We start from the raw sequence: 111,880 nt of genomic DNA, 5'->3' as shown, positions 1-111,880 counted from the left end.
CCCCCCGAAGATGACCTTCTTCACGATCGGCGGGATCTCGTCGGGCATACCGAGTCCCCGCGCGCCGTTCTTTGATGTGACTGTCGCGATAATGCTCTGCAACCGCTCGTCATGCAGTCTCTTGTAATCAAACGGACGGCGGGGAGGAATATCATTGATAGGAATCAACTTATCGTGACGGATTCGCCGTACCGGGCTATGTTTAAGGTCACTCTGCCGGATCAGGGTTTTTAGCTCCTCACATGTCGGCGTCGTCAGGAGGACGTTGTCTGGCTCTTTCAGGAGACGACGGACGACAGCCGTCCTGGAGATATCGACAGATGAGATGAGAAGGAACGGCACGATCGGTTGCCCGTAGAGGTATCCGAAGAGCTGCTTCTTGTAGTGGATCTCATCCTCAAGTTCTTTTAAGTCGGCAGGTGAGGTTACTATCTCTCCAAATGTCAACGATCCGGTATGGTCTACGAGCACGAGATCAACCTCGGCGAGATCCTGGCCGTTCCCGCGGACCTTTATGTCCCCGATGTTCGAGTAGAACAGGCCGTTCTGGCCGATTTGTGCGCGCCTGACTTTTGCGGGTCCATCAGCTCCCCTGGCCACAACGGCATGGATGAGGTCTGTCTGCAGCGAGAGATCCAGGATCATCTCGTAAACTATCGCCTCAAACCAGCGGCCTTCGGCAGTCCGCATCTGGGGGATGTCGGTGGAGAATAGGTTCTTTCGATCTGCAGGGCGCAGGTGACGCAGCGCTCTCATGATGGTTGCGCGCTTCGGTTGAAGTGACCTGAAATTTTCGTCAAGCCACGAAATCATCTGTAGCATTTGTTCCACACAGCCTTAGTATTGTTATCGTATTGAAGACCGGATAATGGTCGGAGCACATTCCATTCTGTGAACCCCGGTTACCATGGATGTGCTCATAAGAGTTTCCGGTCTTCTGGACTATGAAATTACGCATGCCCCCCCGGTCGCAGAAGGCATACCAGGAAGAGACCGCCCTGGATAAAACCTTTGATGGCAGAGGGTGATACCTCTACGGATAACCGTTCCCCCGCCGGGGATCCGAGGAGAGCATGGGACAGAATAAGGTCTATATCATCGGTCACAAGCAACCTGACACCGATAGCATCTGTAGCGTCATTGGTTACGCAGAGTTACGCAACCACGCTGAACCGGGGAAGTACATCCCGGGTCGCTGTGGGAAGGTTGGCCCGGAAGCGCGGTTTGCTCTTGAGACTTTTAACGTAGAGCCGCCTGTATACATAGAAAGCGTCGAGCCCACCGTATCGGATATACCTCTCGACACCCGCTGTGCCCGCCAGGATCTCCCGGCGATCGATGTGGTCGAGATGATGGATACCTACGATATGCGCAACATGCCGATCACTGACGACAGGGGAAGACTGGTCGGTCTGGTCAGCGAGTACGGTCTCGCCCGGGCCTACGTCCGGAAGAACCCCAGGGAGCAACTCTCTCTCGTCCCGATGCCGCTTGAGACCCTCGCCCGCATCCTGGATGCGCGGGTGGTAGTCCAGGCGCACGAGATGCTCGGGGATGGACGGGTCTACACGGTCATCGACGCCCTGCACGTCACCCTCTCCAGGATGACTCCAGACGACATTGCGATCGTTGGCGATAACGAACCCGCCCAGCTTGCGCTGATATCTGCAGGGGTCGCCGCGCTCATAATCGCTGAGGGGGCGCCAGTGGGTGAACGAGTGATCGAGGCCGCCAGGGCACGTGGGGCCTCGATCCTCGCAACAACGCTTGACGCTTTCAGCGTCGGCAAGATGATCAGCCTTTCCCTGCCAGCGCGCATGATCATGGAGACTGACGTTCCCACGGTCCGCCTGGAGGACTCGCTTAACTATGCAAAAGATGTTGTCTCGAACTCAAAGTTCAGGACAGCCTGCGTCGTCGGCGAAGATGGGGAGCATATAGGGCTTGTGTCGCGTACGACGTTGATGCAGGAGGTCCAGAAACCGGTGATCCTCCTCGACCACAACGAGTACTCACAGGCCGTCGACGGGATCGAGAAGGCAGACATCCTGGAGATCATCGATCACCACCGTCTCGGCGCGATATCCACCTTAAAGCCTGTGAAGTTCCTCAATGACCCGGTGGGTTCGACCTCAACGATCATCGCAAACAAGTTCATCGAGGCCGGGGTAGAGCCCTCACCCTCAATCGCCGGGATCCTGCTTGCCGGAATCCTCTCCGACACCATGGTGATGAAACTCTCAACCACCACACCCGCGGACATACGGGCAGTGGACTACCTTGCGGCGATCGCGGGGGTCGATCCGACCACTTTTGGTGCTGAACTGATCCGGAAGGGCATGGATCTCGACTCCCTCCCGAAAGACGAACTCCTCACCAGGGACATGAAGCGCTACAACCTCTTCGGGAAGAGCATCATGGTCTCGCAGGTGATGACCTCTTCGTTTGACTTCGCACAGAACCAGGCAGAGGAGATCCGCGCCGAACTTGAGCGCCTGAGGGCAGCGTTTGGAGTCGACTGCTTCTTTGCCCTCTTTACAAACATCTTTGAGAACGCAAGCGATCTCTTTGCCGCCGGGGATGAGGGTTGTGTCTCCAAACTTGGACTGCGGGACCAGCCCGTCAGGCTTGAGGGTGTGATGTCCCGGAAAAAAGATTTTATCCCGAAATTCGGGCAGATGCTCCGGCAGGTCTAGACCCGCCGGGACTCCCTCACCCCGGGATATGTGGATATGCCGGGCGCGGGGGAGGAACCGTTCGAAGATTCCTCAAACTCACCCCTTCTTCTGCTGTAGTATCTCCTCAGCGTATCGGGCAAGCCAGTAGATCCCGTCAGTCGAGGGATGTACCTCGATGATATCGGCAAAATCGGCCACTGCGATGCCCTGCTTCATCAGGTAACTCAGATACGAGAAGATAGGCGAGACCCCCGGAGCGGCGGCAGCCGCCCCGACGAGCCTCCCGCTCCCGGGATCGACCCTGATCCGGGCAAGTCCAGTCCAGCCACCCGCCACATCCCAGAACGAGCCCGACCCGGCGGGGGCCGGAGATGAAAGGGTGAGCGCTTCATCCTCCCCTCCCGTCGAGACAAAGGAGTGGTCGTAGCGGAGAGATATCGTCTGCGGGATGCAGGTGTAGTCCATGACGGTATCGTGACCGAGGATGTTCTCGGCCGCAACCACGCCCTCCCGCCGGGCGGCGGGGGTGAGATATGGCGGACCTATGAGATCGCCTGCGGCATAGACGTTCTCAACGCTCGTTCTCATCCGCTGATCTACGATGACCGCGCCGTTCGGCCGCTTCAAAGGACCCTGGAGTGACTCCGAGCGGGGGACGAGGCCTGTTGCCAGCAGGACTGCCCCGGCCTCGATCTCTTCACCGTCAGCGAGGATGACCGAGCGGACGCGTCCGCCCCCTTCGATGCTCGCGACGCCGGTCTGCTCCCGAATCCCGACCCCGGCAAGGTCGCGCAGCGCTGCGGACCGCATCTTCGGATCGAGATCCTTCAGCAGTTCATGCCGGGCGATCACCTCAACCTCAACTCCGAAGGCGTTGAATATAAAGGCAAACTCAGCCGCAACCACCCCGCCACCGATCACCACCATTCGACGGGGGGTGTCCTGCATCTCAGGGAGCGTCTGGTAGGTGTAGACCCCGGGCAGATCGGTGCCCGGGAGATCGGGGATCGCCGCCCGCGACCCCGTCGCAGCCAGGACGGCCTCTGCCCTGACCTCTTCATCATCGATGAAGACCCGGGCCCCCTCAAGTCGGCCTACAGCACCATATACGATCTCGACCCCGGCCTCCCGGGTCTCAGCATCGAGGACGAGGGAGAGTCTCTCCTGAACCTCGCGCATCCGTCTCCAGATCGCCGGGTAAGAGACTCTCGGAACATCGTCCAGAATGCCGAGATCCTTCTGCGTCCTTGCCTGCTCTACCAGACGTGCCACGTCGTTTAAAGCGCAGATCGTCATGCACCGATCGTGCAGACACTGGCCACCTATCTTGCGCTGCTCGACAAGCCGAACCTCCCTGCCAGCCTGTGCAAGGTGCATAGCCCCGAGCCTGCCTGCAGGCCCTCCACCGATGACGACGATCATGGCTTTACCTACAGAAGTTCAACTCCCTCGTCCATCGGCGTCGAAAGGATCTCGCCGCTGAACGCATTGACCTCAACGATCTTACTACCGCCCCGGATCTGCCATACCGGCACGTATATAGTCTCAAGTTCGATCCTGATACTGTTACGGTCGGGCTTGAGGGTCTTCTCCTCATAAAAGATAGTATCTCCCTTCTCGTATCGGAACCGGATCCGCTGGGTGAGCATCTCTGTGACCTCCCGCAGGATCTCCTCCTCCACATCCTCACGCATAAGCCTTGGGGGCACGATCTCGGAGTCAGGGGGGGTAGAGTCACGCTCGATATCGTCAAGGTTGATCTCCATCTTCAGGCCATTTATGGCGTTGATTGCGCCGCTCCCCTCAGAATCGAAGGAGACCAGTCGGCCCTTGACCTCGCGCTCGCCGCTGCTCACGTAGGTGTAACGCCAGTAAGGGATTAACCGGCATTTCACCGTCCCCTTCACTCCTGCGATCTCGCAGGCGCGCTTCTCGGTGACCCTGACTGGTAGATGGGGAAGTTCAGGCCCCCTTTCAAGCCCCTCCTCCATCGGGGGCGCGGCCTCGACCCGCCTCTCGGGGAGATCCAGCTCCGGTCGTTGAATGTCCAGGAGCAGACGCTGCCCGAGAACCTCCGCCAGAGCGGCTCTGCCAGCCTGCTGGACAAACTCATCCGGGCCCCACCGGATGCAGTCCTCCGTCAGCACCTCTGGGTTCATCGTAAAGAGTAGTTTTCTACAGACCCAGTCCTCTTCACCTATGCGCAGGCGGTATGTCATAAAATCGAAACTCTCGATCGTCTCAGGGTCGTCCGAGCAGAGCACAACCAGGGCATCCTCGCTCCCGACCGCCGATAGGTCCAGCGGATCGCCTACCTCTTCGACGTCGTAAGAAGCCGCGGCAAGGATCCGCTTCAACACGTTCCGGGCTTTTTCCCGGGTCGCACTATCCATTCATCTAATTGATATTACAGAGAGGTAGAACAACTTTTCCTTTTGTAGGCCCGGGCTCGGTGTGGGCGGGCATGCCGCGAGAGGGTGAATGATGCTGATTGACCAATCTCAAAAAACCTGCAGACGAGTGGGACCATACTTTCTATCAACAATACCGGCGGACTCACACATACAGCCTGTCGTGACATGATTGGCTGGACCGAAGGCATAAAAAAAACCTGCAACTCAAATGAGGTTCACCCGATCCTGAAGGCAACCCTTTTTCCCCTGCCACGGCAAGAAACCTGGTAATGCATGCTCCCCTGAAGTTTACCAATCACCGCATCGAGGAATACGCGCTCAGGGTAACCTACCGCCCGGAGGAGAATGCTGGAACTGTGATCTACAACATCTCGGTCATCGAGAGCCGCGACCTCGAGTTCGCGATCTCCATCATGAAGGAGGCGCACCGGCAGGGCCTCACCCTCAGCGACAGGCTACTCATCGCCGGGCCTGGAGAACAGGTCGATGGCTACACCGTGGCGGAAGATCGAAACGCAATATGCACAATCTGCAGCATCACCCTCGATGCCCTCCTCATCCGGCGGGGGATTCCGCTAAACCCCATAGGGGGCGGGATAGTCGAGATCGAAGGGAGGGCACCCCGACGGTTTACAGCCATGATCCTCTACCGCGATACAACACTCGACCCGCTGGAGGTCCTGATCTCCCAGGAGTTAACGTCGATCCTGGATGTAATGCGGCATGGAACTGGAAACATCCTCGCAAACATCCGGGAATGCCATATGGAAGCCGAGCAAGTCCTGGAGACAACACTCGACGAACTCTCTGGGTTCGGTTTCTCCGGGATCCTGGAGCTCGGTGCTCCAAATCTCCCGCTGCTCGGTGTCCCTGTAAGTCCACAGTACCTGGGCGTTGCATTTGTCGGCGGCACTAACACAATGGCGGCACTCAGGGAGGCTGGAAGGCCTGTGGTAACCCGGGCGCTCAAGGGGTTGATCGATATACAGAAGATGGGTTACCTGGCTGATTATTGACCACGGTCATCGCCCATTCCTTGACTGTGGTGATATGCCGCTGCACAAACAGGAGAAGCCCCCCAGACTCCGAGTAGAGCGCAGATGGCTGGCCGTCAACCTCTCCAACCCAGACCAGCGCTCGGGCATCGTCCACCAGGAAGACGCCTGACCTCTCGTAGGGTAGCAGTCTCCCCATAGAACCTGTCAGAGAAAGGAGATGGAGCCTGAACCGAGACGGCAATTCACCCTCATCCCGGCAGGCGGTGATGATCTCCACCTCCACCGACTCTGGAAGGGGTTCGAGCAGGGGGAGGACTGTCTCGTAGAGGAGATCCCGGGTCGCAAGCACCTCCACGCTATGTTCGGCGCTGCGCAGGATACCTGCAAGCCGGGTCTTGATATTCTCCTCGCCATAGATTGTCCAGATGAGCTCCCGGGCACCCCGGTCTATCAGCTCTTTCTCCCGGTAGAAGACCTCAAGGGCCTCCCGTGCGCTCTCTGCATCACTCCTGATCCTGCGCATAAGGTTCTCGATACCCTGTTCAGGGGGGACAGCATCGAACCTTTTAGGCACCGTGTGAGAGACGTTGACCAGTTCTTTCTGGACGAGGTGGTCGAGAACCGGGTATACAGATGCGCGCGGCACACCGGAGATCTCGTGAACCTCCGTCGCCGTCGCGTCCGCAACCCTGAGGAGACCAATATAAACCAGGGCTTCGTACTTCGTAAGCCCCAGAGATTTCAGCGATTCCAGCAGGGGGGCAGGAACGTCCCGGGAAGTCGTCATTCCATCATGTATATATACAGTATGGCAATAAATGTTGTTGTTAACATAACAACAGGGTGAAGAGATGCGTTTGCACTACATACCTCTCCTGGTGCTCGTGATGGCACTCGTGGTCGCTGCGCCCGGGTCGGCGCAGGGCGTCAAGTACCTCTACGGGAGCCCCGAACTCTCTGCAACGATCGCCGGCACAAACGAGTTTACACCCGGGGATGAGACCCCGGTCACGGTCACCATATCAAACACTGGCCTGAACACCGTCAAGATCGCCGTCCCGTCGATGCCTCCAGATGATCAGCCGAACACAGCAAAACTGGCCACAGTGGCACTGAAGAGTGGAGATGCGCCTTTCACTGTCAAGACAGACCCACAGTTTGTAGGCGACATCAGGGGTGGGGCATACGCGACCGCCACATTCAATGTGAAGGTAGCGGACTCGGCAAAACCCGGGACATACACGTTGCCGCTCCAGGTGACCTACACCTACATGGAGACGATGGATGACTACACAGACGTACTCCGCTACAACTACATCCGGAAGACCGAGACCCTGCCACTCGAGGTGCGTGTCACCCCTGATCTCCGGATCGAGGTTCTTGACGTGCGCACAGAATCGGTGAACGTTGGCACTGAAGGCTACATCTACCTGAGCGTAAAGAACGTCGGGCACGATACGGGGGAGAATGCTATCGTAAAGATCGCGAGAAGTGGCTCAAGCCCCCTCATCCCCACCGACGGCAACGCCTACATAGGGACGTTTGGGCCTGGAGATACGGTGGAAGTGAAGTTCAAGGTCTCGGTTGCCGACACCGCAGAAGAGCAGTCCTATCCGCTGGATGTCGCGGTAACCTACGAGAACTACGAAGGAAAGACGGTGACATCAAAGGCGGTGACGATCGGACCTCAGGTTGGCGGCAAGATCGACTTTGAGATTGTCTCACCACCCACAACCCTCTACCTGGGACAGAAGAGTATCCTTGAGGTAACGTATAAGAACGTCGGAGCGGCGCCTGTCTACAGCGCTCAGGCCCGTATCAGCGCTGTCGGCCCATTCACGAGCAGCGATGACACCGCTTACCTCGGCGACCTCGCCCCCGGTGAGACCGCGACAGCACGGTTTGAGGTGAACGTTGATACCGACGCCACCGAGAAGAAGTACGGGATAGACTCTGAGATCCGTTACCGTGACGCACTCGACAACAGCAAGATATCCAGCACCATGAAGGTGCAGGTTGCGCTCGAGCGCAGACAGGGCGCTTTATTCACAAATACCATCTTTATCATCGTCATTCTGGCCGTTATCATCGGGGCAGGGTATTATATATTCGTGTACCGTAAGAAACAGTGATGAACGGCTACTGGGACGGACCAATACCGGAGCCGCAGGTAAGGACGATCGAGGATATGCGGGATGTGCTTGCAGATCCCGGCTGTACCTCTGATCAACCCCTCTATTTTATGTATCGTGATCTCGCCAGGAGCAAGAGCGATTGGGACTGGTTACGGCAGCACCATCTCCGCTACGACATCACCGTCATCCCGGCTCGCGTTCTCTGCGGGGAGTACGTCAAGACAAAGGGCCACTACCACCCCAGGAACCCTGCAGGCGAGTATTATCCTGAGATCTACGAGGTGCTCAAAGGCAGGGGACACTACCTCCTCCAGACAAACACTGCCGATGACGTTGTGATGATCGAGGCCCACGTCGGCGAGAAAGTCCTGATACCGCCAGGGTACGGCCACGTGACCATAAACCCTGGAGACGAGGACCTCGTTATGGCAAACCTGGTATCTTCGGAGTTCTCCAGCGATTACGGCCCCTACGTGGAAAGGCATGGTGCAGCCTACTACGAGATGGAAGGGGGTGCGCTGGTTAAGAACCCACATTATCCCCCGGTGCCACCTGTGCGCCACTGCGATCCGGTTGAGATTCAGGAACTCGGGATCGAGAGAGGGGTAGGGCTGTACGATCTCGTCGGCCGATCTCGATCTGTTGCTTTCCTGAACCGTCCCGAAGATTACAGGGAGATCACGGCCGGTGCTCTCCGGAAAATCCAGTAACAGGGGCGTCGCTGAAGGCGATCTCGCCATGGTGGCCACCGTCTGTGGCCATCACAGAAACACGATATGAGATACAAGGCGTGGTGGCCCTGCCGCATCGCTGGAAAATCACAGAATAGCCCGGATACTGGCTATGGACCAGAAAAATAAGGGATTCGTTTATTCGGACGCTGCTTCTGGACGGTTGAAGTATTCTTCCAGGGGCTTTGCACCGCGCTGTGCCACAACGGCGTTGATCTGGACGATATCAGCGCTGATCTCGTTGCCACGCACCGATTTCCTCCGGCGTTCCCCTTCTCTGATCGGGTGGAACCCGACACCCCTGGCGAGCAGGAGCCTTCTGCGTGCCGGACCCGGGAGGTCACGGCGCGCGGGAATGCCCGTTCGATCAGAGGCGCCGGTGATCCGGATTTTGTAGCCCGCAAAACCGAGAACGCCGCCATCGATCTCATCACCGATATGCCTGCCTACGAGTGCTCCTGCGGCGGGACCGGTCGCATCGACCTTATATGAACGACCGGTCTCCGGGTCTGATAGGACTATTTTGAACTCTGCCATCTTGACGACTCCATCAAAACTACCTATACACTTTGGGGATATGGTATTAAAAGACTACCTCTGAGTGGCTGGAGCCCCGGAAGTGGGCTCACTTCCCCCAGAAAGGGTCGTCCCGGCGTTTGATAGATGTGAACTCCTCCAGCGTCTCGCGCATGTCCGGGCGCAGGTTCTCTATCATCTCGCGCTCGATCACCTTTACATGCCGTTCAGGTATATCGACATAAAGTTCATCATTGACATTGATCTGGCGGCCGACTGTTGCCCCTTCGATCGAGATCGCCACCTCTTTGCCCGCCTCTGCCTCCTGAATGGTCTCGTTCCTCTCCTGGATCTGTTTGATCCGGCCCACTTTCTTCCCGCCTGGAAGGATAAGGTCAACCCCGCTCTGGAGTTTCCCGCCGAGGACTCGGACGCCGACCACCGCGGGGTTGCTCTGCCGGAAGATGCAATCCGGAAGGATCCGGATCCTGGCGGGCATGATAACCCTCTCAAACCTCTGCCGCTCGAGTTCCTGCCTCTTTTCCTCCCGCCACTCAATGTAATCATCGATTAGCTGGTAAATGACCCCTCCCTCGAATATGCTGACGTGGGACATCGAGGCGTCTGCCAGAGCGTCGACCGCGTCCGGCAGCACGGGGGTATTAAAGGCGAGGATCGCACTGTATAGTGGGTCCCTGATGGTCCCGGCCTCGATGACGTCGTGGCGGGTGACCGGGCCAACGGCTGCCCGCATAACCTGGATCTGGTGGCTCTCGAGTTCTTTTGAGAGAGCCTCGAGGGCGCCGATGGTGTCCGCCCGTATAATAACACCGGTATCGGAGAGTTTCACCTGGATGTCCTGGACCTCGTGACGGACCTGTTCGATAACCTCGTCGCGGTTCCCACCCCGGACGACGCGCAAGGGAGAACCCGCTATGACGCCATCCAGTTTGGGGGCGGCGACCTTGATGCCCGCCGCTGCGGTGACCGATCTGACACGCTCGAACCGCTCTTCAACCAGGATCTCGCTCATCGGCCTGGGTTTTAAGAGGGAGCGCACTTTTGTCACGATGATCTGGTCGTTTCCTGCGACAACGATCTCGTCTCCGACCCTGAGCGTCCCATCGTAAAGGATCAGATCGAGTGTCAGTCCGAGCCCGCGCTCCTCCTTCACCTCAAGCACCGTGCCGGCGCCGGGACCCTCCGCGGTGACCCTGAGACTCTCGGTCATGTATCGCTGGGCGAGCCCTATCAGCACCATCAGGATGTCCGGAACGCCCTCGCCGGTGATGGCGCTCGTGGGCACGATGCATATGTTCCGTGCGAAGTCCGAGACCCGGTCGAACCGCTCGGAGTTGAACCCGAGGTCGGAGAGTTTGCCGACGAGTTCATATAGCCGGGTCTCGAGCACGCCCTGGACGCGCTCGTTCTGCTGTGCAAACGTCTTTAAGAAAGGCTGCCCCTCGTGGACGCGCCAGCCGTGGATTCGGTCGACCTTGTTCGCCGCGATCACAAAAGGAGTCTTGTAGTTACGAAGGATCTGGAGGGCCTCTATCGTCTGAGGGCGGAACCCTTCGTTGATGTCCACAACCACGATCGCCATGTCGGCGAGCGCTCCGCCGCGCGCACGTAGCGTGGTGAAGGCATGGTGGCCGGGGGTATCTATGAAGAGGAGACCAGGTACGTTGATGTTGACCTTGCTCAGTGCACCGCTCATCCTTACGATTGCATCGATTGGAACCAGCGTGGCACCGATATGCTGTGTAATCGCACCCTCTTCGGTGGATACCACGGATGAACCCCGGATCCGGTCAAGGAGCGACGTCTTGCCGTGATCTACATGCCCCATCACACAGACGATGGGAGTTCTGATCGCTGATTGCTTTGCCATGGTGATCACCTGCAGCATCTATCTATGGGTGAATAAACTCGAAAACCCTGTAATATTGACCTCAGGTTCTCCCGAACCACGACCTGATCTGGATCGGTTCTGCCACCCCTGGAGGGCGTCAACAGGCCCCTGAATACTGGTATGTTATAGAGCACGGTCTCTATTAATAACTCGCCCTCCCGGACAACAGTCAGTTGCACGGCCTGAGGTGACAGCAGGAGACCTGATAATCCGGTAGGACGTGGTGCCCCATGCGCCCATCGGAGATCGGAGGCGCTGAAGAACTGCGCGGGGAGAGATACCTTAATCAAACCCGACTGCCAACTATTATGAGCACTTTGCCAGGGTGGGGTAGTTGGTTATCCTAAGGGACTGTGGATCCCTCGACCCGGGTTCGAATCTCGGCCCTGGCCTCTTTTCGTGCTACTTCTGGACGCTGCCTCCAGATCAGGTTCTTGAAGTGCCGGGGTAACATCAGGTCATCAAAACGGTTTATCACCCGCCGCTCCCAATATCTACGTAAAGAGGCTATGCCATGGAGATCACGTTCACCAAACTGCAGGGAAATGGCAACGACTTTATACTGATCGATGAATTTGATCAGGAAGTCATCCCGGACGAGATGAAAGGAACTTTTGCAGCGCTCTACTGTGACCGGAGGTTTGGCATCGGTGCTGACGGTGTTCTTTACCTCCAGCCATCTGATAAAGCAGAGATCCGGATGAGACTTTTCCAGCCCGACGAGAGCGAGGCCGCAATGTGCGGGAACGGCATCCGTTGTCTTGCAAAATACGCCTACGACGCGGGCTATGTGAAAGAGTCCTGCAAGATCGAGACAGGGGCGGGGATCGTACCCGTCTCGATGGGCTACTCGGACGACGAGTTTGCCGCGACGATCACCATGCCAGAACCGGCGTTTGAGCGTAGCGTAATCCCCGCCACCGGGAGAGGGGATTACCAGGAGGAGATCTGCGGGTTCACCGTCTATGCTGCAAACATCGGTGTCCCGCACGCTGTCATCTTTGTCGATGATATCGACTCCGTCGAGATCGAGACCATCGCCCCGGTAATCCGGCACCACCCCACATTCCCGGAGGGCGCAAACGTCAACTTCGTAGAGAGACTCGGGACGGATAAGATCCGGATCCGGACTTTTGAGCGCGGTGTTGAGAGCGAGACCGCGAGCTGCGGCACAGGCGCCACAGCATCGGCGGCGGTCGCCCGCCGTCTTGGTCGTGTGGGGGATACTGTGCTGGTGGAGACGATAGGCGGCCCGCTCGTGATCAGGTTCGAGAAGATCGTCACGATGGAAGGCCCGGCGGAGACCGTCTTTTCGGGCGTTATAACGTTCTGATGCCTTCGCCGGTGATCACAAAATCGAACGAGAGTCCTTCCGGTCGGGATCGGTGTTTCAGGAGGACTGCCCTCCGGGCACTATCTCTCTTTTCAAGCCGCACTATAGCCTTCGAGAGGTGTTCAAGCGCCGTCCCCCCGAGGCCCGCCACACGTTCGCGTTCCAGGTCCATGTAGATCTGGTTTGTGATCAGGACCGGGATCTCGTACTTCCTTGCCAGTCCAAGGAGTTTTATCATGTGATGCGAGAGTTTGCGCAACGCCTCCCGTCCAAGGTCAAGTTCCATTCGGTAGAGGGCAGTCGCCGAGTCCATCACCAGCAGCCCCACAGGCGCCAGCCCGGTCTTCTTAAGCAGCGCCTCGGTATCGGCGATCATGGTTCCCTGCTGTGTGAAATCAAGCGGTTCAAATAGGTATAGACGCTCTGCGAGTTCTCCTGGATCCCCACCAGCGATCTGCGCAAACCGTTCAACCGAGAACCCCTCCGTGTCGATGTAGACGACCGAGTATCCAGCCCGGAGGACGGCCACCGTCGCCATCAGACAGAATACGCTTTTCCCGCTTGCTGGTTCGCCGTAGATCTGGGTGATGGCGCCTCGCTCCAGTCCGCCGCCAAGGAGGTCGTCAAGGGCCGGGCTACCGGTGCTGACCCGATCAGGTTTCATGGACCCAGCATACCCCGCTCGATGAAGAGGCGGCGGGCAGTTGCCTCCACCCCTGCGGCAACCTCACGGAACGAAAGCCCCGTCTCCTGTGCGCACCGCGCCACCTGCTCGTACTCCGCCTTGATGGACGTTATCCTGCCTTCCGACCACCCGCACTTTACATCGATCCACCACTCTTCTCCTCCAAATCTCACTTTAACGCTCTCTATAGTCCGTTCAGAGACTGCACGGTGAACCATCGGGAGGCAGCGTATCCCGAGCGTCCCGAGTTCCCGTGCCATCACCTCCGTGAGATGGCCTGTGGTCTCCGGTGAGGAGATCACCCGGACGATATGGCCGCTACGGCCTTTCTTCATCAACACGGGTATGGCGGTTGCATCCCGTGCCCCCTCCTCCATCAGGCGACCCAGGGTGTAGGCGAGCATCTCCCCTGTCACGTCGTCCACGTTTGTCTCCAGGATATCGATCCGGTCAGACCCCCTGTTATAGCCCCCCGTTTCAAGGAAAATCGACCGTAGAACGTTTGGTCTCTCAGGCGTGTTCCTGCTACCCGCGCCGTAACCGACCGCCAGGATTCTTCCCGGGCCAATCTCGTCCGGCCTGATCGTCGAAAACTCGGCGAGGAGCGCGGCTCCCGTCGGGGTGCAGAGTTCCCGCTCTTCGCCCCCGGGAACCGTCTGCAGATCCGATCCAGCAAGGATAGCCACCGTAGCCGGGGCGGGGATGGGAAATATGCCGTGGGCGCCGGTCGAAAAACCGCGGCCAAGTGCCACCGGTAGGACGGCGACGCCATCCGGAGCAAGGCTGTGTAGAGCGGTGCACGCCCCAACCACATCGGCTATAGCATCGTCTGCACCCACCTCGTGGAAATGCGCTCCAGTCCCGTGGATACTTTCCTCCGCCCTGTGTATCCTGAGAAAGACACGGTGTGCCATCTCCAGCGCCTCTTTGGGGGCGTCGCTCTCTGCCAGGCGGTCGAGCACCTCCTGCAGGGTGCGGTGCTGCGTGGGGGCATGTGTTACCACCTGCAACGCCTGGAGACCGCAGCGGTCTACCCGTTCGATTGTTGGCTCGCCAACGACGGAACGCATGGCAGCCCGGACAGCATCCTCGTCGGCCCCGAGGTCAAGAAGGGATCCGATGATCATATCGCCTGCGGCTCCGTTGAACGGATCGAAGAGAACTACGTTCATGCGACTCCAGTACCTATAAATTCCCGAAATATAAGAATTAGAGGTAATGCCAGAGATATACTTGAAGGTAGATAGCGCTTACCCGGAGGATCAGGGGGCCGGCAAGGCACGGCTTGACCCCGATACCATGCTGCAGCTCCGTCTCAACCCGGGAGACCTTGTCGTTATCGAAGGTAAAAGGCGTACCGTAGCCAAGGTCTGGCGCGCCATGGTGAACGACTGGCATCAGGGCAAGGTCAGGATCGATAACTTCACCCGGCTAAACGCCGGTGCAAGCATAGGCGATCGTGTCAGGGTACGAACGCTCGATGAGGAGATCGAGGCTAAGCGGGTGGTGCTTGCACCTCCAGAAGACCTCCCAAAACAGCTTCCGATCAACTACGGCAGTGTTGTAAACAGGCTGATCGACTTCCCGGTCGTCAAGAACGATTCCGTGCCTATCCAGGTGGGTCTGCCATTCATGCAGCCTCAACTCGTTGCATTCAAAGCGGTGGTGGTCGAACCGGAGAACGCCGTGATAATCACAAGAAACACAAAGATCGAGTTCTCGGAGAAGCCTGCAGCCGGTTTTGAGGGGGTCAGGAGGATCAGTTACGAGGATATCGGCGGTCTGAAAGAGGAGTTGCAGCGGGTTCGCGAGACGATTGAACTCCCGATGCGCCACCCCGAGATCTTTCGTAAGCTTGGTATCGAGCCTCCAAAAGGCGTCCTCCTCTATGGGCCGCCCGGGACGGGAAAGACCCTCATCGCAAAAGCAGTTGCAAGCGAGAGCGGGGCGCACTTCATCTCGATTGCAGGTCCGGAGGTGATCTCGAAGTACTACGGTGAGAGCGAGCAGAGACTCCGCGAAGTCTTTGAGGACGCACGGCAGCATGCTCCCGCGATCATCTTCATCGACGAACTTGACTCTATCGCCCCCAGGCGCGAGGAGGTGACCGGGGAGGTTGAGCGGCGCGTTGTTGCCCAGCTCCTGACGATGATGGACGGGCTTGAAGAGCGGGGACAGGTTGTAGTGATAGGTGCCACAAACCGGATCGATGCCATCGACCCTGCCCTCCGCCGTCCGGGGCGATTTGACCGTGAGATCGAGATCGGGGTGCCGTCTGAGGACGATCGAGTACAGGTACTCCAGATCCACACCCGCGGGATGCCTCTTGCAGATGACGTTCTGATCGAAGAGATCGCCAGGGAGACTCATGGGTTTGTCGGAGCTGACCTTGCTGCCCTGGCGCGTGAGGCCGCGATCAAGGCGTTGCGCCGCTACCTCCCGGAGATCGACCTTGAGACTCATGAGATACCCCAGGAGATCCTGGAGATGATGGAAGTTCAGGCCAGGGACTTCCGCGAGGCTCTTCGCGATGTGGGGCCGAGCGCCATGCGAGAGATTCTTCTTGAGGTCCCGCACGTATCCTGGGAAGATGTCGGCGGGCTCGAAGAGGCGAAACAGGAAGTTCGCGAGGCGGTGGAGTATCCCCTCACCCGGCGGGAACAGTTTGAGAATCTTGGCATCGAGCCTCCAAGGGGTGTCCTGCTTTACGGCCCCCCGGGAACGGGAAAGACCCTCATCGCCAAGGCAGTTGCAAGCGAGAGCGGCGTGAACTTCGTGCCGATAAAGGGCCCACAGTTGCTCTCCAAATGGGTTGGCGAGAGTGAAAGGGCGGTTCGCGAGGTCTTTAAGAAGGCCCGGCAGGTAGCGCCGTCCATCATCTTCTTTGATGAACTTGATGCCCTCACCCCCGCTCGTAGCGGTGGCACTGACTCGCACGTCACCGAGAGCGTCTTAAACCAGATCCTGACCGAGATCGACGGGCTCGAGGAGTTGCGGGGTGTTGTGGTTATGGGCGCGACCAATCGTCCCGATATGGTCGACCCGGCTCTGCTGAGACCCGGACGCTTCGACCGACTCGTCTACGTCGGCGAACCCGGGCGGGAAGACAGGGAAAAGATCCTCAGCATCCATACCCGTTACATCCCGATCGAAGGTTCGACCATGGATGAACTTGTTGAGATGACCGAAGGTCTCTCTGAGAACGATCTCGAAGACCTGGTTCTTGCCATCGGAGCAAACCGGCCTGTGAGTCTCAATGAGGTAAAGGAACACCTTGCCACGATCAAACCAGGCGACGAAGAAGGTCTCAGGACGTATCTTCGCCGAAAGAAGATCATCGATCTCTTCGCCCGCGAAAAGATAACCCTTGATGACCCGGTGCGAAAGCAACTCGTCAGGAGGATTGCGGCCGATACCGAGGGTTTTGTCGGCTCAGACCTCGAGGCGCTCGCACGGGAAGCAGCAATGCTCGCCATGCGAGAAGGCGCTACAATCGTGAGCCAGAAGCACTTTGATCGGGCGCGTGAGAAGGTGCATGCGACGATGAACGAACGGGTGCGGGAGTATTACCAGAAGATCCAGCAGTATTTCAAGGGCGGGCTGCCGAAAGAGACACAGCCGCTCGAATACCAATAAGCGGGTCCCGGTACCCGAAAAATTCCTTTTTATAGCGTGATCGGCCCATTTTCCAGCTGGAACTGAAAAATGGGGAGGACAGCCCCAGGTCATCGCCGGCCGTACTGAACCGCGAGGAACGCAAGCGCTGCGAGCGGGATCACCAAACCCGCCGCTGCTTTCTGCGTGGGAACAGGAGAGTGCTCCGCGCTTTCGGTCATCGCCTCTGCTTTGAGCCAGTCAACCGCGTAGGCGAGCTGGACATCCTCCCCGGCCATAGCCCTTGCCAGAGTATCCCTGTCGAGCGGCACCCGCACCGTCGGCGCCACCCCGCCGACCAACGATGCGTTGCTGTCGACTTGGATCTTCCCGTCCTCGTCGAGCGACGCGCCCTGTGGGAAGGCCGTCACGATCCCGAGAGGGAGCGTTGGGCCGATCGACTCGATACCGAATGCCCCGTTCGTCCCGTACCACGAGACTATCGCACCCGTTCCGGATTCGGCAAAGACTTTAGGAAGTCCCTCACCGGAACTGATAGTATAGGGGCTTACGAGGATGGCGACAGGGCCTTCGTAACGGTTGGGCCGGGGTTTTGTCCAGGACTCCCAGAGGACAGTTGTTTCACCGGTCCCTGGGTCGTAGAAAGTGCCGTACTCATAGAAGATCGGCCGGTCCACGAACCATCCGGCGAAGGCAGAGGCCAGGTTGTCGTCTCCTCCCCTGTTGAACCGGAGGTCGATGACGATTCCTGGCGTCCCATCCTCGATCGCATCCTTCACCGCCGTTGTGAATGGCTGGTAGGCGTCGTAGACCTCCTCGTAGACTGCGATATACACAACCCCTCCGGGCAGGGTTCTTGAGGTCACAGTCTCGTCTGTAATGATTGTTTCAAGTTCAGCCGATGATCCGGCTCTCCCGTCGTTTGCCTCGCGACCGAGGAAGACGCTTGTCCGGGTGAGGGTGTCGTAACCGTCGTCCACTGCGGTCAGGTTAACCATGTGGAGGAGGGAATCCTTCTGAGAAACGAACCCGATGGTCGCCACCGTCCCAACAGGCGCCCGGGTCAGGTACCGTTGCTGGTGTAGGAGGGTCCCTTCTGCGGTTGAGGGCTTGATCGGGGTCCAGACGATCGGCGTTGCGTTGATCGCATCCACGATCGGTCGGCCGTCCCAGGAGACTACCTCGTCGCCAAACAGGATCCCTGCCTCATCCGCATCGCTCCCGTTCGCAACGTAGGTCACGATGACCTCTCCCGTATCGAGTCGCGCGATGGTCAGACCGTAGCCACCTCCGATATCGGCGTACTTCGCCCCGAAGTCCTCAGTAGAGCGGACCAGAACGTGCCCGTCCGGGATGGCATACACGAACTCACGAAGCGTGCGGTAGTATGCGGCCTTATCGCCGTTCTTCTCGGCTTCAGCGATCTTTGGGGCGTATGTCGAGTAAAGCGAGTTCCAGTCAACACCGCGCCACTCTGTAAAGGCGTAGCGCTCCTCCATGTAGGTGCAGGTCTCGCGGAAGGCGTCACTCCAGGATATGTTGCTAAAATCGGGAGGGGGTTCTGTCAGGTTGGCCGCGATGGGCGCGAAAGATGCAGCCAGTTCTTCGTTGTAGGCTATCTCGTTGTTTCGTTCGAACGGAACGCAGGTGTCAGTCCAAACCATTCCACAGGAATCGGTGTAGATCCCGGCGCACGCCGGGTATGCAATGGTGAGGGTAAGAGCCAGAGTGACGATCCCGGGCAATCTCCAGGTTGAGTGTCTGAGAAGCATAATGATCCATTTCGTGAACCCTTTCCCCATGACGTGATTTGAAGTTTGCGCTTTATTATTGGAACCCATTGCACCAGGTGGTTACCGGGCTTTCCGTTGCGAGTGATACAGGATGTCTCCTTGGTGACCTGCACAAAACCAGCCTTCTCTCACTCCTTTCCCTCTCTGCCAGCCAGACGCAATCGCCTTGTATCAGTCTACGCATTCATGCGTGGTTCAGCGTGAGCGAGAAAGACCGCGTCGAGTCTCTGTTCAGGAACTCACGATGAACCTGTAGCGACCGTGTCCTCCCGTGCAGGTTGGAGAGGACATGCAGAGATACAGGTCATGACGGAGACGCCTCAAATTCGAGAAGTGAGGGCGAACCCTGGGGTCGGGGAGCGGCTCTTCACCCGAACTCCCGTCAGTGCACGGTTGCCGCCCTAGTTCCCGGCAGATACTTCAGCCTACCTTCTCTTAATCTTCTTCTGGGTTTGTCCAGGTATCAAGGCCAACCTGGATCATTTGCCCCCCGCAAGCCGCTTCCCTTTCTCCGTCAGGCCGTAAGACACGCCCCCCGGTATCCAGGCAACGCCGCAGCCTGAGCACCTGGTAGAATGGAGGCAGAAAGATTTCTCGGTAACGGAGGGTTCGTAGCAAGGTCCGCTTCGCTCGATGAACCCGAGTCGTTCCATCATGAAGAGTCGTTCGAGCAGAAGATCCGGTTCCACACCCAGATCGGCCGCAAGCGATCCGATTGTGGCCCCTCCTCCGGCAATCCGTTCTGCTATCTTTCGCATCATGATGCGCCAGCCCCCCTGAAGAACTCTCTACCCCATGCCAGGAGACCGATGACGCCTACCGCCGCCAGATAAAGGAGCGGGTTGATCACGTTCACGGCCGAACACACGGTCTCTCCTCCCTCAGCAAAGAACGTGGCCTCAAGTACCCCGGCCCCGATTGAGCAGAGCGCAACCACCCCGAAGACAGTCGAAAGGAAGAGACCGACGCATATGAAGGGTATACCCTCCATGGCGCCGGCAGAGACCTTCCAGGCACCGGTCATAAGAACCGCCCCGATCACGAGCAGCACGAACCCGTTGAAGAGATCCCCGGATATGTGGAACCCCTCCAGACCACCCACAGGACCGAAGAAGGCGCATGCAAACTGGAGTATGCCGGTGCCCGTGTAGAGCGCCCCAAGCACCGCTCCGAATATAGCTTTGTTCTTGTCATTCATGCTCATGCACCCCAGGCAAATGCGGCAAAGCGCCCAACAACTAAAGCCAGAACCCAGGCGACGATCAGACCGTAGGTGACCGAGAAACACGTCCACTTCCACGACCCAGTCTCCTTCCTGATGACGCCGAGCGCCGCAACGCAAGGGGTGTAGAGGAGCACAAAGACCATCAGGGCGAGGGCCGTCGCTGCCGAAATGCTTGGATCGGCGAGTAACGCTGCAGGAAGCGTCTCCTCCCCAGTTCCGTAGAGTGTGCCAAGCGACCCGATGACGATCTCTTTTGCGATGAACCCAAAGATCAAAGCAACAGCGATCTTCCAGTCAAAGCCGAGCGGCGCCACAAGCGGTTCAAGCAGGTGACCGATGATACCGGCAAGACTCCAGGCGCTCCCGTAGTCAACGCCCGGCGGGAACGACGCAAGAAGCCAGACGATAACGACGCCCCCAAATATGACTGTACCGGCTTTCCGGAGATACATCGAACCTCGACTCCACGTCTGGAGGAGCGCCATCTTCGCCGTCGGGAGACGGTAGGGTGGCATCTCCATTACGAACGGTGAGACCTCACCTGGAAGTATGGTACTCCTGAAAAGTTTCGCAGACACGATCGCAACAGCGATGCCGAGAACGTAGAGGAAGAAAACAACGCTTCCTGCCTGTTCGGGGAAGAACGTTCCTGCCAGGAGTACATACACAGGCAGTCTGGCGCTGCATGACATGAAGGGGTTTGCAAGGATCGTGAGCAGCCGGTCGTTCTCGTTCTCGATCGATCTCGTAGCCATGATCGCCGGAACATTGCACCCGAACCCGATAAGCATCGGGATGAACGCTTTTCCAGGCAGACCCAGGGTATAGAGAGGCCTGTCCATGACGAATGCGGCTCTCGCGAGATACCCTGAGTCCTCGAGTATCGCCAGGATCAGAAAGAGGATGAATATGTTCGGGAGGAATACGAGAACCGCCCCGAGACCACCGATGACCCCGTCGCCGAGGAGCGAGGCAAGCCAGGCAGACTCAAACGAACCGGCCACCAGTTCCGCGAGATGGCCGGCAGCAACCTCGATCGCGGTGGCAAATGGGGCACCGACTGTAAAAGTCAGTTCAAACGCCCCCCCACATCAACGCAAGGAAGATCGGGATTCCAAGATAACGGTCGGTGACGACGCGGTCGACCAGGTCGGACGGGTTTATGCGCCGGTCAGTGCTTCTTTTCCTGACACCCGGCAGGATGGCGGCGATTGTCTCATACCGTCTGTCCGCCATCATGGCCTCGTAATTGTCCGTGTCGATGGTAGAGAGGATCTCCTCAACGCGGGCGCTCGCCGGCCCCCCGCAAACCTTTGCCAGGGCGTTTTCGTCTCCCTCAAGGATTTTGACCGCGAGCCAGCGCAGCGGGTATCGAGCAGCAATATCCGTGTCGGCGGCGAGGACGTCTGCAACCCTTGCGATCATATTTTCCACCTCGCTGCCATAGTCAACGGTCTGCTTATGGTTCGGCGGGGTCTCCGCCTCCCCGATCGCGGCATCAAGGAGTCTGTCCAGACCTTTTCCACTGGTTCCGACTGTCGGCACGATCGTGACTCCCAGAAAAGCCGAGAGTCGTTCGTGGTCGATCCCGTCGCCCCGTCCCCCGGCAAGATCGACCATGTTCAGGGCGATGACCATCGGCACCCCGAGTTCGACAACCTGGAGTGTCAGGTAGAGGTTTCGCTCCAGGTTCGTCGCGTCAACCACCTGGATGACGACATCCGGCTTCCCGTCGAGGATGAAATCCCGCGTGATTACCTCGTCCATGGAGTAGGCCGTCAGACTGTAGGTTCCGGGGAGATCCACTACCTCGATCTCATCTCCGTCATGGCTGACCATGCCGGTCTTCTTCTCCACGGTCACCCCGGGCCAGTTCCCGACATGTTGCCTTGAACCGGTGAGCACGTTAAAGATCGTCGTTTTGCCGACGTTCGGATTCCCGATGAGCGCAATCCTGATGCGTGGCGTCATGCAGACTCACCGATACCCCATACCAGGATCTTCATCGCCACTCCCTTTGAGAGGGCGTAACGGGCATCTCCGAGCGAGACAACGATCGAACCCCTGTCCGCGGTGACGACCGTCACACTGGCGTCAGGGCAGAATCCCATCCCGAAGAGACGTGTCTGTAGCCCTTTGCCAGCTCTGAGCCCGGCAATCCTCGCCACCGAGCCGGGAAGGAGGAACGCCAGCGGGCAGGTCGCCCCCATCAACGCACCTCCACGAGAACCTCGATCAGTCTTGCTTCTGCACGCCGCAGAGAGAGACAGTAACCCTTCACCCTGTATTCTACCGGGTCACCGAGAGGCGCGGCCCAGATCACCTCTACCTCAGCACCCGGAACCATGCCCATGGCAAGCATGCGCTTTCTGAGAGGACCAAAAGCACGGATACCGATGATCCTGGAACGGCATCCGGGGTCAAGAGATTCAAGTGTGGTTGTTCTCGTATGATCCGCTGAATTAAATTCCATGATGTATTCTCTCTTGTTTGGTCGATATAACCCGTATCCGAAATATTTTCTGGTTTCAGAACCTGAATCGAAGAGTTTTCGGATCGCAACCGGGGTCCGAAAGGATCGTCAAATAAACGAGACGAAAGGCAAAACTATTCAGGCTATCCCATCAGTATGCGCGGAGACCGACTCAGAGATCTTCAATGCACTCAAATTGCCATCACGGAGCGTCGTTCGCCGACCATCCCACTCCCTTCCCTCATTGGCGGGCGGTCTGCGCCGATACAGGCGCCGGGCGAATCTCTCGCCAGGGGTGGATTTTATCAACCCCTGTCTTGCATGAACAATTATATACATCAGAGTGCATACGTGTCATTAGGAGTTGCCTCATGCCTAACTGCACCACATTTCTCGATGCCAACGCCTCCAGCCCTTCGAAGGTTGCTCTCATCGTCCCCTCCACCGGAGAGAGTTACACCTGCGCTGAACTCCTCGATCTCGTCTCCAGGATAGGACGCGGGCTCCAGAACCTCGGTATCGCCAGGGGGGACCGGGTCTGTATCTACCTTGAGAGTTCAACCGAGTACCTGCTGAGTTACCTGGCGCTCTGGCGTATCGGTGCAGTTGCGGTCCCCACAAACCGGGTCTACCGGGAGAACGAGGTACTCTACGCTCTCCGTGACGCCGGTGCCGTTGCGGCCATAACCGACGTCGACGGCGCAGCGGTCGTCAACCGAATCAGGAAAGAGGTGCCAGGACTCCGGCATATCATCGCGGTCGGCGGGGAGGAGGTCGAGGCCGCAACACCCTGGTCAGATCTCCTCAGGTCACCAGCCGGACTTCGGGCCGTCAACTGCCGGTTCGATGACCTCTGCCAGATCCAGTACACCTCCGGGACTACCGGGAGACCTAAAGGCGCCATGCTCACCCACGGCAACTGGATCGCCGCAATGGACGCCGAGCGGGACGTCCTCGGGATCACAGACCGGGATGTCTACCTGGGGATCTACCCGATGGGGCACGTCGGGATCAGCTGGGGTATCTCTACCCTCCGGGCTGGAGCAACCTATGTCGTTATGGAGCGGTTTGATCTCGGCCGCTACCTGGAACTTACCAGGAAATATCGTGCAACGATCGTCGCCGGTATGCCCCCTGTTATCCACTCTCTCCTCCAGACACCTCCGGGAACCGAGAAGGCGCTTGCTACCGTCAGGGCGATGATCAGCGGCGGCGGACCCCTGACGCCGGGCATATGGAAACCCTTCCACGAACGGTTCGGGATCCCGATCGTCAATGCTTATGGCCTCTCTGAGACGATCGTCGTAGGTACAGGAACAGCCATCCGTCCCGAGCACTATGCAACCGCCGACGAGTTCCGGAGCGTTGGCACACCGGTCGGGTTCTCGGAGGTAAAGATAGTCGATTCAAACGATCCTGCGCGCGAACTACCCCCTGGCCATGACGGCGAGATCGCTCTCCGGGGACCGGCTGTGGCGCTCGGTTACTGGCAGATGCCTGCTGAGACCGCAGAGGTCTTTCTCCCTGACGGGTGGTTCCTGACGGGCGATATAGGCCACCTGGACGAGAACGGGATGCTCTACCTCACCGACCGCAAGAAGGATATGATCGTCATGTCCGGCTGGAAGGTCTACCCGACCGAGGTTGAGGACGTCCTTGTCCAGCACCCGGCCGTCCGTGACGCTGCTGTCTTCGGGTGTGTCGACGAGCACCGGGGCGAGGTCCCCGTAGCCGTGGTGATCCCTGCTGGAAACGGCCTCTCCCCGGAGGATATTCTTGCCTTTGCCAGGGAACGCCTCGCCGGGTACAAGGTCCCCCGCCGTGTCATCTTTGTCAAGGAGATTCCCCGCGTAAATGGCTGGAAATTGCTTCGCAAACGCCTCCAGGAAGACTACTGTGATACCTGCAGCCGGGGTGAACGCTCGTATACAAGAGGGTAGTATTAAGGAAAAATAATTGCAAAGATCCTCCCGAGGATATAGCCTGGAGCATAGATGTGGCAGGTAGCATAAAACGTTCTACAGGTATTGCAGGTCTGGACCTTGCGCTCGACGGTGGATTCCCTGCTGGCGCCTGTATAGTCATCTCCGGGTCGCCAGTTAGCGGCCTTGAACTCCTTGCACGGCAGTTCTGGCAGGAGGGAGGGCGCACGGGCACGTATCTGATGCTTGACGCCATACCGGAAGAGGGGATGGTCGATGCACGGGGTATGAGCGTCGAGGAGATGGTTGCTGCGATGAAGGGGGATAGGATCATTGTGGACTCACTCTCCACCCTGATCGCCACGCTGGGGATCGAGGCTGCCCAAAAGCTCGTCGTCGAAGAGACCAGAGCGCTGATCGAGGAGGGGGCGAACATCATCTACCTCCTCTACACAAACCTCCACACCCCTTTTGAAGAGTCACGGATCGCGCGAGCCGCTGACATCTTCATCATGCTGTGGCAGGAGGTCCACGGCAACGAGGTCGAGCGGAAGCTTGCCATCGAAAAGTTCAGGGACGAGGACTTACCAAACCGCGTGATCCCCTACCACATCATGGCGGAGGGTATCGAGTTATCAACGACAAGCAGGGTATTTTAGGATCAAGTCAGGGCTAATCCCTGCCACTTCAATAGCGGGATACAGCCCGTCCACCTGAAACATAAATGCATATGATCAAGTATAATATCATGAAAGTGGGGCTGCAATCTCAGTGATAATACCCAGGATGCCCCTGATTTCAATCAGGGGAGAGCAGTCACGCGGGGTGATCCGCCCGGGCAAGCCCTGCCGCAGCAACCATATTCTTCAGTTTTCCGGATGCCACCTCACGTGACTGCATCCGCAGACCGCAGTCAGGATCGATGAGTATGGCGCCGGGTGAGAATACCTCGATACCCCTTTCAATCCTCTTGCGGATAGTCTCGACGCTCTCAACACCGGGATCAGCCGAATCCACACAGCCGTAACCGATCATCCGGCCGTGCAGGTCCTTTTTAGAGATTATCTCGAGGTTCTGGGGGTTATTTGAAAACTCAAAATCGAAGAGATCGACATTCATCCGGAGGACGTCGTCGATAACATCCCCCAGGTTCCCGCAGACGTGAAGACATACGGGCACGCGGAGCCTCCCGGCGATCGCGTTTACAGCCTCGCGACCGACGGTGAGGTTTGCCGCTCCTGTGGAGAAGATGGGCTCGTCGATCTGCACGAGCGTAACACCGGCGTTCTGGAGGTACTCCGCCTCGGCCGCAAGCGCCTGTGCAAGGTCCAGGATCAGTTCCTCCCTGTTGCGGTAGAATGGGGTCTCGATCGAGAGGCCGTATGCAATGGTGCTCGGCCCGGTGAGGATCCCTTTCACCTTCGGGTGGCGGGAAAGGGCATACTTCGTGTCAGCGAGCGTGATAGGCTGTCTTGCCGGCTGTACCTTACCCACGACCGCCGCCCCCCTGATGCCCGGAAGGTGAGATGTAAACGCGTTGATCATGTCCCCCCGAACCTGGCCGTCTGAAATTATATCGATCCCGGCGGCGATCTGGTCTTCTACCGCCACCTCCACCGCGTGTTTCAGCGGGTCAACAAGGGCCATAAGCCCCGAGCCTTTCACAACGGGGTAACTCCCGACCACCGTGGTCGGGAGGCGCATTGCAGTCAGGGTCATCGTCTCAGCCTGTAAAACCTAACAGTTCAATTCATCGGTTCCAGCCGATATAAACCTCATGGTGTCAGCCTGTGCCGGTCGCGCGGGAAGAGCACCGCCTCCCGGATGTTTGGCAGATCGAGCATCGTCATCACCAGACGCTCGATGCCAAGCCCCCACCCCGCATGCGGCGGCATACCGTAGCGGAACGTCTTCAGGTAGAACTCGAAACTCTCAGGTGAGAGCCCTTTTGCGCGGATCCGCTCCACCAGAAGGTCATGAACGTGGATACGCTGGGCGCCGGAGGCAAGTTCCATGCGGGGGTGCATCAGGTCGAACGCCTTGCAGAACTCCGGCCGGTCCGGGTAGGGCATCGCATAGTAAGGCCGGATATCGGTTGGCCAGTCTACGACGAAGTAATGACCTCCGATGGTGTCGCCGATCGCCCTTTCTGCTGCAGGGGTGAGGTCGTCACCAAAGGAGATCTTCTCCTCGATGCTGCGGTTTGCAATCTCTATCGCCTCCACGTAGGGTATTCTGGGGAACGGTTTTTGAGGGATTGCGAGATCGACCCCGATCTCTGCCAGGTCATCTGCGCAGTTCTTTGCAACGGATCCATATATATGAACAATCAGATCCTCGAGAAGTTCCATGACGTCGTTGTGGTCGGCAAAAGATACCTCGATATCGAGCGACGTGGCTTCATTGAGGTGTCTGACGGTGTTATGTTCCTCGGCGCGGAAGATTGGACCGATCTCAAATACTGCCTCGAAGCCTGCAGCCATCATCATCTGTTTGTAAAGTTGCGGGCTCTGGTTTAAGAAAGCCTCTTTCTCAAAGTAGGCGATCGGGAATAGTTCGGTGCCGCCCTCCGTAGCTGCTGCGACGATCTTCGGTGTGGTGATGTTGATGCAGCCCCTGGATGCGAGGAACTCTGTCGCGGCGCAGGTCACAGCAGACCTTATGAAAAATATGGCACGGACACGTGGTTTCCTCGCGTCAAGAAACCTGGAGTCGAGTCGCGTGTCCAGTTCAGCAGGGACCTTCTCGACGACGTCGAGCGGGAGGGGGCTATCCGCCAGGTTGATGATCTCTAGTTCATCAGGGATTATCTCACGCCCGCCCGGCGCTTTATCGATCGCCTTAACACTGCCTCTGACCCTGATCACAGACTCTCTTGATACATTCCTGGCGACCTCAAGGATCTCTGCCGGGACCTTCTTCTTCGGGATGGTCACCTGGATTATGCCGGTCCTATCACGGACCAGGAAGAAAGAAAGACCTCCAAGGTCGCGGATCTCGTGCACCCAGCCGATGATCTCTGCAGACCCTGTTTCCGGGGTTACGGCACGTATTGGTAGTCGCATATTAAAAACCTGTACACTGTGGGCCCCGGGAGGTATTTTGTCTTGCGCTTATTGAGAGGATGAAGAGTGTTTCCGGGCAGTCTGCCCTGAAAAATAATGGTTCAGAGGAAGACCGCTGCAGCAACCACGGTCGTCCAGCGGCCATCCATGACCCCTTCCGCTGCCTGGCAGATGTGTGTTGTGCTTATGATCCGGCCACTTGCCTTGTAGATCTGTTCTCTCTCCTGCCACGCTTTGTCGGGGTCGAACTCTATCCCGAGAGTTGTGGCGAGCATCGTCGCTGCCAGGTCTTCTGCATATTCACCAGAGACCTCTTCGGTCTCCCCGAAGGCGTGGTGCTCGGAGAGGTAGCCGTAGGCATCGCTCTCCCGTGGCATCGCGTGGCCGATGGCGGCGGAGACCAGCCGGCTCGGTTCGTTGGTTTCGTTCCGGGCCATGACGACATAGACGATGCTGCCTGGAGAGATCTCTTTCAAGCCCTCCTCTTTCGAGATCAGTCGACAGTTTGGCGGAAAAATACTCGATACATAGACCAGGTTGTACTTCTCGATCCCCGCCTGCCTGAGTGCCAGTTCAAACGATGCCAGTTTGTCTTTGTGGATTCCCACGCCCTTTGTAAAGAAACACTTGCTCGGAACGAACATTAGAGATCTTCTTATCGCTTGAATTTTTTAATATTTTCGGTTATAAACGCCATAAATCAAAAAATACAGGAGATATCAGTCTTTTTTGCGATTAAGGCCGAAATTTACTCACTTATTAAGGAAATAAGCACGCAAATCCACGAATCACTCTCACGAGTGAGGATGGCCGGATCCAGAGCAGCCGATTCGTAAGCCCTGAATGCTCGAGCCCGGGCCGCTGGCGGGATCATTCATCCCGGTCGGTGGTCGGGATGTGATATTTTGAGGTTTTCAGCACCGTATATTCCCGGCAACCGCGCGCTATCTGTAGCGTGACCGGTCGCCGCTGCAGGAAGAGGAAGAGGGGGTGAAGAGGGTGGCTATCACCCATATATCAGGTTAAGGATGTTCTTTGAAAGGTCGAGGCTCTTGCCACGATTGACCATGAGCGTATCCATCCTCAACGCCCCCTCAATCTCGACCGGGTCACGGACGTCCTGGATGAAGATATCCAGGAAGTCTTCGTAGAGACCGTATGTTCCGGCCGAAGAGGGTTCCCTCCCGAAGGCGCGCATCAGCGCCGCTGCCGGCCCGCTCACGGGGGCATCCCCGATGAACGGACTGACGGCGATGACATGCTGACGGCGTAACGCCTCCCGCACCCCGCTGCACTCAAGGATCGGTGATATGCTCGTAACCGGGTTACTTGGACCGATCACCACAGCATCGCTCGCCTCGATCGTATCTATAACCTCCCGTGTGGCGAGAGGTGGTTCGTCGTATCTCCGGTAAACGCCCTCTATCTCCACCTCGCCACGGTGCTTCACCCAGTACTCCTGAAAATGCATCTCGCCGAGAGGCGTGCTGACATAGGTCGTCACGACGGAATCGGTCATCGGGAGAACGGTCGCCCGCACACCCAGACTCTGACAGAGGAAACGCGTGACCTCCGTCAACCGCATGCCACCTCGAAGCATCTCACCACGAGCGGCATGGACAGCTCTATCCTGGTCGCCGACGGCGATGTACTCGTCGATACCGAACTTCGCCCTAAGGAGGTCGTGGGTTATGTATGAGTCGTTTCGGATCCCCCACCACCGGGCCGTATCCAGGATACCTGCAAAGAGGTAGATGACCGTATCGATGTCCGGCGAGAGATGGTTCCCCGTGATCCAGAGATCCTCGGCCGTGTTGACGACGACCGCGATCTCACGTTCTTCCAGCAGGTCCCGCATCCCGCGGATGAGTTTTGGGGTTCCGGTCCCGCCCGAGAGAAAGGTTATCATTGACCAATTAGCGTATCAGGCCGATCTGTATATGAATTTTCCCAAACCCACCGGATGCAGGAAGACCATCAAAACGGCATCTTTCAGCAATGTAGTGGTCTGATAAACCTTCCTGAGAGCGTATACCTCCCGGTTTTGTGAGAGACACCTTCTCCGTGAGTGGCAGGGAAGAGGGTTCCTCGTTGATTCCTGCTTGGGCCGCCAGAGGCCTCATCTGCACCCCTGACCGGCAGTTGCCCGCCCGGAAGTAGTTTGATCGACCACATTCAATATCCTGGCCACACGAAGATAGAGAGGGTATTGGGGGCGTGCCGCCCCCCTCAAAACCAGGAGGTGAACCGGTTTGATGACCTCCGCACAGACAACCGCAAAAAACTACATGATGCCCGTCAGGGCTACAGGCATACCGGATGAAAATCGGGGGTCATTTTCATACGAAAAGGGGCTGGTTTTCCTTCCGGATCTTTGACCTGATGAGTCAAAAGAGGACTGTAATCTCAAGAAACCGCCTGGCGTATGACCGCCATGACGTCCCAGGCAAGTGATTCCGCCTGCCGGGTGTGCAGGAGGCGCGTCTCAAGACGGAGCGAGCCTTTGACTTCGTCGGGGTCGTGGACATCCTGGACGAAGAGGTCTACGAGATCCCCGTAAAGTCGGCAGACCGCCGGGGCGGTCGGCACTTCGCCGGCAGCGGAGATGAGCGCGACATCCTTTGGGTCAGGACAGGCATCTCCGCTAAATGGTGAGACCGCAACAACGAACGTATCGCGCAGGAGGTCGCGCATACCATCGCAGTCCAGGATTGGGAGGATGCACCTTACAGGGCTGGCAGGCCCGATCACAACGGCTTCACTCGCCTCGATCACCGCCCGCACCGCCTCCGTTAACACCGCGGGTTCCGGGGCGGCCCGGAGAACCTCGCGGACCTCTGTTGCGGGGTCGGCGGTCACCCGGTACTCAAAGAGCGGCAGGAGTTCGGTGCCGGTGTCGATGAAGATGGTGGCATCTCCATCCGTCGCCGGAAGGATGGTCGCTCCGATACTGAGAGAGCGGCACTGCACCTCCACCGCCTCCGTCAGGCTCAGTCCCCGGGATAGGAGCCCTGCCCGTGCGATCTGGACAGCTCTGGCACGGTCACCGATAGGGAATGGTTCACCACCCCCAACCTTCTGGAGGTATGTGTGGGTGGTGTAGGTGTCCCCCTTTATCCCCCACCAGCGGTTGGTATCCAGGATTCCCGCAAAGAGGAAGATGGCAGTATCAAGGTCAGGCGCACAATGGCCCCCCGAGACCTGAAGATCCTCGGCGGTGTTTGCGACCACGGCAATCTCGCGATCGTACATTATCTGCCGGAAGCCCTGGATTAGCGCGGCCGTTTCTGTTCCGCCGGAGAGGAATGTGATCATGCTAGGATACCTTTACATATGGGCGTCTCCCCGATTAACACTTCCACCCTGTAACCGGTCAAGGACTACTCTGGATGGATGCAGCGTTGACTCGAGATAGCAAGAAGCATGCTCACACGTCCGCGTGTCCTGCTACTGGATGAACCAACGGTGGGCGTGGACGTCCAGACGAGGAGGTTCATGTGGGACCATGTCAGGGAGTTGAACCACAACGAGGGGTCTCAACCTTTCCGCTCGCCCTCGATCTCGTCGTTATCTTTGCCCTGGCGGCAGTGCTTGCAGGGGTTGGCACGCACTTCTTCTCCACCATGGAGGCTGATTGAGGGGGTTGTCCGGAGAAAAGGTCTATCGGGACCGGAATATGCGGCGAGAGATCTGCGGTCAATCCCGCCTGCCAGATCCGGTTAACGATCCCTGCAGTATAGGTTAAGATAGGAATCCCACAAAGACGGGGGCCAAACCGCCGTTGTATCCCGGGTTAGATCCATTGACCGCCCCCGATTCCAGCGGGCGGCATAAAGGGTTCTTAGCCCAGAGATTGCAATCCTGAACTTATTATTGATCGTTGCATCCTGGCAGCGATCCACCACCAACTTAGAATGTAAGCAGGAATCGATCCGATCAGATAACGTCTTTGCGACGATCATACCATATCTGGAACACTGCTGAGATATGTTTCCAGGGTTTTTCCAGGATCCCCCTAAGCCAGCCATGTTTTTTTTTGTGAGTCTTCTCTGTGCTGTCACGAGTGCTTTATAACGCTCTCCAAAACTATCTGGAAAGGTTTTGTGAGTATTCGATCTCTGATCGAAGATCTCTTTGAATTGGCCAGAGAATAGTTCTCTTTACGGAAAGTGCACCGAAATTCAAGGTGGTCAGTCCAAAAGATCGTTGCTGTGAGCGCACTTCTGGTAGAAACGACCGTTTAAGCCGGCGTTAAAAAAAAAGACAGAACTTCAGAGGGTGGCTGAACGGTGAAACATGGGGACCATTCAACCCTTGATCCTGAACCAAAAATTCATTTTGAGGCGTATCGACTCATCTCTATGAATAGCACGCATGAGTTCCTTGCTGGTGGAGAGTGGCGGGCGAGCAGCGAGACCCAGGACGTCCGGTTCCCCTGGAACGGGGAGACCATCGGCAGAGTCTATCTTGCCGGCAGCAGAGATCTGGATGACGCTCTCAGTTCTGCAGAAGACGGGTTTTCCATCACCCGGCAACTCCCCGCCCACCGGCGTTCGAAGATCCTATATGATCTTGCCGACCTCATGCGGAAACGCTCTGCCGACCTTGCGAAGACCATCACCCTCGAGGCGGGGAAGACCCGTCGTCTCGCTGGAAACGAGGTCGAGCGTGCCATAGAGACCATCGAGGTCTCCGCCGAGGAGGCACGCCGGATAGAGGGGAAAATTCTCCCCCTTGACTGGAACGAGGCCGGGGAAGGCCGGATAGGCTGTCTCCGCCGGTTTCCCCTCGGCCCCGTTCTTGCCATCACGCCATTTAACTTCCCGCTCAATCTCGCCTGCCACAAACTCGGACCGGCTATAGCCGCGGGGAACTCCATCATCCTGAAGCCCGCCTCGGCCACACCACTCTCGTCGCTGATGCTCGGGGAGATGACGCTTGAGGCCGGATTCCCGCCTGAAGCGATCAGTGTCCTCCCCTGCCACACCGGTCTTGCAGAGCGGATGGTGCGTGACGATAGAGTCGCCTGCGTCAGTTTCACCGGGAGCCCGGCCGTAGGCTGGCACCTCCGGGAGATCGCCGGCCGGAAACGTCTCGGTCTCGAACTTGGTGGGAACGCTGCCGTTATAGTCCACGAGGACGCCGATCTCCATTTCGCGCTGGCCCGGATCGTCACAGGTGCCTTCTCAAACGCCGGGCAGGCCTGCATCTCGGTGCAGCGGGTCTACGTCCACCGCCCGATCTACGAGAAGGCGCTTGCACAGATCGCCGAGGAGACCGGTGCCCTCAAAGTCGGCGACCCGCGCAACCCCGAGACCGACGTGGGGCCAATGATCTCGGAAGAAGCTGCCGTTGCAGCTTTTTCAAAGGTGCAGGACGCCGTTGCGGCCGGTGCACGGGTGCTGGTTGGCGGGACCAGGAGCGGCCCGATCATCACCCCGACCGTGCTCCTCGATACAACACCGGATATGAAAGTGAACCGGACGGAGATCTTTGCCCCGGTGATGACACTCACACCCTACGACACCTTCGAGGAGGGGCTGGCGCTCGCAAACGATACAGAATACGGGCTGCAGGCAGGCATCTTCACGCACGATGCCCGGAGGATCGCAGAGTCTTTCGAGACCCTCAGGGTTGGCGGGCTGGTCGTCAACGATATCCCGACCTTCCGACTGGACCATGCCCCCTACGGCGGGGTGAAAGGATCGGGCATGGGGCGGGAGGGCCCGAGGTATGCGATCGAAGAGATGACCGAAGAGCGTATGATGATCTTCGCGCCATAGGTTGCCTGTCAGGATACCATGCAACCCCCGGCATTCCATGAGCCGCATCCGAGACCTAATTATCCATGCGGGCTCAATAGTGATACAATGAAACAGATTGCCCTCTACGGAAAAGGGGGAATCGGGAAATCCACCACTGCAGCAAACCTCTCGGCAGCACTTGCGGAGGATGGGCTCGATATCCTGCAGATCGGCTGCGACCCAAAACACGACAGCACCCGGATGCTGGTCCACGGGACCTGGATCCCGACAGTCCTAGACCTCATCCGGGAGCGCGGGGACACTAACATCACAGTCGAGGACGTGGTCTACAGGGGCTTCGGGGGAGTGCGGTGTGTGGAGGCGGGGGGACCCGAACCTGGTATAGGTTGCGCCGGGCGCGGTATCATCGCGACGTTTCAGCTCCTTGAGCGCCTCGATGCCCTCAAGGGCGACGTTATAGTCTATGACGTCCTGGGCGATGTCGTCTGCGGGGGGTTCGCGATGCCGATGCGAGAGGGTTATGCCCGTGAGATCTACCTGGTCACCTCCGGTGAACTCATGTCCATCTACGCCGCAAACAACATCGCCAGAGCCATCGCCCGTCTATCCCGGCGGGCGCGGAGCAGGTGTTCCCTGGGCGGCGTCATCTGTAACGCAAAGAACATCGAGGGCGAACGGGAACTGGTAGAGGAGTTTGCCCGCCGGATCAACTCCCGCATGATCGCCTATATCCCACGGTCGCGGATCGTGCAGGTTGCAGAACTGCAGAAGCAGACTGTCATCGAGTACGCCCCTGAATCCGAGCAGGCCGGGGTTTACCGGGATCTCGCACGGCTGGTATACGGTAACGACATGACAAGCATCCCCACACCCATGGAGATGGATGAGATCGAATCCTTCGCCCTCGAGTTCGTCCAGGTTTGAGGGCTGCACCCTGACCGGGGCTCTCTCTGTGGCTACAGAGGTGCGGGACGCCGTCTGCGTCATCCACGGCCCGGCGGGCTGCACCCACCACAACTTCTCCCTCCTGCACGCCACCAATCTCTCGAACGACCGGGGCGACCTCCCCCGACTGCTCTCAAGCCACCTGCTGGAGAACGATATCATATTCGGGGGCGAAGACGCCCTCGAGACCGCCCTGGAACAGGCGCTCGCTCTCTCACCAGCGTCCATCTTCGTCCTCTCTACCTGCATCGTCGAGACGATAGGAGATGACGTTGCGGCAGTCTGCACAAAGGACCGGGGCGTCCCGGTGATCCCGATCCCGACCGCCGGGTTCCTTGGCGGCGTCTTTGAGACCGGGGTAAGAAACGCCCTCTCTGCCGTCGCATCGCTTGCCAGGCCATCGAGCGAGAAGAGCATCTCGGCAAACCTGATCGGGGAGAAGAACCTGGAGTACGGCGTCGACGAGAACGCCGCCGAGGTCAACCGGCTCTTAAAAAGGCTCGGGCTCCCGGTCAACCTGCGGTTTGTGCGGGGGATCATGACCCGGGATGTCAGCCGTCTCGGTGCCGCCGCAGTGAACATCCTCCGGGAACCTGCGCTCAGGGTTGTCGGTGAGGAACTCAAGCGACGTTATGGCACACCTTACATCAAGTCGTTCCCGATTGGACTTGGGGGGACATGCCGGTTCCTTGAAGAGGTCGGCCGGGTCTGTGGCATCGATTCCCTGACAGCCGTCGAGGAGGAACGGGCATACCAGACGGCGATGCTTGAGAGATTCGATGATCTGGCCGGGAAGCGGGTCTGCTTCCAGTCCCCGCATCCGATGCTCAGGGGCGACCCGGAGGTGGAGGCCATCTGCGCCGAGTGTGCCGACGCCCTCGGCCTCATCATAGACCCTGACGGGGTCGCCATCCCTTCGCCCTACCCCCCGCCAGTCGGGACCGCGGGGGTCGGGCGGATGCTGAACCGCTGGAGGGTGCTCATCCGTGAGAGAGGGCGGTGATGAAGGGGTATTGGCGCTACCCGCAGAGCACACAGAATCCATTTTATACCCCGGCAGAAAAGAGTTACAGTGAAGAGAGTGCCAGAGTATGTTTGAACGCATCCTGTTTCCAACGGACTTCTCAGAGCCTTCCATGAAGGTTCTGGACTACATCCCCGCACTTCACGAGGCTGGAACCCGTGAGGTCATCCTCGTCCACGTAATCGACTCAAAAGATGTAGCGCTGATAGCCTCGGGTGGCCACGGGTTCCTCGGAACGGTATCTAACCAGGAGACCGAGACGCAGAAGCAACTGCAGGCAGAGATCCAGCACCGGATAATCGATATACGGCGGGCGCTTGAGAAACAGGGCTTTAAGGTGACCGTCCTGACGCCCGTCGGCAACCCTGGAAAAGAGATCGTGGCCTCCGCCGATGCCGAGAGAGCATCGCTTATAGTCCTTGGCTCTCATGGCAGGTCAAACATCCGTGAGCGTCTCCTCGGGACAGTCTCTGAGTACGTGATCAAGAACGCAAATCAACCCGTGCTGGTAATCAAGCGGGGGAAGGATACCAGGGGATAGGCACCACATTCCTGCTACCCCGAAGAATCCCTTATCTCTTCTCTTCGGCCTCAAGCAGGTTCCGGATAGCCCGCAGTTCCGCAACCACCGCACCGAGGTCTGCAACTCTTTCGGGTTCACCTTCGGTCGCGATGGAACCCATCTTCCGGACGAGACCCATGATCGTCTCCTGAAGGTTTTTTGGGTCGGCGATCCCGGTCAGGACAATCTCCGCCCTGGCCTGCGCCGAGTAGCCGGCGGTCTGCACCCGAACGGCCGAGAACGAGAAGAACCGCATCAGCGGTCCCTGGAAGATATCAACGTTTGTGATCCGGTTGTATGGAACGATCCCGGTCTGCCTGAACCAGACACCCCGCTCCCAGGTGATCTCGGTTGGAGTGAGGCGGTAGGTTATGCTCTCGCAGTAGAGAGGGATCCACCAGGCGACAAAGATTATGATGGCAAGCAGCGGTATGGTGAGTCCGAGGCCGACCGCGAGAGGGGCGAAGATTATGGTCGGGATAAGCCAGGGCAGGATCAGGACGACGACAAAGATCAGGAGCGATGTGTAGAGGTATGTCCGGTACGCCGGCACCGGTTTGAACTCTTCGCCGATACGGTATGTGGCCGGGGACATGTTATGGAGATGTGTCTTCAATCCAGCGGGGTTAAGCCTTTCCGATCGGCAAGACCTTTTCGAAGGATGTAGCGGTCGCCACCATCGCCGAAGTAGTCAGGGCAGAAACCGACCTCCATAAACCCGTGCTCCTGATAGAGTCGCCGGGCGCCATGGTTCGCCGGCGAGACCGTGAGATAGACCTCTTCCGCCCCGATCTCACCGAGCCTTCCGGTAACGGCTGCAAGAAGCCCCCTGCCCAACCCCCGGCGCCGGTAGCCCTCCGCCACCACCAATCGGATGACCCACCCCACTCTCGGCCGGTTCTGCACAAGCGCCCCGATGGTGTAACCGGTAACCCTGCCGTCGCATTCCGCAACAAGGAACGACCCGGCAAAGAGGACACCGGCCTGGCGGATGAAGACCTCCGACCGGCAACCCTCCGGGCTGTTCTCCATATCAATCTCACAGACCGCCTGGAAATCACCGTCGAGGTATTCCCTGATCCTCACGTTCATAGTCGTACAACCCTGTTTCTTTGTAAAAAACTACATGATGCCCGTCAGGGCTACAGACATACCGGATGAAAATCTGGGGTCATTTTCATACGAAAAGCCAGCGATTCATCATGACAGGCCTCCACTGAGACGTTCATCCTGCCCGACCACGTGATATGGGAGAGAGCCCTGACGGTTCCCCGCGGGGAAAACCATTCAGGGACTGTGTAGATGACCCAGGTATGGCGTTGACCCGAAGTGAAGACGCTCCTGTTCCGATAGATAACGATTGTTACCCCCAACGAGGGGGAGCAAGCCTCATCCCGGAGGCGCAGCAAACCGCTCTCCGTGTTCGGCCCAGTTCTCGACGGGCGGTTCGGAGAGGACGATACAGAGATCTTCAGGGCGGATCCCGGGGCTACGACCGAGGTACCCGACGATCGCCCGAAAGAGAGCCTCCTTCTTCTCGGCGGTTCGCCCGGGCATGAGGCTGACTTCGATCAAGAGAGCGTCGCCCGATCGACCTGGAGGTAGCGGGAAGTTCTCCTCTTTGCGCTCGCAGACCCGGATCCAGAGGGCAGCCTCCGGGGTCTGCAGCGCGTCTACGAACGCCCTGCGGACGCTCTCGATTATCGACCTCCGATACTCTACCGGTTTCCCGATACGGATCTCGATCTTTACAAGCGGCATTCAGACCACATCCGGCAGGCCGGGAGGAGACGAACACAACCCCCCCTTACCTGTATGAGCGTTCCGACAGGCGGGTCTTAACGCTTTCCAGGCATCAATCCCGGGGCCAGGAACTCCTGCGCCGGTGTCGGTCGATACAGGCGTTGAGCACCTCCTCCATCAACCGGAGCGCGCCCTCAACCCCGATAACCGCAGGGGAGGAGAGTTTGACCCTGTTCCTGAGCGGAAATGTCAGCCCGACGAACGCGGCGTCAGGTGCGAGCGCCTGCTCGTAGGACGAGCCAAGGATCAGATCGGGTTCGGCGTCCAGGATCATCTCCCGGATGACCGCAAGGTCGGTCGTATGGGTGATACCGGTCTTTCCGGGACCAGGGTCGTTCCTTGCGGCGATAAAGGCTATATCCGCACCGAGATATCGTTCGAGAAGATTGGCGGCATACCCCGCGTAGGCGGCGCCGCCAGCGATAGCCACCACCGGAGGGTCAAACCGACGCAGGTACCTGTCGCAGCCCTTCCTGATCCTGGCGTCAGCCCACGCCACCTCTTTTGCAACCGGGCGGGCGTCGACCCCCTCGATCACGGTTGCAAGCCGCTCGAAGGTCTCGCTGACGGCGTCAAGACCGAGGAGCGACCCACAGGTTCTGCCGATGCCGCCTGAAAGATCCGGGTTCGTCTCAACGGTTAACGGCGCCGCCCGCCGGGTTGCAGCGTAGCGGTCAAGGCAGAACGTGGTCTGCACAGAGACACCGGCGAGACTGAGCAACCGTCGTGCTTCGATGGTGTTTCCCCGGCAGAAGGGATCGGTGAGAGAGATCCCGTCGATGTTGACGCCCGGCGCAGCGGGGTCGACCTCCGGTGAGATCCGTTCAAGCGCCCTCCGGTAACCGACCTCGAGATCGCCGAGGAACCCGGGACTGTCGATGAATAGCACCCGGTCGTCACGGCCGAGATCGCTCAGATCCTCGCCGATGACCGCCGGCACACAGGTGTTGACCACGGCTATCCTGGTGTAGCGGTCGTCTACACCCGCTATAACCTCCCGCAGCCTTGACTCCGTACCGAATATAACCTCGTTCTCGAGAAGAAACGTCCCGTATATGGGAGCGCCGGTGAGCGAGGCAGGGTAAAAGTAGCAGCCGCTTGACCCGTGGACAACGACTGCAACGTCTTCAAACCCGGCAAGGCAGGCCACCGCACCGGTCATCGCGCAGGGCCAGAGCGGGTTCTCACATGGAGTATGCTGCTCTTCTGGCATCATCATGGCAAACGAGAGGGAGGGGGGTGTAAAACCCCTCAAACTGTCCGGATAAGCGTGGCAAGGTATTGCCCGACCTCGCTCGTCTTCTTCGCCCCGCCCATATCCCGGGTGACGAAACCATCCAGGATACTCCGTTCGATTGCCCGGAGAACCGCCGCCGCGGCCTCGTGTTCGCCGAGGTGATCGAGAAGCATCGAACCCGCCCAGACGGTGGCAAGCGGGTTTGCAACGTCCTGGCCGCGGTACTTCGGTGCCGAACCGTGGATCGGTTCAAACATCGAAGTGCCCGAGGGGTTTATGTTCCCGCCGGGGGCAAGACCGAGTCCGCCCTGTATCATGGCGCCGAGATCGGTGATGATATCGCCAAACATGTTCGGGGTGACAACAACGTCGAACCACTCGGGGTTCTTCAGGAACCACATCGTGACAGCGTCGACGAAGTTGAACTCCGTCGAGACAGCCGGATAACCCCTGGAGACCTCCGAGAAGACGTCTCGCCAGAGACCGTAGACGTCGGAGAGTACGTTTGCCTTGTCGACCGATGTGACCTTCTTCCTCCGTTGCATGGCAAGATCAAAGGCGTAGCGGATGACCCGCCCGGCCCCTTCGCGAGTGATGACACCGATCTGGTAGGCGAGTTCGTCGGCATCGGTCTCGACGTCCAGACCGAACCTGACGCTGTATATCTCCCGCAGAACCTCCAGCGTCTTCTTCTCACGTCTTCCGGTAAACCTGGATCCGATCCCGACATAGAAGTCTTCGGTGTTCTCCCTGACCACCACAAAGTCGATATCCTCCGGACGCTTCTTCGCAAGCGGCGTCTCGACACCCTCGAGGAGTCTTATAGGCCGGAGGTTGATGTACTGGTCGAAGTGGAACCGGATCGCAAGCAGTATGCCCTTCTCCAGTATCCCGGGTCTCACCCGCTCATCACCGATCGCCCCGAAGTAGATCGCCGGGAACTTCGAGAGTTCCTGGATATCATCCTCGGTCAGGAGTTCGCCTGTTGCAAGGTAACGTTCGGCGCCAAGATCGAACTCTGTCCAGTCGATATCAAACCCATATCGCTCTCCCGCGGCGTCCAGGACCTCTCTGCCCGCTGCTATGATCTCGGGACCTATACCATCCCCGCCTATTGCGGCTACCCGGTATTGCATATCTCCACCCCGTCGAGGTTCCTCGCATAGGCCACAAGACCACCGGCCTCGACGATCCTCTTCATGAAATCAGGCACGGGTTCGATCGGAAGCCTTCTCCCGTTCACCTCGATGTAACCCCCTTCGATATCCACCGAGATGACCTCGCCATCCTGTATGGCATCGGTCTCCGGACAGACGAGGGGCAGGAGCCCGGTGTTGATCGCGTTCCGGTAAAAGATCCGGGCAAACGACTTCGCTACCACGATCTTCACCCCGGCACCGAGCAGCGCAAGCGGCGCATGCTCACGCGAGGACCCGCACCCGAAGTTGCGGCCGGCAACCACAATGTCACCCTCCCGCACCTCTACTGCAAACTCATCCCGCGTCCCCTCAAACACATGTTTTGCAAGTTCCGCCGGATCGTAGATCGTCAGGAACCTGCCGGGGATGATAGCATCCGTATCGACATCATCCCCAAACTTCCATACCCGCATGATTCTCACACCTCCCTCGGGTCGGTGATCTCGCCGTAGAGTGCACTTGCCGCTGCCGTCGCCGGCGACGAGAGGTAGACCGATGCCAGGGTGCTCCCCTGCCGGCCCCGGAAGTTCCGGTTTGATGTCGATAGCGAGACCTCGCCCGGTGCGAGCAGCCCGAACGCCCCGCCCATACAGGGGCCGCAGCATGGCGCCTCAACAAGCGCCCCCGCCTCAACAAACCGTTCGATGAGCCCGGCCCGGAGAGCCTTCAGATACTCCGTTCGGGAAGCGGGGATGACTATCACCCGAACGCTATCCGCAAACCGGTCGGCGGCCCCGATCACCTCCGCCGCCTCCGCCAGATCTTCGTAACGACCGTTGGTACAGGAGCCTATGAAGACCTGATCGATCTTCGTTCCGGCAACCTCCGTTACGTCCACGACGTTATCGACATTGTGCGGGACAGCAACCTGTGGGGCGAGTTCGGTGATATCGTAGTGCCGCCGCTCCCTGTAGGAGGCGTCAGGGTCGCTTGCAAGATCATACGACCCGACTTCACGCCGTTCGGTGATATAGTCCCGGGTGGTCGCGTCGGGCGGGATTATCCCCGCCTTCGCCCCCATCTCGATCGCCATGTTAGCACACGTCATTCGGCCAGCCATATCCATATCACGTATCGCCCGACCTGTGAACTCGAGTGCCATGTAGGTCGCGCCATCGGCACCGATATCGCCCGCGAGATAGAGGATCAGGTCTTTTGCACCGACCCTCTGGCCGAACTTTCCATCGATCTCAAGCAGGATGCTCTCGGGCACCCGGAAATAGAGAGCCCCGAACTTCAGGACGAAACCCATATCAGTCGAACCGATCCCGGTTGCAAACGCCCCCGCGGCGCCGTAGGTACAGGTGTGGGAGTCGGTCCCGACGACGATCTCGCCCGGGGCCGCCCGTCCCTTCTCCATCACGACCTGGTGACAGACGCCTTCACGCATGTCGTAGTTGTGGATCCCCTGCTCTTCTGCAAACCGCCGCATGAAGACGTGGTTCTCGGCGGCGGGTATCGAGTCGGCGGGTACCTGGTGGTCAAAGAGCATGATGATCCGTTCCGGATCGAAGACGCGCTCCCCACCCATCTCATAAAAGACCCTGATCGCAAGCGGGCCAGTGATGTCGTGGATCATCGCCGCATCCACCGGCGCCATCACAACCTCTCCCGCCCGAACGGGCCTGCCACAGTGTTGCGAAAATATCTTCTCTACGATAGTCGCCGACATAGAGTATCCCGTCTTCTGTAGGTGCTCGGGACGTATGTAGTTTGCCGGAACCGGGAGGGATGGTGCAGTTAAATCCAGGCCCATTTTGGCCGATTTTACACGGCAGTAATCTTATGTTGCTCCGCGCGGTACCTTTAAATTGGAGCAATGACCGACGGACCGACCCCGGCAATGCGGCAGTACTACGCGGTGAAGGCACGTTACCCTGATGCCATCATCTTTTTCCGGATGGGAGATTTCTATGAGACCTTCGGGGACGATGCCAGCGTGGTATCCCGTGAACTCGACATCACCCTTACAGCCCGCGGCAGGGACCGGAACGGCGACCGGATGCCGCTTGCGGGCGTCCCCAACCACGCCGCCGACGGCTACATCGCACGTCTGGTGAGCAAGGGCTACAAGGTGGTCATATGCGACCAGGTGGAGGACCCAAAGACCGCTAAAGGGATCGTGAAACGGGAGGTCACCCGTGTGATCACGCCGGGGACGCTGATCGACTCCTCGATGCTTGGTTCGGCCGGCGCCCACTACCTGATGGCGGTCGCCCCCGATCGGGCTGACTCATTCGGTCTCGCTTTCCTGGATGTCTCTACAGGTGAGTTCTTTGTATCATCTGGCAGCGGGGAACGTGATTACGCCGATATCATCTCGGAGGTCGTGCGTTACCGCCCGACGGAGGCTATCGTCCCCGAGAGGCTTGGAGGCCCCCTCCCCACCAGACTGGAGGCCCTCGGGGTGACAGTGAGCCGTTACCGCGACGATGCCTTCGACCCCACAGTCGCATACGAACATCTCTGCAACCAGTTCGGGACGACGACCCTCGACGGCTACGGGTGTGCGCAGATGACGGGAGCCATCGCTGCGGCAGGGGCGGCGCTCCGCTACGCCCAGGAGACCCAGCAGTCACCACTCCCTCACATCTCCGGGTTATCGACCCGGGTGCCCTCTGAGAAGATGCTGCTCGATGCGATCACCCTCCGGAACCTCGAGATCACAACTCCTATCCGTGGAGGGAAAGATGCAAACACCCTCCTCTCCACACTCGATCTCACCGAGACGCCGATGGGAAGCCGGACGATGAGGTCATTTCTGATCGCACCGCTGCTACGGAAGGACGCCATCGAGGCACGACTCGATGCGGTGGAATGGTTCTTTGACCACACCATTGAGCGGCAGGCACTTCGTGCAGCTCTCAACGATGTTGCCGATATAGAGCGGATCGCCGGGAGGATCGCCTATGGAAATGTCGGTCCCAGGGATCTCGCAACGCTCAGGGAGTCGCTCGAAACGATCCCGGACATAAAGGCACTCTTTGACGCCGACGCGCCGCCCCTTATTCGCGATGCTCTGGGGATGATGGGCGACCACGCATCTCTTGTAGACCTGATTGGCCGGGCGATAGTCGACGACCCCCCGGCACTCGCCAGATCGGGCAGCATGATCCGCGAGGGTTTTAACGCGAAACTCGACGACCTCCGGCACCTGGCAACGACCGGGAAGGACTGGATCGCTGAGTTCCAGCAGCAGGAACGGGAGAGGACAGGTATCAGGTCGCTCAAAGTCGGCTACAACCGCGTCTTCGGCTACTACATCGAGGTGACAAAACCCAACCTGCACCTGGTTCCACCGGAGTATGAACGCCGGCAGACAACGGCGAACGGCGAGCGCTACACCACCCCCGAACTCCGGGAGAAGGAGGCGATGATCGCGACCGCGGAGGACCGACTCTCGGCACTTGAAGCGGAGGTCTACGCCGAACTCATCAGAACACTTGCAGCAGAGGTTCCAGGGCTGCAGGCGACCGCCCGGGCTTTAGGGTTGCTCGACGTTTATTCGGCGCTCGCCGAGGTTGCCGCACGCTACAACTACACCAGGCCCAGGATCGAGGAGAGCGGACGGATCATCATCCGCGACGGCCGGCATCCTGTGGTAGAGCGGAACCTCCAGGCTCCGTTTGTCCCTAACGACACCGAACTTGACAGCGCCGGTACCCAGATCATGATCATCACAGGAGCAAACATGTCAGGCAAGTCCACCTACATGCGGGCGGTGGCGCTCTGCTGCATCATGGCCCAGATGGGGAGTTTCGTCCCGGCGCGGCATGCAACCATCGGGGTTGTCGACCGGGTTTTCACAAGGGTGGGGGCGTTTGACGACCTGGCATCCGGGCAGTCCACGTTCATGGTCGAGATGCTGGAACTCGCAAACATCCTCAACAACATAACGCCGCAGAGCCTCGTCATTCTGGACGAGATCGGGCGGGGAACAAGCACGCTGGACGGTTCTGCCATCGCAAGGGCGGTGGTGGAATTCCTGCACGGGAGAGCAGTTGTGGGCCCGCGAACGCTCTTTGCAACTCATTTCCACGATCTGATCGACCTTGAGGGGTCGCTTGCGCGGGTGAAGAACTTCCATTTCGCGGTGAAGGATACCGGGACAGATGTTGTCTTCCTCCGTAAGATCATCCCGGGAGCGACAGACAGGAGTTATGGTGTCCACGTCGCCCAGCTCGCAGGTGTCCCGAAGAAGGTTACCGACCGGGCAAGACAACTCATGAAAGAGGCATCGACACGGCAACTAACCGACGGTCCGCGGGCCCCCCTCTACACCCAGATGCTCCTGATCGATCCAGGCGAAGGTGTTGTGGAGGAGAATCCAGCGGTCAAAGAACTCAGAGATTTGAACCTGAACGAGATGACGCCGATAGAGGCGTTGAACACCCTATGTCGTCTCCAGAAGCTTGCAAACGGCGAGGATGAAGACCGATGACAGAGATCCATCTCCTCGACCCCGAGACCGTGAACCAGATCGCCGCCGGCGAGGTCGTGGAGCGGCCGGCATCGGTAGCAAAGGAACTCCTGGAGAACGCGATCGACGCCGGCGCGACGGCTATCCTCCTTGAGATAACCTCGGATACGACCGGGATAACAAAGATCCAGGTGACTGACAACGGGGAGGGTATGACACCGGAAGAGGCCGTCCTTGCGTTCCAGCCTCACGCAACGAGCAAGATCCGGGATATCACCGATCTCTCCAGGATCCAGACACTGGGGTTCCGTGGCGAGGCGCTCGCGAGTATCGCCGCGGTCGCAGAGGTGACCATGATCACCCGGCCTCGGAGAGGCGGGGCGCTCAGTGGCACCCGTGTGTTGGTCAGGGGCGGCGAGGTCGTGGAGGTGGGCGAGGTCGGGGCGCCGGAGGGGACGACGGTCAGCGTCGAACGCCTCTTCTACAACACACCTGCCCGCCGGAAGTTCCTCAAGAGCAGGAACACGGAGCTTGCTCACGTCTACGGCGTTGTGGAGAGTCTGGCGCTGGCGCATGACGAGATCGCCTTCCGGGTGGTGCACAACGGAAAAGAGCGGATGGCAACCCAGCGATCCGCCGGACTGCTTGCAACCATCGCAGGGCTCTATGGTGCCGATCTGGCCAGGTCGCTCCTGCCCGTTGAAGGGAGACTCCCGTTTCTTACCATCCGCGGTTACATATCCCGCCCCTCTGAGAACCGCGGGAACCCATCTCAGATCTCTGTCACCATCAACGGACGATGCATCGTCTCCCGCAAGATCGCCGCCGCCGTCAGGGAGGGCTACGGAAACCTCCTGCCAAAGGACAGATACCCGGTAGCGTTCATGGATCTTGCGATCGATACAGGGCTTGTGGACGTCAACGTCCACCCGACCAAAAGAGAGGTCCGTCTCTCCAGGGAACACGAGATCCTGGAAGCGGTAACCGCAGCGGTGAGGGGGGCGCTCGCAGGGCACGATCTCTCCCGTGATTCGCCAGAAGAGTCGGCACAGCAGCAGATCGTGGTGGATAACAAGCAACCGATGCAGGTGGCGCGGGAGGCCGACGCGATCTACTCTGCCGGGCACCGGAGACCGGGCCTGGCCGATAAACGCCTCCGCCGAACGGAGAGGGAGGGTGAGAAGAACCTCCTCCCTGAAATGGAGCCGATCGGACAGGTGGCTGCAACCTACATCGTGGCAGAGGGGGTCGACGGTAGCCTCTACCTCATCGATCAGCACGCCGCCCACGAACGGATCCTCTACGACCAGGTCGTTGAGCAGCGTGATGCCGAATCCGCCGCGCAGGAACTGCTCGTCCCGGTCATCCTAACCCTACCCCCGAAAGAGTCCGCCGCGCTACGGGAGGCGATCCCCCTCCTGAGGGGGGAGGGGTTTGTGGTGGATGAGTTTGGCCGGGACACCTTCGCCATCCGGGCTGTTCCCACCGCCCTCGGTGCGGTCGAGGACGCCGCCGGGACTGTCAGGGAAACGATCGCCGACCTCCTAAGCGGGGATGTACGCCCCCACACCGACCGCCGGGAGGCGGTCACCTGCATCATCGCCTGCAAGGGCGCGATCAGGGCCGGCACCCCCCTCACGCCCGAGCAGCAGCGACTGCTGATTTCGCAACTCGCCCGGACGAAGACCCCCTGGACGTGTCCTCACGGAAGACCGACGGTTGTGGCGCTCGATAGAAAGAGACTCGAGAAGATGTTCGGGCGGACATGAGTCCGCCAGTTCAGACCGGGCTGACAACCGGTCTTGAAGCCTCACCTGCCACACCGGGTGCACGGAGGTAGGTTAGCAGGTCATCGAGAGTATCCACATACCTCACCTGGATCCCCAGGTTCTCCTGGAGGTAGGTCTTTGCATCCATGACAACCGGCAGCTGGCGCACGATCCTCAGGTTGCCAAGTAACCGGACCTCCTCCCGGTAACCTATCACCTGATTGTTCTCCGCCGGCAGGAGGAAGAGTGTCTTTCCGCTGCGGTAAGCGGCCTCTGCCTTCTCCAGAACACCGCCGATCGGGCCGATCCTCCCGTTCTCATCAATGGTTCCTGTCACCGTAACGCTCTCGTTGAGGGGGAAACCCTCCAGCACCGAGGTGAGAAGTGCGGCCATGGCCGCTCCTGCACTCGGGCCATCGATCTCAGAGACCTCTTCCGGGCTCCTGATGCTGAAGATGACATCCGTCCCTGATAGATCCACGCCAGAGTGATTGGCAGCAGCAGCGACCGCATGGTTTGCAGCGTCCTGAAAGACCGTCCCCATCAACGGTGTGGTCTGGACAAGGACGCGCCCCTTTCCGGGCGCCACTTCAACCGAGATGTTAACCATCCCGCCTTCGGTTGTAAACACCTCGTAAGGGAACGGGCCACCCTGTTTGACCTCAACGCGCTGGATTACCACCGGCACCTGCATGGTTGCGGCCCCGGCCGTCGTTGAGGCTGGTGCGAGAGTTGTGGCAGACGGGGTAACGACCTCCAGCGGCCCTTCGAGAGGGAGGTCACCACCAGGGGCGAGGATGACACCCAGGAGTAATATATTTACAGCAACCGATAATACGAGCAAAACCGCCAGGGTCTTTTCCAGCAGGCGCGTATTGTTACCCATTGATCTACTCTATTACTTTGGAGAAGATGTAACTTGCGCGGTCGGAGACGATATAAATTGAACCCATCATGCCTCAAACCCGCAAGAGGTGGGGCAGAATGGAAGGAGAACGGTATAGTCCTCCACCACCCGACCACCCCCGGATCCATATCCGGCGGATTCATCTGACCGGGTATAACCTGAAGGAACCGATTTGAGGGTCTCCAATCGCCCGGAAACTATAACACCCTGACCGCTCAAAGCCACATCCGGCAGAGGTCACGTGTCGCCCGGAAGACGTAGAGCCTCTCGTCATCGAGGGCCTCTTCGTCGACGACGAACGAGACGAACCCCTCGCGTGCGAAGAGTTCCCGGACTTCGTCAGGCCCGGTCAGCGACGAGACGAGGAGCAGAACCCGCCCGAAGGGCGAGAGCACCCGGCCGGCATCCGCGACGAACCGCTCGATCGTCGCCCTCCCTGTCGGGCCGCCGTCGAGGGCGTACTCCAGCCAGTCGTCCATCCGCTCCCCGGGCGTTGTCGGGAGGTATGGTGGGTTGAAAAGGATGAGGTCAACCGGCCCTGAAATCCCGGCGAGGAGGTCTGTCCGTACAACCTCCACCCCGCGGGCGCGGGCGGATACAACCGCGTGCGGGTTGATATCGGTGCCGACCAGAATCGCCGCCCTGCTCATGAGGGTGGCCGCAATATAGCCACTACCCGTCCCCACCTCCAGCACACGGTCGTCCGGCTTGACCTCCCGGAGCGCCGCCCGAAGGAGTAAAAACGAGTCCTCGGCCGGTGGGTAGACCTGGTCGCCCGTGTTCATACTCAGCGCCCCGCAAGTCTGTTTGCGATCAATGCAAACTCCTCCAGCGAGAGGTCCTGTGGCCGCCGTTGAAGGAGTTCATCGGGGAGATCCTGGATCGCACCCTCGATCAAGCCCGGAGGAAACACCGTCCTCCCGCTCTGGAGCCCTTTACGCACAGTCTTTCGCCGGTGAGAGAACAGCACCCGCACAACGTCAGCGTATACTTCCCGATCCGCGATCGGGTACGGTGGTTCGTGCGGTATGATCTGGACAACCAACGAGCGAACCTGCGGTTTCGGGCGGAAAGAAGACGGTGAGAGCTCGAGCAGTGGTTTTACGGAGGCGTAGGTCTGCACCATCACCGATAACCGACCCACGTTAGCGGTTCCAGGCGACGCGATCATACGCTGGACGAACTCTTTCTGATACATCAGGATAGCCGCCTCAAACCCGATCTCAAGCAGTCGGAACGTAATCTTTGCAGAAACAGAGTATGGGAGGTTTGCGACGACGATATCAAACGGCGGGATGTCCACCTTCCTGGCATCACCCTTGATTATCTCCAGACGCCCCTCCCCGATCTCGTCGGCAAACGTGACCTCGAGTTCTTCCACCAGAGCAGGATCAATCTCTACCGCGATAACCTCCGCACCCCGTTCAATGAGTGCTCGAGTCAGGATCCCCTCACCGGGACCTATCTCTAGCACCCGCCGACCGGAGACATCGGCAAAACCGGCAATCTTCTCGACAGCCCTGCGGTCGATGAGAAAGTGCTGATCCCTGGGAGCGCTCATCTCGATGTGAATATGTGATACTTCTCGTCAGGATCCTCGATCTCGTGCAGGATCCGATTGATTATCATCCTCTCCGGGTGAGGAAGTGACCTGATCCGCCTGGAGATCTCATCAAAACTCTCAAACGGTTTCTTCTCCCGCTCTTCAAGGATCTCCCACAGAAGTTTCTTCCCGATGCCGGGGAGCAGGTGCAGCATGTGAAACTTAGGTGTGATCGGAACGGACTTATTGAAGAAGTCAACGAACCGCTGCTCGTTCTCGTGGACAATCTGCTCGACCACAAACGGCAACTCGAGCTTCGCTGTCGCTGTCAGGTCCTCATACCCGATCCGCCGCTTGACACGCTCGATCTTATCACGCTCCTCATCCCCGATGTAGACGCGGTCGTGGATCTGGATGTCCGCACCAGGTTTCGGAACAAGCTCAAGCAGTTTGAACTGGTCCACCCCTACCGCCTGAACGACCGGTTCGCGCCTGTAGCCCGGACGCTGGTCGCCACTAACATGGCCCAAAGGAAGGACATCCAGAACTACTGCGTTCACCTCTTTCTTTTCGGCTCTCATTGGCTTCACCCCGGGAAAGGGGGGTCAGAAGTGGGTCATTACCACTTCGAGAATCTCGTCCAGCTCTTCCGTCGTCAGATTGAACCGTTCTTTGGCGTAGATGGCCCGCAGTTCATCCCTGGTTCGGGGCATCAGGTTCGCAATCCGGTAGGCAATATCCTCTTTCATCTTCTCGAGTTTCATCAGGTCGCCAACAAGGGCACGGGCTTTCTCGGAAGATGTCTTTGAGAAGCGATTGGCATGCTCAATGCTCTTACGGAGCTCGTAGGACATCTCGTCCCCCGACTCAAACCGGGTTGTCTCCACGGCAAGGAGAATATCCCGCACCTCGGGGAGCAGTATCCGCTCTTCGCTTACAACTCGTTTTACCTTCATGCCAATCACTCCACTATCCTGGATGGTTATAGTTTCTGCGCTTTTAGGTGTTGCGGTCTCGCAATAACCTGTTTTATCGTATCGCCGTCCCTAACCTCGAGCACCCATGCACGCCCACGCCGCCCGATAACCGTACCGGTCTTCCCGTGGAACCGACGGTGGGGCATCCCCTTCTGGACGCTCGGTTCGACCACTACATGCACCCTCTGCCCTATCTCAAAGTTCTGAATCACAGAGGTTACAGGAGGGATGCCACGTCTTCTCAGGTCTTTCTTGAACTTATACCGCGTCTTCTTGCGTGGTCCATTGTGATGTGCCATGATTACTCACCAAACTCATTTGCTGTTTCGACCTGCACCACATCGAGGCTGACTACACGTGCGGTGCGCCCCAGGATCTGGGCAAGGCTGGGCCTGGTTCTGCCGCTGTCACCCGATACCAGTTCTTTGATGTAGAGTCCCGCTTCGCCGACGACTTCTACCCAGTATCTGCCATCAACACTACCCGTACACCCGATATCGATGACCCGCCGCTCCCGAACTTTATCCGCCCGCCGGTGTGACACCCTTGTCGGGGTGCGCTGCCGAATCGTTGCACCTTTTAACTGATCGAGGGCTGCCCTGAACTCGTCTGGTGTTACAGAACCGTCGATCTCGACCAGGATCCTGTATTTTTTATGCCCTTTGTCGGATTTAATGCTTTGCACCATCTTCCGATCTGCCCATCCCTCGATCTGGACCGCCACACGACCGGCAGCATCCCTGTTTATCTTCTCCTCAAGCACCGCGAGATCCATCGACCGCTTCCGGGGCGCCTCTATCTCCATCACAAATGGCCGGCCCGACCCAAGCATCCTGGCATCGATATCCTCGCGACCGGCACCGTGCAGGATCGCGTTCTTAGCCTCAAATACCTCGATCGCCGGTCGGCCTATCAGTTCCTCAACGGAGTCAGGATACTGTTTCCCGGTGTAGTTGCACCGTTCGCACCCAGCTCCACGGCAAGCCCGGCAATCCCAGTGGGTCTGCGGGATCCCGCGCTCGTATTTCAGGTACCGCCCGGCGAAAAAGACCGGGTTGACCTGCACCTCAACCGCACCTTCGCCGAGATCGAGAATTGCAACCACGTCGGGGTTCTTAAGGTCAGCGTCCTTCCCTATGAGCGCCGATACAGCCTTTCCAACCTCCCTGTTCATCTCGGCTTTAAGCGGTTCGGGGTCGTGAAGACCAAGATCGCTCCAGACCATCTCTTCGCTCTCCGCAACAAGCGGCGGCACCCTCGTCCCGATAAGGAAGGTCTCAAACTCTATACCCGACAAAGCCCCGACAACCTTCTCTGCCCAATCATCAATCCTTGAGAGTTCACCGCCACAGACCCAGCAGGCGACCGGATCAGGTTCCTGGTGTGGCCTGTTTGCTGAAACCTCGCAGGTGATCCGGAGCGCTCTCCCTCGCTCATCGTTGGTCAACCCAAACGACCTCTTCCCGTAAAACCGTCCGAGACAGTGGTCGCAGATCTCGCCATATTCAAGGATTGATTCTACCTCTTCGATTATACCCAACCTGACTCCCTCCGGTCAATCTCATTTAAAAGGACAGTAATGGCATGATCGGCATGCAGCGAGCGCGGTCCGACAGAGTAGCGGTCGGCCCCGGCAACGGCCTCTTCCTCCTCCAGCGTAAAGTTCTGGTGGTCTGAGAGCAGGTAGTTCTCCGGGAGTTCAGGAACCTTCCTTACATCCTCCCCGGCCTCGTCGAGCACCGCAAACGGGATCTCTGCAAGCAAACGTGCAAGTCCACCGCGGCGGATATAGACCCCCGGGGTCGACTCCCGGAACTCATCTCCGCAGGGGATCGAGAGAGCCTTCTTGATAAGAGCGGCACTGCTCCGTTCGTCTGGAGAGAGTCGGCGTACCTCGCTCCCACGAAAGAGGATGGTCTTCTCCGGACCAGCTCCGCCGCAGAGGATGAGGTAACACTCCACATCCCGCCGCAGGTCATGGGAGAGGAATAACGAGGAACTGACGCAACGGCAGAGGAGATCCATCCTCCCCCCGCTTCCAGGTAGATCGTTCAGGCTGAAGTTACCGCTCGTTTCGGCAACGTGGCCCACGATAGCGAACCGTTTCATCTACCGGGTCCGCCGAACTTCTTCATCATGCGCTGCATGTTGAACTTGCCGCCATCCATGCCACGCATACCCTTTAAAGCGCGTTGCATTATCTTGTAGTATTTTATGAGCTCCCGGACATCCTCTGGTGTCACCCCGGCGCCACGGGCGATCCGCTGGACGCGTGCACTCCCGATTATCGAGGGGTCATCGAGCTCTGAGGGGGTCATCGAGTCCATGATCACCCGATAACGCTGCATCTTGGTGCTGGTGATATCGTAGGCTTCGTCCGGGATCTGCATGCCTCCCAGCGGGAGCATGCTCATGATCTGCCTCAGGGGCCCCATCCTGTTCAACGCCTCGAGCTGCTTGTACATATCCCGGAGCGTGAACTTCCCCTTGAGCATAGCGTTTACATCGATCTCATCGGTCGAGACCGCCTCTTCGGCGCGTTCAACAAGCGCCTTGAGGTCGCCCATCCCGAGCAACCGCGAGATAAAACCATCCGGGTCGAACCTCTCGAGATCCTCGATAGTCTCGCCACTCCCGATAAAGACGATCCCGCTCCGGGTCTCGGCGACCGCCGAGAGGGCACCGCCACCCTTGGCGGTACCGTCCATCTTGGTGACGATGACGCCATCTATCCCGATCGCATCGTGAAACCTGCGGGCCTGCTCGCTTGCCTGCTGCCCTAGCGCCGCATCGATCACGAGCCACCGATGGTCAGGATGCGCGATCTCATTAATCTGGATGATCTCCTGGATCAGGTTCTCCTCCAGGGCGTGCCGGCCCTGGGTATCGATGATGATCACCTCATACTGTTTGCGGAACCTTGGGAGACCTTCACGGACTATCGCAAGAGCGTCCGACTCTGCAGGGTCACCAAAGCAGGGAACGCTGATCCGATCACAGAGAGTCTTTAGCTGATCGTAGGCGCCGGGCCGGAACGTATCGGCGCAGATCACCGCAACCCGCAACCCTTTGCGCTGGAAGTATCTGGCAAGTTTCGCCGTCGTTGTTGTCTTCCCGCTCCCCTGCAGCCCTGCCATCAGGATCGTCTGGGGCTCAAGCGAGACCTCACCCGTTCTGCCCATAAGCCGGACAAGTTCCTGGTAGACGATCCGGAGAACGTGCACGCGGACACCCATTCCTTTCGGGGGTTCTTCCTCAAGCGCACGTTTCTTGATCGACTGGGAAAGTTGCATCACCAGCCTGACGTTGACATCGGCAGAGAGGAGGGCCCGCTGGAGATCGCGTACCAGTTCATCGACAGCCGCCCGGTCGATCACGGTCTTTCCGGAGAGTTTCTTGACGGCGTCCTTCAATGAGTTACCCAGGGTATCCAGCATCAGTCCCCACCACCCAGCAGTTCATCAACCATCGCCCGGGGCTCAAACGGCATGATGTCGTCATAACCCTGCCCCGTCCCGAGGAAGAGGATCGGTTTTCCAACGGTGTGTGCGATCGATATCGCCGCGCCCCCACGCGGGTCCATATCCGCCTTGGTCAGAACGACCGCATCGGTGCCGACGGTCCTGTTGAACTCATCGGCCCGGATTACCGCATCGTTCCCGGCCACCGCCTCATCGACGTAGACGACGAGATCCGGTTTCATCACCCGCCGGATCTTCTCCAGCTGGTTCATCAGGTTTGCCCGGTTGTGGAACCGGCCGGCTGTATCAGCCAGGACAACATCGATGTTATGTGCCTTCGCGTACTGAACGGCGTCAAAGAGAACAGCGGATGGATCGGCACCGGGCTGATGGTGGACAACCCGGATGCCGAGACGGTCAGCATGGGTAACGATCTGCTCGATCGCACCCGCCCGGAAGGTATCCCCGGCACCGATCACAACCGAGAACCCGTTCTTCTGCAGGTAGTGGCCGACCTTCGCGACTGTTGTGGTCTTTCCTGTACCGTTCACACCGGTAAAGAGGATCTTCACCGGGCGTTCGTGCTCCTGAACGTAACGCAGGAGATCGAGACCCTCGCCAAGCACACCACAGAGGGCCGAGCGCAGGGTAGATACAACCAGATCGTCCACAGAGGCGCCGAGCCCCCGGTGCCGGCCAACCAGATCTGCCCGCATCCGGGAGATGATCTCGTCCGTGACCGGGAGGGCAACATCGTTCTCCAGGAGAACCATCTCGAGTTCGGCAAGCGGTTCCTCAATATCCTTCTCCCGGATAAGGATCTCCCGCTCCCTGACGAAGACCTTTACCCTGTTTATGAGAGTAGGTCTCTCCCGTTCTTCTAGCGCTGCAGGCGGTTCTGGCCTGGCAAGAGGGGGTGCAGCCTCCGCCGTCCCGGAGGTTTGCTGGGGCTCAACCTCCACCTCCGCAGCCTCCTCGATATTCGAGGCAAATTTAGTCCGGATATTCTGAAGTTTCTTCTTTAAAGAGTCAAACATTATCAACTTCCGCCACGGCCTGCCTGAGCCTGCCGGGCCGCCCCGTACGCCGCCTCAAGTCGCCGGGATACCTCCGTGGCCCGTGCCTGCAACTGCTCAAGCGAACCTGCGACCTTCTTCTCCAGCGCCTCAAGTTCGGTTATCCGGCCTTCGAGATACTTCACTGCGTCCTCTGTAGACCACTCAACGGATACATCTGCCCCGAGGTTCACGATTGCATGCCCGGTGTCAAGAACTTTCACCCGCAGAAGAGCGCCGCCGCCAATAGGGAGAAGGACTGTGGCCTCTGCATTCTCCCGGACCGCAAGAAGGGTCTCGATGGCGGCAGCAGCCTCAATCCGCTGTTGCTCGATCATCGAGAGTTGCTGCGTAAGGATCTCGATCTGCTGGGCGTACTCGTTTAAGTACACCTGAAGGGTCTGTATCTCGCGAGGGTCTACCTGGTCCACATCACTCACCATCTACTACTTTAACCGATTCGATCGTGATATAATTTCTCTTCAGGCGATGTTTGCTCCCAATATCAGTGAAAACCCTCTCTTTAGCCAGGTTCTCGTTCGCTGCTGTGACCACTTTGCGAAACGGTTTCCACTCTTTATCGATCCTGCACGCACCTACAATCTCAAAATACTGGTTCTCCATGAAATATCACTCCAAAAACCCAAGAACTTCCTCTATTCTACCCAGCTCAAAACCGGTAGTGGCGGATCCAGCGAGATAACCCTTGCTGTTTGCAAGCAACCCTGTGCCAACAAGACCGCTTCCCATGTTTACCGACCCGAGACCGATCGGGAGATCGACCACCCGTTCAAGACTTTCGATCTCCATCTCGTTGGCCCTCGGGTGAACAAGGATACCCCTGTTAGTAGCAAAGCCGGCCATACCAACGGTCTTGATGCTTCCAAGTGAGAGCCGGATCACCGGCACGGAGAGGAACGACCCGATCTCTTCGGCAAGATCGACCGGCATCCCGGGATGAACTGCGGCAACGTAATCATTCGCGAGAATTACGTTGCCCGCCGCATTCATCGAGCCTTCGAGCAGGAAGATATCCCGGTAGTCGCTCAGGACAGCGAGTTCCTCGTCGGCGGCAAGGCCACTGACGACCAGTCCACGACTGTTCCCCGAAACGAGTGAACCGATGATGCTACTCTCCTGGATTGAGGTCTTCACGATCTCAACATCCAGCTCACGCTCGAGCGCCGTTGTGAACGCCGCTGGTGCAACTGGGTGGACGATCGCTATATCCTCAAATACGCGGGCGAAGACGCCTATATTCGGATCCCCGGCGAGATCGATCGTTCCGGTCATCTCACTCCTCGGCGAGCTCGGCCTGGACCTGCCCGTCCTCGAACTTCATCGCGCGGACGCGGATCTTTCGCGGAGGCTTCTCGCTCCCCCTCTCCCAGACCTTCTCGTTAATGCTACGATCGAGTTTGACATCCTCGCTCTTCATGTTCCGCACCAGGAAAGCTCTGATATCCCTGATAGCGGTGTTGCACCGCTTCCGCCGGGGTGCACGCTTAACGTCCCGGAGAGGGATGACATAGATATGCTCCTTCAGTGTCTCTACCATAGTTCCTACACCTTCAGACTGCTCCGTCTCCAGTTCCGCCGCTTCGGGTGCGACGTAACCTTACGGTTGGTTCTGATCATAACCCATGCGGGCACACGGCGGTTCTGCTCGCATGCCTTTGCCAGCCGGATCTTCCGGCCCTTTGTCAACTTACTCATGATTCTCACTCTCGATGATATTCAAGCCTCTCTCGTGCCAACAACCAGAGACTGGAGGTGATGAGGAGGGAAGAAAGGTGCCGGGTCGATACCGCGTGCACGGATTGCGCCCCGGATCTCCTGCTCATAGTCGCCGTTCCCGATGCTGCCCGTCTCTCCGTAGCGGACCAGAAGAAACTTTTCTGCAAGACGTTCCACCTCGAACTTACCGTACCCAAGGAGCGGTCTTACGTAAGAACAACCGGTGGTCATCTCCAGACGCTGGACCTCAGAGCGGTCGAGACCTGGAACACGGTCTTCCCTCCGGATACCGTCAGCGACCACCGCGTAGTCTCCGGCCAGCATCTCTACCGCCGTCCGGTGAACCATATCGATCGCATCATTAGGGTAACCACAGGCCAGTAGAAGGTCTACAGCCTTATCAAGCAGATCGAGTCCGAGCACCCTTTTACGGAAAGGAAGGCCAAGCGCGGCCGCAGCGGCACGCACCTCCGGGACCTCCCGGTCAGCATCGAAGACACAGGTATTCAGTTCTACCTCATAGTCGCGTGAAAGCATGATTGCCGCCAGCGCGCTATCTTTTCCTCCCGAAAAGAGCAACCCCACTTCCATTTTTATTTCCGCATTATCCTGAAATCTTTCTTTGATGGCGTCAGCTGGACCAGTATGGTTTTTAGCTGTTCATCGGTGATCCGTTGCCGGATCCGCCCGCTCTGGGCCAGCATAACCAGCTGCTGTTCAACAGCTTTTGCAAAATCCGGCCGTGTCAACTTGATGGTATTTAGCCTCTCCCTCGCTTCAGGCTCGAGGATCTCCATCAAAACAGTTCGGATCTGTGCAGCCATCTGCTGTTGTCGTGCCAGCTCCTCCTCCACAGCCTGTTGCTCCATCGCCTGCCGCTGCATCTGCTCCAGTCTCCGGCGACGGAGTTCCGCGAGTTCGTCATCAACCATCAACCAAGCCTCCTTCGATCAGTAGTTTGCAAGTTGCGGTGCAACCTCAGCAGCCTCTCTCTTCAGGCTATGAGCGACATTATCGAGGAACGATCTGCCCGCCGGGGTGATCGTACGCCCCTCACTTGACCGGGTGACGTAACCGGCTGCCTCGAGCTGCTGAAAGATCTTTCGCACAATCGAACCGCTTCCCCTCCGGAACTGATATGGGGACGACCCACGGTCACGTTTGCCACCGTAGGCTGAGCGCATCCTCTGTGTCCCGACCGGACCGTCGGTGTAGACGCGACGGAGAACCGACGCCGCCCGTACATACCACCAATCTTCATTCTCTGGCGGCATCTGCTTGTGTACCCCCGTCTTTGCAAATGCGGCCCAATCTGGGGGCTGGATCTGCTGATTTTTCTTGAGTTCTTCTGCCACCTGCCGGATGAACATATCGGCAGGGATATCATATACAGTTGTCATGGATGAACCTCACTCTCGCTAACAGTCTTTACATATTCGTCCGGTAATGTTTTATATATTTCGAGGACTCGACCCTGAAGATCCGTCCCGTCGTTCCTTGAGAACAAGTGTCCGACCTCGAACCTCGACCAGAACCGCACCGGCAACGTCCGCCACCTTTACAGGATCGACCTCGGTATTGCGTAGCCATCGCACCTTGACGACCTTCCGGCTCTTGAGCTGCCTCCGGATCTCATCGATCATGACGCTCGTGACACCCTGTTTCCCGATCCAGACGGTGGGTCTTAGACCCTGAAAAGACTCCATGCTCATAGCCGCAGCCTCCCTGTCGGGTATCGCGAGCGATGCCCACAGTTAAGGCAGGTGACGACCACCCGACCCCGGTGAATCCGGACCCTCGCGTTTGAACCAGGTACCAGGTATGAGTTGCACCTGCGACAGAACCGGCGTTTCAGCAACGGTTCGATCCGCACCCGGTGACGCATACCTATCTTGCGGGCCAGTTCCACGCACCGGTTGCTCCACTCCGGGTTCTCAGGGTAGAACTCGGCGGCCCGCTCAAAGAGAATGTCAATCCTCTCCCGGGCAAGCCTGCGGGAACCCGATTTTCGTGTCGTGTCTACCATGGTGCGATCAGTTCCGGCGGTGGATCTTGAATTAGAGGTGTGAGGCCATATATAAATTGATGCCGGCCTATGGCCGGATCCGGACGCGTCGCCCCTCAACGATCAGGCGATCCTCGCAGAAAAGTTTGACAGCAAGGGGGAGTGCCCTGTGCTCTTCAGCAAGTATCCGTTCGGCCAGTGCTGTCTCGTCATCATCCTCAAGAACAGGGACGCATCGCTGGATGACGATGGGACCGGTATCCGTTCCATCGTCCACCAGGTGAACGGTGCAGCCCGCAACCTTCACCCCGTACTCGATCGCCTGCCTCTGCGCGTGCAGCCCGGGGAACGCCGGCAGCAGGGCGGGGTGGATGTTAATCATCCTGCCAGAGAACTCGCGAACTATATCTGACCCCAGTATTCGCATATATCCAGCAAGTACGAAGAGGTCAGCCTGGAAATCCCGCATCGCAGCAAGAAGAGCCTCTTCGTATGCGGCTTTTGAGGCGAAGTCTGCGTAGTCTATGACCCTAACAGGTATACCGCCGTGTTCCGCTCGCTCGATCGCATAGGCACGGGGGTTATCGGTGATCAGCCCGACACCAATCCCCGGGATCTCGCCGGACGCGATGGCGTCGATCACCGCCTGGAAATTCGATCCCCTGCCGGAGGCAAGGAAGGCAATGCGCTTCTTTCGAAGAGGTATCACTTGCTCCATGTGGTAATCATCCTCCGGGCTCTACACCGCCGCCTTCCCTGATCACTCGAGGTTCGACGATCAATTTCACCTTGACGATCCGACGGCCACGCATCTGCATAACCACCAGGGTGACGTTGCTCTCCTCGATCCTGACCACCTCACCGCGGCGCGGAATGTGCCCCAGCCTTTCGATGACCAGCCCCCCGATACTCTCGTAGGTGTCCATCAACGGGAGATTGAGTTTCAGATCCTCGTTTATGTGCTCCACCCATGTCCGCGCGTCGACCAGGTATACCCCTTCCTCGATCTGCTGGATCTCGGGCTCCTCCTCATCGAACTCGTCCATGATCTCACCGACGAGTTCCTCGAGCATGTCCTCAACCGTCACTATCCCGGCAAACGACCCGTACTCGTCGAGAACAACGGCCATGTGCTGTTTCTTCATCTGGAGATCTTTTAACAGGTCATCGATCTTCTTGCTCTCGGGGACAAAGTAAGGCTCGTACATCAGGTCCCTGATCGTCGCTCCCGTCTGCTGCCGAAATACCGCAGAAAAGACGTCTTTCACATTCAGGAGCCCAACGACGTTGTCGATATGCCCGTGGTAGACAGGGAGCCTGGAGAAACCGGTCTCGTTGAATATGGTAAGAGCATTCTCGAGCGTGGCCGTGTCCTCGATCATGACAACATCCACACGGGGTGTCATAACCTCGCGAACCGTCGTGTCGCCAAACCGAAGAACAGAGTAGAGCATGTCCCGTTCCTCCTCCTCGATCGTCCCCTCCTCTTCCCCAACGTCGATCCACTCCTTGAGTTCCTCCTCCGTGACGACCGGTTCGGCAGTCTCAGCGCTGGAGATAAAATGCCGCCGTATGCGTTCCGAAACCCAGAGGATGGGTGAGATCACCCGCGAGAGGAAGAGGATCGGCCTGGCAACAGCGAGTGCCAGAGACTCGGTGTGCCGGGAAGCATACATCTTCGGTCCGATCTCGCCGAAGATCAGCATCAGGATGACGGTAACACCGGTTGCGATCCCGACACCGAGATCGCCGTAGATCCCTATGGCGATCGCGGTCGCCAGCGATGCAGCGGCCACGTTGACCACATTATTCCCTATCAGGATGGTGATAAGAAGAGAGTCTGTCGAGCGTTTCAGGGTATCGAGCGCTTCCGCTCCCTTTCGACCCTGATTTAAGAGGGCACGGACCTTTGCCCGTGTTATCGATATGAGGGCGACTTCTGAACTCGAGAAGAAGCCCGAAAGAAGCAGACAGATTATAAATAAAGCGATCTCTACAGCCAGAAGGTCTATGACTACCATTTACTCCACGCCGCATAGAACGGCAGCATCCAGCAATCGCATATTGCCGGGATTAATGGATAAGGTCTCATTCAGATGTAATAAAACCAGCGCTTCAGAAGAAGGCCTCCTTCAAAGCCACCAATTCCCGCGAAAGAAGCACGATCTTCTCTTCGGCTGAAAGCGCTGCCGGAAAGATCATATCATCTATCTCAAGGGTGAGCAAACCCGGATACCCCCGGTCGGCAAGGTCTGCAAGCACCCCCAGCGCATCCGGGTCGTCATGGATGGGGTGATGCGGCCGGCCGTTCCCTCCAAGTGCACTGACATGGACGTTTACAATTCGCTCGATGCAGAGATCGAGAAAACGCCCCACCTCCGCCTGGGAATTCATCATGGCATGTCCCATATCAAACGTAAGCCAGAGCCATGGCTCACGTTCGAGCACCTCAGCCACATCCTCTGCCGTTGCGAGCAGGGTGTTTATGCGCGGTTCCATATTCTCGATCGCCACCTTCACCCCTGTCTCCTCCGCTACCTCCTCGAGCCTCGCGACGTAAGTCTCAAACCTCTTGTAGTCTGGGGCGCTTGGCTCTCGTTTCGCCGTTCGTCTCCCTGGATGGACAGTGACAACGGCGGCGCCGATCCTCTCCGCCATCCGTATCGCCTCGATCGTGTATTCGACCGAGATCTCGGCAACCCTGGGGTTTATAGAGCAGGGGTTCAGGTCAAGCGAGGGGGCATGGACTGTGATGGGCGAGAGTTCCGGGTGGCCGGCGATACAACCCGAAATTTCATCTTCAGGGCAACCGCGAACCCAGAAGTGCGGCGTCTCAACCCAGAACTCAAGGGAATCAAGACCTGATTCACTGATGTAGTCAAAGATCTGATCGCATGTGTACTCGTGAAAGAACATGGTTGAGACAGCGAAACAACCCATAATACTACTTGATATAAAACATTGGCATAATAGGTTTTGATGATGCCTGGCAGTCATGCCACCAGTCCGGAACGGTTCGGTAGCCCGATACTCCGGGTTTCGGAGGTTTCCGGGCTTATATGCGACCTCCTTGATGACGCACGCCTGCACCAGATCTGGTTGCGAGGAGAGGTGACCAATTACCGGAACCATAACTCCGGCCACCGCTACTTCTCACTCTCCGAACAGAGTGGCGGGAGGATTGCAGTGATCAACTGCGTCATGTGGCGCACCACCGCATCAGCACTAACCTTCACCCCGAAAGACGGTATGGACGTCCTTGCCTGGGGGTCTGTGGAGGTCTACGAACCGCACGGCAGGTACCAGTTTATCGTCCGGGAGATGATCCCGGCAGGCCCTGGCGAGCGATTTCTCATGGTCGAGCGATGGAAACGTGATCTCGAAGCTGAAGGGTTATTTGAGCCCGGGCGGAAACGCCCCCTTCCGGTCTTTCCCCGACGTATCGGCGTTGTCACATCGAGTAGCGGCGCAGCGTTGAAGGACATTCTCTCTGTAATCTCCAGGCGTTATCCTGTCGAGGTGATCGTCTCGCCGACGGCCGTCCAGGGTGATGGGGCGCACACCGAGATCGCGGAGGCGATCCGGCGGATCGACGGGCTTGTAGACGTAATAATCGTCGGACGTGGGGGTGGGAGTTTCGAGGACCTTTTTCCCTTCAACCACCCGGAGGTTGTGCGGGCCGTTGCCGCGTGCAGGACGCCGGTTATCAGCGCCGTCGGACACGAGGTGGACACCACCCTCTGCGATTTTGCGGCAGACCTCCGGGCGCCAACACCCTCAGCAGCGGCGGAGCGGGCGGTGCCCGAGCGGCAGGAAGTACTCCGTGAACTTCGAGGATACGAGGAGCGGATTCGCTCCCTTGTCCAGCAACGCCTGGAGAGAGCACAGAGCGATGTTGATGACCTGCGGGAGCGGATGCACCCCCGCCGACTCGCGCGCCGGGTTCACGAGCGTATGCAGCGGCTTGCCGAACACCAGGAGCGCCTTGAGAGGGCTGCACTTGCCCGGCTACAGCGTGAGCGCTCCGTCCTCACGGAACTCAGCACGAGGCTTGAAGCGCAGAACCCGCTTGCCGTACTCGATCGAGGCTACTGTATCATCGAGTCAGACGGGAGGATCGCGCGGAGTGCGCGTGATCTCCAGGCAGGTGAGCACGTGGCGCTCCGCATGAAAGACGGCCGGGCGAACGCCGTTGTGGAGGATATAACGTATGACAGAGACCTTTGAAGAGATGCTTGAAGAACTCCGGGAGATCATCCGTAAACTCGAAGACGGTGATACGAGCCTTGAGGAGAGCATCGCCATCTACGAACGCGGCGCGCTCCTTGTGAAGCGGTGCGAGGATCTCCTTACCACGGCCGAGATGAAACTCACTGAGCTCGGGCGCGACCGCTGAGAGATCAGGACTGCGGCGGATGCGCAACGAGGCATGCTGGAGCAGTGGGATCAGGAGACCTTCACCCACGATCAGTTCTCATCGTCGGGGATCTCCACCTCCAGTTCTACAACCAGTTCCTCTCCTCGCTGGAGCGCCGCCACGAAACCCCCGGGAAGGGTCACCGCAACCCTGTCGGAGCGGATGCCAACAGTCCGGTCGGAGATGAAGTCGCTCCGCCGCCATACGAGATCGGTCGGGTGATCGAGGCTGAGCGCTGCGCTGCCTCTTGAACGGACGACGACCGTCTCGCCCCCTGCAGTAAGTCGGGTCATCAATACCGCCCGGTCGTCCCGGAGTAGCGCCCTCAGGTCGGGATCGAGGTCGGCGGCACCTTTGTCGGCGGCCACGCCGATGATACAGTCACCAGCCTCTGTCAGTGTCATATCCTTCGTCACCTCAAAAGTTGTCGGGTGGGTTGCCCTGACCAGAGGATCTCCACGGGCCCGCACCGTATCCCTTGCCTTCATGCTTATTAGGAGAGGGGTGCCATTGATAATGAATGATCAGCATCGTCTGCCCCGTCTGCAAGGAAGAGTGCGAACACACGGTTCTCCGGGAGACCGGAGATCTGGTTGTGCAGTGCTGCGAGTGCGGCCATGTGCACCGGATGGAGAGACCTGTCGAACCTGCGACCATCACCATCAGGACGATCGTGAGCTATGAGACCGAGTCGAAGGTCTGCAGTGTGGAGGCCTTCGAGGACGAGACAGTCTCCATCGGCGACCGACTCGCGGCGGAGTGCGGTGACGAGGTCTTCGGGGTCGAGGTCACCGGTATAGAGGTTGGGGCAAAGCGTGTTCGGTCTGCAGTTGCCAGGGATGTGACCACCCTATGGACAAGGAAGATCGACCAGGTCGTTGTGAGGGCGTCGATACACACCGGGCGCACGACCATCCCGCTATACCAGACGATGGACGGCGAGGAGGAACTGGTCGTCGGAGAGACCCGCTCTTTTGCGGGCAGACATATCCGTATATCTCATATCAAACTCCGTGACGGCCCCTTGATGCGAAAAGAGGGCTGGAAAACCGTGGCCCGGCGTGTAAAAAGGGTCTATGGTTACCTGGATGGGCGTTCCAGGATCAATGATACCTCAGCGCCCGGAAAGAGGGCCGAAAGCAGGTAAGCCCGTGATGAGGGGGCGGCAGTATCAACTTCAAACAACCGAGTTTCCGCCGCAAACCATGATCTCCTGATATTGTGACCTGCTCGACTCAATCCGGTGCAGGTTCCGGCATGTGGCGCCGGATCGCAGCCTCAAGATCCTCACGGTGGACGAGCCCCTCCATACGCTCTTTAACCCCGCCATCCGCGACCACAAGGATCGTGGGGGTTACCCGTAGGTTGTACGTCCTGATGTACTCCGGGTTTTTGACAGCATCTATCTCCTCTATCTCTATACCGAGATCCTTTTCCACCTCACGAAGGATTGGGGTCTGCTCCTCGCAACCCATGCACCCTTCCTGGTAGAAGCATATCACTCTTATCACCATATATGGCAGAACGCGCAGCGATTATAAAAAACTGTGGGGTTACCTCTACCCCGTTATGCCGCTGAGCGTGACGCGGGCGTTACCATAGCGATAGATAATGACCAGGGAATCGCTGGTCTTATCGACGACCTGGCCGAAACGCAGCGCCGGGGTCGAGTTGGTCTCGCCACTCAGCGGGATCTCCGGCGATGTAGTTAGACCGAGCGTAACCATATCACCCACAGCAGCCTCCGTGAAGTTGAGGCCAATCCCATCTGCGTCTTCCTGGCTGAGGTTCATCTCAAGGTCGTTACCACCGTAGGAGAAACTGATGGTCTTTGTCTCACCCTGTCGCATTCCAATAAGCCCGGCGGAGATGGCGTTGGTCTCAAACCCGAGCAGGCCAAAACCGGAGAAGCCGGTGATCGGAGGGTATATGACGGGGAGGACGGCAATGTTCTCACCCGAGACCTGTGCGCCGACCTGCATCTGCAGGCGCTGTGTCAGGAGAGGAGTGTTCCCTTTCCTGTATTCGCTCTCAAGGAGAGTCTGATCGGTCGTGATGATCGCGCGTCCATCCTCGGTGAAGATGGTGTAGTCGATCACCGCTATATCACCAACCTGCGCGGCAGGTTTCTGCTCGAAGATCGGCGCCAGGTATGTCCCCACCATGGCCACTGCAAAGATGACCGCTATCAGCGCATAAGCCCATTTCATCTGTCCGGGGCCAGCGTCCTTTGAAGTTTTCTGCTGCTTCTTTTTCATTAGGAGTACAGTCATCCTCGCGTGAGATAATAGTGTTCTGGAGACTGGATCATGATTATGGAAAGTTTTATATACTTATAATACTACCTTAAAGTTAGCCTCGGGTGAACCGACCTTCCGGGGCGAACAGAACAAATAGGGGGTGATTAGGATGGCAAGAATCGAGCGTGCACCTTACAGGACAATCTGGCAGGAGTTTGACGACCTCATGGCCGAGATGGAGAGCAGGTTCCAGTCGCTGCTCGGTGGGATAGGCATTGGCGGTGAGGATGTCAGAGGACGTGCCCTGCCGGCAGTACGTGATCTCCGCGTAGACGTCAGGGACCACGAAAACGAGGTGATCGTCGTCGCTGACCTGCCTGGTGTCGAGAAGGAGAATGTAAGTGTCCGGCTGATCGATCCACGGCACATGGAGATCACCAGCCAGCGGACAGATGAGACAGAAGAAGAGAGCCAGGACTTCTTTGTCCGGGAACGCGTCTACGGCCAGATTAGCCGGACGGTGCCGCTTCCCACCGAAGTGACCGAGGATGGAGCAAGAGCGTCGTTCAAGAACGGCGTTCTTGAGGTCCGGCTAAAGAAAGTGGCAAAGGAAAGGGGGACGTCGATCCCCGTTGAGTAAACCCACTAAAATAACCCCACTTTTTGCCCAGATACTATTATTAACTGTTATAACCGAATGGTTCATGATCGCTCGGCGTGAAATTATCATGATGGAAAAAAAGAAAGTCAAGGATTACATGACATACGATGTCGTCACCATCGACGCTCACGGGACAGTCAAAGACGTCATTGATACAATAAAAAAGACGCATCATGATGGTTTTCCGGTTGTGGAGAAGAACTCCAACCGGGTGGTGGGCTACGTCTCGGCGCGGGACATCCTATTTGCACACCCTTCAACACCGGTCGAGCAGGTGATGTCCCGCCACCTCATAGTCGCCGACCCGGAGATGAGCGTGAACGATGCCGCGCGTGTCATATTTCGCTCAGGCATCCAGAAACTCCCGGTTGTAAACGAAAAGAACGAACTCATCGGGATCATATCAAACGCCGACGTTATCCGATCCCAGATCGAGCACGTATCGCCAGAGAAGGTCTTCAAGTTCATGGAGACCCTCAAGAAACTCTACGGAATCGAGCCGACACTGAGGCGAGGTTCAGTCCCGATAGACGAACTCCTGCCAACGCAGTCAAAGATCTACGAGGACGAACTCGAAGGGAGGATCTACGAGATCAAGAAGGGGCTCGCCGAACCGTTGATCGTCGTCCGACGACCAGGTCGCTGGATCCTTGTCGACGGGCACCACAGGGCGATCGCGGCGAAAAAACTCGGTATCAAGAACCTGGATGCCTACATAATAGAGATCCGGGAAAATATTGAACTGGGGATGGAGCGGACGGCAAGGGCACTCAACCTCAAATCGCTCGACGACATCAAGGTGCTCGATTACGCCCGCCATCCCCTTGTCGCGCTGACCCACCGTCAGGTGGGGCACGGCTAGGATCCCTCAATCCGGGCATCATACTTCTCATTCAGGGCGTGCACTTTTACCACCTTACCTTCATGGATTGTCACCTCGGGCCAGATTCTTGCCCCGGCGTGAACGACAACACCGTTTTCCAGCACAACGCGGGGGCCTATAACCGTATCGTGTTCAAGGTTGCAGCCGCTACCAGTGAGCGTATCATTATCGATGATACTCCCGCTGACCGTGGTGCCTCTCCCTATCTCCACCCGATTGTAGATTGATGATGAGAAGATCTTTGCACCGTCCTTGATGACGCAATCATCCCCGACACTGGTGTAAGGGCCGATGATGACGTTCTCCTCTATTATCGTCCCTGCACCGATAGAAACCGGTCCGATCACCCTGGAGTTTGAACCGATCGAGACAGAGCCCCCAATATGAACCGGACCAAGGATTCGACCGCCCCTGATGACGACGTCTCCGGAGATGCTCGTGGACACGATCTCCTGCAGTTTCCAGCGCTCAGCCTCGCGCAGCGACCGCGGGTTCCCCACGTCAGACCAGTTACCGCGGACGGGCCAACCCTTAATGACGTAGCCCTGCTCCATCAGGGCAGGAAAGAGGTTTCTGGCAAAGTCAAACTTCTCCCCCGTCGGGATATGGTCGAATATCGCCGGGTCGCAGGCGTATATCCCGGTGCTTGCCAGGTTCGAGAAGATCTCCCCGGGACCAGGTTTCTCTCTGAACCGCTTTATCCGGCAGTCTGCATCGATCTCGGCTATCCCATAACCGGTCGGATCGTCAATGCTTATCAGCCCTATGGTGGTGATAGAATCATTGGCAAGGTGTTCGTGATATAGTTCAAGCAGGTTCAGGTCAACCACATGATCGCCGCCGACTACCAGAAACGGCTGACCATCAAGGTATTTCCGGGCATTCTTGACGCTTCCCGCCGTCCCGAGTTTTGTCTTCTCGTGGACGTAGGTTATATTGACACCAAAGAGCGATCCATCCCCGAGTGCCCCCTCAATGGCCTCACTCATGTAACCGAGGGTGATCACCACATCGTTAAACCCCAGGCCTGCGAGGTGTGAGACCAGGTGCTGGATCGAGGGTTTGTTGACTATCGGGATGCATGGTTTTGGACGCCCGAATGTGAGGGGGCGGAGCCGTGTGCCCTCCCCTCCGCACATTATGCACACCTTCATGCCACTCCATTGTGTGCGTATTGATTTAACCCTATTGAGATCGAATCGGCAGGAGTTTATCACCGCCTCTCCCACGTTAGAAGCCATTGAGTCAAGGGTCTGTAATACTGATCATCTCTCCCGGGCAGTATGCGCAAAGACTATCAAACCAGTAAAACTCAGGTTGCGGCACAACCGCCAGAATGCCGCAGAAAATGCAAGATAGAGATTACTATAAACAACCGCTCTCTTATTCTGTCCAGGTTTGAAGGTATTTGTCTTATGACCTCCCGCCAAATGCCCGGCGGTTTCCGAATCTTTATCCCATCCTGCGCAAGAGACTCATCTTGAATGACAGAGTTTGAGTGCAGGCTCTGCGGCAAGTGCTGTATGAACGCCGGAGACGCTCTCATCGAGATCGAGAGGAGACTGAACAGCCGTGAGTATCTCTGTCGGCAGAAGATCGTTGGCGGGACGTTCCGCGCCCGCGTCGAGGAGCGGTTTCTCGATGCTTTCAGGGACACCTCGGAGAAAGACGCACACCCTTCCTGGTGCCCATTCCTGCGGCCCATGCCCGGTAGTGCAGGGAAGTATATCTGCACCATCCACAACACCCGTCCAGAGATCTGCAGGTCTTACATCTGCTGCACCATGCGAATCTACGACTCCTCCGGAGAGGAGGCAGGAAAAGTGAAGGGCAGGAGAAGCCTTGTCACGGAGGATTTTGCCCTGCGCCGGTGCTGGGAGGAGGCAGTAGCACCGCTTGCGATCGACGACGATGACCTCTGGAAAAAGGAGGTTGCCGCGATCCTCGGCCGTGCAGGCTATCAGGTAGAGGTCTATGAGTGAGCATGAGCGTCGCCTTCCCGTCATCAGAGGGCGCGTCACGTGTACGCAAAATAAGGCGGTTCCCGTTGAGAGATGCGGCCTCTGCGTTCACTCCTCACGGGTCGTGATCGGAGGAAGAGAACTGCCATCACCGGCGCGGGCTTACTGCAGTCTCTGCCGGGACGCACCCGATATCGATATGTCAAAGGTCGAGGCGATCCTCTGCGATGACCACACGGGCGAAGGCTTCCGCAGCATAGCAAACATCATAAGCTAGCGGATCATTTACGCCAGAACTCCCAGGGGTGTTTCGTCTGGAAAGGAACACCTTTCGTCTCACGGTTCCAGTCGGTCTCGATCGTGTGATGAACCAGTCGGACCTCCTTCTTGAGTTCAGCAAGAGCGTTCTTGACCTCCTCAAGTTCCTGCTGGAGCCGATTAAACTCTTCAAAAGAGCGTGGCTGCCGCACTGGAGTCTCTCCAGCATCCTTGCAGGAGAGGCCGGCCTCGATCAACTCCAGAATAGCCTCGTTTCTGTCAAGCGAATGCTCCCTTGCGAACTGATCGATCCGCTCCATCAGATCGGGATCGAGTGCAAACGAACATCTCATCACCATGGTTCCGTCAACACCCCGGACTATTCAACCTCTTTGCTGATTATACTGTCTGCTACCCGTATAGCAACTCTCACAAAAAAAAGTAGTAATGTCCTCTATTGAGAACACCCGATCAACTGATATTTTCCAGGTTATACCCTTTCTGCGCGAGCAGGGCCTTCACCCGTTCGCGATGGTTGCCCTGCAGTTCGATCGAGGAGTCCTTGACCGTACCACCACAGGCCAGTTTTGCCTTCAGGAACTTTGAGAGGTCTTCGAGATCGATATCATACGGGTCGAGGCCCTCGATGACTGTGACCTCTTTTCCATACCGACGTTTATTGATCTTTACAGTAATTCTCTGTTGTTCCTTTGCTACTTCCTCACAGATGCACAGTTCTTTTGGCAGTCCGCATGTCGGACAGATCCCACCGTTCATTGCATGTACCTTTCAGCTCTCGTTATATATTATTTGGCATGGTCATCCGTCGATCTGGCATACGTCACACCCGAGTGATAGCACCTGGTCAGGTCTGCTACGATAACGATAGACTGTAATGCCTTTACAGTGGAGGTCATGAGCAAGGGAATAGATGTGGCCGATCTCCGCCACAGTTGCGCGCTCAGGGAGGTTCACAGTCTTCGAGACGGCGTTGTCCACGTGCTTCTGGAATGCGGCCTGCATCCTGACGTGGTGCTCGGGGGTGATCTCAAGGGCCGTCTTGAAGAGTTCAAGGGTATGGTCGTCCAGAGGAAGACCGCTGACCGTGCCATGGCGGCGGACGTGTTCGACCACGTCCTTTCCACCGGAAGTCCTGGGCAGGGACTTGGTGACGAGATCACTTACTATACTGACTGCCTGGCCGTCGATCGTCCGCTCGTAGGCAAAAGAGAAGACCGGTTCTATACCGCTCGTCGTCCCGGCTATCAGATGGATCGACCCCGTTGGGGCGATGGTCGTGACTGTTGCGTTCCGCATATCCCCCCGGAATACCGATCCATCGATCAGCGGAAACGAGCCTTTCTCCCTGCCAAGTTCCTCGGAGCGCTCCCGCGCCGTGGTCTGAATCTTCTCCATCAGGTTCTCGGCGAACCTGAGCGCTTCCTCCGACTCGTAGGGGATACCGAGACGTATGAGTGCTTCTGCAAACCCCATCAGACCAAGACCGATCTTCCGGGTAGCCAGAGTCTTCTCGCGGATCAGGGAGATGGGAAAATGGTTAACGTCTATGACCGCATCGAGGAAGTCGACACCGCACCTGACCACCCTGACCAGCAGGTCCTCATCGATCTCGTTCTTCCTGATACACCTGGCCAGGTTAATGCTCCCCAGGTTGCAACTCTCGTAAGGGTAGAGCGGCTGCTCACCGCATGGGTTGGTCGCCTCGATGAGGCCCAGATGCGGCGTGGTGTTCCGCCGGTTGATCTCATCGAGGAAGAGCACCCCCGGTTCACCTGATATCCACGCTGACTCCGCAATGAGAAGCCAGAGCAACCTGGCGTCGATACTCTTCCATATGCTGCCGTCGCGCGGGTTGACCAGGTCATAGTCGCGGCCCTCCTCAAGGCACTTGAAGAACCGCTCATCGACACCGACCGAGATGTTGAAGTTTGTAAGCCCGCCCTCACGTTTGCAGGTGACAAACTCCTCAATGTCCGGATGAGAGGCGGCGAGAACGCCCATGTTTGCCCCTCTCCTCCGCCCGCCCTGGCGGACTGCCCCCGTAGCTGCATCGAAGACCCGCATGAACGAGACCGGGCCGGTTGCGGCGCCCCTCACACCGTTTACGACGTCACCACGTGGCCTGAGGCGTGAGAACGAGAAGCCCGTGCCACCACCGGACTGGTGGATGAGAGCCATGTTAGCGAGGGTCGCAAAGATCCCCTCGATCGAGTCCTCCACAGGGAGGACAAAGCAGGCAGAGAGCTGCCCTCCAGGCGTCCCGGCGTTCATAAGGGTTGGCGAGTTCGGGAGGAAGAGAAGATCTGAGAGGAGGGAGAAGAACTCTCGCGACCGTTCCGTCCCGCCAACAGCGGAGGCGACACGCCAGAAAAGACCCTCAGGCGTCTCGCCGGGGAGGAGGTAGCGTCGTTCCAGGAGGAGACGGGCTGCTGGAGTGAGTTCCATATTATCCTTCATACAACCCCGCCCTTAATAATCCGTCGTGTCCAACTCTTTTGTTGCGATGTCTCTTATCGTGCTCGGAACCGCCTCCCACGTCGGCAAGAGTGCGACTGTTGCAGCACTCTGCCGTGCGCTCTATCGACGCGGGATCCCGGTTGCACCTTTCAAATCCCAGAACATGAGCCTCAACTCCTACGTCACCGCCGACGGGAGTGAGATCGGGATTGCTCAGGCCGCCCAGGCCTTCGCTGCCGGGGTCGAGCCAGAGGTCGATATGAACCCGATCCTCCTTAAACCGAAGGGGGAGGCGGTCTCACAGGTGGTGCTGCTCGGCCGACCTTACAAGGACGTGCGGATCCGGGACTACTATATGGAGACCGACAAACTTCTTGCAGAGGCCGTTGCCGCTTTCGATCGGTTGCAGAGACGGTTCGGGAACGTGGTGGTGGAGGGTGCCGGAGGGGCGGCTGAGGTGAACCTGTATGACCGCGACATTGCAAACATAAGGCTCGCCACGGCGCTTCGTATCCCTATTGTCCTGGTTGCAGATATAGAGCGGGGCGGTGTCTTCGCCCAGGTCTATGGCACGCTTGCCCTCCTGCCTGAAGAGATCCGATCGCTTGTAAAGGGTGTTATCATCAACAAGTTCCGGGGCGATCCCACACTATTTGAATCGGGTGTTACCATACTCGAAGAACTCACCGGTGTGCCGGTCCTCGGTGTGGTGCCCTATACAGATATCCGTATTCCGAGCGAGGACTCCCTCTCGATCGGCGAGCGGCGATCCGGCGTGGCACAAAAAGCGATCAGGATCGCAGTCATCCGACTCCCACGGATCTCAAACTTCACCGACTTCGAGCTTTTAGAGAGGCACGCTTTGGTGGAGTATATCACGCCCGGGAGATCGCTTGCCGGCTATGACTGCATCATCCTCCCAGGGACGAAGAACACCGTTGAGGATCTCAACGTCCTTCGCAAGGAGGGAGTGGAGAATGAACTCAGGCTTTCCAGGGAACGGGGTGTCCCGATTATAGGGATCTGTGGAGGATACCAGATGCTCGGGAGTCGGATCATCGATACCGGCATCGAGGCTGGCGGCGACGCCGCCGAGTATCCAGGTTTTGGGCTCCTCGACGTTGTCACGGCCTTTGCCGGGTACCGCAAGACGACGGTGCAGGTAAGAAGGCAGGCGACAGGTCCTGGCCCCATACTCCAGGCCATGGGAGAGGTTGAAGGCTACGAGATCCACATGGGCGAGACCGAACGGCGGGGACTGCCCGAGGCGTTTGCCGGTGAGGGTGCTGCGACACCCGACGGCCTGGTCTTCGGAACATACATGCACGGGCTCTTCCAGAACCCCGGTGCTGTAAACGCCCTCCTCGCCTATCTCTCGGAACGTCGGGGGCTGCCGTTTGAGCCTCTGGCGGAGGGAGACGGGGGCACACTGGGCGCATCCACAGCATACGATGACCTGGCCCGTCACTTTGAGGCGCATATTGATATGAATGCAATCCTGACCTATTTCACCAGATGAGACTATTTTTTTCTGCATTTCCAGCAAATGATTGACATTATTCCCGGAGATTCAGGAAGAGCGCCTACCTCTGAAGATGGGAAAAACCGATATCTGAAGAGGCCATCGATTGCGTTCTGAAACAGATCTCCGCATTTTAAGGGGTCGAGCCAGATCAAAAAGAAGAACAGCGCGTCCCTGCCACTTCAGAGGAAGAAGCGGAACGCAACCCAGGCAATCAGCACCATCAGCGCCGAATACTTCAGCCCTGAGACCACCCGGCCTTCGCCCATTACACCTGCCGCAAGCCCCGAGAAGAACCCCTGGATAAGCGCCGCATGGCAGAAGACGCGGTTGTAGAGGAAGATATCCACACTACCCATGAACGACTGGGCGGACGTTGATCCTGAGGCCGCAACAGTCTTTCCCGCCTCTGCCATCGTAGCGAGGAAAGTGCCTGAGAGCACCGCGATGACAAAGAGGAAGACAAAGAACGACATAAGGACGATGATCATGTAGATCATCATTCCTGTCTTTCGCTCCGATTTCAGGTTGAAGAACTCATAGGCGTCGTGCGCAGCCGCCCGCAGCACCCCACTGACATCGCCGCCCGCTGAACTCGCTTGAGCGATCAGTTCGGCACTCCGCTCCGCAAGCGGGGTGTTCACGGCCTTCCCAAACCTGCGAATGGCCTCCACAAACGGGACACCCCAGGACATCTCAGTATCGAGTTTGTGGATATGGGGTGTGAGTGCCCCATAATCGCCTTCCGAGACTATATGGATGGCATGCGGGAGCGTCATCCCTGAATCGTTCATCCCGGCCACATCCCGAAAGAAGTTCGGGAGGGAGGCCTCGACGCTCGATACGCGCATCGATTCCTTGAGATCGAGTATGGCAAGAGGCACGATAGCAATCAGTATCGCGAATACAGCGACATCATCAAGCATGGTCGTCCCGAAGATTGCCGACATACCGTAAGACGTCACTATGCTTAAAAATCCACCGATGAAGAGGAGGAGAGCCGCAGGAACGGATATGAAGAGGACTGTGTAGGGGTCATCCATCATCACCCGGAGCGGATGTTTGAGGAAGTGGTAGAACCCTTCCTGGTACTTCCGTCGTCGCCGGATCCCCCTAAAGATCTCCTCGTCCCGCACAACGAGCGGATCGGACTGAGGTATCTCCTCAGGCATATCAAACGGCTGCGGCCGGTTTCGATTCAAAAGATCGTCAAAAAGGTCTTTAAATCCCATATCACACCTCCGGCGTCATTGAACTGATCAGGATGACAAACATCAGGCTCCCGAAGGGCACAAGCAGGTAGATGATGATGTACAGAAAGAGTGGGTTTGAGTCGCCCGACAGGATCGTCATGACCGATTGCAGGATGATCAAAAAGAGCATACCAGCAACAATCGCGGTGACGTAAGACTCCGCGATCAACCCGAGCGTCTCCAGGAATGCCTTCTGCTGCTGGTTGTTCTCAAGTGTATACTGATGGGCCTTGGCGCGGAAGTACTCCGTCAGGTTACTCCCGCTCGAGATGCTTGCAACCGCCCCCTGGAGGAACTCCCGCATCCGATCACTCGGCGTCGCCTGCGCAACCGTCCGCAGGGCCCCAAGGAGGTCTTTCCCGAAGAAGTCGGTCTCGCGGGTGATGTAGCGTGCTTCTACGGCGCTCTCCCCATATATCTGGCTCTGACCAAGCGACCGGAAGACCTCGTCGGGTGTGATCCCCGCCGAAGACATGGCTGTGACATAATTTATAGCGTAAGGGAGGGTGGCATCGATATTCCGACGGCGCTCGCCAGCCTGTATACCCGGGTAGATGATGAAGATCAGGTATGTGAGCCCTCCGAATACCATGAGAGCGATGAGCGTAATGACGATGGTACCAAGCACCATCTTGTAATCGTTCAAAGCATAGAGAAACTCCGGGACGGCCCCACGATATACGATCATATCAGGGATGCGCAGGAGATATGTCAGAAGCCCTATCAGAACAGCCGCAACCAACCCGACGATGAACGAGGTAAAGTATGCGGTCGCAAGGTAGGCCTCGAATGGCGTTGTCATTCGCGCCCCAACCATATCGTTGCGGAGTTTTACATAATCCGCCCGTTTATCCTTTAATCTGCGGCCGAGCAGGTTGAAGCAGAAACGCTCGTAACTGTTCATGCAGGACCCCCCTCCCCATATAAGTCAGCGCGTACCCGCTGTATGACCGCCTCCGGGTCCCTGAAGTAGGAGATCAGTATCTTGCTAACATCCTGATAGTACCTGATCTTCTTGATGCGCATCCACTCAAGCACTTCCTGCCGCCGTTTCAGCTCCTCGCGCATACGCTCCTCGCTCCAGCCACGGTCTTCCATGATCTGCTCCAGGATGTAAGATTTACCAGAATACCGGATCTCGTCGGTCGCCTGGTGCCACCGGAAGACCTCGTTTGTGATAAGTTCGTTTGTGCGGGGATCGACGTCCAGGATCTCGATGAGTTGTTTGTTGCGCCGGATCCGCTGGCCGCCCACCCGGGCCTGCACCTGGATGGACATCAGGTCAAGCGCAGAGAGCATGTTCCTGGGCACGCTGATCGGCGGGTTCTCAAGACGGTGGACCGCACTTGCCACCGAGTCTGCGTGCATCGTCGCGTAGGTCACGTGACCGGTGCTCATAGCCTGAAAGAGGGTCAGCGCCTCGCGACCCCGGACCTCGCCAACCAGGATATACTCCGGACGCTGCCGGAGGGCGGCGCGAAGCAGTTCATACATATCGATCTCGCCCCGCCCGTCCTGCGAGAACGAGTCACGGGTGACACTCGGAATCCAGTTCGGGTGAGGTAGTTTCAATTCCCGGGTGTCCTCGAGGGTGACTATCTTTGCAAGTGGCGGGATAAATAGCGATATGGCGTTCAAAGTCGTGGTCTTCCCGGAGGCCGTCCCGCCAGCAAAGATACACGACTTGCCGTTCTCAACTGCCAACCAGAGGAAGGCGATCCCGAGGGGAGAGAAGGTGTGCCACTCGATGAGGTCTGTTGGAGTGATCGGTTCCTCCCGGAACTTCCGGATGGTGAAAGTAGAACCGTGAGCGGTAACCTCCGAGCCGAGAGTCATCTGGATACGCGATCCATCGTTCATCGTGGCATCAAGCATTGGTTCGGCGATCGAGATATACTTCCCCGCTCTCTGTGCAAGTTTCGTGACGAAGGAGTCGAGGTCCACTGCATCGGTGTACGCAAGATTGGTCTTCATGGACTCATAGGTCGTGTGGTAGACGAATATAGCGCTACCAACACCATCACAGGAGATATCCTCGACATACTTGTCATGCATAATGGGATCGATCAGGCCATCGCCAAGGAACTCCTTCTCCACCTGGTAGAGGACTTTCTCCCGGCCGACAGGATCGAGATGAATCCCATAATCGGCGATGATGGCATTAGCCGCATCACGTAGCACCCTGCGCGCCTCTTCGCGACTGAGGTTCCTGGAGGTGATGTTGAGGGTCTCAAATAGGCGCTCTCTGATCTCCTCCAGGAGGTCACGCTCTCCTGGAGTGAGGACAGGTTCTATGACGTTGTAGGTGTACTCATGTGTCGAACTGTCATATGTCACGCGGATGTAGGCGTAGGGCTCGTTCACGGGGTAGACCTCGATCTCCTCCACCCCCGGCGAGGGGCGCAAGGTGAGGTCGACGAGGGGGCCGTGCAGAAGGGGATTGTAGTCTTCAACCCTCTGTTCGAGGCCGGGTACCGGGAGCTTCCTGAGGAGTCCAAACCTTGGTTTTGGGACCTCTTCCCTGGGGATTGCCACCTGTGCAGCGGCAGCGGCAAAAGATGATGGAGCATATGACTGGAAGAATAATTCGTCAAACTCCGATACTACCCGGGCGTTATCGACAAAGTCATAGGAGTGCTCGTTGCGGTTTATGCTCAGTTCATCGATGGAGAAGGTAGCACTCCGGGGGAGGATCAGGTCTGCAAGGTTCCCGAGTTCATCGACCGACTTCACACCCTCAAACGTCTCTTCGGATGAACTGGATTCATCGGTCTCTCGCCAACCCCTTATGCGATCACGTATACCACCGCGAACGGGGCGGCTTGAAGCGGTGGGCGTGAACTCCGGTTCAGGCTGGAACGTCTCCTCCTCCACCGGGGATAGACCTGGCGATTCCAGATCTCTGTCGACCTCATCAGGCACCTCATCCACATCATAAGGGAGAACCTTTTCCTCGATTGTAACCTTTTTCTGCCCCTCGATACGTTTGAGAAGTGACTGGATCGGGTCTTCATCAGGGGTTTTGCGCCGTTCTGCCGCTCTTCCAGATCTTGCCACGCTGTCGATTATTACCCGGATCTCATCATCCTTCTGGATCTCTACCTTTACGGGCTCAGGGCGCTCGTTCCACCACATGTCGATGAAAGGCTTACCCTCTCCATCCTTTGATATAGCATCCCCCTCCCCAAAACCCAGTTTCTGGGGCTGGGAGAGGAGGCTTCTGACCGTCGCTATTAATTCGCGCTCTTCGTCATCTTTTTTACTCATCCGGTGCCCTCCCAACATCAATACCTGCCTCTACCCTCGGTTCATGAAACTCTACGATGCAACGTGTACGCTCCCCTATCCGGTCAGATACGATACACATATACCGCCCGTTGAGCAACCGGAAACAGACCCGTCCCCGCGTGTCTGTCACATCGCTTGCCAGCATAACCTTACCCTTCCTGATCGTGACGCGGGCCCCCACAAGAGGTGTCCGGCCGTCATGCACAATAAGACAGAGCACACCAACCCGCTGTCCATCAGTAGCCCCTACTGTCGGAATATCGAGGCGACCGTTCTTCTTCAGGTGACTCTTATCAAACACCCTGCACCGCGAGGTAAGAGCATCGACGATAGTCTGTGCAACCAGATAGAACTCGAACGTTTGGTCTACTGTCAGGTGCAGTGCTGCCTGGTCTCCGAAGAGTGTCCCCTTTCCGTCGACAAGGATGGCACCGTCCGGTTCGCCCTTTGATATAATGAGGAAAAAGTTACTCGTCTCACCTCTCGATACAGCTATCCCGCTTGGAGAATGAGCAGCGCTGTAGTGCAACAACTCCTCATAAGTAAAACGCCCCTTGCACACCGACTGACCGAGGACCTCTGCCATAAGGTCGTTTATATCCATGGAGATCTTCAGGCAAAAACCTGTGTTTTCATGTAGGTAAGGAGATTTGTGCACCTATCACAATATACCACATCTGTATGCAATTATTAATATCTTATGATTATCAAACATCAGGCTAAAACAAAAGATTTCCCGGGAATATATCGGATATAAGAGCGAAAGAAACAAGTTTGCTGGCAAGGAACATGCCTCCTGCCCTCCTTGCCGGAGAGAATGAAAGTAGAGCATACGAATCTCCAGTCATCCCGAAAGTACATTGAAAGACTCTGCAAGGCTAAACCGCCAGAAATAAGAGATAAGACGTAAAAAAAACTACCTATCCATGATTCTTCAACCCATGGTAGCCATTCCACTTATGATTGCAGCATCTGCGATCGGGATCACGCTCATATATGCCTCGATCCTGGACCTGAAAGAGCGGCGGGTGCCACATAAAACATGGCGCCCCGCTCTCGTGATCTCGGTTCCTATGGCCATCTGGGTCTATGGGCTGACATTTGTCGCGGACTGGCAGATGGCAACAGGTTATCTCATCCTGGTCGCGGTATTTTGCGGCTTTTTTTACCTTTTCCAAGCGATGAACCTCTTTGGGGGGGCAGACGCGTATGCCCTCATCGTCATCACGGCATGCATCCCGTTCCACCCGTTTGAACCCCTCTCTGGCACCTCACCTCTCGGGTTCTTCCCGTTTACCGTGCTGATAAATGCCGTGCTCATCAACCTCGTGGCACCTGTTGCCATACTTCTGAAGAATCTTATTGAAGGGAACCGGGCTCCACTCTCCTGTCTATTCCTTGGTTTTCCTGTTGATGGAGAGAAGATCCAGAACGAGTTTGGTTTTGTCATGGAAGATATCGAAGAAGGAGAGGATGGTAGACTGATTCGACGTTTCATCGGTTTTACCGAGTCGCTTCGTCGCATCATGCGCGGAGATAGACGGATATACACGAAAGAACTCAGGCAACACCCCGACGAATACCAGAAGGAACTCACACTCTACAGGAAGGCCGGCAGGGTCTGGATATCTTACGGCATTCCATTTATCGTCCCGATTACAGTGGGATTCCTGACAGCATTGTTCGTGGGGGACATCCTCTTTGTGATCATGAAAGCAATCGCGGGAATGTGAATAGATATGAAGATAGATTTCAAGAACGGTTTGATCCCTGTCATAGTACAGGATAGACGGACGCGTGATGTCCTGATGCTCGCATACGCAAACGCTGAGGCGCTGGAACTCACCAGAACCACCGGATATGCGCACTACTACAGCAGAAGCAGGCAGAAGATCTGGAAGAAAGGAGAGGAGAGTGGCCACGTACAACGGGTCTACCGGGTACTCGTCGACTGCGATGCAGATGCCCTCCTCTACGAGGTGGAGCAGACAGGTGCCGCCTGCCATACCGGCCACGCATCCTGCTTCTTCCGGACGATCGATGGGGAAGAGATCGCCGGACGGGTCTTCGATCCGGAGAAGGTATACGCTAATAAGGATGAATGACTTCATAACTATGGTGATTTTTTATGAAAATTGTACCCGATACAAGCGTCGTAATAGATGGACGTATAACCTCGCTGATAAAAACCGGGGAATATAAAGGAGCAACAATAATCATACCCGAGGCGGTCGTCGCTGAACTTGAGGCTCAGGCAAATCAAGGGCGTGAGATAGGTTTTTCCGGCCTGACCGAACTTCAGGAACTATTCAGGATGTCTGAAGAGGGGCTTATCGAGCTCCAGTTTGCTGGAGAGCGCCCCAGCCTTGACCAGGTGAAACTCTCAAGCGGTGGAGAGATCGATGCACTTATCCGGAACGTGGCGATCGACCATAAAGCCCGGTTTATCACGAGCGATCTGGTGCAGGCGGAGGTTGCGAAGGCAAAAGGGCTGGATGTTGTCTACCTGCGGCCGCAGATAGGCGATTTCTCACCGCTCTCGATCGACCAGTTCTTTGATGAAGAGACTATCGCTATCACCCTCAAAGAGCGGGCTCTGCCAGTGGCAAAGATCGGCAAACTCCAGGCAACCAGGCTTGTCACACTCAGGGACACTCCTATGACCGAGCACGAACTGAAAGTGATGGCACAGGAACTGCTGGAACGGGCAAAACGCGACCCGGACGGTTTCATCGAACTTGAAAAGCGGGGGATCACAGTCGTCCAGATCGGGTCGCTCAGGATCTCGATCGCAAGGAGACCTTTCTCAGACGGGATGGAGATCACGGTGGTCAGGCCGCTTGTCGACCTCTCGCTCGACGATTATAATATGGCACCTGAGATCAAGCAACGGATCCTGGGGAACCGCCGCGGCGTCCTGATCGCAGGACCTCCGGGTGCGGGGAAGACAACCCTTGCTCAGAGCCTCGCCACATTTCTCGCCGACCATAACTTTATTGTCAAGACCATGGAAGCACCCCGGGATCTTCAGGTGCCAGATAACATCACCCAGTACACGGCGCTTGAGGGCAGCATGATGAATACCGCCGAGGCCCTCCTGCTTGTCCGGCCTGATTACGTCATATTTGACGAGATCCGGAAGAACGAGGACTTTGCCGTCTACGCCGATATGCGGCTTGCCGGTATGGGCATGGTCGGCGTGGTGCATGCCATGGAGGTGCACGACTGCATCCGGAGGTTCTGCGACAGGGTTGATTACAGCATCCTTCCTCAGATCATCAACACCATCATATTTGTGGTTCATGGCACAATCAAAAAGATCTACGACCTTGAATTAACTATCAAAGCCCCTGAAGGCATGCCAGCTGACACGCACGTCCGTCCGGTGATCGTCGTTCGCAACCATGCTGCGGGTGAACCAGAGATCGAGATATTCCGCTACGAAGGCGAAACCCTGGTGATGCCACTTGCAAATAGGGAAGTTCCAGAGCCAGCGGGTGTTGCTGAACCGCCGACCCTCGTGGCACCAGTAGCAGAATCCAGGGAGAATGCCCCAAGGAAGGTTGCAGAGAAAGACGTCCAGCGGGAGATGGGGCGCTACACAAACGGTCCGGTGGACGTGAGGATCATCAACGACAACAAGGCTGTAGTCTACATCGAGGACAGAGACGTTCCAGCGGCGATCGGGAAAGGCGGTAAGAACGTATCGGCGATCGTGAACAAACTGGGTATAGGTATTGATATAAGGCCGAGGAGTGAACTCGAGGCAGAAAAACCAGCGGAAGAGGAGATGCACCTTGCAGGTGGCATCACGATCCGCCTTGACAAAAAGCAGCTGACCATAATCTCCCCGGAGCACAGGGGAAAGATCGTGGACGTTTTTGCCGGAAAGGAGTACCTCTTCACGGCAACGGTTAACGAGGATGGAGAGGTTATCCTGGCCAGAAACAGCACGATTGCCCAGGAACTGATGAGGCGTTACAACGATGCTGAGACGATCCGGCTGCGGCCGGTGTGAGATGTGGGGAGTGTGAAGAGGAGATATCTGGAGGAGTAGTGTGAGTGGACTTGATATGCAGAACAACGAAAAAGAGTGTGTCGACCTGTGGGAGCATGCGTTCGAGGCTGATCCTGCAAATAAGGATAAGTATTACCTGACGGTGGCCTACCCATACCCCAGCGGGGCGATGCACGTAGGGCACGGACGGACCTACATCGTTCCGGACGTCATCGCCCGCTACCAGCGGATGAGTGGAAAACAGGTCCTCTTCCCGATGGCGTTCCACGTCACCGGTACGCCGGTTATAGGGATCTCAAAGAGGATTGCAAAAGGCGACGAACGGACTATTGGGCTTTACCGTGACGTCTACCGGGTGCCCCAGGATATTCTCGACCGGTTCATCGACCCGATGGAGATTGTCCGCTACTTTTCGGATGAGTATCGGCGGGTGATGCAGGAATGCGGTCTCTCGATCGACTGGCGGCGCCGGTTCATCACCGTCGATCCGCAGTACAGCAAGTTTATCGAGTGGCAGTACAAGCACCTGCATGAGAGGGGGCACGTTGTAAAGGGTGCCCACCCGGTTAAGTACTGCCCCCAGTGCGAGAACCCCGTCGGAGACCACGACCTCCTCGAGGGGGATAAGGCCGAGATCCTCAGGTTCACCCTTGTGATCTTCCGGCTGGGCGACACAAAAATCCCCTGCGCGACACTCCGCCCCGAGACAATCTACGGCGTGACGAACCTCTGGGTGAGACCCGATGTCACATATGTCCGGGCGACGCTCGATGGCGATGAGTGGATCCTGAGCAGAGAGGCGGCAGCAAAACTGGCGTTGCAGGATCACGATGTCCAGATAAAGGGGGAGGTGGCCGGTGCGTCGCTAATCGACCGGACGGTCTCCCACCCGCTATGTGGTGATGTTCCCATCCTGCCGGCGACGTTTGTTGACCCGGACACGGGTACCGGGATCGTGATGAGCGTTCCAGCACACGCACCCTTTGACTACATCGCGATCCGCGACCTGCAGCGGCATGGGAAGTACACGTCCATACGTCCGATCCCGCTCATCTCAGTCGAAGGATATGGCGACATCCCGGCAAAAGACGCGGTCGAACGCGCAGGCATCCATGACCAGAACGACCCGGAGATGGAGAAGCTCACCCAGGAGGTCTACAACGCCGAGTTCTCCCGCGGAAAAGTCTTTGAGAAATACGGCGGTAAAACGGTGAAGGAGGCCAGGGACGATGTGGCTGCACTGATGATGGAGCGTTACGGTTCCATCCCGATGTACGAGTTTGATACCCGTCAGGTGATCTGTCGTTGCGGCAGCAGGGTCTATGTGAAGATCCTTCACGATCAGTGGTTCCTGGCCTACAGCGACCCCTCCTGGAAGGAGGAGGTGAAGACCGTGCTGGAGGGGATGACGCTCGTTCCGCCCGAGGTCAGGGCAGAATTTGAGCGTACAGTCGACTGGCTGAAAGACTGGGCATGCACCCGGAAGGTTGGACTCGGGACGAAACTGCCCTGGGACCCGACCTGGATCATCGAACCGCTCTCTGACTCGACAATCTACATGGCCTACTACACGATCGCCCACCACCTGAAAGGAATACCACCAGAGAACCTTACACCAGAGGTCTTCGATTACATCTTCCTCGGTGAGGGAGAGCCAACAACCCTCGATCGCAGCACACTTGAGCGACTCAGGAGCGAGTTCCTCTACTGGTACCCCTACGACTATCGGTTCTCAGCAAAGGACCTCATCTCAAACCATCTCACCTTCCAGATCTTCCATCACTCCGCGATCTTCCCACCGGAACTGCAGCCCCGGGGTATGGTGGTCTTTGGCATGGGGCTCCTCAACGGAGCGAAGATGTCCTCCAGCAAGGGCAATGTGTTTCTCCTGGAGGACGCCCTGTCGGAGTTCGGCGCCGATACCGTCAGGATGTTCCTGGTGGGAAGCGCTGAGCCCTGGCAGGACTTTGACTGGCGTAACGATCTTGTATCGTCGACGAAAAAGCAGATCGAACGGTTCTGGAATACTGTCCAGGAGATCAGAGGAGGTGAAGGCTACTGCGAGATCGATGCATGGCTGGGAAGCAGGCTCCAGCGGCGCATAGAGAGCACAACGGCAGCGCTTGAGTCGTTCCAGACCAGACAGGCACTGCAGGAAGCGTTTTTTGGCGTTGAGGCCGACCTCAAGTGGTACCGCCGCCGCCTGCCTGAGGGCGTGACCGGCGGGGCGGTGCTACGCGACCTCGCCAGCACCTGGGTCAGGTTGCTTGCCCCATTCATACCGTTCACCTGCGAGGCATTATGGAGGGATCTCGGCAAGGAGGGAATGGTCTCTTTCGCTCAATGGCCGGAGGTCGACATGACCCGGATCAACCCGGCAGTCGAACTCGCGGAGGAACTCCTCGCCCGTACGGTCGAGGATATCGAGTCTATCATGAAACTCATCCCGATGGAACCGAGATCGATCAGTCTCTATGCCGCACCGGCATGGAAGCACGAGATCTTCCGGATCGTTGCAGCTTCGGCCGACAAAACGAAAGTTATGCGCGAGGTGATGCAGAACGAGGAGATCCGCAGGCGCGGTCGTGAGGCGACGGATGCAACCAGGCAGATAACGAAACTCGTGCTGAAACTGCCACCACTTCTCGTGCAGCAAATCGCAGAGTTAAAACTCGATGAACAGGCGGTTCTTGAGGGCGCACGGAAGTTCCTGGAGAAGGAGTTCGGCGTCCCGGTGAGTGTCCAGGCCTCCGGAGAGAGTATCCACCCCAAGGCCTCGGGTGCGTTGCCGTTTAAGCCGGCGATAGTGATAGAGTAGGATCCCTTTTTTCTCCTGCCTGTTTTTTGTGGTTATATTCAGGGTCATGGTCCATGGAAAAAAAACCGGGCCAGATATCTTTAGCCTCCTCCAGATTTCACCATTCAGCCACCATCTGAGTCTTCGTCTTCTTTTTAGCGCCATCTGCAATGGTCGCCCCTACCAGAAGTACACTCGCAACAGCGGTATGTACAATTATGCAGAAACTATAGCACAATTCTCGTAAATAAGCCCTTTAAACTACCACGATCTAATATCATGCCTTAGAGTGAGTGTACTTTTGCAAGGGGAGCGATCTTTGAGTCTGAAGTGCGGATCTAACGGTAAAATAAGGCTGAAGATCCAGGTAGTTTTGAAGTGGGCCGGATGTCTTGGATTTCAAGATCCTCGGGTCATCCCCGCAGGAGTGTCTTTAATGCCTGTTCTGGCCGCAAAATAGATTATGGTACTCTGTGGCTGACCCTGGCCACGCCTAATCCTCTCCCTTCACGGCTTGCTGGGCTTTCTTCGCCCGCTCCTTTGCCGTGTAACCGGTTACCTGCTGGAGATAGTTGCGAAATCTGCGGTTCGTGTCCAGGATCGTCTCATCATCGACGGATGCGTCCGATTCGGTATGGACAAACAGCGTCTTCCCTCCGGCACCGGCCCAGACTTCAAGGCGCTGGAGCGCTCCGTATGATATGACGCAATGCCCGTCCTCCGTAAGACGGGGTTCGACACCGAACTGGTCGCGGAGACCCTGTACCATTGATTCTGCAAGCTTTTTCGTGTATCCGCGTTTGATCTGGTATTCTTGCATAATATTTTTAAGGGATATTCATCTATCTTAACCTAACCGAAGAGCGAGTGATTGATCCCATGGATGACATAAAGGTTACAGCCAGAGAGCTTGGTGGCACCGACGAGACTGTGCTGATCGGTTTCCCCGGCAGCGGGCTTGTAGGGAGTATCGCCCTGCAGTACCTCGTTGAGCAGATGGAGTTTGAGCAGATCGGGGCAATCACAAGTAAATATTTCCCGCCTGTAGCCCTGATGGCGAAAGGTGTCATCAGCGCCCCGGTACGTCTGTATGAGAAAGAAAACCTTGCGGCACTCATCTCCGATGTTCCCATTCATCCAGCGATCTGTTACGAGGTGGCAAACGGCATCATGGACTGGATCACCCTGTTTGATATAAAAGAGGTTGTCACGATCGCAGGGATCATCACAAACGAACCGGAAAAGAGAGTTTTCGGGGTTGCAACCACCCCCGAAGCACTTCAGCACATCGAGGATAAGGCGATCATCCTCCCAATGGGGAGCATATCTGGTGTGGCTGCAAGCATCCTCACGGAATGCAAGACGCGTGGTGTTCCAGGGGTAGGGCTGCTCGGGGAGACAGTGAACACGCCAGACCCGCGGGCAGCTGCGGCAACGATTGAGGTTCTGAACCAGATCTACGACCTTAACCTGGACGTCCAGCCGTTACTCGAACAGGCGGTTGAGATCGAGGCGGCAATGGCCCAGATCGCCGAGCAGGTGCAGAAGACAGAGGGGCAGCCTCGAAGAGAGCAGCTGCCGATGTACGGGTGATCTGCATGAAATATGCAGCGTTAACAGGAATCTCACCATCAGTAATTGCTGAACTCAAGAGCGGTAAGCCCCGAACACTTGAACTGACCAGCGCTCATAACATAATAACCCTGACAGGGAGCGCACCAGGAGACTGTGTCTTCATGACCTCGATCACAGAGGAAGACCTCTCTCCAGGAGACCCGGGGATTATGGTCGATCTACTTGCACTCAACATCAGCATGAGGCGAATTGAGGTTGCCAACCCGGTATTTTACGAGGAGAGGGAGCGGATGTCTGCAAGGATCAAGGTCCGCTTCCGGGGTGTAACCATCGCCCGCAACGTGGAGGGACGGAAATGGGGTGAGCCAACCAGGGTAGATATCGTCCCCTCAGCGTGTTACCGGGCGGGATGATCACCATCTTTTCCTAACACACCTGACACCCTCAAAGGGTTAATATCACCGGCCAACCAACATATAGAACCACCACGTGGGTCTGTGGCTTAGCCAGGATAGAGCGCCGGGCTTCTAACCCGGATGTCGGGGGTTCGAATCCCTCCAGGCCCGTCTGACCGCCGCTTCTTATAAAATTACAGTTCCAGAAAGCTCCTTGGCCGCGGTATAGCGGTTACCTATTATTCATCGAGTTTGAAAAGATGCATCAGTCCTACCTCACCTTCGTTCCCGCCTGAACCGGGCGGAGCGGAACCAGAAGCGAGGCCTCGTCCCCGGCGGCAAGTATCATCCCCCTGCTCTCGATCCCGAAGATCTTTGCCGGGGCAAGGTTTGCGACCACAGCAACCTCTCTGCCAACCAGGTCCTCGGGGGTGTAGAACTGCGCGATCCCGCTGACCACCACACGCTTCTCACCCCCGAGGTCGAGGGTGAGTTTGTAGAGTTTTTTTGATCCCTTGATCGGTTCGGCCGCAACAACCCTTGCTATGCGGATGTCGAGTTTTGAAAACTCATCGATGGAAACGGTGGGTGCTTTTGCCCCTGCGGCTCCTTTTGCCTTCTCAACCCTGGCATTGAGAGTTTTTTCAAGGGCACTGACCTGCTCCTTCTCGATCTTTGTAAAAAGCGGAACTGGTTTTCCAAGCGCTCTCGCCCCGATCGGTTTTGTGGCCTCGGCGATCGGATGATCCGCGATATTGTCATCGTAGCCCAGCATCGTCCAGGCCCGCTGCATGGAGCCGGGCATCAGGGGCTGGAAGACCAGTGTAAGGGCCTTGACGATCTGGAGGCAGTCAGAGATAACCTGCTTTGCAGCGGCCCGATCCTCTTTGATCAGTTTCCAGGGGGCGTTCTTCTGGATGTAGGCGTTCCCGAACGAGGCCAGGGTCATCATACCGTCGACGGCGCTCTTAAAGTCATAATCGCGCATGCGGGCATCGATCAAGGCAAGCGAGCGCTCGATCTCCTCGATTACAAGCTGTTGCGGGGCAACGTCTGGCACGCCGGAGAACTCCTTCTCGGCGAAGTACATCGTCCGGTAGACAAAGTTCCCGAGCGTCCCGACGATCTCGTTGTTCACCCGCTCAGCATAGACCTTCCAGGAGAAGTCCAGTTCCTTCGTGTGGCTGGTGTAGGAGAGGAGATAGTAGCGGAGGTAGTCCACCGGGAGCCCCTGGTCCAGGTAGTCATCGTTCGTCCAGACGACATAGCCGCGGGACTTCGAGAACTTCTTGCCCTCGATCGTGACCATCCCGCTTGCGACCACCGCTTGCGGGAGACCGTACCCCGCCCCTTTGAGGAGCGCCGGCCAGAAGATGCAATGGTGGTAGATGATATCCCCGCCGATGAAGTGAGTGACCCCCGTCGCCTCGCTGCACCAGTAGTCTTTCCAGTCGACCCCGGCGGTTTTTGCCCACTCCTTCGTAAACGAGATGTAGCCTATGGGCGCGTCCACCCAGACATATACGACAAGGTCGTCTCGCCCCGGAAATTTAACGCCCCAGTCTAGCGTCCGCGTGATGCACCAGTCGCGCAGCCCTTCCTTCACCCAGCCGAGAGCGTAGTTCCTGGCAGTGGCCGTGCCCTGAAGGCCGGGGAGGTAGTCCAGGAGGAAGTCCCTGAACGCCGAAAGTTTGAAGAAAAAGTGTTCCTGCTCGCGATATTCAGCCTTGCTTCCACAGATCTTGCAGACCGCATCCCTGAGCTCACCAGGCTCCAGGTGCTGCCCGCAGCCCTGGTCACACTCATCTCCCCTCGCAATCGCCCCGCAGTGGGGGCAGACACCCTCCACATAGCGGTCGGGGAGAAACCGCTCGCAGCGGGGGCAGTAACTCTGGCTGACGGCCTTTTTGTAGACATAGCCGTTATCTATCAGCCGTTGCACAATCGAGCGGGTTGTATCGTGGTTCGTGGAGTCGTCGGTCATACCAAAGTGATCGAAGACAACATCCATCCGCCGGAACGTCTCATAGAAATGCTCATGATAGCGCTCGGAGAGGGCTCTGGGTGTCGAACCCTCCTGCTCGGCGCTGATCACGATCGGTGTTCCGTGGTTGTCCGAACCACATATGAAAGCGACCTCCTCGCCCGATCGGCGCATATAGCGGACGTAAAAGTCCGCCGGCACGTATGTCCTCAGGTGCCCTATATGACAGGGACCGTTCGTGTATGGGAGCCCGCACGTTACCAGCAACGGCTTAGCACTCATCCTTATCTACTCTCATTGCGATGCTAATAAAGATACCAGCGTATGCCAAGACGAATAACGATACCGGTCAGGTCATTCGGCTCAGAGGTCGGGAGGCCTGACGTCCCTGAACTTGCGGAATGGTTGAATAGAAAAAGGGGGACGGAGGTGGATCTCACCACCTACCAGCTTGAACGCTCGCTCGATGCCCAGGAGGGCGTTACAATTCCGGCCGCGGGCGGTCTATTTTACTCCGAGCGGTTGATGGAGGTGTTTACCGGCATGAAAGATGGTGTGCTGGTCGATGAACCCGGTGTCGAATCGGCTGCAGCGACGGCGGATGCCCTGTTTGTGCGGGAAAGGTGTAAAGACGCCAGGATCGCTCTTCCCGCACCGCACATCCTGGGGCTGCGTGACGACTACATCGGAGACAGGGAAGATTTCTCCGAGACGATTGCAGACCTCTACTCCAGACTCATACGGGAGATGCGCGATCAGGGTGTCCAGGGACACGTTCTGATAGCAGACACGGCGGACCTGATCGAATTCGAGCGTCTGGCGGGCAGAAAAGTCCTCTTCTTCCCTCGGGACCCGGCGAGGTTTGACCTTGAACTCCTGCTCGAGTACCAGGACGTTCTCATCCTCCCGACGACCGATCTCGACCGCCTTGCCGACCTTATGGAAAGGTTCCATGTTCGGAAGTTAGTCATGCTCGACCCCGAGGAGGGGGAGGTTGTGGCAGCATCCGAGATCGTAGACGCTGACAGCCTCGAGGTGGGTGGCTACTGTGCAGACACCGCCCCGGGGGACTACTGGAAGAGACTTCTGGGTCGGGCGTTCATTTATCGATAGACTCCGCAACCGCCACAAGGTCGCGGTAATGCCGGTTCCGCTTGATCAGCCAGAATAAGAAGCGGTCAAGCAGGCTGAATGTGAACGACCCTCCTGCCGCGTGAGGATGACCTCCGCCGGAGAACTCCCTCGCGACAAGGTGGCTTATCGGCGGCACGGAACGGATGGAGATTCGACCGTTTGGAGATACGATCACCTCGATATCGCTCCCCAGTTCCTGGCGGATGGCGTGGGCAGTCTCGCTCGGGTAGCCATAGAGTGGTGCAAAAGCGATCCTGTAGCGCCCATCCTGCATGACGGTGGCGTGGCGGATGCTCCTTTTGATGTCGCGTTCCATCTCCTGGAGGATCTCATTATATTCTTTCTCGATACGTCCATCCAAGATGATGCCCCGGACAAGGTTGTCGCGGACGTAGTCCCTGAAACCCTTCCGCATCACCACCTGGCCGAGCACCTTCGATCTCGGATCCAGGTGTGTCCAGAGGTCGTAGTCGCAGACAACGCGCGCAATCTCTTCTGCCACCGCGTCGCCTGGAGCAAGGTCGCGGGCGACTATCCCGGTCGCGCAGGTGGCAACGTCGATGTGGAGGATGTCTGTCCTCTTCTCGACGAGACGGATCTCGTCCCCCGTCCAGCGGTGATGATCGCGCCACTCGATCCGCCAGCCGTTTGACCGCGCTCTGGCCAGTCGCTGCTCAACTCCGCCCTGGTAACCGATATCCGATATGCTGAGCAGGTCGCCCCGCCCGGGGGAAGCGGCGACAGCATCGAGGAGGGGGAGGAACCTCCCGACCGAAGACCAGATGGTGAAGACGTCGTTTTCCAGGGCTCTACGATGAATGGCGTCGCTCCCGACGGCGTCGAGGTCGTTGTGCGTCAGGTGCACGACACTCTCCGTCCTTGAGGAGAGGGCCTGCATCAGGTTCTCTGGATAGGCATCAGGTTTTCGATCGATTCCGTCCATCACCAAGTATGTGGGTCCAGGAAATGATAAACAGGCGGTTTGATCCCCATCCATTATCACAGGATAACACAGAGTTTATTAAGAACAACCGACAACACTCTTAGACAGGAGCCCCTGTAGCTCAGACTGGGAGAGCGCCAGACTGAAGATCTGGTTGTCCCCGGTTCAAATCCGGGCGGGGGCACTCCCGATCACTTTTTCTGATCCTGCTACATCAGATCTTCTGATGCGCATTAAATTCTGCGGAACCGCCAGCCTTGCTGATATGCAATGTGCAATCGCTGCAAAATGTGATGCTGTGGGGTTCATCATGGGTGTGACCCACAGGAGCAGCGATGTTGTGACACCCGAAGAGGCAGCGAGGATGATACGACACCTCCCGCCGTTTATCGAACCGGTCGCGGTCACCCATCTCCAGGAGAGACAGGCCCTGATCGACCTGGTGAGAGACTCACACTGTACGACACTGCAGGTCCAGAACACCGTTGAACCATCCGACCTGGAGGTCATCCGCCAGGCTCTCCCCTACGTAAAGATATTGAAGGCAGTCCATGTGATGGACAGGTCATCTATTGTAACAGCAAGACTCTACGAGCCCTATGCCGATGCCATCATACTCGACACACGGACGGAGGAGAGGATCGGGGGGACGGGGATCCCTCATGACTGGGACATAAGTGCAGAGATAGTGGCGAATGCGACTGTTCCTGTCATCCTTGCGGGCGGCCTCACTCCAGAAAATGTCAGAGAGGCAATACAGAAGGTTCGCCCCTACGCTGTCGACGTGCATACCGGTATCAAGCGGAACGGTGTCCGCAACCTGGAAAAAACGCTTGCCTTTGCCCGCGAAGCAAGAAATGCCCTGAGTAAGACCACCTTATAGTCTTTAAGGGGCCGCGAAAATCAGGCCTGACCAGGCTCTGAATGATATGGCCCCATCAAGATTCTCAGACCTCCTTTGGTATCCTGATCATGAAGGTACTCCCCTTGCCAACCTGGCTTGTCACCGTTATCTCCCCTCCATGCAACCGGACGTACTTATTTGCGATCGAGAGGGGCGGGTCGGCCCCATCAACCTGTTGATCCTGATCGCATGCATCTCCAATGTAGAATGGATCGAAGATCGATCTGATCTTCTCTTTCGGGATGCCTCTGCCGTTATCGCAGACCATGATGTAATGGTTTTCAGGTGACTCCCTGTACCTGATCCATACCTCCTTTGGAGGGTCGTTATACCTGACCGCGTTTGAGATCAGGCACTCCAACGCAACGGCAAGCCTCCCGGCATCGCCCGGTATGTGAACGTCATCGGGTATCTCGTTTCGAATCAGTGCCTCACGCTCATAACCGCCCCTGGCTATGACGGAATTGACCAGATCGCGAAGCGCTATATTCTGAATGTTCAGGTCGATATGATCGGTCGCAAAGACGCTCAACTCGACAGCCCTCTCCACAACCGCCTGCTCCTGGATTGCGCAGTCCAGGCAGACCTTGAGGATGGATTCGGTCTTTGGGGTGATGCCGTAATACCCAGGATCATCCAGGATCAACTGGAGATACCCGATGAGCGGTTGCAACGGTGTTCGCAACTCGTGAGAGAGGGTGGTTGTAAGCCGCTTCCAGCGGTCAACCTCCCAGGAGAGTTGCCTGCAGGCAAGCCTCTGTCGCCGCGACTCGGTGACGTCGCGTGCCGATCCAATGACACCCATGAGAGAGCCGCCAGCCCCGATATAGGGGCAGAGGTTGACGGAGAATGTGTGCTGGAGGCCCCCTATAGTCAGATCAAGGCTGTAACGGACGTCTTTTCGCTCATTGATCACCTTCCAAACCTGCGCCATGTGTTGCCGGGCAATGTCCTCTGGCACGATGGCTCCCAGATCCCGTCCGGTCAGTTCGTCCGGATCAAGACCATACTCCGGGGCACGGGCCCAGAAGAAGTGCAGGATGCGGCCTGAGGTATCCTGCATGAAGAATACATCATTTGTCTGCCGGACGAACTCGTTCAGGCGACTGTCTGACATGAGAAGATCATCGCTCTCATCCCTGAACCTCCCGCAGTCCACAACATTGCACTCGAATAGCCCCTCGCCGGCCAGTGCCCGGCAGGAGAGGAGGACCCGCAGAGTATCTCCGTCTTTCGTGTAAAAAATCGTCTCTGTGTTCCCGATGTAGCCTTCACTCTTCATCTCCTGGACGAACCGGGCTCTATCGGTCTCATTCGACCACAATTTCTCCAGGGAGATGCCAACAAGTTCCGCGGGTGTGTAGCCCAGCATATCGACAAACTTCTTGCTGGCACAGATCACACGGAGTCCCTCTGGTTCACAGAGGAACCTGGCATCGCGGTTGTTCTCGAGGATCTTCCTGCAGTGGGATGCAGTCAGATAGGAATCCTGTGAAAATAGGGTTACAGCACCAAAGACCCAGAAAAATAGGAGTGCGTGTAACCCCACAAGAAGAGGGGCGACCGGGGATCCAAGAATAGAGAGGTAGGTCTGGCCGAGCACGAAACCGGTGACGAGGATCACGGTCACACGGAACGCCTGTAGGGGGAACCAGAGAGCAGCAAGAAGTATCGGGATGCAGTAGATCAGAGTGCAGGGAGTGGAGAGATTCACAGGCGCAACCACAGTGAGCATAAGAGATACCACTGAGAATGATGATAAAACGACCATTTTGACGAGATCTGTCGCGGTGAAGCGATCCTGATGCAGGCGACTCAAGAGGCGCCAGTTCCCCGGCATGCGCAATAGGGAGTATCTCAACATCTCATTATTTATAGGTTTTTAAATCTTTTACAACTTAATAATACACATTATACGATTTAAGTGGATAAGAGGCGACTTATTCTTGATTTCGCAAATTCATCGAGAACTTCAGGAGAGGTGGTACAACCCCTCTGATGATCCATACGAAAACATAGAAGAGCATATATGAAGTTAGTCGTTCAACCATGAAACATGCGTCCTTTCGTCTTTGTCAACGTCGCTATGAGCGCTGATGGGAAGATCTCGACCGCTGAGCGGCGGCAGGTAAGGATCTCAGGCGATGATGATTACTCGCGGGTCGACCGGGTAAAGGCAGAGAGCGACGCCATCATGGTCGGGATCGGTACGGTGCTCTCCGACAACCCCTCGCTCACGGTCAAATCACCACATCTCAGAGCATGGCGGAGGGAGGCCGGAAAGGATGAGGACCCAATCCGTGTCGTGGTGGACAGCAGAGGTAGGACCCCTCCCGACGCAGATATCCTGCACAAGGGGACGGGAAAGCGGATCATCGCAGTCTCACGGACGGCATCGCCAGAAGCGGTGAACGTCCTCAGGGGCTACGCCACCGTCGTCGTCACCGGCGATGAGACCGTCGATCTTTTGGCCCTGCTCGAAGAACTCTACCACCTCGGCGTCCGACGCCTGATGGTCGAAGGTGGGGGAACTTTAATCTGGGCGCTTATGGAGCTGGGTCTGGTCGACGAACTCCAGACCTTTGTCGGCAACATCGTCATAGGCGGAAAAGATGCTCCCACCCCCGTTGACGGCACCGGTTTTTTAAGGGAAGAGGATTTCCCGCGGCTCACGCTCATTGAAGCCAGTCGGCTTGATGACGGTCTCCTTTTAAGGTGGAGGGTTGAGAGAGAGCGGTGATAGGGCTCGAGCGACAAAAAAAGAGGCTGGTTTATTTGACTTCTACGATCCTGTCCACGACCTTGTAGGAGCCTCCTGTGACAAGGGACACAGTTATCTGGACGCGGTTTTCACCTTTAGCATCACTGATGATGAGTTCTTTGCCCTTGATCGGCTCCATCGTGCCGGTGACAACCTCACCGGTCGACTTGATCACAACAACGTCGATACCCTTCACAAAGTCCTGACCTTTACCGCCGCTGAAGACGATCCGCAGGTCGTCTGTTATCGTTGGGGTCAGGCCTTCCGAGACCTCGAACGTAACCTCTTTTCCTGGCGGCAGGGTCTGTGTCGGTTCGGGGATTAATGATGGTGGTGTTCCCGTGGGCGCAGGTGTTTCCTGGGCAGTCTCCGTCGGAGACGGGCCGGAGGGTTCTTCCGTTCCCGTGCATGCAGCGCTGAATGAGAAGATGAGCAGGAGCGCAACCAGTATGGGTAGCAACCGGACATTCATATGCCATGAATAGATATCAATATATTTTACCTTTTCGCCGCTTCTCACCTCTAAGGCTAAGGCCTTATACCATCATGCAGTTGTATGCCACCGTTCGACCAGAGCAATAGATAACTTTTTAAGCATAGGAAGGAAATTCCTATCCATACCAATAAAGGTGCAACCGATGAATCTACGAAGACCAAACGCCAACGAGGCGACAGGAACAACCAACCGCTCGCGGGACGTTGTACCGATGTCGGGCATCTGCAGCAGGTGTGTGGACGGGTGCAAGGGGGCCTGCGAGGTCTGGCTCTCCTCATTCCGGGGTAGAGAAGTTCTCTATCCGGGTCCATTCGGCGAGATCACTGCAGGTGCAGATAAGAATTATCCGGTCGACTACTCACACCTGAACATCCAGGGCTATGCCCGGGGTGCTAAAGGGTTGCCGGAAGGCGTCGAGGCCAACCCGGACACCGCAGTCTTTCAGGAGGTCAATACCCTAACGGAGTACGGCTGGGACATAAAGGTCCCGATGCGGGTTCCGATCTTTACCGGAGCACTCGGTTCAACCGAGATCGCCCGGGCGAACTGGGAGCACTTTGCCATCGGGGCTGCCATCGCGGGCATAACCCTCGTCTGTGGTGAGAACGTGTGCGGTGTTGACCCCGACCTGGAACTCGACCACAACGGCAAGATCAGCAGGTCGCCCGAGATAGACCGGCGTATCGAGATCTACCGGAAGTTCCACGACAGATACGGCGAACTCCTTGTTCAGTTAAACGTTGAAGATACAAGGCTTGGAACCGCAGAATACGTCTCATCGAAGCACAACCTGGAGACGATCGAACTGAAATGGGGCCAGGGTGCAAAGTGTATAGGTGGCGAGATCAAGGTCAAAAGTCTCGAAAGGGCCATCCAACTCAAAAGTCGCGGCTACATAGTCCTCCCTGACCCAACCCTGCCAGAGGTCCAGGCGGCCTTCAGGGACGGCGCCATAAAGGAGTTCGAGCGCCATTCACGTCTTGGTTTTATAAGCAAGGAAAATTTCCTGGAGGAAGTCGATCGTCTCCGTGATATTGGATTCAAGCGGGTAACCCTGAAGACCGGTGCCTATTCGGCTGTCGAACTTGCGATGGCACTGCGCTACGGTGCTGAAGCAAAGATCGACCTCCTCACCATAGACGGTGCACCCGGCGGCACGGGAATGAGCCCCTGGCCGATGATGAACGAGTGGGGGATCCCAACATTCTATATCGAGTCACTTGCCTATCAGTTCGCCGAGCGGATGAGAGCACGTGGTATCCGTGTTCCTGACATCGCCATCGCAGGAGGTTTCTCGGATGAAGCAAACGTCTTCAAAGCTATAGCCATGGGCAGTCCCTACGTCAGGGCTGTCTGCATGGGCCGTGCCCTCATGATCCCGGGCATGGTCGGGAAGAACATCCAGAAGTGGCTCGCAGCCGGTGAACTACCGAAATCTGTCTCGAAGTACGGTAGCAGCGTAGATGAGATCTTCATCTGTTACGAGGAACTCAAAGAGAAGTATCCCGACCGGATCGACGAGATCCCGCTTGGAGCGCTCGGCATCTACACTTACACCCAGAAGTTCAGGACCGGGCTCCAACAGATCATGGCCGGGTCCAGAAACTTCAGCCTTAAGACGGTCTCCCGCAACGATCTGATGGCTCTGACCGAGGAGGCAGAAGCGGTCTCCGGTATCCCTTACGTGATGAACGCCTACCGCGAGGCTGCCGAGGCCATTCTGGATTCGTGATCTGAGATCTCCACCCCTACCGGGGATGAGACCTGCCACATCCGCTGAGGCATTGGGGTCCTATCCAGACCCGGCGGCCAACATTTTTTTCTGCGTAAAAGATCGATGGCATAATATGCGCGGCATAAGCATCCGGACGTGGGAGGTGCGACTCGGAATTGTCCTTGTTCTTTCGTCAATCATCGTCTATACCGTGAAGTACCTCCTGCTTGGCGACCCTGAGAACACCTACCAGTACATTTTCAACGCCCTGGGGTTTCTGCCAATAAACGTTCTCCTGGTCACCCTGATCCTGAACCAGCTCCTGAGCGTCAGGGAGAAACGCAAGCGACTGGAAAAACTGAACATGGTCATCGGCACCTTCTTTTCGGAGGTTGGTACCGGCCTTCTGAGGTTCCTCTCCGACCGCGATCCGACCCTTCCCGAGATTCGGCATGACCTCATTGTAACAGACGCCTGGACACCGGAGAGGTTCTCCAGCGTGCGCGAACGTCTCAAGAAACGTCACTCCAGGCTCAAGATCGATGCCGCAGACCTGCAGGAACTCTGCCACTACCTGAAGGAGAGACGGGATTTCCTCCTCCGACTCCTCGAGAACCCCGTGCTGCTTGAGCACGAATCGTTCACAGAACTCCTCCGGGCGGTATTTCACCTTGCCGAGGAACTTGAGCGACGGGGAGAGTTTACCGGTCTCCCGGCAAGCGACGTCGGCCACCTTGCCGGGGATGTTGATAGAGTATACGATCGTCTGATCGGAGAATGGCTCGCCTACATGGAGTACCTCCAGCGCAACTACCCATACCTATTCTCGCTTTCGATGCGGAGCAACCCCTTCGATGAGACGGCGTCACCAATCGTGAGTTAAAGACCGGGGATGTTGAGGGGCGCAAACAGCAGGGGGTTCTCTCCCTCTTTTTGCATTACCGATGGGCCAACAGTATTTTTGCCATCCCTGATCAGATGCAATCTCACGAGTCAGGGGGAACATATTTATCCATGGGTGGACGACAGGAGGTCTGATCACCATGCAAGAATACTCGTTACTCGTCGGTGGAAAGGCCGGCGAGGGGATCAACACGGCCGGCCTCTCTATCGCCGGTCTCTTTTCCCGCCTCGGTTACCACGTCTACATGTACTTCGATTACCCATCGCTCATCCGGGGGGGGCACAACTTTGCGATAATCCGCGCCGCAGATGAACCGATAGGGGCACACCGCACAGGGGTCGACGTTCTGCTGGCACTTGATCGAAAAACCATTGAGACCCATAAGGAGCGGATCGGCGGGAAGACGACGGTCATCTACGACTCCTCGCAGGTGGGGGAGGAGAGGGGTTACGGCCTCCCTCTTGATGAAATCATCAGGGAGGAGAAAGCACCACCCATAACCAGAAACACCGCGATGCTCGGAGCGCTTTCCCGTGTGGCGGGGATCGACAGGGCGATACTCGAGGACGTCATCCGCGCAACCGTCCCGGAAAAGCACCTGGATTCAAACCTCCGGGTTGCTGCACGGGGCTACAATGGGGTGGAGGGCGTCTTTTCCGTCAGGCCGCTGGATGCCCCGAAACTACCTGTCCTGACGGGCAACGAGGCCACGGGGCTTGGACTGGTCTACGGCGGGCTTGATACCTACGTCGCCTACCCCATGACTCCCTCTTCCGGGGTTCTCCATTTTCTGGCCGGCCGAGCCGATGATCTTAGAGTCAGGGTGGTCCACCCCGAAAACGAGATAAGCGTCATCCTGATGGCCCTCGGGCTTGCTTACGCCGGGGAAAGAGCAGCGGTCGGAACCTCTGGTGGAGGATTCTGCCTGATGACCGAGGGGCTCTCGTTTGCGGGGATGTCGGAGATACCGGTGACGATAGTGCTGGCGCAGCGACCGGGGCCGAGCACCGGTGTGCCGACCCACACTGCACAGAGCGACCTCCACTTCGCCCTTAACGCCGGCCAGGGTGAGTTTCCAAGGCTTGTTGTCGCCCCTGGCGACCCGCATGAGGCCTGCGCCTGGTCAGCGACCGCGCTGATGCTCTCCTGGCGCTACCAGGTCCCGGCGATCATCCTGATTGACAAGACGCTTGCTGAAGGTGCCTATTCCTTCGATCTCGATGCATCAACTCCACCGCGGGACCATGAACCGGTGCTCCGGGATGGCGGGGAAGAATACCGGCGCTACCGCCGAAGTGAGGATGGAGTATCTCCCCTTGCCTTCCCGGGAACGGAGGGGGTGACGGTCAAGGCAAACAGCTACGCCCATGACGAGACCGGGTTCACAACCGAGAAAGCAGAGGATGTCGGAGCACTCCAGGAGAAACTGCTCAGGAAAGCGAGGGGCCTGAAGACAGAACTTGGAGGGTATAAGACCGTGAAGACCTACGGTGCACCTGAGTCCAGTAAGACAATCATATGCTGGGGTTCGCAGAAATGGGTGTGTATAGAAGCCGCCGCGGAAGTAGGGGCAAGAGTCGTCCAGCCCGTTGTGCTTGCGCCGTTCCCTGTTGAGGCCTGGAGCGAAGCTATTGCCGGCGCAAGCGAGGTGGTCTGCGTCGAGAACAACGCCACGGGTCAGTTTGCCCGTCTTCTCAGAGAGTATGGATTCGATCCAGGCACATCCATCCTGAAGTATGATGGTCGACCTTTTGCGGTTGACGAACTCACTGCAAGGCTTGAGGGGGTGTTTGTATGACCCCCGATCGATCTGCCGCTGGACTTATAACGCCGGCGCAGAACACCTGGTGTCCTGGCTGCGGTAACTTCTCGATCCAGCACATGATGAGATCGGCCATAGCAGAGATCTCGGAGGAGGAGGGGGTACCCATCGAGAGGTTCGTCCTCCTTGGCGGCATCGGGTGCCACGGGAAACTAATGGATTACCTGAACGTCAACAGCCTCTACACTATACATGGCCGTTCTGTTCCGGCGGCCACCGGGATACGCCTGGCAAACCCTGATCTCCGGGTAATCTGTCACGTAGGCGACGGTGACATCTACGCCGAGGGACTGGACCATCTAATCTTTGCGGCGAAGCGGAACACTGATATCACAGTGATCGTTCACGACAACCGGGTCTACGGCCTGACGACCGGACAGTACACCCCGACGTCGCCCACCGGGTTCCGGGGGCGTTCGACCCCAAGAGGGGTGGTGGAACACCCCATTAACCCGCTCGAGGTGATGCTCGCCGCGGGGGCCACCTACATCGCACGGGGTTACACCCGGAAGACCCGGCACCTCAAAGAGATCTTCAAAGAGGCAATAATGCACCGCGGATTTTCCTTTGTCGAAGTCCTCCAGATATGTGCAACATACTCCAACCTGACCGACTACTACGACGCCCGGGTCTACGAGATCCAGGACGGTGATCTCAATACAGCCCGGTTTGAGAGCGCTATTCAAAAGATCAGGGAATGGGATTACGACCGGGATGCACCTATCGCGCTCGGGACTTTCTACTCGGTTGAACGCCCCGTCTATGAAGAGAGTTTCGGAGTGCCACGGGCAGGGCTCGAAGAGCGGCGCAACCGCGTCCGGAGGTTGGTCGAGGACTGGAGGTGAGATGAAATAATTTTTACACCCCCGCACGGTTTTTTGGCAAACAGCCCTCAAAACAAATTTTCCGGGACACTTAATTCTTTCTGGCGGATTTTTCTACCCTATGACCTGTGACTCCAGCCGAAACCGACGGTTGCTGCAGGGTGATACAGTGGATCCCCCCTAACCCCTCGACCAGTGCGGTGCAGTCGATCCCGATAACCTTCCTGCCAGGGAAAGCCTGTCGGATCCGTGTAAGGGCCGTCACGTCATTGGGGTGCTTGAAGGTCGGCACCAGCACAACGGTGTTTCCTATGTAGAAGTTCGCGTAACTTGCAGCCAATCGCACTTCACCGCCGACCCTCCCCGGTGTCGGGAGGGGGATGACCGTTAAAGGTTTGCCGTCCTGATCGGTTGAGGATCGGAGGATCTCGTAGTTCTCCTTCAGCGGCGCGTAATTCTCGTCATCCCTATCTTCTTCAATGACGCAGAGAACGGTTGTCGGGTTCACGAACCGCGCAATGTTATCGACATGACCATCTGTTTCGTCGCCGGCGATCCCCTGTTTCAGCCAGATGACATGACCGACACCGAGGTATGCCTCCAGATAAGCCTCGATATCCTCCCGTGTGCCCCGTGGGTTCCTGTTGGGATTCAGGAGGCACGACTCCGTCACGATCGCCGTCCCGGCACCGTTAACCTCGACCGAACCGCCTTCGAGCACGATACCGGGGGTGAACACAGGGAGGTTCAGATCACGGTTCATGATGAGCGGGATCTGCGAATCCTTCACGAGCGCCGGGTACTTCTCTCCCCAGGCGTTAAAGTTCCAGTGCACCATCGCAAGGCTCTCTGTCCTGCGGTTGACCACAAAGGTCGGCCCATAATCCCGGAACCAGACATCGGCATAATCGAGTATTTGGAACCGAACCCCGGACGCATCGACGCCATCCTCATGGAGCATTGCCTCAACACGGGTACGCATCTGCTCGCCGGTGACAAGGAGGTTGACGGTCTCCGACCTGCGTAGAGCCGCTATGATCTCAACATAACTCCATTCCACGGCGGCAAGGTCGGGGAACATCTCCCGATCGTAAGGCCAGGCGAGCCACACTGCGTCGTGCGGTTCCCACTCTGCAGGCATCCGGTAACCCAATGCGTGGGGTGTCTTATCCGGCGGGAATCTCCGGATGAGCGCCCTGTAGGTCTCCGGCCTCCGGTCTCGGAAGAAGTTCCACCTTTCCCGGGCAACCTCATTCATAGAGAGGTCAACCTCTGCGACGAGAACCTCTTCATCAGCATCGCTCGCACGGGCAATGATATTTCCGAACGCATCAGCGATGAACGAACTCCCGAAGAAACGGATACCCCCTTCCTCGCCCACCCGGTTTACGGTAGCGATGTGAATGCCGTTTGCAATCGCATGGCTGCGCTGGACGATCTCCCACGCCTCACGCCAATCGCCCTTAAACGGCTCATCAGCGACAGCCCGGCCGATTGCGGACGGATAGAAGATCAACTCCGCGCCCCGCAGCGCAACCGCCCTTGCAGCCTCGGGGAACCACTGATCATTGGAGATAAGCACGGCAATCCGACCACAGCGGGTGTCATATAGCCGGTAGCGGTCGCCCGCGCGGACGTATCTTTTATCGTAGATGGGGGGGTCATTATGGAGGTGTACCTTCCTGTATGCAGGGAAGAGCACCCGACCATCAGCATCGATCACCACTGCGGAGTTATAATATTCACCGGACGCGGCCCGCTCGTAGATCGGCAGAATTATCACCGCACCATGCTCCCTGGCCAGCGCCGAGAACGCCTCTGTCGATTGTCCGGGGATCGTCTCAGCGTAGGCCGAGGCATCCGTATCCTCATACTGAAGGAAGTAAGGGGCCCGGTAGAGCTCAGGCAGACTGATGATCCGCGCCCCTTTCGAGATTGCCAACCCTGCCATGTCCAGGGCGTGCTTGAGGTTGTGATCGGGGTCGTCGCTTACCGCGGTCTGGATGAGGCCGATCGTTTGCTTGCTCATCGCTATCATCTCCTCATACCGTAGGACGCTCCAGCGTATTATAACAATCGCCGTAGCAGAGCGTTTTATCCGGTATCCCACCGGATCTCTATAGATAATGGACGCGGCCACAACCATCCTCATCGCCATTGGGCTTGCTATGGACGCGTTTGCCGTCTCGATCAGCGGTGGGACCGGTATGCAGGAAAGAGGAAACCGATGGCCCATCATCGCCGGCACTCTCTTCGGCGGGTTCCAGGCCGGGATGCCGGTGCTCGGCTGGCTTGGCGGAACGGCTGTCGCAGAGTTAGTCGGATTCTACGGCCCCTGGATTGCGTTCCTGCTGCTTGTGCTGATCGGTGGAAAGATGATCCTTGAGGCAGTGCTGGATGGAGGCAAGAGCGTGCGGTTTGCAAACGGAAATGCAACCACCCTTCTCCTGCTTGCCGTCGCGACAAGCATCGATGCTCTTGCTGTCGGTGTCTCGTTCGCCGTACTGGGTATCCCTATCCTCTGGCCTGCGGTCATAATCGGGATCGTGACATTCGCATTCTCTGCTGTCGGAGTGGTTCTCGGGAGGTCGATTGGCCGGATTGGCGGGCGAAACGCCGGGATCTTCGGCGGTGTGATCCTTATCGGTATCGGTCTGCGGATCCTGCTCGACCATCTTCTATTCTGAGACGGAGACAAACCGCGATACCGCCACCCTTCCTGGCAGGTTAAGTCCGTGTATCCCATTCGACACGTATAAGAACCCACCAAACGCAATACGTAGTGAACCTCAAAAAAATGTATAGACCGCGCATACTGCGTGGAACGCTTCCGAAAGCCGTATTTGGAAGAGCAAAAGAAATGAGGCCAGTTCAATCATGACTTCCAGAATGCATACCCCCCACACCACCTGTCCAAGCTGCCATGAAGAGGTATTCCTGGACGAACTTGTGGGTGGGCGCTGTCCCCTCTGTGGGTATTCCCTCGATGATGAAGATGGAACATGCGGTGAATACGAGGAGACTATAGAGCGCTCCGATCTCGGCTGGATGATCTTCCAATATTATGTCTTCAAGCGGTTCTGCGGCGAGGGGGCAACCCCCCTACATGTCATGCGGATCCTCGCCCGCTACGAGGAGGTCTGCCAGTGCAACCCCCTGGAAGCGGAGAAGATGCAGTTCAGTCTGGAAGTACCAATGCGACGCCTGGAACGACTCCTCCCGAAGAGATGTGAAAAGTGCGGGAGAATATTCCTCCGGGGAGGAAAAGCGGTTATCGCGGGAGACCTTGCATCTCCCGACTATAAAAGGTACCATATCTGCCCCTCCTGCTGATCAGTAGGTCCGGGCAACCAGAGTTGACGTGCCGTTGCCACCACAGGCGATACATGGCCCATTCGAGACGGGGATCAGGTCTGAGCGGATCTCTGACCCGATGATGCTTGCATCCACCACCGCCTCAATCTTTTCTGCACACTCCTGCGAGCCGCACCAGTGAACCACCGCAACCCCGGTCTTCACCGCTTCAGCGGTCTCCTCAAGATTCGCTGCAACGGTGATCCGATCGGCCATTGCCTGCCGCACAGCGTCTGAGATCTCCTCACCAAACTGTGCGAGGATCGAATGGATCCCTTCAACAACACCCCTCCGATCGAGTGTGGTCCTCCTGCCGGTGCGGGTGACGGCAACAACGGTGTTTGCATCGATGTCCCTGGGCCCGACCTCAATCCGCAACGGGACTCCGCGCATCTCCCAGTGATAGTACTTCGCCCCGGGCCGCATATCCCGGTCATCCACCTTCGCGGTGTAACCGGCACCCCTGAGTTCCGCTTCAAGCGCCCTGGCCGCCGATATAACCTCATCGCCCCTCTTTCCGACGATGATCGGTACAATTACTATCCCAATCGGAGCCACCTCCGGCGGCAGCACCAGCCCTTTGTCGTCGCCGTGGACGCTGATTACGGCTGCAATAGACCGTTCTGAGATGCCATAGCAGGTCTGATAGGCATACTGCTGTTCCCCGTTAACGTCCTCGTAGGTGATCTCGTAGGTGCGGGAGAAGTGGTCGCCGAGCATATGAACCGTCCCGATCTGGAGCGTCTTGCCATCGGGCATGATGGTATCGAGGGCGATGGTGTAGTCGGCGCCCGGGAACTTGTCCCATGCCGGACGGCGGGAGACTATCACAGGCACCCGCAACCGTTCGTAGAACTCGCAGTAGAGGCGAAGCGCGGTTTCGACCTGCTCAGCTGCCTCTTCCCTTGTCGCGTGGACGGTGTGTGCCTCCTTGAACGATGTGATCTCCCGGAGACGGATGAGCGGACGGGTGTGTTTTGTCTCGTAGCGGAACGTATTGACGATCTGGTAAAGTTTTAAGGGCAGATCGGTGTGTGACCGGATCCAGAGTGAGTACATCGGGTAGATGGCAGTCTCACTCGTGGGTCGGAGGGCGAGCGGAACGTCGAGTTCGGTCCTGCCGCCATGGGTGACCCAGTAGACCTCGTCCTCAAACCCCTTTATATGCTCGGCCTCTTTCATGAACTCGGTCTTCGGGATGAGGAGGGGGAACATCGTCTCAGCATGGTCACGGTCCATGATCTCCCGGAGAATCGTGTAAGCACGCTGTCTTATGCCGAACCCATAGGGGTACCAGACATACAGCCCCTTGACCGGGTAACGGACATCCATGATCTCGGCTCGCCAGAGTATCTCGTTGTACCAGCGGGAAAAATCATCCTTCCTGGGAAGTGCACCTGTCTCTTCGTCCATCCGTCTCCTACCTCAAAGAACTCTTGATCTGCCAGTATTAAGCTATCATAATTAGGATTGCTGGCGTAATAAATGCCTCTACAACCGCAGCGACTAAAAGGAGCGGGAAGACAACCCGGAGAAAGATGCGGGCAAGCGAGCGGGCTTCTGCAGCGGCATCCCCAAGACCGTGCCACTCTGAGATGATCGCACGTGCAAGAAGAAAGCCGAGTCCCCCCGATATCAGGACAGCAGGGATCTCGAAGACGCCATGGGGGACTAAAGCTGCCACTATGTAGAGTGCCCCCTGCTGAGCTCGCACAAGCTCGGTCACCACACCTATCAACAGTCCGTTGACCGAGAGGATCAGCATCGTGACCAGGCCAAGGGATGCGCCCCCCAGGAATAGGAGGACGCAGGTAGTCAGGTTGTTCAAGAAGATCTTGAACGCCAGGATTGCCTGGGAATCAGAGAGGATCTGGCCTACCACCTGGTCATTGAATAGTGACATGACCTCCTCCCCGAACCCCGGGTTAAGGATGACGATACCCACGCCGATGAGAATCGATACAACAAAGAAGACTGTAGCAAAGATTGTTCCACGTGTAAGACTGTTCTCAGACATAAAGCACCATCCGTGTGAGATCACGTATCCCCGGCGCCATCCCGACGACGATCATTGCAAGCAGTATGAGGTGCCATAGGCCGGGATCTCCCTCACGCCGGTAGAGTTCCAGGACATACACGGCAGGTATGATCACCGCGATCTTCAGGAGGAACATCGAAAACGCGGTGCCGGTCGCATCGATAAGCGCCCCACCAACAATGTGCTGCTCGACGTAATGGATTGGATGGAGGTCTATCCCGTAACTTGTTGCGCTCGCATCCAGCATATGCCCGAAGATCAGGAGTTTGTAGAGGATGTTTGAGACATAACTCCACTTCAGCACGTATGCCAGGAACGCCCAGAGGGCAACCGAGGTGACCGCTGCAACGGCCAGGATGGCGGCGAGGACGCCGAGCGCGATCGTGGTCTCGGTGAGACCAAACCAGAGAAGCGTTGCGCCTGATAGGAGGCACCCGACGATCCCGACACCAGCATAGACGCGGCTGTAACGTCTGGTAAGACCGGCATTCTCCGCGATCTTCCCTCCAAAGAGAGAAATACCTGCGATCAGAGCGACTACAAAGAAGATCAATGGCGTGATCAGGAGAAACCGGAGATCGGAAGTGATCATCCCGGTATCCTCAACAACCCTCAGGAGACCCCCAAAGACAACGTAGGGCAGGGTCGCAAGCACCAGTTCTTCATCAACAGCAATCCCGTAGCGGCGGAGCCCCCGATAGAGAAGATAGACCGCTAAAACGAGTATCAGGGCGTAGGTCAGCGTATCGACAAGTGTATACGCTTCACCATAACGGATTGGATCAATGTAATATTTGTAGAGGAACTCCCTAATCATTGTTGATCTAAATGAGCGCAGACCGCATAAACCTACTCAGAACAAAGGTCTTCGACAAGTCCAAATGGATGCAGCTCCCGCGTGATGTCATCATCGGTCATGGCGTCATCGAGCAGATCCCGGCCGTATGCGAAGACCTTGCCCTCGGCGACTCTGTGCTCATCGTATCGGGGGGCCGGACGCGGGATGTTGCCGGAAGGCGGGTTGAGTCTCTTCTTTCAGCTTCATATGACGTCAGGACGTTCACCGCTATAGATGGTGAACCTCTCGAGACGATAAGAAAGGCCGAGGCTGCGGCGGCAGAGGTCGCATTCGTAATCGGTGTCGGTGGAGGAAGGATCATCGACACCGCAAAGATCGCATCCTACAACACCGACCGCCACTTTATCAGCGTCCCGACCGCTGCGTCGCATGACGGGATAGCCTCGTCAAGGGCATCGGTTCCTACCGCGGAGGGTAACGTCTCGCTCGCCGCTGAACCTCCCATCGCTGTGGTGGCCGACACCGCCGTCATCGCATCGGCACCACACCGGTTGCTCGCATCGGGGTGTGCGGATATCATAGCAAACTATACCGCGATCCTCGACTGGGAACTCTCCCACCGCCTCCGGGGCGAGACCATATCAGAGTATGCCCTGACACTCTCCAGGATGACCGCCGAGATCCTCTTTAAGAACGCAGACCTCATCAAGCCGAACACCGAGGAGAGCGCCTGGATCGTGACGAAAGCCCTGGTATCCTCCGGCGTCGCCATGAGCATCGCAGGTTCGTCCAGACCGGCAAGCGGCGGAGAGCACAAGTTCTCACACGCTCTGGAGCGTCTCGCACCGGGAAAAGGACTCCATGGCGAGAAATGTGGTATTGGTGCGATCATCACAATGTACCTCCACGGTGGGGACTGGAGAGGGATTCGCGACTCGCTGCGAAAGATCGGCGCTCCGACAACCCCTGCGGAGATCGGGGTCGACGATGAGACTGCCGTCGAGGCTCTCCTTGCGGCACGAACGATCCGGCCGGAACGGTTTACGATACTGGATATGGGGTTGACGCGCGAGGCTGCGCGGGACCTGGTGAAGATGCTCTATCAGGAGTGAGAGTGGGATGACAGAGGAGAAGGCAAAGGTAACCCTGATCGGGGTAACACTCGCAAAACCGGGACTCGACTTTGTCTACGAAGGCATTTTATCTTCCGAGTGTGAGGGCTGCAAGGTGCGCAAGATCTGCCACAACCTTCAGCCACAAAAGAAGTACCGGATCGCTGCTGTCCGTCCGAACACCAGGCATAACTGTCCTGTCCACCACGAGGGGGTGATCGCTGTCGACGTCTTGGAAGGGCCGGTTGTCGCGCTGATCGGCGCTGATATGGCGATCGTGAACTCGAAGGTCAGTTACGAGTTTACCTGCCAGCGAACCGGATGTCGGGGCTACCGCCTCTGCCACCCTGATGGTGTCATCGACGGAGGGAAGTACATCGTCGATGAGGTTCTTGGCAACGCTCCTGATGTATGCGAGCGGGGCTGGACGCTCAAACTCGTGGAGCTGCGGCCAGCTTGAGAGACTGCTGCGTCAGGCCCAATTTTTCTCTAACCAGAATTTTTGCGCTCCGAGGGGCTGCAGAGGCTCATCGCTGGAGTTCCTACTGTCTGCTTGCCCCCACAAGTCGCCAGGCGAGAGAGAGAAGTTCGTCGCGGTCACGGAGTCTGGCAAGCCACGATGGCGGGATGGCCTCAAACCCGAACCTCGCCCCGGCAAGCCCGCCTGTGATCGCACCCACCGTATCTGCATCGCCCCCAAGGTTGACCGCCGCGATCACCGCATCTTTAAGCGACCGGGCATCCATGAAAACCCTGACAGCGCAGTGGGTGCAGACTACAGCATCAAGCGATGGCACCGGCGGGTATGCCCGATAATCCTCGAGTATCCCCTGAAGTTCATGGTCACGGCAGGCTCTGAGCGCCCGGCCGAAGGCGGTTGCAGCCTCCTCGCCCCGGCACATCCCACTGACCATCCTGTTGACAAACGCCGAGGCCTCGCCGGCCACGGGATCGAAGTGGGTCACACGGGAGGCAGCAAGACTCACCTCACGCACTTCACCCGGTGGATAAAATATGCCGATTGGGATACCGCGCATAACGCAACCGTTACTCCGGCTACCTCCTAGCTCCTCGTGGACCAGCCTTGCGGCGATCCGGGGTGCAACACCCCTCTCGATCAGGTCGAGGACGGCACGCGACGTTGGCCCGAAGAACTCCGGATGGATATGATACACCCGAACCAGTCGCCAGGCAAAGTCATCGGGGTCGAAACCTCCACATGCAAGAAGGGTCTGCGCCAGGGCCACTGCCTGGAGGGTGTCGTCGGTGTACTGCCCTGGCAGGACGTCATGAATCCCGCCAGATTCCATCTCTGTTACGGCTATCGGCGGCGCAGGGAGCCCTTCCAGGGGCGCGCCCATGGCGTCCCCGATTGCAAGCCCGATAAAGGCTCCAACCCCACGTGTCCTGAGCATATAAAAAGATCACCAACAAAATATATCTACCCACGGGCAGTAGTATTCTTCGAGGAAAGGTGATAATCGTGCAAAAGGAAGAGCTGCTCCACCTGCATATGCTACTAGTTCACATCAAGAAGTACTATGAGACCGTCACCGGGGAAGAGATCCAGACCGACCAGTATAACGCTCTCCACATATCCCCGGTACATATCCACAAAAACAAGGTAACACACAAAAAAGCCATTTTGACTCTCGGAAACGAGATCGTCCAGCACATCAGGGCCAACCACAACCCTTACATCCAGTACCAAACCGATTTTCAGCCACAGTCCGAACGTATTGCAACCGAACAACACTAAACGATGAGCGATACCGATACATACCGGGAGATCATCTCCCGTATCCTTTCTACCGGGAACTCCCCTCTCGACGTCCAGAAGATCAAACTGGAGTTCTGCCGGGAGTACGGGATCGATATGCCCCGAAACTCCGCGATCCTTGCCGCCGCTTCACCGGACGAGCGCGATCGGCTCAGGCCGCTCCTCCAGGTGAAACCAACACGAACGCTCTCCGGCGTTGCTCCTGTTGCTGTTATGACATCCCCACACCCATGCCCTCACGGCAGGTGCCTCCCCTGCCCCGGCGGGCCTGAGCACCCGTTCGGGTCGCCACAGAGTTATACAGGTGAAGAGCCAGCTGCACTCAGGGCAAGGGAGCACGGGTTCGACCCCTACGCCCAGGTGCAGGCACGTCTTGCCCAGTTTGAGGCGCTCGGCCACCACATCGAAAAGGCGGAGTTGATCGTGATGGGCGGGACGATCACCGCCAGACCGATCGATTACCAGGAGTGGTTCGTTGGCGCGGCCGTTCAGGCGATGAACGATTATCCGCGGCTGGGCGCGGCACCAACAAGACCCGATCTCAATGCAATCGCCGCCTCAAACGAGTCCTCAAGGGTCAGGTGTGTCGCGGTAACCTTTGAGACGCGACCGGACTGGTGCCGTGAAGAGCATATTAACCGGATGCTTGCGATGGGCGTGACCAAGGTGGAACTAGGCGTCCAGCACCTGGACGACCGTATCCTGGACTATAACCGCCGCGGGCATACCATCGCCGATACAGTCGCGGCGAACGGTCTCCTGCGCGACGCCGGGTTGAAGGTGGGGTTCCACGTTATGCCGAACCTGCCGGGGGCGAGCACGGCCGATGACCGCCGGATGTTTGAGGACCTCTTCGCAGATGAGCGGTTCAGACCAGATTTCCTGAAGATATACCCAACGCTGGTGACGCCAGGCACGGAGATCGAGAGACTCTGGGAACGCGGCGAATATCAGTCCTACACAGAGGATGAACTGATCGACCTCGTCGCCTATGCAAAGTCTCTCCTCCCGGAGTACGTCCGACTCCAGCGTGTCCAGCGGGATATACCGGCAAGGTTGATCACCGCAGGTTCCAGGCACAGCAACTTCCGGCAGCTTGCCGGGGCGCGGCTCCGCGAGCAGGGAGGTCAATGCCGGTGCATCCGATGCCGTGAGGCGGGGCGGTCACCAGCGCCGGAAGAGGTGGCTATCTCGACTCTGGTCTATCGTGCATGCAAGGGGGAGGAGCGGTTCATACAGGCAGGCTCAAAAGACGCCCTGATCGGGTTTGCAAGGCTCCGATTTCCGCAGCAGACGTTCCGCGAGGAACTCACCGACGCGGCACTCCTGCGCGAACTCCACGTTTACGGGAGTCTGGTCCCGATCAGCGCCCGCGCCTCTGCGGCGGAGTGGCAGCACCGCAGTTACGGTGCGCAACTCCTCTCAAGAGCGGAAGAAGAGGCACGCGACCATGGTTACAGCCGTATCGCCGTGATGAGTGGTGTGGGTGTGCGGCCCTACTACAGGAAACAGGGATATGAACGAGTGGGGCCATACATGATCAAGACGTTCTCATGAAACCTGCGACGCTCGAGTTCGTGAAACAGAGGTTTGCCGACTATTACCGCAGGTTTAGCCTTATCATCCCATCCTCCCTTGAGCAGCGGGAATGGGGCTTTGTCTTCTTCGACGTCACACCGGAACTCAGGATGCGACGGCATATGGCATTTGCAGACCGCGAAGAACTCAACGCCTACGTGAAAAACCTGGTCCCTGCCCACGTATATTACTCGACGGCCTACTACCAGACACCGTCGGCGCCGAAGATGAGCGAAAAACATTGGGCCGGCGCCGATCTTATCTTCGATCTCGATGCCGACCAGATAGTACATGGCCCCTATGCGATGATGCTTGCGCGGGTCAAGGAGGAGACACTGAAACTGATCGAGATGCTGACCGAAGAACTCGGGTTCTCGCGCAACCGTATGCGGATCGTATTCTCAGGGGGACGGGGCTACCACATACACCTCACCGATATCGCTGTTTCAGGCTGGGGAAGCCAGGAAAGGCGCGAGATCGTGGATTACGTATGCGGGATAGGACTCGATCCAGAGATGATGCTCTCTGCCGGCGGCGAACAGAGGGGATGGCGACGGCGATACACGGAGACGCTTCGAGGCTACCTCTCACAACTTGCAACCCTCGACCCGGCGGAGACTACGGCCCGCTTGACAGGTTTTGAGGGTATCGGCAAACGGACGGCAGCGCAGTTTCTGGCAGACGCTGAGGCTCTCTCCAGGGCCCCGCCAGAGGTACTCCTCCAGAACAGGGTTGTTCGGGCAATTACAGCCTCTCCCGAGTTTGAGAAAAGGCTCCGTGATGCCGGTGCGCACGCGGATGAACCGGTCACGACCGATATCAAACGGCTTATCCGGACACCGGGATCGCTGCACGGGGGCAGCGGGATGAGGGTTGTCCCCCTCGATCTCCACGACCTGGAGGATTTCGATCCCCTGGTGGACGCGGTGGTCTTTGGCGAGAGGGATGTCCGCGTGGACGTGAGAGCAAACTTCGTCACATCAATGCTCGGGAACACCTACACGCTTAAGGCGGGGATCCAAACGGTCCCGGAAGCGCTTGCGATCTTTCTATGCTGCAGGAACATGGCAGAGATAGCTGGAGGTGCATGATGGTCGCCGATATACTGCAGAAACTCCGACAGATGCTGCTGGATATGCAGCACTCTGGAAGGCTCTCACATATCGAGCCCGGTCTCTACGAGAATGCCAGAGCCTACATAGAGAAACTCAAGGAGGACTACTACAGCCTTGAGAACCCTCTGGAGAACCGGGAAGGGAGTCTGATCATCGAGGCTATCGGTAGCGTCAACGACACAGTCCAGGAGATCTTCTCTATCCGGACCAGGCAGATCCTGGACCTCGCGTTCCAGCAGATCGAGGGAGAGTATGCCGATAAGGAGGAGACCCGGAAGATGCTCCCAGAGGAGCGGGTGATGTTCAAACGGATCGTTGAGGCCATTGAAGAGTGCAGGGAAACGCTCGTCCAGGGGGAGGTAAACCTCTTTACCGGTGATGGGGCGGCCGCCGTCGAGGTGACCGATGAGGCTGGCTATGAGGAGATAGAACCCTCAGCGGTATCGCCACCACCGGTCCCCCAACACTCCGGGCTGACATCATACGCCCTTGTACATGTGCGCTCGGATGTGGAGTCGTTCATGGGACTGGACGGAAGAACCTACGTGCTGAAAGATGGGGATATCGTCACAATCCCCGAAAAGAATGCTGAACTCCTCTGCGAGCACAACATAGGCTTAAATATCAGGCTTAACAAGTAATATAGGTACCCGAATCTATTGAATAGAGGTTAATATCATGAAAATGCCGTCCAAATTCAAGACGTATTGTCCGTTCTGCAGGAGCCATCAGGTTCACGAGGTTGTGAAGGTGAAGAGGGGCAAAGTGCGTCACTTCAACTGGATCGACCGCCAGAAGGCACGCAGGAGCACGGTTGGCAACATGGGGAAGTTCAGCAAGGTTCCTGGCGGCGACAAACCGACAAAGAGGACCAATGTCAAGTACCGGTGCACGGTCTGTGGAAAGTCCCATCTCCGCCCAGGGGTCAGGATCGGCAAATTTGAGCTTACGGAGTGAGAATGACATGG

At 57.5% G+C, this 111,880-nt stretch carries 117 protein-coding genes and 3 tRNA genes (2 of these 120 cut by a window edge); 49 read left to right on the top strand and 71 right to left on the bottom strand.

What is annotated here, in order from left to right; all coding sequences use genetic code 11:
- Window positions 1-822, bottom strand: the 5' portion of a protein-coding gene (locus QMC91_RS02040; protein ID WP_300234616.1) for a hypothetical protein. Its footprint begins 381 nt before the window's first position; the window shows 822 of its 1,203 coding nt (coding positions 1-822); the start codon lies at window positions 820-822; its stop codon lies beyond the left edge, outside the window.
- Window positions 823-1,073: 251 nt separating this feature from the next.
- Between QMC91_RS02040 and QMC91_RS02035 the strand changes: the two genes are divergently transcribed.
- Window positions 1,074-2,696 carry a putative manganese-dependent inorganic diphosphatase gene (locus tag QMC91_RS02035; protein WP_300234611.1) on the top strand — a complete coding sequence of 541 codons (1,623 nt, stop codon included), beginning with the start codon at window positions 1,074-1,076 and terminating at the stop codon, window positions 2,694-2,696.
- Window positions 2,697-2,774: 78 nt separating this feature from the next.
- Here QMC91_RS02035 and QMC91_RS02030 read toward each other — a convergent pair whose 3' ends face one another.
- Window positions 2,775-4,100, bottom strand: a complete 1,326-nt coding sequence (locus QMC91_RS02030; protein ID WP_300234609.1) for an NAD(P)/FAD-dependent oxidoreductase — start codon at window positions 4,098-4,100, stop codon at window positions 2,775-2,777.
- An 8-nt stretch (window positions 4,101-4,108) separates the two neighbouring features.
- Complete coding sequence (locus QMC91_RS02025) at window positions 4,109-5,071, bottom strand: hypothetical protein (RefSeq protein WP_300234605.1); 963 nt, start codon at window positions 5,069-5,071, stop codon at window positions 4,109-4,111.
- Window positions 5,072-5,361: 290 nt separating this feature from the next.
- Between QMC91_RS02025 and QMC91_RS02020 the strand changes: the two genes are divergently transcribed.
- Window positions 5,362-6,108: a DUF128 domain-containing protein gene (locus QMC91_RS02020; protein ID WP_300234602.1), complete on the top strand. Its 747-nt coding sequence runs from the start codon at window positions 5,362-5,364 to the stop codon at window positions 6,106-6,108.
- Here the strand turns inward: QMC91_RS02020 and QMC91_RS02015 are convergent.
- A complete protein-coding gene (locus QMC91_RS02015) occupies window positions 6,059-6,877 on the bottom strand; it encodes a TrmB family transcriptional regulator (protein WP_300234600.1) in 819 nt (272 codons plus the stop codon). The two genes, QMC91_RS02020 and QMC91_RS02015, sit on opposite strands and share 50 nt — an antisense overlap.
- A gap of 64 nt (window positions 6,878-6,941) precedes the next feature.
- Between QMC91_RS02015 and QMC91_RS02010 the strand changes: the two genes are divergently transcribed.
- Window positions 6,942-8,222, top strand: coding sequence for a COG1361 S-layer family protein (locus tag QMC91_RS02010; RefSeq protein WP_300234598.1), 1,281 nt, complete (start codon window positions 6,942-6,944; stop codon window positions 8,220-8,222).
- Window positions 8,222-8,935 (top strand): glucose-6-phosphate isomerase family protein, encoded by a 714-nt coding sequence (locus QMC91_RS02005; protein ID WP_300234597.1) that lies wholly within the window; start codon window positions 8,222-8,224, stop codon window positions 8,933-8,935. Before QMC91_RS02010 ends, QMC91_RS02005 begins: the two co-directional genes overlap by 1 nt.
- A gap of 159 nt (window positions 8,936-9,094) precedes the next feature.
- Here QMC91_RS02005 and QMC91_RS02000 read toward each other — a convergent pair whose 3' ends face one another.
- Together QMC91_RS02000 and infB are read right to left on the bottom strand one after the other, a co-directional pair.
- Window positions 9,095-9,493: a 30S ribosomal protein S6e gene (locus QMC91_RS02000; protein WP_300234594.1), complete on the bottom strand. Its 399-nt coding sequence runs from the start codon at window positions 9,491-9,493 to the stop codon at window positions 9,095-9,097.
- An 88-nt stretch (window positions 9,494-9,581) separates the two neighbouring features.
- Window positions 9,582-11,363 carry a translation initiation factor IF-2 gene (infB, locus tag QMC91_RS01995; RefSeq protein ID WP_300234591.1) on the bottom strand — a complete coding sequence of 594 codons (1,782 nt, stop codon included), beginning with the start codon at window positions 11,361-11,363 and terminating at the stop codon, window positions 9,582-9,584.
- A gap of 340 nt (window positions 11,364-11,703) precedes the next feature.
- Between infB and QMC91_RS01990 the strand changes: the two genes are divergently transcribed.
- Both QMC91_RS01990 and dapF read left to right on the top strand, forming a co-directional pair.
- Window positions 11,704-11,776, top strand: a tRNA-His gene (locus tag QMC91_RS01990).
- Between the two features lie 122 nt (window positions 11,777-11,898).
- Window positions 11,899-12,717 (top strand): diaminopimelate epimerase, encoded by an 819-nt coding sequence (gene dapF, locus QMC91_RS01985; RefSeq protein WP_300234589.1) that lies wholly within the window; start codon window positions 11,899-11,901, stop codon window positions 12,715-12,717.
- Here dapF and radB read toward each other — a convergent pair.
- Both radB and larC read right to left on the bottom strand, forming a co-directional pair.
- Complete coding sequence (radB, locus tag QMC91_RS01980) at window positions 12,704-13,381, bottom strand: DNA repair and recombination protein RadB (protein WP_300234587.1); 678 nt, start codon at window positions 13,379-13,381, stop codon at window positions 12,704-12,706. The genes dapF and radB overlap by 14 nt on opposite strands.
- Entirely contained in the window at window positions 13,378-14,574 is a 1,197-nt protein-coding gene (larC, locus tag QMC91_RS01975) for a nickel pincer cofactor biosynthesis protein LarC (RefSeq protein WP_300234584.1), read from the bottom strand. Before larC ends, radB begins: the two co-directional genes overlap by 4 nt.
- Window positions 14,575-14,620: 46 nt before the next feature.
- Here larC and QMC91_RS01970 point away from each other — a divergent pair, with 46 nt between their 5' ends.
- A complete protein-coding gene (locus tag QMC91_RS01970) occupies window positions 14,621-17,038 on the top strand; it encodes a CDC48 family AAA ATPase (RefSeq protein ID WP_300234580.1) in 2,418 nt (805 codons plus the stop codon).
- 89 nt (window positions 17,039-17,127) lie between these two features.
- Here the strand turns inward: QMC91_RS01970 and QMC91_RS01965 are convergent, their stop codons facing one another.
- The 7 genes from QMC91_RS01965 to QMC91_RS01935 all read right to left on the bottom strand — a co-directional run bounded on the left by QMC91_RS01965 (window position 17,128) and on the right by QMC91_RS01935 (window position 22,508).
- Window positions 17,128-18,789: a S41 family peptidase gene (locus QMC91_RS01965; protein WP_300234577.1), complete on the bottom strand. Its 1,662-nt coding sequence runs from the start codon at window positions 18,787-18,789 to the stop codon at window positions 17,128-17,130.
- 500 nt (window positions 18,790-19,289) lie between these two features.
- The gene (locus QMC91_RS01960) at window positions 19,290-19,571 is read right to left on the bottom strand and encodes a hypothetical protein (protein WP_300234574.1); all 282 of its coding nucleotides are present in this window, start codon (window positions 19,569-19,571) and stop codon (window positions 19,290-19,292) included.
- Entirely contained in the window at window positions 19,568-20,014 is a 447-nt protein-coding gene (locus tag QMC91_RS01955; protein ID WP_300234572.1) for a hypothetical protein, read from the bottom strand. Before QMC91_RS01955 ends, QMC91_RS01960 begins: the two co-directional genes overlap by 4 nt.
- Complete coding sequence (feoB, locus tag QMC91_RS01950; RefSeq protein ID WP_300234687.1) at window positions 20,011-21,072, bottom strand: ferrous iron transport protein B; 1,062 nt, start codon at window positions 21,070-21,072, stop codon at window positions 20,011-20,013. Before feoB ends, QMC91_RS01955 begins: the two co-directional genes overlap by 4 nt.
- Window positions 21,073-21,109: 37 nt before the next feature.
- The gene (locus QMC91_RS01945) at window positions 21,110-22,006 is read right to left on the bottom strand and encodes a ferrous iron transporter B (protein ID WP_300234569.1); all 897 of its coding nucleotides are present in this window, start codon (window positions 22,004-22,006) and stop codon (window positions 21,110-21,112) included.
- On the bottom strand, window positions 22,003-22,245 hold the full coding sequence (locus QMC91_RS01940; RefSeq protein ID WP_300234565.1) for a FeoA family protein: 243 nt from the start codon (window positions 22,243-22,245) through the stop codon (window positions 22,003-22,005). Before QMC91_RS01940 ends, QMC91_RS01945 begins: the two co-directional genes overlap by 4 nt.
- Window positions 22,245-22,508 (bottom strand): FeoA family protein, encoded by a 264-nt coding sequence (locus QMC91_RS01935; protein ID WP_300234562.1) that lies wholly within the window; start codon window positions 22,506-22,508, stop codon window positions 22,245-22,247. The genes QMC91_RS01940 and QMC91_RS01935 overlap by 1 nt, the downstream gene beginning before the upstream one ends.
- A gap of 371 nt (window positions 22,509-22,879) precedes the next feature.
- Here QMC91_RS01935 and QMC91_RS01930 point away from each other — a divergent pair, with 371 nt between their 5' ends.
- Both QMC91_RS01930 and QMC91_RS01925 read left to right on the top strand, forming a co-directional pair.
- Complete coding sequence (locus QMC91_RS01930; protein WP_300234559.1) at window positions 22,880-24,448, top strand: AMP-binding protein; 1,569 nt, start codon at window positions 22,880-22,882, stop codon at window positions 24,446-24,448.
- 56 nt (window positions 24,449-24,504) lie between these two features.
- Window positions 24,505-25,089 carry an ATPase domain-containing protein gene (locus QMC91_RS01925; RefSeq protein ID WP_300234557.1) on the top strand — a complete coding sequence of 195 codons (585 nt, stop codon included), beginning with the start codon at window positions 24,505-24,507 and terminating at the stop codon, window positions 25,087-25,089.
- A gap of 157 nt (window positions 25,090-25,246) precedes the next feature.
- Here the strand turns inward: QMC91_RS01925 and QMC91_RS01920 are convergent, their stop codons facing one another.
- The 5 genes from QMC91_RS01920 to QMC91_RS01900 form a co-directional block, all read right to left on the bottom strand.
- The gene (locus QMC91_RS01920) at window positions 25,247-26,149 is read right to left on the bottom strand and encodes a methionine synthase (RefSeq protein WP_300234555.1); all 903 of its coding nucleotides are present in this window, start codon (window positions 26,147-26,149) and stop codon (window positions 25,247-25,249) included.
- A 56-nt stretch (window positions 26,150-26,205) separates the two neighbouring features.
- Window positions 26,206-27,495, bottom strand: a complete 1,290-nt coding sequence (aspS, locus tag QMC91_RS01915; RefSeq protein ID WP_300234553.1) for an aspartate--tRNA(Asn) ligase — start codon at window positions 27,493-27,495, stop codon at window positions 26,206-26,208.
- Between the two features lie 101 nt (window positions 27,496-27,596).
- Complete coding sequence (locus tag QMC91_RS01910) at window positions 27,597-28,139, bottom strand: arginine decarboxylase, pyruvoyl-dependent (RefSeq protein ID WP_300234551.1); 543 nt, start codon at window positions 28,137-28,139, stop codon at window positions 27,597-27,599.
- A gap of 362 nt (window positions 28,140-28,501) precedes the next feature.
- Entirely contained in the window at window positions 28,502-29,404 is a 903-nt protein-coding gene (gene cofD / locus QMC91_RS01905; RefSeq protein WP_300234550.1) for a 2-phospho-L-lactate transferase, read from the bottom strand.
- A gap of 497 nt (window positions 29,405-29,901) precedes the next feature.
- Entirely contained in the window at window positions 29,902-30,810 is a 909-nt protein-coding gene (locus tag QMC91_RS01900) for a 2-phospho-L-lactate transferase CofD family protein (protein ID WP_300234547.1), read from the bottom strand.
- A 182-nt stretch (window positions 30,811-30,992) separates the two neighbouring features.
- On the opposite strand from QMC91_RS01900, the gene QMC91_RS01895 reads away from it, so the two are divergent.
- The 5 genes from QMC91_RS01895 to QMC91_RS01875 all read left to right on the top strand — a co-directional run bounded on the left by QMC91_RS01895 (window position 30,993) and on the right by QMC91_RS01875 (window position 35,770).
- Window positions 30,993-31,133 carry a hypothetical protein gene (locus QMC91_RS01895; protein WP_300234544.1) on the top strand — a complete coding sequence of 47 codons (141 nt, stop codon included), beginning with the start codon at window positions 30,993-30,995 and terminating at the stop codon, window positions 31,131-31,133.
- Between the two features lie 723 nt (window positions 31,134-31,856).
- Complete coding sequence (locus tag QMC91_RS01890; protein WP_300234541.1) at window positions 31,857-33,278, top strand: aldehyde dehydrogenase family protein; 1,422 nt, start codon at window positions 31,857-31,859, stop codon at window positions 33,276-33,278.
- Window positions 33,279-33,365: 87 nt separating this feature from the next.
- Window positions 33,366-34,184, top strand: coding sequence for a Ni-sirohydrochlorin a,c-diamide reductive cyclase ATP-dependent reductase subunit (gene cfbC, locus QMC91_RS01885; protein WP_300234539.1), 819 nt, complete (start codon window positions 33,366-33,368; stop codon window positions 34,182-34,184).
- Complete coding sequence (locus tag QMC91_RS01880; RefSeq protein WP_300234537.1) at window positions 34,144-35,208, top strand: nitrogenase component 1; 1,065 nt, start codon at window positions 34,144-34,146, stop codon at window positions 35,206-35,208. The genes cfbC and QMC91_RS01880 overlap by 41 nt, the downstream gene beginning before the upstream one ends.
- 88 nt (window positions 35,209-35,296) lie before the next feature.
- Window positions 35,297-35,770 carry a universal stress protein gene (locus QMC91_RS01875; protein WP_300234535.1) on the top strand — a complete coding sequence of 158 codons (474 nt, stop codon included), beginning with the start codon at window positions 35,297-35,299 and terminating at the stop codon, window positions 35,768-35,770.
- Between the two features lie 31 nt (window positions 35,771-35,801).
- Here QMC91_RS01875 and QMC91_RS01870 read toward each other — a convergent pair whose 3' ends face one another.
- From QMC91_RS01870 to QMC91_RS01840, 7 genes are all read right to left on the bottom strand, one after another.
- Window positions 35,802-36,386 carry a PH domain-containing protein gene (locus QMC91_RS01870; protein ID WP_300234531.1) on the bottom strand — a complete coding sequence of 195 codons (585 nt, stop codon included), beginning with the start codon at window positions 36,384-36,386 and terminating at the stop codon, window positions 35,802-35,804.
- Window positions 36,387-36,403: 17 nt separating this feature from the next.
- Window positions 36,404-36,883, bottom strand: a complete 480-nt coding sequence (locus tag QMC91_RS01865; protein WP_300234528.1) for a GNAT family N-acetyltransferase — start codon at window positions 36,881-36,883, stop codon at window positions 36,404-36,406.
- 297 nt (window positions 36,884-37,180) lie between these two features.
- Complete coding sequence (locus tag QMC91_RS01860) at window positions 37,181-37,552, bottom strand: tautomerase family protein (protein ID WP_300234525.1); 372 nt, start codon at window positions 37,550-37,552, stop codon at window positions 37,181-37,183.
- 94 nt (window positions 37,553-37,646) lie between these two features.
- On the bottom strand, window positions 37,647-38,813 hold the full coding sequence (locus QMC91_RS01855) for a nitrogenase component 1 (protein WP_300234523.1): 1,167 nt from the start codon (window positions 38,811-38,813) through the stop codon (window positions 37,647-37,649).
- Window positions 38,814-38,845: 32 nt separating this feature from the next.
- Window positions 38,846-39,967, bottom strand: coding sequence for an isocitrate/isopropylmalate family dehydrogenase (locus QMC91_RS01850; RefSeq protein WP_300234521.1), 1,122 nt, complete (start codon window positions 39,965-39,967; stop codon window positions 38,846-38,848).
- Entirely contained in the window at window positions 39,952-40,443 is a 492-nt protein-coding gene (locus QMC91_RS01845) for a 3-isopropylmalate dehydratase small subunit (protein WP_300234518.1), read from the bottom strand. The genes QMC91_RS01850 and QMC91_RS01845 overlap by 16 nt, the downstream gene beginning before the upstream one ends.
- Before the next feature lie 5 nt (window positions 40,444-40,448).
- On the bottom strand, window positions 40,449-41,702 hold the full coding sequence (locus tag QMC91_RS01840) for a 3-isopropylmalate dehydratase large subunit (RefSeq protein ID WP_300234516.1): 1,254 nt from the start codon (window positions 41,700-41,702) through the stop codon (window positions 40,449-40,451).
- Window positions 41,703-41,849: 147 nt separating this feature from the next.
- Between QMC91_RS01840 and mutS the strand changes: the two genes are divergently transcribed.
- On the top strand, window positions 41,850-44,471 hold the full coding sequence (gene mutS, locus QMC91_RS01835) for a DNA mismatch repair protein MutS (protein ID WP_300234513.1): 2,622 nt from the start codon (window positions 41,850-41,852) through the stop codon (window positions 44,469-44,471).
- Window positions 44,468-46,219, top strand: a complete 1,752-nt coding sequence (gene mutL, locus QMC91_RS01830; RefSeq protein WP_300234510.1) for a DNA mismatch repair endonuclease MutL — start codon at window positions 44,468-44,470, stop codon at window positions 46,217-46,219. Before mutS ends, mutL begins: the two co-directional genes overlap by 4 nt.
- Before the next feature lie 10 nt (window positions 46,220-46,229).
- Here mutL and QMC91_RS01825 read toward each other — a convergent pair whose 3' ends face one another.
- The 23 genes from QMC91_RS01825 to QMC91_RS01715 form a co-directional block, all read right to left on the bottom strand.
- Window positions 46,230-47,105 carry a S16 family serine protease gene (locus QMC91_RS01825; RefSeq protein ID WP_300234508.1) on the bottom strand — a complete coding sequence of 292 codons (876 nt, stop codon included), beginning with the start codon at window positions 47,103-47,105 and terminating at the stop codon, window positions 46,230-46,232.
- A gap of 236 nt (window positions 47,106-47,341) precedes the next feature.
- Window positions 47,342-47,911 carry a HemK2/MTQ2 family protein methyltransferase gene (locus QMC91_RS01820; protein ID WP_300234505.1) on the bottom strand — a complete coding sequence of 190 codons (570 nt, stop codon included), beginning with the start codon at window positions 47,909-47,911 and terminating at the stop codon, window positions 47,342-47,344.
- Window positions 47,912-47,913: 2 nt separating this feature from the next.
- Entirely contained in the window at window positions 47,914-48,687 is a 774-nt protein-coding gene (gene rsmA, locus QMC91_RS01815; protein ID WP_300234503.1) for a 16S rRNA (adenine(1518)-N(6)/adenine(1519)-N(6))-dimethyltransferase RsmA, read from the bottom strand.
- Window positions 48,684-49,250, bottom strand: coding sequence for a DUF655 domain-containing protein (locus tag QMC91_RS01810; protein ID WP_300234500.1), 567 nt, complete (start codon window positions 49,248-49,250; stop codon window positions 48,684-48,686). The genes rsmA and QMC91_RS01810 overlap by 4 nt, the downstream gene beginning before the upstream one ends.
- Before the next feature lie 24 nt (window positions 49,251-49,274).
- Entirely contained in the window at window positions 49,275-49,625 is a 351-nt protein-coding gene (locus tag QMC91_RS01805; RefSeq protein ID WP_300234497.1) for an RNA polymerase Rpb4 family protein, read from the bottom strand.
- Window positions 49,626-49,651: 26 nt separating this feature from the next.
- Window positions 49,652-49,945, bottom strand: a complete 294-nt coding sequence (locus QMC91_RS01800) for a 50S ribosomal protein L21e (RefSeq protein ID WP_300234494.1) — start codon at window positions 49,943-49,945, stop codon at window positions 49,652-49,654.
- A gap of 2 nt (window positions 49,946-49,947) precedes the next feature.
- Complete coding sequence (locus QMC91_RS01795; protein ID WP_300234491.1) at window positions 49,948-51,186, bottom strand: tRNA pseudouridine(54/55) synthase Pus10; 1,239 nt, start codon at window positions 51,184-51,186, stop codon at window positions 49,948-49,950.
- Entirely contained in the window at window positions 51,177-51,755 is a 579-nt protein-coding gene (gene trmY, locus QMC91_RS01790; protein WP_300234488.1) for a tRNA (pseudouridine(54)-N(1))-methyltransferase TrmY, read from the bottom strand. The genes QMC91_RS01795 and trmY overlap by 10 nt, the downstream gene beginning before the upstream one ends.
- Window positions 51,752-53,083 carry a signal recognition particle protein Srp54 gene (locus QMC91_RS01785; protein ID WP_300234485.1) on the bottom strand — a complete coding sequence of 444 codons (1,332 nt, stop codon included), beginning with the start codon at window positions 53,081-53,083 and terminating at the stop codon, window positions 51,752-51,754. Before QMC91_RS01785 ends, trmY begins: the two co-directional genes overlap by 4 nt.
- A complete protein-coding gene (gene ftsY, locus QMC91_RS01780; protein ID WP_300234483.1) occupies window positions 53,083-54,144 on the bottom strand; it encodes a signal recognition particle-docking protein FtsY in 1,062 nt (353 codons plus the stop codon). The genes QMC91_RS01785 and ftsY overlap by 1 nt, the downstream gene beginning before the upstream one ends.
- Window positions 54,145-54,146: 2 nt before the next feature.
- Entirely contained in the window at window positions 54,147-54,605 is a 459-nt protein-coding gene (pfdA, locus tag QMC91_RS01775; protein ID WP_300234481.1) for a prefoldin subunit alpha, read from the bottom strand.
- Entirely contained in the window at window positions 54,595-54,786 is a 192-nt protein-coding gene (rpl18a, locus tag QMC91_RS01770) for a 50S ribosomal protein L18Ae (protein WP_300234479.1), read from the bottom strand. Before rpl18a ends, pfdA begins: the two co-directional genes overlap by 11 nt.
- Before the next feature lie 6 nt (window positions 54,787-54,792).
- The gene (locus tag QMC91_RS01765) at window positions 54,793-55,455 is read right to left on the bottom strand and encodes a translation initiation factor IF-6 (protein ID WP_300234477.1); all 663 of its coding nucleotides are present in this window, start codon (window positions 55,453-55,455) and stop codon (window positions 54,793-54,795) included.
- A 1-nt stretch (window position 55,456) separates the two neighbouring features.
- Window positions 55,457-55,720: a 50S ribosomal protein L31e gene (locus QMC91_RS01760; RefSeq protein WP_300234474.1), complete on the bottom strand. Its 264-nt coding sequence runs from the start codon at window positions 55,718-55,720 to the stop codon at window positions 55,457-55,459.
- A 5-nt stretch (window positions 55,721-55,725) separates the two neighbouring features.
- A complete protein-coding gene (locus QMC91_RS01755; RefSeq protein ID WP_300234471.1) occupies window positions 55,726-55,878 on the bottom strand; it encodes a 50S ribosomal protein L39e in 153 nt (50 codons plus the stop codon).
- Between the two features lie 21 nt (window positions 55,879-55,899).
- Window positions 55,900-56,490 carry an alpha hydrolase gene (locus QMC91_RS01750; protein ID WP_300234469.1) on the bottom strand — a complete coding sequence of 197 codons (591 nt, stop codon included), beginning with the start codon at window positions 56,488-56,490 and terminating at the stop codon, window positions 55,900-55,902.
- 2 nt (window positions 56,491-56,492) lie between these two features.
- Window positions 56,493-56,831, bottom strand: a complete 339-nt coding sequence (locus tag QMC91_RS01745; RefSeq protein ID WP_300234468.1) for a DNA-binding protein — start codon at window positions 56,829-56,831, stop codon at window positions 56,493-56,495.
- An 18-nt stretch (window positions 56,832-56,849) separates the two neighbouring features.
- The gene (locus QMC91_RS01740) at window positions 56,850-57,299 is read right to left on the bottom strand and encodes a 30S ribosomal protein S19e (protein WP_300234466.1); all 450 of its coding nucleotides are present in this window, start codon (window positions 57,297-57,299) and stop codon (window positions 56,850-56,852) included.
- Window positions 57,300-57,350: 51 nt separating this feature from the next.
- On the bottom strand, window positions 57,351-57,611 hold the full coding sequence (locus tag QMC91_RS01735) for a YhbY family RNA-binding protein (protein ID WP_300234463.1): 261 nt from the start codon (window positions 57,609-57,611) through the stop codon (window positions 57,351-57,353).
- Complete coding sequence (locus QMC91_RS01730; RefSeq protein WP_300234460.1) at window positions 57,608-57,925, bottom strand: ribonuclease P protein component 4; 318 nt, start codon at window positions 57,923-57,925, stop codon at window positions 57,608-57,610. Before QMC91_RS01730 ends, QMC91_RS01735 begins: the two co-directional genes overlap by 4 nt.
- Window positions 57,926-57,992: 67 nt before the next feature.
- The gene (gene purN / locus QMC91_RS01725; RefSeq protein WP_300234457.1) at window positions 57,993-58,622 is read right to left on the bottom strand and encodes a phosphoribosylglycinamide formyltransferase; all 630 of its coding nucleotides are present in this window, start codon (window positions 58,620-58,622) and stop codon (window positions 57,993-57,995) included.
- A 7-nt stretch (window positions 58,623-58,629) separates the two neighbouring features.
- Complete coding sequence (locus QMC91_RS01720) at window positions 58,630-59,925, bottom strand: hemolysin family protein (RefSeq protein WP_300234455.1); 1,296 nt, start codon at window positions 59,923-59,925, stop codon at window positions 58,630-58,632.
- Between the two features lie 94 nt (window positions 59,926-60,019).
- Window positions 60,020-60,820 (bottom strand): sugar phosphate isomerase/epimerase, encoded by an 801-nt coding sequence (locus QMC91_RS01715; protein ID WP_300234452.1) that lies wholly within the window; start codon window positions 60,818-60,820, stop codon window positions 60,020-60,022.
- A gap of 63 nt (window positions 60,821-60,883) precedes the next feature.
- Between QMC91_RS01715 and xseA the strand changes: the two genes are divergently transcribed.
- A complete protein-coding gene (xseA, locus tag QMC91_RS01710) occupies window positions 60,884-62,131 on the top strand; it encodes an exodeoxyribonuclease VII large subunit (RefSeq protein WP_366944352.1) in 1,248 nt (415 codons plus the stop codon).
- Entirely contained in the window at window positions 62,115-62,300 is a 186-nt protein-coding gene (gene xseB, locus QMC91_RS01705; RefSeq protein ID WP_300234449.1) for an exodeoxyribonuclease VII small subunit, read from the top strand. The genes xseA and xseB overlap by 17 nt, the downstream gene beginning before the upstream one ends.
- Window positions 62,301-62,371: 71 nt before the next feature.
- On the opposite strand, the gene QMC91_RS01700 is transcribed toward xseB, so the two are convergent.
- On the bottom strand, window positions 62,372-62,809 hold the full coding sequence (locus QMC91_RS01700; RefSeq protein WP_300234446.1) for a DUF371 domain-containing protein: 438 nt from the start codon (window positions 62,807-62,809) through the stop codon (window positions 62,372-62,374).
- Window positions 62,810-62,841: 32 nt separating this feature from the next.
- Here QMC91_RS01700 and QMC91_RS01695 point away from each other — a divergent pair, with 32 nt between their 5' ends.
- Entirely contained in the window at window positions 62,842-63,468 is a 627-nt protein-coding gene (locus tag QMC91_RS01695; protein WP_300234443.1) for an HVO_0476 family zinc finger protein, read from the top strand.
- A gap of 88 nt (window positions 63,469-63,556) precedes the next feature.
- Here the strand turns inward: QMC91_RS01695 and QMC91_RS01690 are convergent, their stop codons facing one another.
- Together QMC91_RS01690 and QMC91_RS01685 are read right to left on the bottom strand one after the other, a co-directional pair.
- Entirely contained in the window at window positions 63,557-63,835 is a 279-nt protein-coding gene (locus tag QMC91_RS01690; RefSeq protein ID WP_300234441.1) for a thioredoxin family protein, read from the bottom strand.
- Between the two features lie 45 nt (window positions 63,836-63,880).
- Window positions 63,881-64,531, bottom strand: coding sequence for a hypothetical protein (locus QMC91_RS01685; protein WP_300234438.1), 651 nt, complete (start codon window positions 64,529-64,531; stop codon window positions 63,881-63,883).
- Window positions 64,532-64,730: 199 nt separating this feature from the next.
- Between QMC91_RS01685 and QMC91_RS01680 the strand changes: the two genes are divergently transcribed.
- Window positions 64,731-65,201 (top strand): Hsp20/alpha crystallin family protein, encoded by a 471-nt coding sequence (locus QMC91_RS01680; protein WP_300234435.1) that lies wholly within the window; start codon window positions 64,731-64,733, stop codon window positions 65,199-65,201.
- 91 nt (window positions 65,202-65,292) lie between these two features.
- Window positions 65,293-66,084 (top strand): CBS domain-containing protein, encoded by a 792-nt coding sequence (locus tag QMC91_RS01675; RefSeq protein WP_300234681.1) that lies wholly within the window; start codon window positions 65,293-65,295, stop codon window positions 66,082-66,084.
- Here QMC91_RS01675 and QMC91_RS01670 read toward each other — a convergent pair.
- Window positions 66,081-67,259: an NDP-sugar synthase gene (locus QMC91_RS01670; RefSeq protein WP_300234432.1), complete on the bottom strand. Its 1,179-nt coding sequence runs from the start codon at window positions 67,257-67,259 to the stop codon at window positions 66,081-66,083. The genes QMC91_RS01675 and QMC91_RS01670 overlap by 4 nt on opposite strands.
- Before the next feature lie 330 nt (window positions 67,260-67,589).
- On the opposite strand from QMC91_RS01670, the gene QMC91_RS01665 reads away from it, so the two are divergent.
- Both QMC91_RS01665 and QMC91_RS01660 read left to right on the top strand, forming a co-directional pair.
- Window positions 67,590-68,087, top strand: a complete 498-nt coding sequence (locus QMC91_RS01665) for a YkgJ family cysteine cluster protein (RefSeq protein WP_300234429.1) — start codon at window positions 67,590-67,592, stop codon at window positions 68,085-68,087.
- Window positions 68,080-68,343 carry a hypothetical protein gene (locus tag QMC91_RS01660; RefSeq protein WP_300234426.1) on the top strand — a complete coding sequence of 88 codons (264 nt, stop codon included), beginning with the start codon at window positions 68,080-68,082 and terminating at the stop codon, window positions 68,341-68,343. The genes QMC91_RS01665 and QMC91_RS01660 overlap by 8 nt, the downstream gene beginning before the upstream one ends.
- A 4-nt stretch (window positions 68,344-68,347) precedes the next feature.
- Here QMC91_RS01660 and QMC91_RS01655 read toward each other — a convergent pair whose 3' ends face one another.
- The 3 genes from QMC91_RS01655 to QMC91_RS01645 all read right to left on the bottom strand — a co-directional run bounded on the left by QMC91_RS01655 (window position 68,348) and on the right by QMC91_RS01645 (window position 70,802).
- Window positions 68,348-68,683, bottom strand: coding sequence for a type II secretion system protein E (locus QMC91_RS01655; RefSeq protein ID WP_300234424.1), 336 nt, complete (start codon window positions 68,681-68,683; stop codon window positions 68,348-68,350).
- A gap of 112 nt (window positions 68,684-68,795) precedes the next feature.
- Window positions 68,796-69,101 carry a stress response translation initiation inhibitor YciH gene (yciH, locus tag QMC91_RS01650; RefSeq protein WP_300234422.1) on the bottom strand — a complete coding sequence of 102 codons (306 nt, stop codon included), beginning with the start codon at window positions 69,099-69,101 and terminating at the stop codon, window positions 68,796-68,798.
- 42 nt (window positions 69,102-69,143) lie between these two features.
- Window positions 69,144-70,802 (bottom strand): adenosylcobalamin-dependent ribonucleoside-diphosphate reductase, encoded by a 1,659-nt coding sequence (locus QMC91_RS01645; protein WP_300234419.1) that lies wholly within the window; start codon window positions 70,800-70,802, stop codon window positions 69,144-69,146.
- Window positions 70,803-70,848: 46 nt separating this feature from the next.
- On the opposite strand from QMC91_RS01645, the gene QMC91_RS01640 reads away from it, so the two are divergent.
- A complete protein-coding gene (locus QMC91_RS01640; protein WP_300234416.1) occupies window positions 70,849-72,321 on the top strand; it encodes a cobyric acid synthase in 1,473 nt (490 codons plus the stop codon).
- 185 nt (window positions 72,322-72,506) lie between these two features.
- On the opposite strand, the gene QMC91_RS01635 is transcribed toward QMC91_RS01640, so the two are convergent.
- The 4 genes from QMC91_RS01635 to QMC91_RS01620 are packed head-to-tail and all read right to left on the bottom strand — an operon-like array spanning window position 72,507 to window position 77,469.
- Entirely contained in the window at window positions 72,507-73,556 is a 1,050-nt protein-coding gene (locus tag QMC91_RS01635; RefSeq protein WP_300234413.1) for a type II secretion system F family protein, read from the bottom strand.
- Between the two features lies 1 nt (window position 73,557).
- On the bottom strand, window positions 73,558-74,481 hold the full coding sequence (locus tag QMC91_RS01630; RefSeq protein ID WP_300234411.1) for a type II secretion system F family protein: 924 nt from the start codon (window positions 74,479-74,481) through the stop codon (window positions 73,558-73,560).
- Entirely contained in the window at window positions 74,478-76,844 is a 2,367-nt protein-coding gene (locus QMC91_RS01625) for a type II/IV secretion system ATPase subunit (protein ID WP_300234408.1), read from the bottom strand. The genes QMC91_RS01630 and QMC91_RS01625 overlap by 4 nt, the downstream gene beginning before the upstream one ends.
- Window positions 76,837-77,469, bottom strand: coding sequence for a hypothetical protein (locus tag QMC91_RS01620; protein WP_300234405.1), 633 nt, complete (start codon window positions 77,467-77,469; stop codon window positions 76,837-76,839). The genes QMC91_RS01625 and QMC91_RS01620 overlap by 8 nt, the downstream gene beginning before the upstream one ends.
- Window positions 77,470-77,806: 337 nt before the next feature.
- Here QMC91_RS01620 and QMC91_RS01615 point away from each other — a divergent pair, with 337 nt between their 5' ends.
- The 4 genes from QMC91_RS01615 to leuS are packed head-to-tail and all read left to right on the top strand — an operon-like array spanning window position 77,807 to window position 83,701.
- Complete coding sequence (locus QMC91_RS01615) at window positions 77,807-78,598, top strand: A24 family peptidase C-terminal domain-containing protein (protein WP_300234402.1); 792 nt, start codon at window positions 77,807-77,809, stop codon at window positions 78,596-78,598.
- 6 nt (window positions 78,599-78,604) lie between these two features.
- On the top strand, window positions 78,605-78,970 hold the full coding sequence (hisI, locus tag QMC91_RS01610; protein ID WP_300234399.1) for a phosphoribosyl-AMP cyclohydrolase: 366 nt from the start codon (window positions 78,605-78,607) through the stop codon (window positions 78,968-78,970).
- 23 nt (window positions 78,971-78,993) lie between these two features.
- A complete protein-coding gene (locus tag QMC91_RS01605) occupies window positions 78,994-80,883 on the top strand; it encodes a PINc/VapC family ATPase (protein WP_300234395.1) in 1,890 nt (629 codons plus the stop codon).
- 55 nt (window positions 80,884-80,938) lie between these two features.
- Window positions 80,939-83,701 (top strand): leucine--tRNA ligase, encoded by a 2,763-nt coding sequence (gene leuS / locus QMC91_RS01600; protein ID WP_300234678.1) that lies wholly within the window; start codon window positions 80,939-80,941, stop codon window positions 83,699-83,701.
- Between the two features lie 472 nt (window positions 83,702-84,173).
- Here the strand turns inward: leuS and QMC91_RS01595 are convergent, their stop codons facing one another.
- Entirely contained in the window at window positions 84,174-84,500 is a 327-nt protein-coding gene (locus QMC91_RS01595; RefSeq protein WP_300234392.1) for a DUF5611 family protein, read from the bottom strand.
- 59 nt (window positions 84,501-84,559) lie between these two features.
- Between QMC91_RS01595 and QMC91_RS01590 the strand changes: the two genes are divergently transcribed.
- The 3 genes from QMC91_RS01590 to QMC91_RS01580 all read left to right on the top strand — a co-directional run bounded on the left by QMC91_RS01590 (window position 84,560) and on the right by QMC91_RS01580 (window position 85,821).
- A complete protein-coding gene (locus QMC91_RS01590) occupies window positions 84,560-85,273 on the top strand; it encodes a proteasome assembly chaperone family protein (protein WP_300234389.1) in 714 nt (237 codons plus the stop codon).
- Window positions 85,274-85,278: 5 nt separating this feature from the next.
- Window positions 85,279-85,668, top strand: coding sequence for a DUF473 domain-containing protein (locus QMC91_RS01585; protein WP_300234386.1), 390 nt, complete (start codon window positions 85,279-85,281; stop codon window positions 85,666-85,668).
- A gap of 78 nt (window positions 85,669-85,746) precedes the next feature.
- A tRNA-Arg gene (locus QMC91_RS01580) sits at window positions 85,747-85,821 on the top strand.
- 100 nt (window positions 85,822-85,921) lie between these two features.
- On the opposite strand, the gene metG is transcribed toward QMC91_RS01580, so the two are convergent.
- On the bottom strand, window positions 85,922-87,916 hold the full coding sequence (gene metG, locus QMC91_RS01575) for a methionine--tRNA ligase (RefSeq protein WP_300234383.1): 1,995 nt from the start codon (window positions 87,914-87,916) through the stop codon (window positions 85,922-85,924).
- A 42-nt stretch (window positions 87,917-87,958) separates the two neighbouring features.
- On the opposite strand from metG, the gene QMC91_RS01570 reads away from it, so the two are divergent.
- Window positions 87,959-88,747, top strand: a complete 789-nt coding sequence (locus tag QMC91_RS01570) for a hypothetical protein (RefSeq protein WP_300234380.1) — start codon at window positions 87,959-87,961, stop codon at window positions 88,745-88,747.
- Here QMC91_RS01570 and QMC91_RS01565 read toward each other — a convergent pair.
- Window positions 88,734-89,711, bottom strand: coding sequence for a phosphoesterase (locus tag QMC91_RS01565; protein WP_300234377.1), 978 nt, complete (start codon window positions 89,709-89,711; stop codon window positions 88,734-88,736). The two genes, QMC91_RS01570 and QMC91_RS01565, sit on opposite strands and share 14 nt — an antisense overlap.
- Window positions 89,712-89,821: 110 nt before the next feature.
- Here QMC91_RS01565 and QMC91_RS01560 point away from each other — a divergent pair.
- Window positions 89,822-89,895, top strand: a tRNA-Phe gene (locus tag QMC91_RS01560).
- Window positions 89,896-89,937: 42 nt separating this feature from the next.
- Entirely contained in the window at window positions 89,938-90,594 is a 657-nt protein-coding gene (locus QMC91_RS01555; RefSeq protein ID WP_300234374.1) for a phosphoribosylanthranilate isomerase, read from the top strand.
- 64 nt (window positions 90,595-90,658) lie between these two features.
- Here the strand turns inward: QMC91_RS01555 and QMC91_RS01550 are convergent, their stop codons facing one another.
- Entirely contained in the window at window positions 90,659-92,350 is a 1,692-nt protein-coding gene (locus QMC91_RS01550) for a PAS domain-containing sensor histidine kinase (protein WP_300234371.1), read from the bottom strand.
- A 321-nt stretch (window positions 92,351-92,671) separates the two neighbouring features.
- Here QMC91_RS01550 and QMC91_RS01545 point away from each other — a divergent pair, with 321 nt between their 5' ends.
- Window positions 92,672-93,355, top strand: a complete 684-nt coding sequence (locus QMC91_RS01545; RefSeq protein WP_300234369.1) for a 2,5-diamino-6-(ribosylamino)-4(3H)-pyrimidinone 5'-phosphate reductase — start codon at window positions 92,672-92,674, stop codon at window positions 93,353-93,355.
- 31 nt (window positions 93,356-93,386) lie between these two features.
- On the opposite strand, the gene QMC91_RS01540 is transcribed toward QMC91_RS01545, so the two are convergent.
- Window positions 93,387-93,848, bottom strand: a complete 462-nt coding sequence (locus QMC91_RS01540; protein WP_300234367.1) for a hypothetical protein — start codon at window positions 93,846-93,848, stop codon at window positions 93,387-93,389.
- Window positions 93,849-94,014: 166 nt separating this feature from the next.
- On the opposite strand from QMC91_RS01540, the gene QMC91_RS01535 reads away from it, so the two are divergent.
- The 4 genes from QMC91_RS01535 to QMC91_RS01520 all read left to right on the top strand — a co-directional run bounded on the left by QMC91_RS01535 (window position 94,015) and on the right by QMC91_RS01520 (window position 99,157).
- Window positions 94,015-95,604 (top strand): glutamate synthase-related protein, encoded by a 1,590-nt coding sequence (locus QMC91_RS01535; protein WP_300234364.1) that lies wholly within the window; start codon window positions 94,015-94,017, stop codon window positions 95,602-95,604.
- A 115-nt stretch (window positions 95,605-95,719) separates the two neighbouring features.
- Window positions 95,720-96,469: a hypothetical protein gene (locus tag QMC91_RS01530; RefSeq protein WP_300234362.1), complete on the top strand. Its 750-nt coding sequence runs from the start codon at window positions 95,720-95,722 to the stop codon at window positions 96,467-96,469.
- Between the two features lie 160 nt (window positions 96,470-96,629).
- The gene (locus QMC91_RS01525; RefSeq protein ID WP_300234360.1) at window positions 96,630-98,288 is read left to right on the top strand and encodes a 2-oxoacid:acceptor oxidoreductase subunit alpha; all 1,659 of its coding nucleotides are present in this window, start codon (window positions 96,630-96,632) and stop codon (window positions 98,286-98,288) included.
- The gene (locus tag QMC91_RS01520) at window positions 98,285-99,157 is read left to right on the top strand and encodes a thiamine pyrophosphate-dependent enzyme (protein ID WP_300234357.1); all 873 of its coding nucleotides are present in this window, start codon (window positions 98,285-98,287) and stop codon (window positions 99,155-99,157) included. Before QMC91_RS01525 ends, QMC91_RS01520 begins: the two co-directional genes overlap by 4 nt.
- A 70-nt stretch (window positions 99,158-99,227) precedes the next feature.
- On the opposite strand, the gene QMC91_RS01515 is transcribed toward QMC91_RS01520, so the two are convergent.
- Complete coding sequence (locus QMC91_RS01515; RefSeq protein WP_300234353.1) at window positions 99,228-101,165, bottom strand: agmatine deiminase family protein; 1,938 nt, start codon at window positions 101,163-101,165, stop codon at window positions 99,228-99,230.
- Between the two features lie 97 nt (window positions 101,166-101,262).
- On the opposite strand from QMC91_RS01515, the gene QMC91_RS01510 reads away from it, so the two are divergent.
- Together QMC91_RS01510 and QMC91_RS01505 are read left to right on the top strand one after the other, a co-directional pair.
- A complete protein-coding gene (locus QMC91_RS01510) occupies window positions 101,263-101,823 on the top strand; it encodes a manganese efflux pump MntP family protein (protein ID WP_300234350.1) in 561 nt (186 codons plus the stop codon).
- A 190-nt stretch (window positions 101,824-102,013) separates the two neighbouring features.
- A complete protein-coding gene (locus tag QMC91_RS01505; protein WP_300234347.1) occupies window positions 102,014-102,469 on the top strand; it encodes a hypothetical protein in 456 nt (151 codons plus the stop codon).
- On the opposite strand, the gene proS is transcribed toward QMC91_RS01505, so the two are convergent.
- Genes proS through QMC91_RS01490 form a run of 3 tightly spaced genes read right to left on the bottom strand, consistent with a single transcriptional unit; the run spans window position 102,470 to window position 105,345 of the window.
- Window positions 102,470-103,903, bottom strand: coding sequence for a proline--tRNA ligase (gene proS, locus QMC91_RS01500; RefSeq protein ID WP_300234344.1), 1,434 nt, complete (start codon window positions 103,901-103,903; stop codon window positions 102,470-102,472). It abuts the gene before it with no gap.
- 37 nt (window positions 103,904-103,940) lie between these two features.
- Entirely contained in the window at window positions 103,941-104,507 is a 567-nt protein-coding gene (locus QMC91_RS01495) for a stage II sporulation protein M (RefSeq protein ID WP_300234340.1), read from the bottom strand.
- Window positions 104,500-105,345: a DUF63 family protein gene (locus QMC91_RS01490; RefSeq protein ID WP_300234337.1), complete on the bottom strand. Its 846-nt coding sequence runs from the start codon at window positions 105,343-105,345 to the stop codon at window positions 104,500-104,502. The genes QMC91_RS01495 and QMC91_RS01490 overlap by 8 nt, the downstream gene beginning before the upstream one ends.
- 11 nt (window positions 105,346-105,356) lie before the next feature.
- Between QMC91_RS01490 and QMC91_RS01485 the strand changes: the two genes are divergently transcribed.
- Together QMC91_RS01485 and QMC91_RS01480 are read left to right on the top strand one after the other, a co-directional pair.
- A complete protein-coding gene (locus tag QMC91_RS01485) occupies window positions 105,357-106,439 on the top strand; it encodes an NAD(P)-dependent glycerol-1-phosphate dehydrogenase (protein ID WP_300234334.1) in 1,083 nt (360 codons plus the stop codon).
- 7 nt (window positions 106,440-106,446) lie between these two features.
- Complete coding sequence (locus tag QMC91_RS01480; RefSeq protein WP_300234331.1) at window positions 106,447-106,899, top strand: UPF0179 family protein; 453 nt, start codon at window positions 106,447-106,449, stop codon at window positions 106,897-106,899.
- Between the two features lie 82 nt (window positions 106,900-106,981).
- On the opposite strand, the gene QMC91_RS01475 is transcribed toward QMC91_RS01480, so the two are convergent.
- On the bottom strand, window positions 106,982-107,854 hold the full coding sequence (locus tag QMC91_RS01475; protein ID WP_300234328.1) for an ADP-ribosylglycohydrolase family protein: 873 nt from the start codon (window positions 107,852-107,854) through the stop codon (window positions 106,982-106,984).
- A gap of 68 nt (window positions 107,855-107,922) precedes the next feature.
- On the opposite strand from QMC91_RS01475, the gene QMC91_RS01470 reads away from it, so the two are divergent.
- The 6 genes in view from QMC91_RS01470 to QMC91_RS01445 are tightly spaced (at most 37 nt apart) and all read left to right on the top strand, a layout consistent with a single transcriptional unit that may run on beyond the window.
- Entirely contained in the window at window positions 107,923-108,198 is a 276-nt protein-coding gene (locus QMC91_RS01470; protein ID WP_300234325.1) for a UPF0058 family protein, read from the top strand.
- Window positions 108,199-108,201: 3 nt separating this feature from the next.
- Complete coding sequence (locus QMC91_RS01465; protein ID WP_300234322.1) at window positions 108,202-109,776, top strand: tRNA uridine(34) 5-carboxymethylaminomethyl modification radical SAM/GNAT enzyme Elp3; 1,575 nt, start codon at window positions 108,202-108,204, stop codon at window positions 109,774-109,776.
- On the top strand, window positions 109,773-110,888 hold the full coding sequence (locus QMC91_RS01460; RefSeq protein ID WP_300234319.1) for a DNA primase small subunit PriS: 1,116 nt from the start codon (window positions 109,773-109,775) through the stop codon (window positions 110,886-110,888). Before QMC91_RS01465 ends, QMC91_RS01460 begins: the two co-directional genes overlap by 4 nt.
- Window positions 110,885-111,553: a hypothetical protein gene (locus QMC91_RS01455; protein ID WP_300234317.1), complete on the top strand. Its 669-nt coding sequence runs from the start codon at window positions 110,885-110,887 to the stop codon at window positions 111,551-111,553. Before QMC91_RS01460 ends, QMC91_RS01455 begins: the two co-directional genes overlap by 4 nt.
- Before the next feature lie 37 nt (window positions 111,554-111,590).
- Window positions 111,591-111,869: a 50S ribosomal protein L44e gene (locus QMC91_RS01450; protein ID WP_300234314.1), complete on the top strand. Its 279-nt coding sequence runs from the start codon at window positions 111,591-111,593 to the stop codon at window positions 111,867-111,869.
- Window positions 111,870-111,876: 7 nt separating this feature from the next.
- Window positions 111,877-111,880 carry the 5' end (the start) of a 30S ribosomal protein S27e gene (locus QMC91_RS01445; protein WP_300234311.1) on the top strand. Its footprint extends 185 nt past the window's final position, so only the first 4 of its 189 coding nucleotides appear in the window; the start codon lies at window positions 111,877-111,879; its stop codon lies off the right edge, out of view.

It is taken from the genome of Methanoculleus sp., from assembly GCF_030019085.1.
Classification (GTDB): domain Archaea; phylum Halobacteriota; class Methanomicrobia; order Methanomicrobiales; family Methanoculleaceae; genus Methanoculleus.
Note: the sequence above shows the minus strand (reverse complement) of the source record. Positions and strands in the feature narration are given on the sequence as shown.

Excerpts from the sequence above, each read along its gene's own strand:
- QMC91_RS02035 (WP_300234611.1), top strand. The coding sequence starts at position 1,074 with ATGGGACAGAATAAGGTCTATATCATCGGTCACAAGCAACCTGACACC.
- QMC91_RS02030 (WP_300234609.1), bottom strand. The coding sequence starts at position 4,100 with ATGATCGTCGTCATCGGTGGAGGGCCTGCAGGCAGGCTCGGGGCTATG.
- QMC91_RS02025 (WP_300234605.1), bottom strand. The coding sequence starts at position 5,071 with ATGGATAGTGCGACCCGGGAAAAAGCCCGGAACGTGTTGAAGCGGATC.
- QMC91_RS02020 (WP_300234602.1), top strand. The coding sequence starts at position 5,362 with ATGCATGCTCCCCTGAAGTTTACCAATCACCGCATCGAGGAATACGCG.
- QMC91_RS02015 (WP_300234600.1), bottom strand. The coding sequence starts at position 6,877 with ATGACGACTTCCCGGGACGTTCCTGCCCCCCTGCTGGAATCGCTGAAA.
- QMC91_RS02010 (WP_300234598.1), top strand. The coding sequence starts at position 6,942 with ATGCGTTTGCACTACATACCTCTCCTGGTGCTCGTGATGGCACTCGTG.
- QMC91_RS02005 (WP_300234597.1), top strand. The coding sequence starts at position 8,222 with ATGAACGGCTACTGGGACGGACCAATACCGGAGCCGCAGGTAAGGACG.
- QMC91_RS02000 (WP_300234594.1), bottom strand. The coding sequence starts at position 9,493 with ATGGCAGAGTTCAAAATAGTCCTATCAGACCCGGAGACCGGTCGTTCA.
- infB (WP_300234591.1), bottom strand. The coding sequence starts at position 11,363 with ATGGCAAAGCAATCAGCGATCAGAACTCCCATCGTCTGTGTGATGGGG.
- dapF (WP_300234589.1), top strand. The coding sequence starts at position 11,899 with ATGGAGATCACGTTCACCAAACTGCAGGGAAATGGCAACGACTTTATA.
- radB (WP_300234587.1), bottom strand. The coding sequence starts at position 13,381 with ATGAAACCTGATCGGGTCAGCACCGGTAGCCCGGCCCTTGACGACCTC.
- larC (WP_300234584.1), bottom strand. The coding sequence starts at position 14,574 with ATGAACGTAGTTCTCTTCGATCCGTTCAACGGAGCCGCAGGCGATATG.
- QMC91_RS01970 (WP_300234580.1), top strand. The coding sequence starts at position 14,621 with ATGCCAGAGATATACTTGAAGGTAGATAGCGCTTACCCGGAGGATCAG.
- QMC91_RS01965 (WP_300234577.1), bottom strand. The coding sequence starts at position 18,789 with ATGCTTCTCAGACACTCAACCTGGAGATTGCCCGGGATCGTCACTCTG.
- QMC91_RS01960 (WP_300234574.1), bottom strand. The coding sequence starts at position 19,571 with ATGATGCGAAAGATAGCAGAACGGATTGCCGGAGGAGGGGCCACAATC.
- QMC91_RS01955 (WP_300234572.1), bottom strand. The coding sequence starts at position 20,014 with ATGAGCATGAATGACAAGAACAAAGCTATATTCGGAGCGGTGCTTGGG.
- QMC91_RS01945 (WP_300234569.1), bottom strand. The coding sequence starts at position 22,006 with ATGACGCCACGCATCAGGATTGCGCTCATCGGGAATCCGAACGTCGGC.
- QMC91_RS01940 (WP_300234565.1), bottom strand. The coding sequence starts at position 22,245 with ATGGGGGCGACCTGCCCGCTGGCGTTCCTCCTTCCCGGCTCGGTGGCG.
- QMC91_RS01935 (WP_300234562.1), bottom strand. The coding sequence starts at position 22,508 with ATGGAATTTAATTCAGCGGATCATACGAGAACAACCACACTTGAATCT.
- QMC91_RS01930 (WP_300234559.1), top strand. The coding sequence starts at position 22,880 with ATGCCTAACTGCACCACATTTCTCGATGCCAACGCCTCCAGCCCTTCG.
- QMC91_RS01920 (WP_300234555.1), bottom strand. The coding sequence starts at position 26,149 with ATGACCCTGACTGCAATGCGCCTCCCGACCACGGTGGTCGGGAGTTAC.
- aspS (WP_300234553.1), bottom strand. The coding sequence starts at position 27,495 with ATGCGACTACCAATACGTGCCGTAACCCCGGAAACAGGGTCTGCAGAG.
- QMC91_RS01910 (WP_300234551.1), bottom strand. The coding sequence starts at position 28,139 with ATGTTCGTTCCGAGCAAGTGTTTCTTTACAAAGGGCGTGGGAATCCAC.
- cofD (WP_300234550.1), bottom strand. The coding sequence starts at position 29,404 with ATGATAACCTTTCTCTCGGGCGGGACCGGAACCCCAAAACTCATCCGC.
- QMC91_RS01900 (WP_300234547.1), bottom strand. The coding sequence starts at position 30,810 with ATGATCACATTCCTCTCCGGCGGAACAGAAACGGCCGCGCTAATCCAG.
- QMC91_RS01890 (WP_300234541.1), top strand. The coding sequence starts at position 31,857 with ATGAATAGCACGCATGAGTTCCTTGCTGGTGGAGAGTGGCGGGCGAGC.
- cfbC (WP_300234539.1), top strand. The coding sequence starts at position 33,366 with ATGAAACAGATTGCCCTCTACGGAAAAGGGGGAATCGGGAAATCCACC.
- QMC91_RS01880 (WP_300234537.1), top strand. The coding sequence starts at position 34,144 with ATGAGATCGAATCCTTCGCCCTCGAGTTCGTCCAGGTTTGAGGGCTGC.
- QMC91_RS01875 (WP_300234535.1), top strand. The coding sequence starts at position 35,297 with ATGTTTGAACGCATCCTGTTTCCAACGGACTTCTCAGAGCCTTCCATG.
- QMC91_RS01870 (WP_300234531.1), bottom strand. The coding sequence starts at position 36,386 with ATGTCCCCGGCCACATACCGTATCGGCGAAGAGTTCAAACCGGTGCCG.
- QMC91_RS01865 (WP_300234528.1), bottom strand. The coding sequence starts at position 36,883 with ATGAACGTGAGGATCAGGGAATACCTCGACGGTGATTTCCAGGCGGTC.
- QMC91_RS01860 (WP_300234525.1), bottom strand. The coding sequence starts at position 37,552 with ATGCCGCTTGTAAAGATCGAGATCCGTATCGGGAAACCGGTAGAGTAT.
- QMC91_RS01855 (WP_300234523.1), bottom strand. The coding sequence starts at position 38,813 with ATGATGATGCCAGAAGAGCAGCATACTCCATGTGAGAACCCGCTCTGG.
- QMC91_RS01850 (WP_300234521.1), bottom strand. The coding sequence starts at position 39,967 with ATGCAATACCGGGTAGCCGCAATAGGCGGGGATGGTATAGGTCCCGAG.
- QMC91_RS01845 (WP_300234518.1), bottom strand. The coding sequence starts at position 40,443 with ATGCGGGTATGGAAGTTTGGGGATGATGTCGATACGGATGCTATCATC.
- QMC91_RS01840 (WP_300234516.1), bottom strand. The coding sequence starts at position 41,702 with ATGTCGGCGACTATCGTAGAGAAGATATTTTCGCAACACTGTGGCAGG.
- mutS (WP_300234513.1), top strand. The coding sequence starts at position 41,850 with ATGACCGACGGACCGACCCCGGCAATGCGGCAGTACTACGCGGTGAAG.
- mutL (WP_300234510.1), top strand. The coding sequence starts at position 44,468 with ATGACAGAGATCCATCTCCTCGACCCCGAGACCGTGAACCAGATCGCC.
- QMC91_RS01825 (WP_300234508.1), bottom strand. The coding sequence starts at position 47,105 with ATGGGTAACAATACGCGCCTGCTGGAAAAGACCCTGGCGGTTTTGCTC.
- QMC91_RS01820 (WP_300234505.1), bottom strand. The coding sequence starts at position 47,911 with ATGAACACGGGCGACCAGGTCTACCCACCGGCCGAGGACTCGTTTTTA.
- rsmA (WP_300234503.1), bottom strand. The coding sequence starts at position 48,687 with ATGAGCGCTCCCAGGGATCAGCACTTTCTCATCGACCGCAGGGCTGTC.
- QMC91_RS01810 (WP_300234500.1), bottom strand. The coding sequence starts at position 49,250 with ATGAGAGCCGAAAAGAAAGAGGTGAACGCAGTAGTTCTGGATGTCCTT.
- QMC91_RS01805 (WP_300234497.1), bottom strand. The coding sequence starts at position 49,625 with ATGAAGGTAAAACGAGTTGTAAGCGAAGAGCGGATACTGCTCCCCGAG.
- QMC91_RS01800 (WP_300234494.1), bottom strand. The coding sequence starts at position 49,945 with ATGGCACATCACAATGGACCACGCAAGAAGACGCGGTATAAGTTCAAG.
- trmY (WP_300234488.1), bottom strand. The coding sequence starts at position 51,755 with ATGAAACGGTTCGCTATCGTGGGCCACGTTGCCGAAACGAGCGGTAAC.
- QMC91_RS01785 (WP_300234485.1), bottom strand. The coding sequence starts at position 53,083 with ATGCTGGATACCCTGGGTAACTCATTGAAGGACGCCGTCAAGAAACTC.
- ftsY (WP_300234483.1), bottom strand. The coding sequence starts at position 54,144 with ATGTTTGACTCTTTAAAGAAGAAACTTCAGAATATCCGGACTAAATTT.
- pfdA (WP_300234481.1), bottom strand. The coding sequence starts at position 54,605 with ATGGTGAGTGATGTGGACCAGGTAGACCCTCGCGAGATACAGACCCTT.
- rpl18a (WP_300234479.1), bottom strand. The coding sequence starts at position 54,786 with ATGGAGAACCAGTATTTTGAGATTGTAGGTGCGTGCAGGATCGATAAA.
- QMC91_RS01765 (WP_300234477.1), bottom strand. The coding sequence starts at position 55,455 with ATGACCGGAACGATCGATCTCGCCGGGGATCCGAATATAGGCGTCTTC.
- QMC91_RS01760 (WP_300234474.1), bottom strand. The coding sequence starts at position 55,720 with ATGGTAGAGACACTGAAGGAGCATATCTATGTCATCCCTCTCCGGGAC.
- QMC91_RS01755 (WP_300234471.1), bottom strand. The coding sequence starts at position 55,878 with ATGAGTAAGTTGACAAAGGGCCGGAAGATCCGGCTGGCAAAGGCATGC.
- QMC91_RS01750 (WP_300234469.1), bottom strand. The coding sequence starts at position 56,490 with ATGGAAGTGGGGTTGCTCTTTTCGGGAGGAAAAGATAGCGCGCTGGCG.
- QMC91_RS01745 (WP_300234468.1), bottom strand. The coding sequence starts at position 56,831 with ATGGTTGATGACGAACTCGCGGAACTCCGTCGCCGGAGACTGGAGCAG.
- QMC91_RS01740 (WP_300234466.1), bottom strand. The coding sequence starts at position 57,299 with ATGACAACTGTATATGATATCCCTGCCGATATGTTCATCCGGCAGGTG.
- QMC91_RS01735 (WP_300234463.1), bottom strand. The coding sequence starts at position 57,611 with ATGAGCATGGAGTCTTTTCAGGGTCTAAGACCCACCGTCTGGATCGGG.
- QMC91_RS01730 (WP_300234460.1), bottom strand. The coding sequence starts at position 57,925 with ATGGTAGACACGACACGAAAATCGGGTTCCCGCAGGCTTGCCCGGGAG.
- purN (WP_300234457.1), bottom strand. The coding sequence starts at position 58,622 with ATGGAGCAAGTGATACCTCTTCGAAAGAAGCGCATTGCCTTCCTTGCC.
- QMC91_RS01720 (WP_300234455.1), bottom strand. The coding sequence starts at position 59,925 with ATGGTAGTCATAGACCTTCTGGCTGTAGAGATCGCTTTATTTATAATC.
- QMC91_RS01715 (WP_300234452.1), bottom strand. The coding sequence starts at position 60,820 with ATGTTCTTTCACGAGTACACATGCGATCAGATCTTTGACTACATCAGT.
- xseA (WP_366944352.1), top strand. The coding sequence starts at position 60,884 with ATGATGCCTGGCAGTCATGCCACCAGTCCGGAACGGTTCGGTAGCCCG.
- xseB (WP_300234449.1), top strand. The coding sequence starts at position 62,115 with ATGACAGAGACCTTTGAAGAGATGCTTGAAGAACTCCGGGAGATCATC.
- QMC91_RS01700 (WP_300234446.1), bottom strand. The coding sequence starts at position 62,809 with ATGAAGGCAAGGGATACGGTGCGGGCCCGTGGAGATCCTCTGGTCAGG.
- QMC91_RS01695 (WP_300234443.1), top strand. The coding sequence starts at position 62,842 with ATGATCAGCATCGTCTGCCCCGTCTGCAAGGAAGAGTGCGAACACACG.
- QMC91_RS01690 (WP_300234441.1), bottom strand. The coding sequence starts at position 63,835 with ATGGTGATAAGAGTGATATGCTTCTACCAGGAAGGGTGCATGGGTTGC.
- QMC91_RS01685 (WP_300234438.1), bottom strand. The coding sequence starts at position 64,531 with ATGAAATGGGCTTATGCGCTGATAGCGGTCATCTTTGCAGTGGCCATG.
- QMC91_RS01680 (WP_300234435.1), top strand. The coding sequence starts at position 64,731 with ATGGCAAGAATCGAGCGTGCACCTTACAGGACAATCTGGCAGGAGTTT.
- QMC91_RS01675 (WP_300234681.1), top strand. The coding sequence starts at position 65,293 with ATGGAAAAAAAGAAAGTCAAGGATTACATGACATACGATGTCGTCACC.
- QMC91_RS01670 (WP_300234432.1), bottom strand. The coding sequence starts at position 67,259 with ATGAAGGTGTGCATAATGTGCGGAGGGGAGGGCACACGGCTCCGCCCC.
- QMC91_RS01665 (WP_300234429.1), top strand. The coding sequence starts at position 67,590 with ATGACAGAGTTTGAGTGCAGGCTCTGCGGCAAGTGCTGTATGAACGCC.
- QMC91_RS01660 (WP_300234426.1), top strand. The coding sequence starts at position 68,080 with ATGAGTGAGCATGAGCGTCGCCTTCCCGTCATCAGAGGGCGCGTCACG.
- QMC91_RS01655 (WP_300234424.1), bottom strand. The coding sequence starts at position 68,683 with ATGGTGATGAGATGTTCGTTTGCACTCGATCCCGATCTGATGGAGCGG.
- yciH (WP_300234422.1), bottom strand. The coding sequence starts at position 69,101 with ATGAACGGTGGGATCTGTCCGACATGCGGACTGCCAAAAGAACTGTGC.
- QMC91_RS01645 (WP_300234419.1), bottom strand. The coding sequence starts at position 70,802 with ATGAAGGATAATATGGAACTCACTCCAGCAGCCCGTCTCCTCCTGGAA.
- QMC91_RS01640 (WP_300234416.1), top strand. The coding sequence starts at position 70,849 with ATGTCTCTTATCGTGCTCGGAACCGCCTCCCACGTCGGCAAGAGTGCG.
- QMC91_RS01635 (WP_300234413.1), bottom strand. The coding sequence starts at position 73,556 with ATGGGATTTAAAGACCTTTTTGACGATCTTTTGAATCGAAACCGGCCG.
- QMC91_RS01630 (WP_300234411.1), bottom strand. The coding sequence starts at position 74,481 with ATGAACAGTTACGAGCGTTTCTGCTTCAACCTGCTCGGCCGCAGATTA.
- QMC91_RS01625 (WP_300234408.1), bottom strand. The coding sequence starts at position 76,844 with ATGAGTAAAAAAGATGACGAAGAGCGCGAATTAATAGCGACGGTCAGA.
- QMC91_RS01620 (WP_300234405.1), bottom strand. The coding sequence starts at position 77,469 with ATGGATATAAACGACCTTATGGCAGAGGTCCTCGGTCAGTCGGTGTGC.
- QMC91_RS01615 (WP_300234402.1), top strand. The coding sequence starts at position 77,807 with ATGGTAGCCATTCCACTTATGATTGCAGCATCTGCGATCGGGATCACG.
- hisI (WP_300234399.1), top strand. The coding sequence starts at position 78,605 with ATGAAGATAGATTTCAAGAACGGTTTGATCCCTGTCATAGTACAGGAT.
- QMC91_RS01605 (WP_300234395.1), top strand. The coding sequence starts at position 78,994 with ATGAAAATTGTACCCGATACAAGCGTCGTAATAGATGGACGTATAACC.
- leuS (WP_300234678.1), top strand. The coding sequence starts at position 80,939 with ATGCAGAACAACGAAAAAGAGTGTGTCGACCTGTGGGAGCATGCGTTC.
- QMC91_RS01595 (WP_300234392.1), bottom strand. The coding sequence starts at position 84,500 with ATGCAAGAATACCAGATCAAACGCGGATACACGAAAAAGCTTGCAGAA.
- QMC91_RS01590 (WP_300234389.1), top strand. The coding sequence starts at position 84,560 with ATGGATGACATAAAGGTTACAGCCAGAGAGCTTGGTGGCACCGACGAG.
- QMC91_RS01585 (WP_300234386.1), top strand. The coding sequence starts at position 85,279 with ATGAAATATGCAGCGTTAACAGGAATCTCACCATCAGTAATTGCTGAA.
- metG (WP_300234383.1), bottom strand. The coding sequence starts at position 87,916 with ATGAGTGCTAAGCCGTTGCTGGTAACGTGCGGGCTCCCATACACGAAC.
- QMC91_RS01570 (WP_300234380.1), top strand. The coding sequence starts at position 87,959 with ATGCCAAGACGAATAACGATACCGGTCAGGTCATTCGGCTCAGAGGTC.
- QMC91_RS01565 (WP_300234377.1), bottom strand. The coding sequence starts at position 89,711 with ATGGACGGAATCGATCGAAAACCTGATGCCTATCCAGAGAACCTGATG.
- QMC91_RS01555 (WP_300234374.1), top strand. The coding sequence starts at position 89,938 with ATGCGCATTAAATTCTGCGGAACCGCCAGCCTTGCTGATATGCAATGT.
- QMC91_RS01550 (WP_300234371.1), bottom strand. The coding sequence starts at position 92,350 with ATGCTCACTGTGGTTGCGCCTGTGAATCTCTCCACTCCCTGCACTCTG.
- QMC91_RS01545 (WP_300234369.1), top strand. The coding sequence starts at position 92,672 with ATGCGTCCTTTCGTCTTTGTCAACGTCGCTATGAGCGCTGATGGGAAG.
- QMC91_RS01540 (WP_300234367.1), bottom strand. The coding sequence starts at position 93,848 with ATGAATGTCCGGTTGCTACCCATACTGGTTGCGCTCCTGCTCATCTTC.
- QMC91_RS01535 (WP_300234364.1), top strand. The coding sequence starts at position 94,015 with ATGAATCTACGAAGACCAAACGCCAACGAGGCGACAGGAACAACCAAC.
- QMC91_RS01530 (WP_300234362.1), top strand. The coding sequence starts at position 95,720 with ATGCGCGGCATAAGCATCCGGACGTGGGAGGTGCGACTCGGAATTGTC.
- QMC91_RS01525 (WP_300234360.1), top strand. The coding sequence starts at position 96,630 with ATGCAAGAATACTCGTTACTCGTCGGTGGAAAGGCCGGCGAGGGGATC.
- QMC91_RS01520 (WP_300234357.1), top strand. The coding sequence starts at position 98,285 with ATGACCCCCGATCGATCTGCCGCTGGACTTATAACGCCGGCGCAGAAC.
- QMC91_RS01515 (WP_300234353.1), bottom strand. The coding sequence starts at position 101,165 with ATGAGCAAGCAAACGATCGGCCTCATCCAGACCGCGGTAAGCGACGAC.
- QMC91_RS01510 (WP_300234350.1), top strand. The coding sequence starts at position 101,263 with ATGGACGCGGCCACAACCATCCTCATCGCCATTGGGCTTGCTATGGAC.
- QMC91_RS01505 (WP_300234347.1), top strand. The coding sequence starts at position 102,014 with ATGACTTCCAGAATGCATACCCCCCACACCACCTGTCCAAGCTGCCAT.
- proS (WP_300234344.1), bottom strand. The coding sequence starts at position 103,903 with ATGGACGAAGAGACAGGTGCACTTCCCAGGAAGGATGATTTTTCCCGC.
- QMC91_RS01495 (WP_300234340.1), bottom strand. The coding sequence starts at position 104,507 with ATGTCTGAGAACAGTCTTACACGTGGAACAATCTTTGCTACAGTCTTC.
- QMC91_RS01490 (WP_300234337.1), bottom strand. The coding sequence starts at position 105,345 with ATGATTAGGGAGTTCCTCTACAAATATTACATTGATCCAATCCGTTAT.
- QMC91_RS01485 (WP_300234334.1), top strand. The coding sequence starts at position 105,357 with ATGAGCGCAGACCGCATAAACCTACTCAGAACAAAGGTCTTCGACAAG.
- QMC91_RS01480 (WP_300234331.1), top strand. The coding sequence starts at position 106,447 with ATGACAGAGGAGAAGGCAAAGGTAACCCTGATCGGGGTAACACTCGCA.
- QMC91_RS01475 (WP_300234328.1), bottom strand. The coding sequence starts at position 107,854 with ATGCTCAGGACACGTGGGGTTGGAGCCTTTATCGGGCTTGCAATCGGG.
- QMC91_RS01465 (WP_300234322.1), top strand. The coding sequence starts at position 108,202 with ATGAGCGATACCGATACATACCGGGAGATCATCTCCCGTATCCTTTCT.
- QMC91_RS01460 (WP_300234319.1), top strand. The coding sequence starts at position 109,773 with ATGAAACCTGCGACGCTCGAGTTCGTGAAACAGAGGTTTGCCGACTAT.
- QMC91_RS01455 (WP_300234317.1), top strand. The coding sequence starts at position 110,885 with ATGATGGTCGCCGATATACTGCAGAAACTCCGACAGATGCTGCTGGAT.
- QMC91_RS01450 (WP_300234314.1), top strand. The coding sequence starts at position 111,591 with ATGAAAATGCCGTCCAAATTCAAGACGTATTGTCCGTTCTGCAGGAGC.